Raw genomic sequence first — 99534 nt, 5'->3', positions numbered from 1 at the left:
TTCATGGCGAGCGTCAAGGTTCCGTGGATTGGATTCAAGGTCTTGGCGGCGGGCGCGATTGCCCCACGGGATGCCTTCAAGTTCTGCTTCCAGAACGGCTGCGATTTCGTGGTCGCGGGCATGTACGATTTTCAAGTCGCCGACAACACGAACGTCGCCAAGCAGATCCTCCTGGACAAGGACAAGCTCGGCAGAACCCGTCCCTGGCTGGCCTAGGGCGACAAGAGCCACGGCGAAAGCCCACGAACGGCCGCAAAGCATTTCACTTTGCGGCCGTTTGTGTCCTCGCATGAGGTGCCTGAGTGTGCGCAACGGAATTGGCCAGTAGGACTACTGAACTGGACCTGATTGCTCAAGCGGTCCGGTTCCACATTATCGACATGGTTCATGAGGCGCAATCCGGACACGTTAGCCCGGGCCTTGGCGCGGCGGACATCGTTACGGCGCTCTATTTCGAGACCATGCGAATCGATCCGAACGATCCGGACATGGCCGATCGCGACCGCTTTGTTCTTTCGAAGGGGCATTCCTGTCCGGTCCTGTACGCCGCGCTGGCATTGCGCGGCTACTTTCCGGTCGAGGAACTGAAGACGCTCCGGCGATTGGGCAGCAGGCTCCAGGGACACCCGGTCAAGGGAACCGTCCCGGGGATCGAAGCGACGTCCGGTTCCCTCGGCATGGGCGCGTGCCAGGCTGTCGGGATGGCGCTCGAGGGGAGGATGTTGGGCAAGGATTACGACGTCTGGGCGCTGCTAGGCGATGGCGAGCTCGATGAGGGCGTCATATGGGAGACATCGGCTTCGGCGGCGAAGTACAAACTGGGCAACCTGGTCTTCATCGTTGACCGGAATGGTCTGCAGACGGATGGTCCGTGTGAATCCGTGATGCCGATGGAGCCGATTGACAAGAAGTTCGAGGCCTTCAACTGGAAGGTCATGAAGATGGACGGGCACGACATGCTGGACATCTTGACGACCCTTCAGGCGGCGCGAGACTATCGCAGCGGCCCGGTCTGCGTCATCGCGAAGACGATCAAGGGCAAGGGCGTGCATTTCATGGAGAACACTACGGAGTGGCACGCGAAGGCTCCGAACGATGAGCAGTATGCGCGAGCCGTCGCCGAGCTGCGGGCGGGGCGGACATGAGTCTAACGAAGGCGACATTCGCGACGAGGCGCGCATTCGGCGAACGCGTGCTGGAACGCGGGGCCGACGATGCCGATTTTGTCCTGTTCGAGAGCGATCTCGGCAAGTCGAGCTTGTCGAACATGTTCGGCGACGCCTATCCCGCCCGCTACTTCAACATGGGGATTGCCGAACTCAATACGATGGCCGCGGCGGCAGGCATGGCCGCCGGCGGCAGGACGGTCTTTGTCGCTGGATACAGCGTGTTCATGACCATGCGCGCGCTCGAGGCGGTCCGCTCTTTCATCTGCTATCCGAAACTGAACGTCAAGTTGTACGCGTCTCATGGAGGGTTGACGGCGGCGATTGATGGGGTGACCCATCAGGGGTCCGAAGACATTGCGTTCATGACCACGCTGCCGAACATGAAGGTACTCGTGCCGGCGGATTCGGTGTCGGCGCGGGCGGCCTGCGACCTGGCCCTCGCGACACCGGGGCCGATCTTCGTCCGACTCATGCGCGATCCCCTGTACGAGTGCTACGAGGCCGGCGAGACATTCGAGATTGGCGGCTCCAAGATCGTCCGCGCTGGAAGGGACATCACGATCGCCAGTTACGGCGACATCGTGTTCCAGGCGCTCCAGGCGGCGGACACGCTCGCGGCCAAGGGAATCGAGGCGGAGGTCCTCGACCTGTACTCGGTAAAACCCGTGGACGCCGCCGGCGTACTGCAATCGGTTCGGCGGACCGGTTCGCTCCTCGTTGCCGAGAACCACCAGAAGCGGAACGGCCTTGGCTATGATTTGGCGGCCCTGCTCTTGAAGGAGCAACCGGTGCCGTTCGATCACCTGGGTCTTGATGACCGATTTGCCGAAAGCGGCAATTACCTGGCGATGATCGACAAGTACGGTTTCTCGGCGGCGAAAATCGTCTCAGCCGCCGAGCAACTGGTTATGAAGGCATGGCACCGGTGTTAGCGTGAGACTGTGATGACGATCGACCAGCGCCCCGCGTTCTTGTTCAGCCCCGCCCCCATCCCGCCAGATCAATCCGGGGTCCTGCTGGCGGTCACGCCAGGGGATGCCGGATGGGAGTCCATCGGGTTCTCGGTCCGTCGCCTGGCGGCAGGGGACACATGGAGTGGGAGCACCGGCGACGACGAGGTCGCGCTCGTCGTGCTCGGGGGAAAACTGAGCATCGATTGGGGAGAGGGTGCGCGTTCCATCGGCAAGCGCAAGGACGTCTTCGGCGGTTACCCCTACGCAGTGTATCTGCCTTGTCGCACCTCGTTTGAGGTGCGCGCCGAGACGCTCGTCGAACTGGCGGAGAGCCGCGCGGCGTCTCAGCTGACGCTGCGTCCCCGGGTGATCACGCCTGAAGAGATCGGGAGTGAGATCCGCGGAGGAGGGGACACCACGCGCCAGATCCTGAGGCTCATCAGGCCCGAGGACGAGGCCGACAGGTTGCTGATCAACGAGATCTATACGCCGGGCGGCAACTGGTCGAGCTACCCCCCGCACAAACACGACACCAACAACCCGCCGCACGAAGTGGCGAAGGACGAATTCTATTACTTTCGCACCGACCATCCCGACGGGTACGGGCTCCTCCGGCAGTACAGCAACGATGGTGCTGAGGACGATACGGTGACCATCCGAGACGGCGACCTTGTGGCGTTGCGGGAGGGATATCACCTCGTGGCGGCGCCGCCGGGCTACCGCGTCTATTACATGGCTGTGCTCGCCGGCACCACGCGGTCGATGGCGGCCAGCACAGATCCCAGGTACGCGCATCTGAGCAAGGCTCGGCCGACGCCAGACCCGCGGGTTCCAGTGGTCAGCCGCGACTCCTAGGCGAGATCCTCTCGAACGGCGGGGGCCGTCGTCACCCGATCTTCCTCACTGACCGGCCTTGGCAGCCGGCTTCGGCCGCGGCGTCGCGTCAGCTTGAGTCTGCCCCGTCGCCCACTTGATCGCCTCGAGCCACATCCGCTGAATATCCAGTCTGTCCCAGGTGGCGCTGCTGTGCCCGAATCCGCTGACGAACACGCGGCCCTTTCCGTAGGTCCGTGCCCAAGCCTGGGGGAAGTCGTTCGCCGCCCGGTGGACATTTGGATTGGTCATGTCGAGCTTGCTGGTGTCGAGCGTCATCAGTACGCGTGAGCTCTCCCAGGAGAAGTCCTTGACCTGGATAAATTCGTCCCGGAACGTAAATGCCAGCGGGAATTCCTTCATCCCCGGAAACCCAGAGTCGAGCACGGTGACCGTCGCCTCGGCTTGTCCCCACGGATGGCCGTCGTATCGTGCTCCGAGCATGTCGCCGAATTCCGGGAACCGCGCGAACGCGTTGAATGCCGTGTGTGCCGCGACGAAGCCCTTTCCGTCATCCTTGACGAACGAGATCAGATCGGTCATCTGTTGCTGTGTGAGCGGAATCTCTCTCTGACCGTAAAAGAAGACGGCGTCGAACGAATCGAGGTTCTTGCTGACCGGCCAGTCGCGGCCGTCGGCATTGACCACCAGCTTCTGCTTGGTAACGAATTGCGGATCCGTGCGAATGTACGCGTCGTAGAGACCGGTCTCGCGCCCGAGCCTGTACAGAACGGCCATGGCGTTGTTCACCCCTTCATGGTACGCGCCGCCCCCAGTCAGCTCACCCCAGAGAAGAACCTGCTTCCTCGCCGGACCCTGCTGCTGCCGCGGCCCTCCCCGCTGGGGCCCCGCTCCCGGTGGCCCCTGGGGCGGTCGTTGGGGAGGCTGAGCCTGAGAGAGGAGGCCGCTGGCGCCGAGCAGGGAGCACACGGCGAACACCAACACCAGCCGAGTGGCTGGGGCCTGTCGCTGAAGTGAGTTCATGATGCCTACCTCTTCAGATTGGACGAACACAGTCCTCGAGACCAGGAGCAGTGTCGAAAGCCAGCGACGGTCGAGACGCATCAGAACGAGTGACGGTCTTCCACCATGGCGGCGTTCGCGACAACAACTCCAGGCGGTGGGTTTCCACACGCCTCCGCCGGGCCACAACCCCCGACGTCGGTCCGTATGGACAACACGCCATGCCGACGCTAGCACCCCGCCCCCAATCCGGCAACCGGGAAACGGTACCAGTACCGTAACAATGCCAGGAGTCCTCAACGTCCCGGCCATGCCCAGCACGTTCTATGGAAACATGACAAACCGTCATTGCGCACATACGCGAGAAGCCGAGGCGTCTGCGAATTCCGCTAGACTGAGGAAGGGGCCGCGCCCCGCTCCACGAATTGGCGTTCGGGTTTTGTCTTCGAGAGGTTGCGGAGATCATATGGCCACGCGAGCGATTACCGTCGAAGAGAAACAGCTTGCCGAGGCGCTGGTTAGCAAGGCGCGGGCGGCGATGCAGGCTATCGAAGCCTACGACCAGGCCACCGTCGACCGGCTGTGCAGAGCGATTACCTGGGCTTCGGCCAACGAAACGACAGCCGTGCACCTCGCCAATATGAACGTCGACGAATCGGGCATGGGGAGTCGCGAACCGGGGCGGAGGTCCAAGGCGCTGGGGATTCTGAGGGACGCGCTGCGCCAGAAGAGCATGGGGGTGATCGAGGAGATCCCGGACAAGGCCATCGTCAAGTACGCGAAACCAGCCGGCGTGATCGTGTCTCTGATTCCCGTCACAAGCGCGTACATCACTCCCATCGGCGTCGCCATTTACGCCATCAAGTGCAAGGACGCCGTGATCTTCTCTCCGCATCCGGCCAGCAGAAAGACGACGAACGAAGTCGTCCGGATCATGCGCGCGGCCCTTGCAGCCGCGGGCGCTTCGCCAGACATCCTGCAGTGCGTCGAGAAGCCGAGCATCCCGCTGGCGAATGAACTGATGTCCTCGTGCGACCTGACCAACGCCACGGGCGGGCCAGCGATGGTGAAGGCTGCCTACAGTTCCGGCAAGCCCGCGTACGGCGTCGGCCCCGGCAACGCCATGATGGTCATTGACGAGACGGCCAACATCGAGGAGGCCGCGAGGAATACGAGGATCAGCAAGACCAACGATTACGGATCGGGCTGTTCCTCGGACGGGAACCTGGTGGTGGAGGCGACAATCTACGACGCGTTTCTCGGCCAGCTTCAGCGGGAAGGCGGCTACCTCGTCAACGAGCGGGAAAGACAGCTCCTGCAGGCGACGTACTGGGATTCAGAGGGACATCGCACGCCCCAGACCATCGCTCGCGCCGCCTCCGTGGTGGCCGATCGCGCCGGATTCGTTCTACCGTCCGACAGGACGTTCCTGATTGTCGAGCAGGACAAGATCGGCCGCGAGCACCTGTTCTCAACCGAGAAGCTGGGCACGGTGCTTGCGATCTTCAAGTACAAAGGCTTTGACCAAGCCCTCGACCTGGTCAGGCAACTGCTCGATGTCGGCGGGAAGGGCCACTCCTGCGGCATCTACTCGTTCGACGAAGACCACATTCACCGGCTGGCCCTGATGGCGCCGGTCAGCCGAATCATGGTGCGTCAGGTGCAGTCACGATCCAACGCCGGCACGTTCACCAACGGCATGCCCATGACATCCAGCATGGGCTGCGGCACCTGGGGCGGAAACATCACGAACGAGAACATCTCACTCAAGCACTACATGAACGTGACGTGGGTGAGCCGCCCGCTGCCGGAGGACAAGCCCACGGACGCAGAACTGTTCGGCGAGTTCTACAACGGCCCGACATTCTAGACCAACGGAACCGGTGTGCCTTGCGCGGTCCAGCCTGACCCCGTCGAAGCCAGTGGTCGCCCGGACCTCCGCAGTTTGGGCGTCGGTCGGCCGTGCATGATGCGGCGTGAACAGGTTCGACTCCGCCGGTGCCGCCGGGGGCGGCGCGCAGAGCGTGTACACTGTCGCAGCGCGACCTGTCTCGGTGCAGCTGAGCGGAAACGCACGGAGGTCCGATGGTGAGCGAGCGACATCGTTCGAGACGTGATCGCGCCACAGGGGGACAGCGTCGCGTCGTGTGCGCGTGCGTCGCCTTGGTGGGCTCTGCGGTGGTCATCACGGGATGTGCAGCGACGCTGAGCCCTGGCGTGCGGGGGCAGAGGAGTGGGTCGCCCGTATCTGCTGCGGCCGAGATCGACGCACTGCTGGCCGGCATCTACACGCCGGACAAGCCCGGCGCGACGGCGATCGTGATGAAGGACGGCCGCGTTGTGCTGCGCAAGGCGTACGGCCTCGCGAATGTCGAACTCCAGGTCCCGATGCGGCCCGAGTCGGTGCTGGCGCTGGCGTCACTGTCGAAGCAGTTCACGGCGGCCGCCATACTCAAGCTCGCCGAGGAGGGGCGGCTGTCGCTCGGAGATGACATCTCGCGATTCCTGCCGCACTACCCGACGCACGGCATCAATATCACCATCGAACACCTCCTCACTCACACGTCTGGCCTCAATGCGCTCAGCGAAACATCGGACTTGCGAGCCGTCACTGTGCAGGAGGGCAAACTGATTGACGTCCTGGGCGACTGGGTGAAAGACCTGCCCCAGGACGCGGCACCAGGCGAGCGATGGGCGTATTCGAACTGGGGCTACAACCTGCTGGGCGCCATCATCGAGCAGGTGTCAGGGCAGAGTTACGCAGACTACTTGCGGCAGCGGATCTTCGAGCCGCTGGGAATGACGCATACGTACTACGCCGACCGGCGACAGATCATCCCGCTTCGCGCCACCGGGTATGACGCGCAGACGGACGCGGTGTTCAACGTGCTGCCATCGCGAAGCCGCATCTTCCATCCGAGCGGGGCAGGAGGACTGCTTTCAACGATCGACGATCTCGCGCGATGGGACGAGGCGCTCTACGGGGATCGAATCCTTAGCGCAGCGTCGAGAGCCAGGATGTTCACGCCGTTTCGCCTGAATGACGGTAATTCGACCAGGTACGGGTACGGGTGGGACATCGGCGACGATGACGGTCGTCGGGTGCAGGAGCACGCGGGCGGAACAACCGGTTTCGTCTCGTACATCGTTCGCATGCCGGACGACCGCGTGTTTGTCGCCATCCTGTCAAACCGGGCGTCGACGGCCGTGCCCCTGCAGGCGACGGCGCACCGCGTGGCGGCGCTGGCCGCAGGCCGGCCGATTCCAGACCCGGTCGCCGTGCCTGAGGAAGCCGGCGTTCTCGACAGGCTGATCGGAACGTTTCGAGGCAGCGACGTCGGTACATTCGCGGTGACGCGAGACGGAGACGGATTGCAGGCGCAGATTCCGGGATTCGAGAAACTCCGTTTGGTGCCGGTCGCGCCGCTGACCTTCCGGACGAGACTGCTGACGTGGACGTTCGTGTTCGACCTCGACGCGGACGGCCGGGCTGCGCGTGTGCGGATTTCGGACTGGAAGCTGAACGACGCAGCCGAACGCGTCACGCCCGCCAATCGGCAGCCCCCGCCGATCATCGCACTTGACGTGGGCCAACTGGATGCGTTGGCCGGCGAATACGAATCACTTAACGGCGTGCTCGTGCGCGTCGAGCGCTCAGGCGACCACCTCACGGTGACGCCAACAGCGCAATCCGGGGTCGATATCTATCCAGCGTCGCCCGTGGAGTTCTTCACGAAGGACGCCACTGTCCAGTACACGTTTGTTCGGGACGCTCGGGGCTCGGTGGCTGGGTACCTCCGGGCGGCTGGCGGTGGGAAGCCGGTGCCGGCGCGGCGGGTGGGCGTCGGGACTTCCCCTCGACCACGGGAATGAGGGACGATGAACCGATAGTTCCCGGACGCTGTTCCGGCAACCGGACGGATATTGTCAAAGGACAAGTCATGAAGCTGACATCGTGGGTTGTGCAACAGGGCGGATCGCCGATGGTGCTGACCACGCGCGAGGAGACACCCGGCGCCGGCGAGGTCATCGTCGAAGTGGCTGGGTGCGGCGTGTGCCACACCGACTTGGGTTTCTTCTATGACGGGATCCCGACGAGGCAGCCGTTTCCCCTGACGCTCGGCCACGAAATCAGCGGCCGTGTGGTTGAGGCGGGCCCGGCGGCTGAAGCCTGGCTCGGGAAAGCCGTGGTGGTGCCGGCCGTGATTCCGTGCGGGACGTGTCCCGCGTGCCTGGCGGGCCGCGGAGCGATCTGCCCGAAGCAGGTGTTTCCCGGCAGCGACGTTCACGGCGGATTCGCATCGGCGGTGCGCGTTCCTGCGCACGGGCTCTGTCCGGTGCCAGCGCTCGATGACCGGACGAAGAACCCTGCTGGCGTCGATCTGGTCGCGCTGTCGGTGGTGGCGGATGCGGTCTCGACGCCGTACCAGGCGGCCGTTCGAAGCGAACTGGCGAGCGGCGACCTGGCCGTGTTCGTGGGAGTCGGTGGCATCGGCGGATTCGGGGTGCAGATCGCGCGGGCATTGGGCGCGACGGTGGTCGCCATCGACGTCGACGACCAGCGCCTCGAACGCATGGCGCAGCACGGAGCGAGCCTGACGCTCAATCCCAAGTCGATGGACCAGAAGGCGCTTCGCAAGCAGGTCAAGGCCTGCGCCGACGCGCACGGCATTCCCACGTGGCGCACGAAGATCTTCGAGACCTCCGGGACGCCCGCCGGCCAGCTTGCCGCATTCGGTCTCCTGTGCCACGGGGCGCGGCTCTCGGTGGTGGGGTATACGTCGAAGGCCATCGAGGTGCGGCTCTCGAATCTGATGGCGTTTGACGCCGTCGCTCAGGGAAACTGGGGATGCGTGCCGGAGTTGTATCCTGCGGTGATCGATCTGGTGCTGTCGGGCCGGGTTCTGCTGGAACCGTTTGTGGAGCGCCGGCCGATGGCTTCGATCAATGATGTATTTTCGGAGGTGCACGCGGGCGGTATGCAGCGCCGAATCATCCTGGTGCCGGGGAGCTGATCAGATGGAATTCAAGAACCACGATCTGGTGGAGGCGGCCAGCCTGCCTGGCGCGCGCTACGAGCAGAAGGCCCTGCGTGACGCCAGAGGCACTGAGGTGCCCGGTTTGCACACCGTCTGGATCACGCTCGACAACCCCGCACAACTGAACTCGTACACGACCGACATGGTGAAGGGCGTGATTCTCGGGATGAGGCGCGCGTCGAACGATCGGGCCGCGGTCGCCGTCGTGTTCACCGGGAGCGGCACGAGAGCGTTCTGCACGGGCGGCAACACCGCGGAGTACGCGGAGTACTACGCCGGCCGGCCCGAGGAATACCGGCAGTACATGCGGCTGTTCAACGACATGGTGACGGCCATCCTTCACTGCGACAAGCCGGTCATCTGCCGCGTCAATGGGATGCGCGTCGGAGGCGGTCAGGAGATCGGCATGGCCTGCGACTTCTCGCTGGCTCAGGACATGGCCCTGTTCGGTCAGGCGGGCCCGAGGCATGGTTCGGCGCCAGACGGCGGCAGCACGGACTTTCTGCCGCTGTTTATCGGCATCGAAGCCGCGATGGAAAGTTGCACCCTCTGCGAGCACTGGAGCGCGCACAAGGCACAGCGGCTCGGCCTGCTGCTCAAGGTCGTGCCGGCGCTCGAGGTCGGGGGCCGGCTGGTACCCAATCCGCTGGCCATCACCGATAGGTGGGTGGAGGACGGCAGGGTCGTGTTCGGCGAATTCAAGACGGGGGCCGAACGCGATGCGGGCAAGCAGCTGGTTCAGCAGGGCAAGATGACGTTGTCGGCCCTGGACGCGGAGGTTGACGCGCTGGTCCTCAAGCTGGCCCACACGATGCCAGGGTGTCTGACCAAGACGATCGAAAGCGTGCGCAAGCACAAGCTCGATCACTGGAATCGCAACAAGGAATCGAACCGCGCATGGCTCGCCCTCAACATGATGACCGAGGGCCGCGCCGGCTTCCGGGCCTTCCACGAAGGCTCGAAGGAGTGTCGTGAGGCCGACTTCCTGCTGCTGCGGCGCCGGCTCGCCGACGGTGCGGTCTGGGGCGACGAACTGACTGAGGAGATTCTCGCTCGCGCCAAGGGCGGAAGTCGTTGACGTGGAGGATTCGTCTGTGAGCGATCCTGTCCTGGTTGAGAAGCTCGACAACGGCGCGTACTGGCGCATTGTGCTGGGCGGTTCGAAAGGCAACATTCTTGACGCGCGGGTGATGGCGGCGCTTTCCTCCGTGCTCGCTGATGCGGCCGCCGATGCTCATGTCAAGGCGTTGTGCCTCGAAGGGCAGGGGGCACATTTCTCGTTCGGCGCGAGCGTCGCCGAGCATCTGCCGGACAGTGTCGGCGCCATGCTCACGCAGTTCCACGGCCTGCTGCTCGGCCTGGTGGACGCGTCGGTCATCGTCCTGGCGGCTGTGCGAGGCCAGTGCCTGGGCGGGGCGATGGAACTGGTGACGCTGTGCCATCGCGTGTTCGCGTCGAAGGACGCGAAGTTCGGTCAGCCCGAAATCGTGCTGGGGGTGTTCGCGCCCGCGGCGTCCGTGCTGCTCGCCGAACGCGTCGGACGCGGGGCGGCAGAAGACCTCTGCCTGAGCGGCCGCTCTATCACGGCGGAGGAAGCGTATCGGATCGGGTTGGTGGACCAGATCGCCGAAACCGATCCCGCCGAGGCCGCGCACGAGTACGCCCAGGCGCATCTGCTGCCCCGGTCGGCGTCGAGCCTGCGGCTGGCCGCGAAGGCCGTTCGAGTGGGCCTGCGGGCGCGATTGGCTGCGGAGCTACCCGAGGTCGAACGGATCTATCTCAAGGAACTGATGGCGACACATGACGCGGTCGAGGGGCTTCGGGCGTTCGTCGAGAAGCGCGCCGCGACGTGGCAGGATCAATGAGGGCAGCATGAGTCAGACACAGGCCGGGTTGCTGTCGCTCGCGGGGAAGGTGGCCATCGTCGCCGGCGGTGGCGGCGCCATCGGGTCGGCGATCGCCGCAATGCTGGTCGAGGCGGGAGCCACTGTGCTGTCGGTCGACCGAGCCGGCCACGACGGCCCGTCCGGCACGCGATCGATCGCGTGCGATGTGACGCGGCCCGACGCCGTCCGCGAATTGTTCGCGTCGATTGAGGCGACCGATGGGCGCCTCGACATTCTCGTGCACTCGGTCGGGATCGCCCGCGACTCGGTGGTGTGGAAGATGTCCGACGAGGCGTGGTCGTCGGTGGTGGAAACCAACCTCGATTCAGCGTTCTACCTGGTGCGCGGCGCCGTGCCCTTGATGCGGAAGGCCGGTGGCGGGGCCATCGCGCTCGTCTCGTCGATCAACGGCGAGCGGGGCAAGCTCGGGCTGGCCAACTACTCGGCCAGCAAAGCCGGTCTGAATGCGCTGGCCCGGACCGTCGCGCGAGAGGTCGGACGCTTCGGCATACGTGTGAATGCGGTGGCGCCGGGCTGGATTGAAACGCCGCTCATCGAGGGCATCGCGCCCGAATGGCGCCAGCGGGCCATCGACGAGACGGCTCTCGGCCGGCTCGGCGTGCCCGATGATGTGGCGCGAATGGTGCTGTTTCTGTGTTCGGACATGAGCCGCCATGTCACCGGACAGGTGCTGCGGGTGGACGGCGGTCAACTGATCGGATAACGTTCCCGTGTCGGGGGCCCCTGGCTCCATCAGACCCGGCGGACACTATTCCTCCATCGTGTGCTTCCACTCCTCGACCGTGGTGACGTGGAAGTCATTGTGCGGCTCTTCCGTCATGAACTTCACGACCTGCATCAACTCGTCGTCGGTCATGATGCGATCGCGTTCCTTGGCCGCGCGGAAGATGGCTTCGACCAGCCGTTCCTCCGCGTCGAACCCGTGTTCGATCAGCCAGTGCACGACGTTGGACACCCCCGACATGAAGCCCACGTCGATGCGCTGCTTCAAGCCGATCATGCCCGCCGGCACGCCGGAGTAGATCCGATCTGCCAGCCAGGCGTCGCCCTTCTTCTTCGCCTTGATGATGGCCGCGGCGTGGACGCCGGTCGCCGTCCGGAAGGCGTCGTCGCCGAAGACGGGATAGTTGGCCGGGATGGGGACGCCGGTCGCCTCACTGGCCACGGACACGTAGCGGTGAAGCGGCAGCAGATCCGTGTTGATGTAGCCCATCAGCTTGAGATTGACGAGCAGCTGGTCCATCGAGCAGTTGCCAATCCGTTCGCCGAGGCCGAGCGCGGTGGCATGCACGCGGTCCACCCCCGAAGTCATCGCCGTGATGGTGTTGATGACGCTCAGGCCGCGGTCGTTGTGGCCGTGCCAGTCGATCTTGATGTCGGCGCCCGTCTCCTTGATGAGCTGCCGGACGTACGGAATCAGGTTGCGGACGCCGCGCGGCGAGATGTGGCCCACCGTATCGCAGACACAGACGCGCGTGGCACCCGCGGAAATCGCCGTCTTGAAGAGGCGGCGGATCGTGTCGGGCGTGGCGCGACAGGTGTCTTCGGTGACATACATCACGGGCAGGCCGTGCGCGACCGCGAACGACACGGTCTCCTCGGTGAGCCTGAGCATGTACTCGAGCGACCACTCTTCGGCGTACTGGCGGATGGGGGAGCTGCCGATGAACGTGCACGCCTCGATGGGCATCCCCACCTTGTCACTGATGCTCACCAGCGCCTGCACATCGGCCATCACCGTCCGCACGGCGCAGTTCGGTGCGACGCTCAGTTTCGCCGACTGGATTTCCTCGCAGAGCGCGATGATGTCCGCCCGGGCGCGCGGTCCGGCGCCGGGAAGACCGAGATCCGCCGAACGGATCCCCAGCTCGTCCATCACGTGCAGCAGCTCGAGCTTCTTCTCGATCGCGGGATCGCGAATCGAAGGCGACTGCAGGCCGTCGCGCAGCGTCTCGTCATCGAACTCAACCGGGGACGCCCGATGCGGATAGCCGTTGCCGGCCGTGTTCCAGTCGTAGATCAGGTCGGATGAGGGGGGCACGTCGCTCATGGCAGTCTCCGGAATCAACCAGCGTCCAGACCCGGCGGGGGCCGGTGCGCATTCCTACAGATGATGCACGGGGCCGCCGCCAGCCGCGGCTGCCTCCAACGTGCGCCGCACGTAGACTCGAATCATCTCACGCCGCCAGCCGGCGTCGCCCGGGATGTTCTCGATCGGATGGCACTGGCCAAACGCGGCGTCGGCGACAGTGTCCACCTGATCAGCGAATGCCGCCGTGCCTGCCCAGACCCCTCGAAGCGACGCGTCCGCCGATGTGACGCGCTTGGGGGCCGCCGCAAGCGCCGTCACCACCACGTCAGATCGCTCGACCAGGCCGTCACCATCCAGATCCAGGCGAACGGCGACGCCCAGTAGAGGATAGTCGATGGCGCCCCGGTCGCGGAGTTTACCGTATGCGCCGCGGTGTCCGGCAGGTGTCTTCGGGATTCGCACGGACACGAGAATCTCGTCGTCTCCCAGACAGTGGTTGCGCGCCCCGTCTACCGTCCAGAAGCGCTCGATCGACACCCGTCGGCGGCCGCCGGCCTGGCCAGCGACCTCCAGCGAGGCGCCGAGAGTCATCAGAGCAGGCGCCGTGTCGTTTGACGCCGCTGCCACACAGCGAGAACCGCCCGCCACAACATGGCATGCGGTGCCGCCCTGCTTCAGACAGAAGCCGACCGCCGATCGCCAGAAGGATGACTGGTTGTACCACTGGCAGCGCGTATCCAGCAGGATGTTCCCGCCGATCGTGCCCATGCGCCGGATCTGCGGGCTCGCCACGAGGCTGGCGGCCTGAGCCAGCGACGGCGCGCTCGCCTGCACATCTTTGTTTGCCGCCACCTCGGCGATTGTCGTCATCGCGCCGATTACGAGGCCGCCGTCAGGATCGCGTCGAATGCCCGAGAGTTCGGGGATGCCAGAAAGCGCAATCACCGTCGCCGGCGTAATCAACCCGTGCTTCATGTTGGGTATCAGATCGGTGCCGCCCGCGATGAGTTTGCCGCGTGGTCCGGCCTCGGCAAGACAAGCCAGCGCGTCGTCGAGTGTGGACGGACGCCGCAACTGGAATCGTGGCAGGCGCAGCATCAGCGTCGCCCGTTCTGCGCAGTTGGCGCCCGAACATCGCCCGCCCCTGGCCGGCCCGAGGCGCGCAGCGCCGCCAGCACCTTTCCAGGCGTGAACGGCAAATGCGTCAGGCGGACGCCGACCGCGTCGAAGACCGCATTCGAGAGGGCGGGCACGGAAGGATGGAGCGGTCCCTCGCCGGCTTCCTTCGCGCCGTAGGGGCCCTCGGGATCGAGGCTTTCGACAATCAGCGCGTACAACTCGGGCGTGTCAAGCGAGGTCGGGATGCGATAGTCGAGCAGCGACGGCCCGCGGTGGATCCCGAAGCGGTTCACGTCGTGCTCTTCCAGCAGCGCCTCGGCAATGCCCATGTAGGCCGAGCCTTCCATCTGCCCGGCGACCAGCATCGGATTCAACGCGCGGCCGCAGTCGTGGGCGATCCAGGCCTTCTCGCACGTGATGCGGCCAGTCTCTGGATCAACCGATACCTCGACGACATGCGCCGTGAACGAATAGGCCGGCGCAGCGCCAATGGACCCGCCCCGGTACGATCCGCCGAGCGTCGGCGTGTTGTAGGAGCCGGTGGCGCCAAGGGTGTCGAACATCGTCTCGGCGAGCGCGAATGCCTCGGCCATCGGAATAACGCGCGAGGCGTCGTCGGTGTCGCGGGCGCAGCCACCCGCCAGCACGACGCGCGTCGCGGGCACCTTCCACGCCGCCGCGACTGCCTCGACAATCTGCGATCGCACCTTTCGGCAGGCATCAATGGTGGCGTTGCCCACCATGAAGGTGACGCGGCTCGAGTACGCGCCCAGATCGACGGGGCACAGATCCGTATCCGCCGCGACCACTCGAATCTGGTCGAGCGCGATGCCGAGTTCCTCGGCGACCAGATACTGGACGACACTGCTGGAACCCTGGCCGATGTCATTGCTGCCGGTGAAGACCGTGACGATGCCCGACCGATCGAGCTTGAGCTGAATGCCCGCCTGCGGCATGTCGTTGGGATACACCGGGTAGTTGGTACCCGAGATGTACATCGAACCCGCCACGCCAAGGCCCCGTCCGAACGGCAGCCTGCCGCGACGCTCGCGCCATCCGCTTTCACGCTCGACGCGGGCGAGGCATTCGAGAAACCCATTCGACGTGATCCGCTGCCCGTTGACCGTCAGCGTATTCGCGCCGATCGCGTTGCGGCGCCGCAGTTCGATCGGGTCGATCTGCAGGCGCTCGGCGATCTGATCGAGCTGCACCTCGAAGGCGAACCGCGGCTGCACGGCGCCGTGGCCGCGCTTCGGGCCGCACGGCGGCTTGTTGGTGAAGACCCGCGTGCTGTCGAAACGATAGGCGGGGAACGCGTACGGGCCGGTCAGCAATTGACCGGAGTAGTACGTCGTGACCAGGCCGAACGAACTGTACGCGCCACCATCGATGATGATCTTTGCGTCCACCGCGGCCAGGCGTCCGTCGCGCGAGACGCCGGTCCGGTAGTGCATGTGCATCGGATGCCGGCCCCGATGCGTGTAGAACACCTCTTCGCGGGTGTAGAGCAGCTTGACCGGCCGTGCCGTCAACATCGAGAGCTTGGCGACGACGAATTCCAGGCTGAACGGATCCGACTTGCCGCCGAACCCGCCGCCCAGATGCGGCTGGATGACACGGATGCGGTGCGGGGGCAGACCCAGCACGCGCGCCAGCGCCCGATGGACGTAGTGGGTGATCTGCGTCGCTGACCAGACTGTGAGCAGGCCGTCGGCGCCGTACCGGGCGACCGCGCAGTGCGGCTCGATGGCGGCGTGGGTGGTGCCATGGAAGAAGTAGTCGTCTTCGACGATCAGATCGGCGTTCGCGAGTTCCGTGTCCACATCGCCGAAGGCCAGATCCACGTGCTTCGAAACGTTGCCGTCCTTGCGTCCCTCGTGGATCGCGGGATTGGATCTGGCAAGGCTCTCGAACGGATCAAAATACGGGTGCAGCGGCTCGTAGATGACTTTGATGCGCTCGAGCGCGGCGTTGGCGGTATCTTCGTCGATGGCCGCGACAGCCGCGACCGGATCGCCGGTGAACCGCACCTTGCCGACCGCCAGGGCGGTCTCGTCCTGCGTCCAGGGCAGCACGCCGTAGGCGACAGGAAGATCGGCGCCCGTAATGACGGCATGCACGCCCGGCAGACCGAGCGCCTCGCGGGCATCAATCGACACGATCCGCGCGTGAGGGTGCGGGCTGCGGAGCGTCTTGGCGTGCAGCATTCCAGGCAGCGCGATGTCGTCCGTGTATACGGCGGCGCCGGTGGCCTTGGCAAGGCCGTCAATCTTGCGGAGCGGCCGGCCTATCTGCCGGAATTCGCCCCAAGGCGCGTCGATGCCGTGAATATCGCGTGCGCTCATGTCACGCGTCGGCCGGCCCATCGACGGCCCGCGACTCCCACGCTCGACGAGGCGGATGCGTGCCCTGGCGCTCGGCCACGGTCAGGCGGACGGCTTCGATGATCTGTGTGTAGCCGGTGCACCGGCACAGGTTGCCGGCAAGCGCCTCGCGGATGTTGGCGTCAGTCGGTGACTGATTGGCGTCGAGCAGGGCGCGCGCCGAGAGGATCATGCCGCTCTGGCAGAAGCCGCATTGCAGCGCCCCACACCGGTCGAACGCGTCCTGAACCGGATCGACTCCCGTGCCTCCCCGGGCCACGTGCAGAGGAGCCAGTCCTTCAATCGTGGTGATCTCGTGACCCTCGGCCAGACTCGCAAGCATCAGGCACGAGAGGACGGGTTCGCCATCGAGCAGCACCGTGCAGGCGCCACAATCACCCTTGTCGCAGCCCTGTTTGGTGCCGGTAAAGCCCAGCTTGTACCGGAGGACCTCGAGCAGCGTCCAGTGGTCGGGCGCACCCACGTCGTGGGTATCCCCGTTCACTTTGAGGAGCATGCGAGTATTGTGGTCCCAGCGGTGGCTCGGGACAAGGCCGAAAATGCCTGTCAGCGGCAAGTGCACTCGGTGGTCGGGTTCGGCGCGCCGCTACACGTACTGCCCGGCGGCCCATCCCGATGACCAGGCCCATTGGAAGTTGTAGCCGCCAAGCCACCCGGTCACGTCAACGACTTCGCCGATGAAGTACAACCCCGGTACCTTGCCGGCCTCCATCGTCTTCGACGACAACTCGCCGGTGTCCACTCCGCCGAGCGTCACTTCGGCCTTCTCGAAGCCCAGCGTGCCTGAGGGTGCGAGCGTCCACTCGCTGAGTGCGCGGGCCGTCGCGTCGAGTTCGGCCCGGGACATCTGATTGACGGGCCTGTCGAACCCGCGGAGCGCGCACCATGCGCGGGCGAACCGGCGGGGGAGTCGTTCGGAGAGCGCCGCCGACAACAGGAGCGTTCCCGTGCGCTTCTCTTCGAGCCAGGACGCGGAATCAACGTCGGGAAACAGATTGAGCGTCACCGCGCCCTTTGGGCCGCCTCCGTACTCCCTCATCTGCCAGTAGCTCGACAATTGGAGAATCGCGGGGCCCGATAGGCCTTGATGCGTGATGAGCACGGCGTTCCGGAACCGCGGCTCAGGGCTGGCCGCCGACGCCGCTTCAGCTTCGAAGGCCACTCCCGAGAGTGGAGCCAGCTGCACCAGCAGTTCCGATGGCAGGGCGAGGGGGACGAGTGCCGGCTTGGGGGGCACGATCCGGAGGCCGAACTGCTCGGCCAGGCGGTACCCGACTGGCGTGGCTCCGAGCTTCGGTGCTGCCAGTCCGCCGGTTGCCACCACCAGCGATTGCGATCGGAACGTGCCGTGACTGGTGGCCACAGAGAAGCGCGCTCCCACCGACGCGTCGCCGGCATCGGCGGCCGTCACCCCAGCCACATGGCATCGCGCGGCGATTCGCACGCCGGCCTCGTCGCAACTCCCCAGCAGCATCTGCGTGATCTGTTCCGCGGATCTCGAGCAGAACAACTGGCCGTGGTCGCGTTCCTCGTACGCGATGCCATGCTCATCGACCATCGCGACAAACTGGCTCGGAGGAAAGCGCGCCAGGGCCGATCGGCAGAAGTGGGGGTTCTGAGAAAGGTAGTTGGCTGCGGACACGGAGCGGTTCGTGAAGTTGCAGTGACCGCCGCCGGAGATGCGGATCCGCTCGCCGATCGCCGGCCAGTGATCAATCACCAGGACGCGCCGGCCGCGCCGGCCAGCCTGAAGCGCACACATCAGCCCGGCGGCGCCCGCGCCGAGGATGATGACGTCAACATCCGCTTCGCCGCTATTCACGGGCTGGAGTTTCTCGCACGTGCGATCCTACCAGAGAGCCAATCACTCCCGGAGTAATTAGGTCCCAGCCAATCACTCCGGGAGTAATTACAAAACTGTAATCACTCCGGGAGTGACTAAAATGTGGCTGCATGGCCACATCATTGCTTTACTTGCTTGGCGAACTTCAACGCTTGAGGGAGGAATTCGGCCCGGGGTCCGCCCGGAAGAAGTGTGCGCTGCTGGCGCGCATTGCCGCCCGCTCTCTGTCCTCGGCGGCCGAGGTGCTCGATCTGCACGAACTGTTGTGTTTCTGGCGCGCGTACCCGGACAGCGCCCGAGTGCTGAGCGCCGTGGAGCGCCAGTTGCGACGGTTCTCCAGACGCCCCGATCTCCGGCGCGTCTCGGACGAGTTGTTGAACTCAGGCGTTGCGGGCACCGACACCGTCTATCCGTTTGGTCTCTGCACCGCGGAGTGGCTGGCCAGCCGGTGGGGCAGACTCCTCACGGTGGAGTGGGAAGATGTCGTTGATGAAAACCGGCTGCTGCGCGCGCTGATGCTGTACGCGTTGCCGGCGGAGGTACCCGGTCTCGATGATCCGCCGCTCGGGGCGCGGGCGTGGCTGGACCGGTTGCGCGCTCCAGGCGGGACCGACGCCGCGTACCTCGTGGAGCGGGCGGCCCGGTATCCTGCGGGGACCTGGGCCCGGGACCGCCTGTTCGACGAACTGAACGTCCCGATGCGGATTGCCGCTGGCCCTGGGAGTCCCAACCGGACGCTGGCCCGATTCGACGGCGCGCCCGTGAGCTATCAGTGCCGCCCTCTCGACAGAGCCAGGCCCGATCTGCGCGCCGAAATCTCTCGCCCGCCGCTGGCCATTCGTGGAGTGGCGAGGCGTGACGCGGCGCGGCTGATCGATCTGGCCCACGAGTCGATGGTGACGCGGAAACGCGATCTCGATGCGTTTGCCTGGGCCGATCCGCGTGATGTGCGGCTCGTCGATTGCGGCGACGGCCTGCAGTTCGCGCTGATTGGCGTGCTCCCAGAGCGCCGTTTTCTGTTCGAGTCGGTGTACGGCTTGCTGACGCTCAAGAATGGCGTACCCATCGGCTACGCCTTGACCAGTGCGCTGTTTGAATCCTCGGAGATCGCCTACAACGTCTTTGAGACGTTCCGGGGCGGAGAAGCGGGCTATGTGTTCGGCCGGTTGCTTGCCGCCTGTCACGCGCTCTTTGGATCGGAGACGTTCAGCATCGATCCCTATCAACTCGGCGCGGGCAACGAGGAAGGACTCGACTCGGGCGCGTGGTGGTTCTATTACAAGCTGGGCTTCCGCCCGCGGGCGAGGAACATCCTGCCGCTGGTGGCGCGCGAGGCCCGGCGGGTGGCGGCGAACCGCGACTATCGAACCGCCCGCCCCACAGTCGAGCGACTGGTCGAGCACACCGTGTTCTGGTCGGCGGGGCCGCGGCGCGAAGACGTGATGGGAGCGCTGCGCCTCGGCAACGTGGGGCTGACTGTCTCCGCACTCGTCGCACGGCGGTTCGGATCGGATCGTACGCGTGCAGCTCACGTGCTGGCTGATGAGGCCGCCGCGACACTGGACGTGGCAGGCTGGCGGCGATGGTCTCGCGATGAGCGGCTGGCGTGGGAGCGCTGGGCGCCCGTCGTCGCCGTGCTGCCGAACGTCGCCCGCTGGCCCCAAACAGATCGAGCAGCGCTGGTGAAGGTGATTCGCGCCAAGGGCGGCCGACGCGAGTCGGCTTTTGTGCCGCTGTTCAACAGCCACGTGCGTCTCCGCGCGGCCATCGTCGGACTGTGCCGAGACACTCTCTCGGGATCCCCCTCCCGCTGAACGTGGGTGGCCTTCGACCATCTTCGCACCCCCGAAGCCGATGAGGCAAATCCGTGTTACGGTGCTGAAGGATGGCACTCATTACCCTCGATCGCGTGTCGATCGCTTTCGGCCACCTGCCCCTGCTCGACGAGATCTCCCTGCAGGTTGAGCCGAAGGAACGCGTGTGTCTCATCGGCCGCAATGGGACAGGCAAGTCGACACTCCTCCAGATTGTGAATGGCGATGTTCAGGCGGATGCGGGGACGGTGTGGCGCCAACCCTCGATGCGGTCGGCCAGGCTCGACCAGGATGTCATCCTGTCGGCCAATCGCCCGGTCTTTGATGTCGTGGCTCACGGCCTGGGCGACTTGAGCGCCCTGGTCAGCGCCTACCACCACGCGGCCGTTCAGGTGGCGGAGCATCCGAGCGACGAATCGATGGAGACGCTTGGCCGCCTGCAGCACGAACTCGACGAGCGGGATGGGTGGCGGCTCGAACAGCGCGTCGAATTGGTGCTCGCACGCCTCAGCCTGGACGGCGAGACCATTGTCGATACCATGTCGGGCGGCTGGCGTCGGCGCGTCCTGCTGGCCCGTGCCCTGGTTGCGCAGCCTGATCTGCTGTTGCTCGACGAGCCCACCAATCATCTGGATCTCGACGCCATCATGTGGCTCGAGGCATTCCTGGCCGACTACGCCGGCGCCGTCATGTTCATCACGCACGACCGCGCGTTCCTCCAGCGGCTGGCGACCCGCGTGGTCGAGCTGGATCGCGGCCGCCTCACCTCCTGGCCGGGCAACTACGCCGCGTTTCTTCGCAAGAAGGAGGAGTGGCTGGCCAACGAGATCCTTCAGCAGGACAAGTTCGACAAGAAGCTGGCCGACGAAGAAGTGTGGCTCCGGCAGGGCGTCAAAGCCCGCCGGACGCGCAACGAGGGCCGCGTGAAGGCGCTGTGGGCGATGCGCGAGGAGCGGGCCTCCAGGCGCGAGCAGATGGGCAGCGTGCGAATGCAGGTCGAGCAGGCCGATCAGTCGGGCCGCCTGGTCTTCGAGGCCATCGGGCTCAACAAGGCGTTCGACGGCCTGCCCGTCGTGAGCGACTTCACGACGCGCATCATTCGCGGCGACAGGATTGAGCTGATCGGGCCAAACGGCGCGGGCAAGACGACCTTGCTCCGCCTGCTTCTCGGCGAGACGACGCCGGACTCGGGCGAAATTCGGCGCGGCGCCAACGTACAGGTGGCGTACTACGACCAGCAGCGCGAACAGCTCGATCCGGAGCGCACGGTCTTCGACACCATCGGCGAGGGCAACGATACGGTGACCGTCGACGGCCGCTCGCGCCACGTCAACGGGTACCTGCGCGACTTCCTGTTCCCGCCCGAGCGGGCGCGCTCGCCGGTGAAGTCGCTGTCGGGGGGCGAACGCAATCGGCTGTTGCTCGCGCGCCTGTTCACTCGCCCTGCGAATGTGCTCGTGCTTGACGAACCCACCAACGACCTGGATCTCGAAACACTCGAGCTGCTCGAAGCCCAATTGGTCGAATGGTCGGGGACCCTGTTGCTCGTCAGCCACGATCGCGTCTTCCTCGACAACGTCGTCACCAGCACGATGGTGTTCGAAGGTGACGGACGCATCCAGGAGTACGTCGGCGGGTACGAGGACTGGATCAGAGCCCGACGCCTGGTTCCCGCCGCTGGCCGTGCCGACGGCCAATCGCCCGCGCGGAATAGCCGGCTCGCGGTGGCCAACGTCCAGACATTGCCGGCCCGAAGGAAGCTCACGTTCAATGAGCAACGCGAGTTCGACCGGTTGCCGGCGCGAATTGAGACACTCGAGACCGAACAGTGGGAGTTGAGTGCCCGGGTGGCCGGTGCCGAATTCTACAAGGAAGGCGCGGCGGGCATCACCTCCGCGCTGGCCCGCCTCGACGAGCTTCAGGCCGCGCTCGCGTCGGCCTACGCGCGATGGGACGAGCTCGGCTCGCGCCTGTGACAGGGGTCGGGACCCCTTCTAGAGTACAGTTTGTTCGAGGGAGTCAGGCATGAGGACTTATAGGGCGGGAGACACGGTTGAAGAGTCGTGTCGGACCTGCAAGATCGACCGGCTGCACACCGTCATCGTGGCTGATGCGGCCGGTCGGCCTGTGCGCGTGCAGTGCGACTATTGCGGGAGCCAGCACAACTCGCGCGGGATGGCCATAGGCGTGCCTCGGAGTTCTGAAGCGCCGCGAGTGGCGGCGGAACGCTCGACGGCTGACGAACGGATTCCGTTGCCGCCCCCATCCGAACGAGAACGAGCTGGAGAGGCGATCGTGGCCGAGCAGGACAGTTCGACCGATCTTGAGATGATGCTTCGCCGGGTAATCCGCGAGGAGACTGGTTTGACGCCGGTCGCGCCGGCCGAGAAATGGCGCGGCGGGACGCTGGTGTTGAAGCCGGGCAACCCGTCGCTGCAGGAGAAGGCGTGGCCGATTGAAACGTTCTTCCACAAGATCGTGATGATTCGAAACCGCCTGCGCACGTTTGAACAGCACGTCAACGCGATGGACGTGCCCGAGGATGTGAAGCTGCGGCTGCAGAGCTACCTCACGGGGTGCTACGGCACGCTGACCAGCTTTAATGTGCTCTTTGCCGACGAGCGCGATCAGTTCAAGGGAGCCGGTGGCGACTGACAGGTCGGTCGCGCGTAAACCCCTCATGCGGAAAGCCGGCTCTGGTCGCGTGAAACCCAGATGCCGCCATCACCAGGATTGCAGCGGCTGCTTGTGGCAGCACATTCCGTACGACGAACAGTTGCGGGTGAAATCGGACACGCTGCGAACGCTGCTCCGGGCGGCGCTCGGCGCACGGTGTCCGCCGGTCCAGCCGACGCTGGCGGGTGCCGCCGCGCCCTGGGGGCATCGCCACAAGGTGCACTTCGTGTTTGCAGCCGGGCCGCGCGGACGAGGCCTTGTGATGGGACACTACCGGCGCGGCTCACAGGCCGTGGTGCCGGTGGAGGAGTGTCCCGTCCACGCCGAGGCCGGCAACCAGTTCGCCTTCGTGGTTCGGGACGCGCTGCGGAAGGCGGACATCGAGGCGGCGACGCCAGATCTGCGCGGGGGCGTCGTTCGCCACCTCGTGATTCGAGTGGCGGGGCCGGCCCCGGAGTTGCTGGCCACGCTGGTTGTCACCGACAACGCTCGCGCCCTGCGACCCGCCATCCGGGACATTCTCGCCGGGCCGCTCGCACCCACCGGTCTGCATCTCAATCTCCACGATCGCCCCGGGCCTCTTCTGTTCGGATCGAGCACGAAGCGGCTGGCCGGCGCCGACCGCGTCCGAGAGGAAATCGACGGGCTCGGGTACCTCGTGTCGCCGACGGCGTTCTTCCAGACCAACCTCGTCGCGGCAGCGGCGATGGTACGCCTGGTGATCGAGCACACGCGCGGGGCCGACCGGATCCTGGATCTCTACGCGGGTGCGGGGCTCTTCTCTCTGGCCCTCGCCAAACGAGGGGCCAGCGTGACCGCCGTCGAAGAGAACCCGCAGGCCGTGGCGGATGGCGAGGCGAGCCGCCGCCTCAACAGGATCTCCGAGGCGTCGTGCCGGTTCGTCCGCGCGCGCGTGGAGGACGTCGCGGCGGGAGCGAGCCGCCGGCTGGTCGTAACGTCGCCTGACGCGGTGGTGCTCGATCCGCCTCGGCAGGGCTGCGCGGCGCCAGTGGTCGATTGGATCGTCCGGTCGCTGCGCCCGTCCAGGATCGTCTACGTCTCCTGCAACCCGGACACCCTGGCCGTCGATCTGAAAACGCTCGTCGACGGAAACTACGGCGTCTCGCTGGTCCAGCCCGTCGACATGTTTCCACACACCCCGCATATCGAATCGGTGGTCGTGTTGCGGAAGAAACCATAGATTCAGGCGCGATTCCGCAAGACGCCGCCGCTCAACACGCGTAAGATGGGTCGGTCAGGTTTCCAAACGGAGTGTACGGTGAAACACAGAGTTCCTAAGCGCCGCTCCGGTGCTCCCTCCGACGCAGATTCCCAGTTCGGCAACGAGGCGTCCGTCGCCGCGGCCTCGCACCCGTTGCTCGCTTCACGTCTCCGGCTTCTCATCCTCTGCGCCGCCGCCGCCATTCCCGCCGCACTTGCCGGTGCCACACAGGCGCTTCCGGTGCTGACACAGGCGAAAGACCTCCGGGCGTTACCTGCCGGCGAATCCAGCACGCCCCGCCAGGTTCGGCTGGAAGGGGTCGTGACCGACTACGACCCCGAATGGAATGCCTTTTTCCTTCAGGACGAGACGGGTGGAGTCCGTGTGCTTCCTCCATCTGGACGGCAAGACCTGCAGGTGGGTGACCGGATTGAGGTGGAGGGGATCTACAGGCAGTCAGGCTTGGCGCCCGCGATTGAATCGAAACAGATCCGGGTCCTGGGTCGTGCGCCGCTCCCTGGTCCGCTGCGTGCGCCGCCTTCACAAATCGTTGCCGGCTTGAGAGACAGCCAGTGGGTCGAGGTGAGCGGCATTGTTCGCTCTGGCGCCACCGAACGGCACCATGCCATTGCCGAAATTGCCTCGGGGGATGAGCGGATCAAGGTCCACCTTCCGGCGCCGGGAGGGGGACGCTTCCCCGAGTGGCTTCTGGACGCGCGCATTCGCGTCCAGGGTGTGTGCAGCGTCCGTCTCAATTCCAGCCAGGAGTTTGTGGAAGCGGTCGTGTTCGTTCCCGATTCGAGGCTGCTGGTCGTCGAGAAGCCCGCTCCGTCCAATCCCTGGGATGCGCCGCCCGTGCCGTTCCCCGCGGTTCTCTCTGGCCGGACCGACGAGAGCATCGGGCACCGCGTTCACGTCCGCGGCGTGGTCGAGATGTTCCGTCCTGGCCGATCGATATTCATCACAGATGGAGGGAACAATCTCTATGTCCAGACCTCGGCCCAAGATCCTCTCCAGCCCGGCGATCGGGTCGATGTGCTCGGTTTTCCAGAACTGATTCAGAAGGGGCCAGCCGTGGTCGACGCGGTCTATCACCGCATCGGCTCGGGTCCTCCTCCTTTGGCGGTGCACGTGACGCCGGCAGAGATTCTCGCCCCGCGCCACGATTCCGGACTCGTCAGCATCGAGGGACGATTGACGCAGCTCTCGGTGCTTCCTGACGGACCGGAACTCACGCTTCAGGCTGGCCCCCACGTCTTCCAGGCGTTTCTCGAGCCCGATGCGGCCGCCGCCGACCGCTTCGCGGGACTGGAAGAAAACAGCGTGCTACGTGTGACCGGGGTGTGCATTCTTTTTCGTGACAACAGTGGAAACCCGTATGGATTCAAGCTCCGCGTGCGCCACGTTCGCGAGATAGAAGTCGTGCAGCGCCCGTCCTGGTGGACGGTGGGGCGCGCGCTGGCGCTGCTGGTCCTGACGAGTGGTGCGGTGTTCGTGGCGTTTGCCTGGGTGGTCGCTTTGCGACGGCGCGTTCGGAGCCAGACAGACGTCATCCGCCGGGAACACCAGAGCAAAGCGGCCGTCGAGCTGCGGTGTTACAACCTGATCGAGAACGCCCGCGACATCATCTGCACGCTCGACTTGAACGGCGTGCTGTTGACGCTCAACCGGGCAGGTGAGGAGCGATCCGGCTACCTTCGACAGGAAGTCGTGGGGCAGGCGATCAGCGGCATGTTCGCACCCGAGTCGACCGGACGTCTTGCGGAAGTATTGAACTGTGCCCGTCGCGGCGAAGAACCGCCGGCCGGAGAATGGGAAATCATCGGCAAGGACGGACGCCGAGTGTGGCTGGAAGTCAGCCTGAGAGTCATCAACGAAATGGGGACACCGGTGGCGTTGGAAGGGATTGCCCGAGACATCACCGAACGCAAGCGGGCCGAAGAGGAGAAGAGGCAGCTTGAAGTGCAGCTTCAGCAGGCGCGGAAGATGGAATCGGTGGGCCGGTTGGCGGGCGGCGTCGCTCATGACTTCAACAACATGCTGGGCGTGATCCTCGGCCACACCGAGATCGCGCTCGAGGGAGTGACGCCGGGGCATCCTGTCCACGCCGATCTCGTGGAGATACACGCGGCCGCCAAGCGGTCAGCGGACCTGACTCGGCAACTGCTGACGTTTGCCCGTAAGCAGACCGTTGAGCCGCGAGTGTTGGACTTGAACGGGACCATAGCCGGTTCGCTCCAGATGTTCGGGCGGCTGATCGGCGAGGATGTCCGTCTCCATTGGCGACCCGGGGCGGACCTGTGGGCGGTGAAGGCCGACCCGAGCCAGATCGACCAAATCCTTGCCAACCTGTGCGTCAATGCGCGGGATGCCATCGCCGGCGTCGGCACGATCACGATCGCGACGGGCAACGGCTCCTTGAACGAAGCTGACTGCGCGGATCTCCCCGGCGTTGAGCCCGGTGACTATGTCCGGTTGGAGGTCGGCGACGACGGCTGCGGGATGGACGATGAGACCCTCAAGCAGATTTTCGAGCCGTTCTTCACGACCAAGGGGATGGGCGCGCGCACCGGTCTGGGCCTGGCGAGCGTGTATGGTGCGGTCAAGCAGAACGGCGGGCACATCGAGGCTCGCAGCAAGCCGGGTGCAGGCACGACCTTCACGATCTATCTGCCGCGGGTACCGCGGCAGGCGGAACAGGCAGGCGCCGAGGGCGTGGCGGAATCGCGCAAGCGAGGTCACGAGACCATTCTGCTCGTGGAGGACGAGCCGGCGATTCTAAAGATGACCACGCGAGTACTCCAGCGGAGCGGGTACACAGTTCTGGCTGCCGGCACGCCAGGCGAAGCCATCCGGCTGGCTGGAGAGCGCGGCGGCGAGATTCACATGCTGATGACCGACGTCGTGATGCCGGAGATGAATGGACGCGACCTCGCGAAGCAGTTGCAGTCAAGCTATCCGGGCTTGAAATGCCTGTTCATGTCGGGATACACAGCCGACGTGATCGCGCGCCACGGCGTCGTGGACGAGGGTATAAGTTTCATTCAGAAGCCGTTCTCCATCGGTGATGTGGCCGCGAAGATTCGAACCACACTGGATGGCGAATAGGGCCGCGTTCCGGCGGTCCCGCGAAGGGGCTGGTGACGTCCGGTGGAGTCGCTGGCGCAGGGGGAAGACGGTCGGGATTGACCGTTTCTGGCGACGACGCAGACGTAGAATGGGCGGCGACCTCAACTCCGAGAGTCAGGGGAGGACTTGATGGTGGCGTTGTTCCTGCTGGGTTGGGTCTTCGCCGGACATTACTTGCAGAGCCTCGCACAAGGCGCGCAGACATCGCCACCGGATGTGGTTGGGCCCGCTTCCGAAAAGCGAATGTTCGACATCCGCTCCCGGCAGGCGTGGGACGCAGTCCAGAGGCGACTTGTTGAGATCGGATTCTCTTCGGACAAGACCGACCGTGCCAATCAGGTTGTGCTTACGAAGTGGCGCGATGTTGGCGACAAGGGCATGGAATGGCTGGTCGCGCCCGCGCTGCCGCAGACCTACGTCACCAAGCGCATACGTTTCGAGGTGTTCGTCTCGCCATTCGCTGAACCCGCCCGCGTCCATGTGGGGTCTATCATGGAGGAGACCAGCGTGGGGCGGTCTCGCTCCTGATCTTCTCCCCCACGCGGGTAAACGGATGCTCGATTCCGACGTTCGGAATCTACTCAGTGCGCTACCGGATTCAGTAGTGTGATTGATCAGCTCGATCAAAGTGCCGTTGAGGGTGACCCCCTTGAGCGCCCCTGATGTCAGTCATGTGCAGCAAGATCGCTGCCGAAGGACTCCGCGAGCGTTTCCCATCACCGTCGGACTGAGTCTGGCTGGATTTCTACCTGTACGGGGTAGCCTCTCGCGGCCAGCCCTGACTGGCTGCGCAACTCGAGCACGATGAAGGCCCGCACATCGTCGCCCGGGCGGCTGTTGCTGGTCAGATGTTTCTGGTACTTCTGCAATGCTTCCGGCTGGAACTCCTGGGAGACGATGTCGACGCTCACGACTCCCCGCGGATTGAACTTCCAGATCAGCCGGCGAAAGTCGTCACGCGGCGTGGCCAGTCGTTGACGGCCTACGATCAAGCAGAGGTCTCTTGGGCTCCACCCCATCATATTGACGTAGATGGACCTGATTGAGGCGACGATCGGGATCTGGTCCAGTTCGGTCGAGCCGTACACGAACGAGGGGATGGAGTACTCCTCAGACCGCCGCTCGCCGAACACCGTCATCTCGACGACACCCTGGTTCGTGACGGCGAAGACGCCGGGACGGTTAGGGATCCGAAAATTGGGCGGCTGCGCGGCGGCGTGGAGCGGCGGACACAGGAATAACCCGGCGAGCAGGAGAACTGGAATCATCTTCGCCTCCACGGGGACGCGGTCACGGGCGAGTGGGCATGCGACCCGGCTATTCTAGTCGAAGACGACAGCCCTGCGGCGAGGCACTCGACCGCCCGTGCATGCTTCATCGTCGGGTGGCGCGGCTGCTCGGAGGGGTCGCACCCCAGTGGTGGTATCCCCACCGGGACACCGCCTCATCCGGCACGTTGAATGGCTCGGAGTGATTCGCCGATGCGCGAGACTCTTCATGGTGCGGACACCCGATCCCTGTGATCCCGACACTTCACCGGTCTGGTCCAAAGGGAAGGTGGTCGGGAGCTAGCCAAACTCCGCCGCTTCAGCCAGAGCCCGGTCCAGCAATTCCGTCAGACCTAGCCGCGCGGCCCACTGGCGCAGGTACGCGAGGTCGATCGTGGGTGCCTGCACCTTGATGACGCCGACAAGATCGTGCCACTGGCGGTCGGACATTCCGTCCGAAGCGCGGTACCAATCCAGCTTGGAGAGGACCACATCTTCCGCGGTCGCGACAAAGACCGCCTGTGGCCCGGCCGGGTCAAGGTGCTCCTGCGATCGCCGGGCGAGTTGCTGCCGCCCGAAGCCGTCGGGCGGGGGCACGAAGACATCCACCTTGAAGCCCGACGCGTGATGAATGGCATTGAAACTCCGATGGCCGACGACCGCGCGCGCGACCGCGCCGGGATCGATGTAGAACTCGCCGCCCAGGCTCGCGACCAGTCTGTCGGTGTGCTCCGGCCTCAGATCGGCCACGATGTCCGCGTCGTTTGTGGAGCGGGGAAAGCCGCGGGCCGAACTGGCGACCGAACCCACCAGCACGTACTCCACGTCCAGTTCGTCGAGTACGTTGATCACTTGCAGCAGCACGTCGGTAATCGTGTTCACGCCACGTCGTCCGGGCTGACCTGGTGGTTGGTTGGGATTGCAGATGCCTTCAGCATCTGCAGCCGTGTATCCCGAAGCAGTTGTCGCAGTTCGGTCGGGCTGGCGGTCGAGTGACGCTGGCGCAAGCCAATCAGGGTGAAGGTTTCCGCCATGGCGTTGAGTGCATCGATCTGCGCGATCCGCTGCCACACGGGCATGGAGCGCAGGAGCCGGATCTGGAGGCGCTCCGACTCGGGATCTGTGTCGGGAGACTGGGTGATCATGGACGCGAGCGCCATTCTACACCAGGCGCCAGACGGGCTGGGCCTCGGCCGTTCCGGCGAAGGGGCTGCCGAGGTCCGGTGGAGTCGCTGGCGCAGGGGAAGACGGTCGGGCTGCGCCGTTTCGGCAGGATGCAGGTGCTATACTCCCGCGATCGTGCGGAACGTGTCCTGGAATCGGTGTCCTGCCGGACGCTGCTTGGCGCCGGCCTGGACGGCATCACGAACGCACCGCCGAATCCGAAGCGACACCGTCGGCCACGGGGCCGGGGACCGTCATTGCACGTGTGACCGAAGACCACCTGCGGAGGACATGATGCACAAGCAGTTGCCTCGAACCGCCGTGATTGCGGCGACCATCCTCGGCGTGATCGCGTTCGCGGTCGGCATCCAGGCGCGGCAGGCGGCAGGCCAGAAGACCGCTGCCGCCGGCCAGCGCGCGCAGGCGGTGGACCAGGAGTACACCAGGCGCATTCTGGACGCCACGCCGGACAAGCGAATCCTGACCGAACTGGTCGATCACATGCCGGCCTCCTCGACGGTGCCGTCTCCGCTGAAGTTCTTCGGCTACGTGCCGGGCGAGGACAGCAAGGTCACCTACCACAAGGACATCGTCCGCTACTACGAAGCACTCGACAAGGCATCGGCGCGGGTGACGATGTGGGAGATCGGCAAGACCGAAGAGGGGCGGCCGATGGTGGCCCTGGCGGTCGCAGACGAGGCGACGCTGGCGGCGCTCGATCGATACAAGCGCATCACGAGGCAGCTGACCGACCCGCGTACGCTCTCGGAAGCGCAGGCGCGGCAGCTGATCCAGACCGGCAAGCCCATCTACGTCGTGACCGGCAGCCTCCATTCATCCGAGGCCGGCAGCCCGGAGATGCTGATTGAGTTGGCGTTCCGCCTGGCGGTGGAGGAGTCGCCGTTCATCCAGCAGATCAGAAACAACGCGATCGTCGTCATCGTGCCGGTGGCCGAGGTGGACGGCCACGAGCGCTACGTGGACAACCGGCGCGCGGCCGACGCCGGCCAGCCGCAGCCTGGGATGACCTACTGGGGCAGGTACGTGGCGCACGACGACAACCGCGACACCATGGGCAAGGGCCTGGCGCTCACCCGCAACACGCTGAAGCTGTTCCTCGACCTGCGCCCGCAGGTGCTGCACGATCTCCACGAGTCGGTGACGCTGCTCTACACCTCGGCCGGCACCGGGCCGTACAACACCGAGATTCCGCCCGTGCTGGCGAGCGAGTGGTGGTGGCTGTCGCAGACCGAAGTGATGGAGATGACCAAGCGCGGCGTGCCCGGGGTGTACACCTACAACTACTGGGACGGGTGGGCGCCGAACTTCCTGCTGTGGATCGCGGTCACGCACAACTCGATTGGCCGGTTCTACGAGACGCAGAGCTACGCGGGCGGCGGTGGGGGCGGAGGGAGAGGCGGTGAAGCGGCGGCTGGTGGACGCGCCGGCGCCGCACCGGCGGGAGGAGCCCGAGGGGGCGCGCCCGCCGCGACGGCGGGTCGCGGTCGGACCGTGGCCGGCGGGCAGAGCACGGAGTGGTATCGTCCGTACCCGGTGCCGCCCGAGGGCGTGCAGTGGAGCGGCCGCTCGAACATCAACATGCAGCAGTCGGCGCTGCTCATCGCGCTCAACACCGTGGCGAAGAGCCACGAGATGATCCTCGAGAACTACTACATCAAGAACAAGATGATGGTCGAGAAAGGGAAGACGAGGGCGCCCTACGCCTACGTCGTGCCCGCCAGGCAGCCGCGCAGGGCCGATGCGGCCGACCTGATGAACTACTTCCGCCGCGATGCGGTCGAGGTGCACACGGCGACGGCTCCATTCACGATCGACAACGTTCAGGTGGCCGCCGGCGACTACATCGTCCGACTCGACCAGCCGTATGGCGGCCTTGTCAACATGCTGCTCGGCGTGCAGTGGTTCCCCGAACAGAACCCGCGCCCGTACGACGACACGGGCTGGTCGTTCCCGCTGTTGCGCAACCTGGAGGTGCACAAGATCGACGACAAGAGCATCTTTGAGAAGCCGATGGCGCTCGCGACGGCCGACTTCAAGGGCGTCGGGACCATCGACGGCAACGGGCGGATGCTGGTCATCGATCACACGACCGACAGCAACCTGGCGACCTTCCGGTTCGCGAACGCCAACGTGAAGATGTCGGCCGCCGAGCGGGCGTTCGAACTGGCGGGTCACCGCTTCGGCCCCGGCGCGTTCATCATCCCGAACGCCGACCGCGCGTCGCTCGACCCGCAGATCCGGGAACTCGGACTTGCGGCGTGGGCCACCGACACGCCGCCCAACGTCCCGACGCACGACCTCGACGTGCCGCGCATCGGTTACCTCCACTCGTGGTCGAGCACGCAGGACGAGGGCTGGGTCCGGATGGTGTTCGATAGACTCAAGATCCCGTACACCTACTTCGCCGACAACCTCGTCCGGCAGGGCAACCTCCGCGCGAAGTTCGACGTCATCTTCTACCCGGCCGGGCCCGTGCAGGTCGACGGCGGCGACGTGCCGTCGGGCGGCACGCCTCAACCCTACAAGAAGACCGATCTCACTCCGAACGTCGGGACGGCGCCCGATGCGACCGACGATCGGCGGGGAAGTCTCGGCCGCGACGGCATGAGGGCGCTCGAGACCTTCGTGCAGGAGGGCGGCCTGCTCATCGCAGAAGGCCCGCCGGCCGCGGTATTCCCCGACTACCGGATTGTGCCCGGGATCGTGACCGAGAACCCGGCCGACTTGTGGGCGCCGGGATCGGTCATCAAGACGCTGCTCGGCGACAAGACGAGCCCGGTCCTGTACGGCTACGACCAGAAGGCGCTGGGAGTGATCTACAAGAGCGGGCCAGTCCTGGCGCTCTCCGGCGGCGGCGGACGCGGCGGCGGAGGAGGGCGCGGGGGCACGCCGTCGTTCCAGCCGAACCTCCAGCCGATGGCGACGCCGTCGCGGTTGACGACGCTGGACGGCCCGCCGGTGCCAGCCGCGCAGCGCGGCGCTGCCGGCGGACGCGGTGCAGGAGGCGGGGGCGGCGTCGGCCGCGGCGGACTCGACGCGGCGACGGCCGGACCACGCGTGCTGCTGTCGTATCCGACCGACCCGAACGATCTTCTGCTGTCGGGCGCACTGGTCGGCGGAGAATCCCTGGCCGGCAGGCCGGCGCTCGTCGACGTGAGCCTGGGCAAGGGGCACGTCGTCCTGTTCGGCGTACGTCCGTTCTGGCGGAACGAAACCAGCGGGAGCCACTTTCTGGCGTTCAACGCGATCCTGAACTGGAACGATCTGAACGCCGGCCGCTAGACCGTGCGAACTGCCGGCGCTCGTGTCGGCGACCTAGGAGCGTGAGCGGCGGCGGGAGTCTCTTAGCGAGCGACTGTGCGGACAGCGGCGTTATACGCTCGCGCAGGGCCCCCGGTCGCTGAAACGCGAGGGTACGACCGCGCGGATCAACTGGCGGGAAGTGTTCAAGTTCTTCTCGGGCGCTGCATTCGCCGGCACGATCGCGAATGCCTATCTGTTCCTGTACGACGTCTCCGTGCCGTTTCCGCTTTTTGGATTCACGATCTCCCCGCGTCTCGTTGCCGTGAAAGCGGTCGTATCAGTGGTCTTATGCGGCGTGTTCTTCTACTTCGGCTACCTGCAGCCACGTCAACAGTCCCGCTGAAGACGATTCTCGCTTCACAGGGGCAAGTGGCTTGCCGAGCAGGCGCCGCCGGGAAGAGGCTGGCCGGGAACCGGCAGACTGTCGGTGGCGTCCCCACAGCGACTCACCCGGCTGTATCTTGAGGGCCGGTTCCGGCGGGCGGCGTAAGTGTATACTCTGCCGCACGCGGCTCGCGACCGAGATAGCGCGACGGGAAGAGGGAGGTCGGAGATGCAGTCTTTCCACTTCGCTCCCCGCGAAGGTAGCCTGGTGAAGGTTCTGTTCGGCGTCTGCGCGTTGGCCGCCTTCGCTGGCGTCTCTTTGGCGTACCCGCAATATACGTACGAATCGATGGCGTTCTTTGTCATCGGTGTGATGGTCACGTGGCGGGAGTACCTTCGGTGGCGCAGGGCAGAACACCGGCGGCGCCAGTGCGAACGATAGTTGCCTGATACAACTTGGTGGCGTCCCCACGGCGATGCAGTCATTCGTACCAACCCGTCCTGCGCCTGGTCGGACGGCTCGCCGCGTAGGTCAGGAGTACGCGTCGAATCATCCGGTCTTCTGTTTGTTCTTTCTCGGCTTTCTTGCGTTGTCTCTTGGGTCCGGTTCTCCAAAATCCAAGCGGGCCGTGACCGGTACCGGGTCTTTGCGTCGGGCGCGTTCTCGCACCTGCCGACTCCCGCCAGTCGCCGTGGTCTTGGTTTTTCGGGGTGGTCGCTTCTGTTTCGGTCGTTCCGCCTCGCCACGCCCCCTGCCTTTGAACAACTCCCAACAGTCCTGGAACGTTGCCCTCGAAAGGCGAATGATCTTCCACTGCACGTCCATGTCTTTCGGGGTGTACTTGTGCCGTGTGCCTTCGTGTTCCTGCGCGAATTGGAAGTACGGGTCAGCCAGGTAGGCGTCCTTCGACAACGAGTGGTCGGCATGGTACTGCCATAGCGTTGTGCCACGAATGCCCGCAAGCTGTAGGGAGCCACGAGACGCACAGTAGTCTTGGAACTTCCGATGTGACAGGTCGTAGTCGTACTCGGTCACCAGCAACAAGTGCTCGATATTCTGGCATAGCGCCTCGGGTCCAAGACGCACGACGGGAATCGGGACTTCCTTCCGCTTGACCTTCTTGCCAGTGATTCGTTCACGTTCGAGACAGCGTTCCTCTTCTCGTCGTACGAAGTCCTTGTGGACCTGCTCCGCGATTGTTGGTGCCATTGTTGCGGTCCCCACTAAGAACCGACCCGAAGTAGGGCGAGGAAGTCCCGCTCACACAGGATGCGGAGGGGCTGGCCCTGCATGATGAGCTCCTCAGCCTTTCGGTGCTTTGAGCTCTTTTCATGTCCGGCCAGTGAACGGACGTCTGTGTCACCGACCACCAGAATGGTAGTCGTCTTTCCAACGGACGCAGCAACGTTGCAGCCCGCTTCGGCTGCCATGTTGGCTGCATCGCTCCGCAGCATCGACAGGGCGCCTGTGAAGACGACCACTTCGCCAAACAGTTCACCATCAGGGTTTCCCGCACGCTCGGGTCCCTGCGGGGCGTTTGGTTCTCGCGGATTGATCGGTTGATTGACGCGAGCCAACCATTCGGAAAGTCCGAGACGGTGCTCCGACATGGCGCGCACGAGGATTTCTCCAGCGGCACGAGCGTCTTCAGCAGCATCGTGGTGTTGGAACTCGATGCCACAGTGTCTGGCCACCTTTGCGAGACCGTATCCGCTCCGGGCGAACTGAGGCCACGCGCGGCGGCTCACTCTAGCCGTGTCAATCCACTGGCATCCGATTGGAGGCAAGCCGTGCTTTCCTTGGGCCTGAGACAGGGCTACGCGGTCGAAACCCGTATGGCTGGCCACTATGCGACGCTCCAGCAATTCCGCAAGCTGTGGAGCGACATCGACGAATCGAGGGGCGCCCACGACCGCGCTGGCGACGATCCCGTGGATCGAGACGTTCACGGGATGGAAATAGTCTTCGGGATCGACCAGCGTTTGCCACGAATCCGTGACAGCACCGTCGGTGAAAGTAACCGCTGCAATTTGGCAGATACTCGCCAAGTCGGGGTTGGCCGTCTCTAGGTCAATCGCTACGAACGTATCGGCCATCGATCATCTCCGTTGGGGGACGAAGGCTGCCAGCGTAACATATCGCGGCTTTCGTGATGCGCGCAGCGCGAGATGGGGCAGAAGCCGAAAGTGATGCGTTTTTCAGAAAGATGCGTTTTTCAGAAAAAGTGGTCGAATCATCATTCCGCTGACAGCTCGTTCGCCGACGCCACCACGGAAACCGCAGATCGGAAAACCCGCGCCGCGCAGATGGAGTTCCGCGCGGCCCATCCACCAAGGAAAGGGAGATCATGAAACACACGATTGAAGATTGCCCGGCGGGCGCGTCTTCGGGTACGACAACGTCGAGATCCACGCGCCTGACGGCCGGCGATCGCACGTCGAGCGCCGCGTCAACGACGTCGAAGCCGCCGTCAACCGTCGAATCTTCGAGCTTGCCGCGGCAGGCTACGGGAAGAAGGGGATTGCCAAGACGCTCAACGAGGAAGGGGCGCCGTGTCCGCGCGCACAGCAGGCTCGGCCGCACGCCTGGAGCAGTTCCTCGATTCACGAGATTCTGTATCGGGAGCTCCATCGCGGCGTGGTGACGTGGAACAAGACGAAGAATCGCAACCAGCACGGAGAGAAGGCGCCCCAGGCGCGGTTCGAAATCGAGTGGATGCGGCGCGACGTGCCCGCGTTGCGGATCGTCACCGCGCCGGTTGGCGCCGGCCGGCGGAATTGATCATTTGAAGTGACGCTTGGCGAAGGCGCGGCCCGACCCGGATTTCAAGTACCTCTCAAATGCGGCGGCACTCTCCGCGTTCGAGAATTCGATTGACACCACCAGTTGCCACGGTCGCTTGCGAACGGTGTGGCTCGAGCCGCCCGAGTTGTGGGTATCGAGCCGGGTGGGGACATCCGAGGTGACGCCGACGTAGTGCCGAGCGGAATCAACTGTGCTGCGCAGGACATAGACGAAGGACTTTTCGGGCACGCGATGCCCGGTTGCAAGCTCCGAACCAAATGAGAGAGGCGAGAGAATCCCGCGGGTTTCCGTCGAACGCTGCGAAATACTCTAAGCAGGAGGCAGAAGGTCTGTGTAGGGGCTACCCGAGTGGGAACCGGATGTGCCCGTGGTCTCGGCGGTGGGTAAGTCCGCCTTCGCGGCTTCGCAGCTTCCGCGGGGCAGCCTTCGCCTGACTACTGGCTTGCCTGGACGAAGAGGCCGGCTTTCGCAAGTCTGCGACCCGATGCTTTCCTCGACTTGCTCCAGCGGGGCAGCCTTCGCCTGACTACTGGCTTGCCTGGACGAAGAGGCCCGCTTTCGCAAGTCTGCGCCCCGATGCTTTCCTCGACTTGCTCCAGCGGGGCAGCCTTCGCCTGACTACTGGCTTGCCTAGCCGTAGCTCAACCGAAGGAGTGGCAAGCTGAGGTTGAGCGAAGGCTGGCGTCCCCACCGGGATTCGAACCCGGGTTTTGGCCTTGAAAGGGCCACGTCCTAACCCCTGGACGATGGGGACGATCTGAAAGGCGAGTGCGCCATGGCGCGCACCACACGCGAGCGGCGAACACCAAATAGTACCAGAACGGCTCTCTACTCGCAACGCGCACGCCTGCTCACGCCGAGCCGGTGACAGGGGAGCGGGCCGCCCCCGTTCAGCCACTCGCGCATGCGCCTCAAGGCCGGTTCGATATAAGATCTCATCGTCAAGATATATGCAGCACACAGAGCACTGACCCCCAGGTTCCTTCCCGACCCATTCGTGCCAACCACTATGACGCTCTCGCCCGCGATACTCAGCAAGTTCGACGCACTCGAACGGATCATCGGCAACACGCCGCTGCTGGCCATCGACTTCACGTACCGCGGTGAGCCGCGGGTGCTGTACGCGAAATACGAACAGGTGAACCTCACCGGCAGCATCAAGGACCGAATGGCGCTGCACGTCCTCCGCCGCGCCTATGAGACCGGCGCGATTCAGCCGGGCGACCGGATCGCCGAGGCCACCAGCGGGAACACGGGCATCTCGTTCTCCGCGATCGGCCGGGCACTCGGGCATCCGGTGACGATCTTCATGCCGGACTGGATGAGCGCGGAACGCATCTCGCTGATTTCGAGTTTCGGCGCCTCAGTCGTCCTGGTCAGCCGGACCGAGGGGGGATTTCTCGGCAGCATCCGGATGTCCGAGGAGCTCGCGGCCCGCGAGCCGCATGTGTTTCTGCCGTGCCAGTTCGCCAACCACGCCAACGTCGAGGCCCACACGTTAACAACAGGGCCCGAGATCTGGGGACAGATGCAGCTCGAAGGCCTCACCCCCGACGCGTTCGTGGCCGGCGTCGGCACAGGAGGCACGGTGATGGGCGTCGGCCGATTTCTGCGATCACAGAAACCGGACGTACGGATTCACCCGCTGGAGCCGGCCGACTCGCCAACGATGTCAACGGGCCACCGCGTGGGCCATCATCGCATCCAGGGCATCTCGGATGAGTTCATCCCGGCCATCGTCAAGCTGAACGAACTGGATGCCATTGTCGAATCGTCCGACGGCGACGCCATCCTGCTCGCTCAGAAACTTGCGCACGTCGGATTGGCGGTTGGAATTTCTTCCGGGGCGAATTTCATCGGCGCGGTGAAGGTGCAGAACGAGATGGGGCGGGGCGCGGTGGTGGCGACGGTATTCTCCGACAGCAACAAGAAGTACCTGAGCACCGACTTGCTGCGAAACGAACCCGTCAAGGCGGGCTCTCTGTCGCCGGATATCGACGTGCTGGGATTTCGCGCGATCGGCAGACTGTGCTCGGCCTGCCCGGAACATCCCGGGCAGACCAAGACCATCTGACCGCGCTGTCCCCGGTCAGCGCTTCTGCAGATCCGACATGCTCAACGTGGCGTTCTTCTTGTATCCATCCGGCGGAGCGTAGATCCCTGCGGGCGCCGGACGCTCGGCGATGTCAACCACTTCCTGCGTCACGCGCATCTTGGCGCCCATCATGTCCGCCGTCAGTTCCGAGGCGATCTGGAACCCCTTGATCTTGGCGAACTCGGCCAGGGAGGCGTCGGCGACGCGCATCTGACCCTGCAGGATCACCGGCATGATCGTCGCATTAAAGGCCGCAACGTCAAACGGCACGGCGGTCGACGCCCACACCCGGACGTTCATCTTCATCCCCATCACGCTCATCGTCGTGTCGTATCCGATGCAATCCCAGGAGCCGATCTTCTTGGTCTCGCTGGTCGGTGTGACCGTCGCCGTCACTTTCATCATGTCGGCCATGCCGGCCGCCTCGGGCGGAAGCAGCTTGGCAAAGTCCAGCGGCAGGGGAGTCTCGACGTAGGTCTTGCGCTGGTGATCGATGAAGTACGCCACCTTCTTGCTGACGTCGATCACGAACCATGCGTCCGCGTTGCCGGTCGCGAACTTCCCGGCGGTAATCCAGGTTTCGTTCGTATCATCGCGCGCGGGTGTGTTCTGCCCCATCATGGCCATGCCATCCGTGTGCGTCTTGGCCTTGATATAGGTATCGGCGAACGCGGCCGGGGCCGCGATCAGGAGCACGATCGCCGCCAGAATCATCTTCTTCATGGTTGATTCCTTCTCGTTGAAAAGTCGTTAGTCGATACGCCAGCCGAAGCTCGCGTCAGAGACGTACCGCTCCGATTCGCGAAGCCAGCCGAAGCTCGCGTCAGAAACGCACCGCTCCGATTCGCGAAGCCAGCCGAAGCTCACCGAGGACAGTGAAACGAACCGGAGGTGAGCGAAGGCTGGTGAGCCGGGTGGGGATCGAACCCACGACCACCGCATTAAAAGTGCGATGCTCTACCACTGAGCTACCGGCCCGACCGCGTGTAACCGGCTTCATCACCCGTTCCGGCGACCGGCGAACAGGTCGCGCACGCTGGCGTTGAAGACGTCCCCGATAATTCTACCTCCTCCTGCCCGCGGCCGGGAGGAAGGTGTCGAAGACCGTCGATCCCCCTCATGCGGCTACCGCTTCCATGAGACCGAGATGCCTTCGCCGGACGGCGACACAATAGTGCTGAGGATGCCGGGGTGCGTGCGAAGGGTCGCGAGGAAGTTGCCCAGTTCGCCGGCCTTGTTCACCACGTTGTGGCCGAGAAACAACCCGCCTTTGTCGAGCCTGGGAAACACCAGGTCGAAGAAGCGCTGGTAGTCGCGCTTCCACGCGTCAAGGAACACGTAGTCGAACGTGCCGGGGAGCGAGGGAATGACCTTGAATCCGTCTCCGGACACCACCCGCACGATGTCCCCGAGACCCGCCGCGCGGACGTTCGCCTCTGCCTCCTTCGCGCGCTGCGGATCGTATTCGATCGTCACGAGGCGGCCGCCCGATTCGCGCAGGCCGAGCCCGATCCAGATCGCCGAGTAGCCCTGGGCCGATCCGATTTCGAGCGCGCGCTTCGTGTGGTTCGAGGCGGCAAGCAACCGCAGCATCCGTCCGTCCTCCTCGGAGACGGCAAGGCGATTCGCGTCCACCGAACGGATCCGCTTCAAGACCGCGCCGGCGGCGGCAGGGATGATAGGGTCGGCGGAGACCGTGGCGGCGCCGAGACACAGCGACAGAAGAAGACACACACCACCGGCAGTTGATCGTCGTACAGCCATCGGAACCGGCTCTCTGGAAGTGATGACGCGTGAACGTGGGGCGTCGACTCGACCATTCTATCAGGCTCGACGTCGCGCCACGCCGCATCCGCATCGTGCCAGCCGGCGATTGCGGCGACCAACTGGCGCACCTGCCGGGAACCGGGCTGCAGCGCGGCGATGAGCCTCGGATTCCGTGCTAAACTCGATTGCTCCGCTGGTGGGGCCGCGATTCGATCCAACTGGAGGGCTTGATGAGCCCGATTCTTGTTCGTCCGGTGCGAGAACAACTGGAACACGACCGGATTATCAGGCTGCTCCAGCCCAGGTACCGGCGTCGTTTCAACGTGGGGATCAACCCGGGCAACGAGACCGCCGCGCCAGTGGGCGCCGGGCCAGAGGCCATATACCCGGATCTCGTGCTGATGCCCACCGGCCGCAGCAAGAAACTGGCCGGGGTCGTCGAGGTCGAGACGGGCGAGTCGGTGAACGCCCTCGAAGCGATGGCCCAATGGGCCATTTTCGGCCGGTTGCCCGCGGAGTTCGCGCTCTACGTGCCAGCCGGGTCGGTGGAGGTCGCCAAGCGCCTGTGCCTCGACAACAACATCGGCGTCACCGAAATCTGGACCTACCACATGATCGGGGACCAGACTCGATTTACCCAGGTGCTCAAGTCGCCGATCGAAGCCAAACTGTCTGCCGCCAGGGCGGCTGCCGCGGCTGCGGCTCCCGGCAGGAATGGCGCGAGCCGGAAACCGGCGAAGAGTAGACCGGCGAAGACGATACGCCGACCGCCGGCCGCGCCGAGGGTCCGGCCCAAGGCGAAGGAACCCGCCTCATCCGCCGGCACGCGCCACAGCAGTTCCGCCAGCAGGTCCCCTCGGAAGGGCAGATAGCGGCCGTTTCCGCGGGACCGACGTCTGAAGGTCTGTCGCGTCGCCGGGCGCATGTACCCTGCCGGGACTGGGCGCGTCTACGGTAGAATAGAGACGGAAGATATCCCGACTGTTGAAGGATTGGCCATGAAGTCCGTATGGTTCCGTTGTGCGGCCGGCGCAGGCCTGCTCCTGGCGAGCGCCGTCCTGTTCGCGCAGTCTCCGCCGGCGTCGGGCCAGCAGAGCCAGCCGCCAGCCAAGCCGGCGGCCGAGAGCGTGCAGAAGCCTGTCTACAGGACGTCGGTGGACCTGGTCACCACCGACGTCATCGTCCGGGACGGGCGGGGGCAGTTTGTCGCTGATTTGTCCAAAGAGCAGTTCGAGGTGTTCGAGGACGGCGTGCCGCAGAGCGTGTCGTCTCTGGTCCTGGTGCACGGGGGGCGAGCCACCAACCTCGCGCTGCCGCCGCCGGCCGCGCCGCCCGAAGGTATCATCCTCCCGCCGGCGCGTCCGACCAACGACGCCTCGGGCCGTGTCTTCATCCTGTTTATCGACGACCTGCACCTGGACTTCAAGAACACGCATCGGGTGCGCGACCTGCTCAAGAAGATCAAGAACACGCTCATTCATGAAGGCGACATGTTCGGCATCGTGTCGACCGGCACCTCGTCTATCGCCGTCGACCTTACCTACGATGCCAAGCGCATCGACGAAGCGATTGGGAAGGTGATGGGCGGAGCGCTGAAGCCGACCGACATTATCCAGGCGCCGGAAGGCAATGAAGGGCCGAGCGAGGTTCGCTATCGGGCGCACGTGGCGTTTTCGACGGCCGAAGACCTGATGGCGCAGCTCGACCAAGTCCACAACCGGCGCAAGGCCCTGATCTACGTGAGCAACGGGTACGACTTCAATCCATTCGAGAAGTCGCGGACGGGCGAAGCCGACTCGGTGTTCGAAAACAACCAGATGAAGGCGGATGAGAAGCAGCAGCGGCAGCAGGCGGCGCAGGCGGCTGGTGTGGACGCGAACGACACGACGGACCCGATGGCCACTGCCGCGAATCGCTTTGCGGACGCCGACTTGGCGCGCGAACTGTCGGAACTGACGCGCTCGGCCAATCGCGCCAATGCCACCATTTACACGTTCGACCCGCGCGGCCTGGTCGGCATGCCCGATATCGACGAAAAAGTGGACCCGACCGAATGGGCGAACTACATCCAGAAGTCGATCGACAGCCTGCGGGTACTCGCCGAGCTGACGGGCGGGATCGCGGTCGTCAACCAGAACGATTACGAGAAGGCGCTCAAGCGCATCGACGCCGAGACCAGCGACTACTACATGCTGGGTTACTACTCGTCAAACCCGGATCCGCTCAAGCGCACGCGGCGCGTCGAAGTGAAGGTCGCCCGGAAAGACCTTGACGTCTGGTCGCGACAGACCTATTCGCTCAAGAAGCTGCCAGCACCGAAACTGCCGCCGAAAACCACGAAATAGGGTCTTGTCCGCGGCACGGGTTGACACGTCCTCCTTCGGTGTATACTGCTCCCTAGCGCGTTGGTTTCCCCTCCTCGCCGTCGGGTATTCGTACCGCTGCCGGGGCTTTTTCCCAACGCGAAACACCCTATCCCAGGTACGCTCTTTCTGGAGAAGAACTCATGCAGCGAATGACGAAGGTCTTGCTGGCGATCGTGGCGGTGTGTGCGCTGTGTGGTAGCGCTCAGCCCGCGTTTGCCCAGAACGTGACGACCGGCGACCTGGTCGGCATCGTGATGGATGCGCAGAAGGCGGTGTTGCCGGGCGCGTCCGTGGTGGCTGTTCATGTGCCGACCGGAACGACCTACGAAGCGACGACGCAGGCGGACGGGCGGTTTGCCATCCTCCAGGTTCGCGTCGGCGGCCCCTACAAGATCACCGCGTCGATGAGCGGATTCAGGAACCACGAAGTGACCAATGTCATCGTCGCCCTGGGCGAAGCGCGCAGCGTGGAGATTACGCTGGCGTTGGCGTCCGTGCAGGAGACGGTCAATGTGGTCGCGTCGGCCCAGTTGATTGATACGTCCAGGGCCGGCACCGCTTCCAACATCGATCAGCAGTCGATCGAGTCACTGCCGACCATCACACGCAGCCTGACCGACATCGCACGCACCCGCCCGATGTTCAATTCGATGGGATCGGGTGCCGGCGACGGCGCGTCGGCGGTGTCAGTGGCCGGCACGAGCTTCCGCTACAACAACCTCCAGATCGATGGGGCGGCCAACAACGACCTGTTCGGCCTGGCCAGTTCGGCGGGCGCGCCCGGCGGCACGGCCGAGACGCAGCCGGTCAGTCTTGACGCCATCGCCGAGCTCCAGCTCGTCGTCTCGCCGTACGACGTGCGGCAGGGCGGATTCGCTGGCGGCGGCATCAACGCGGTGACCAAGAGCGGCAGCAACCAGTTCCACGGGTCGGGATTCTTCTACGGCCGGGACCAGAGATGGGTGGGCAAGTTGAACGCCGTCAATCTGGCGACACCCACCAGCGTGGCCGCCATCTCGAAGTTCAGTGACAAGCAGGGTGGCGCCAGCCTCGGCGGCCCGGTCATCACGAACAAAGCGTTCTTTTTCGGCACGGTCGATTTCGGCCGCAAGTACCGTCCGACCGGGTATTCGGTCTCGGGCTCGGGCCAGAACTTCGGCAACGAGGCGCTCGTTGACCAGTTCCTCAGCGACCTCAAGAATCTGTACGGCTACACGCCTGGGCCGGACCCGAAGAGCGAGTTCACCCGGGCGACCAACAGCGACAAGTACTTCGGCCGAGTCGACGTCAATGTGACGAGGAACGACCGGTTGACGATTCGGAACAACACGATCCTGTCGCTCAACGACATCGCCGGCAATCCGTCGACATCCTCCTATCGTTTCCCCGACAACTTCTATCGCTACATCAGCAACACCAATTCGGCGGTGGCACAGTTGAACTCGACCTGGGGCAAGGGCGTCAACGAACTGCGCGTCACCTACACGCGCGTGCGGGATCACCGCGAGAACCCGTTGACCGGTCAGCCGTTGTTCCCGATGGTGACAGTCACGCTGGCGTCCGGCAGATCGGCTGTCGCAGGGACCGAGCGATACTCGTCGCGCAACGCGATCAACCAGGACATGATCGAGGTCAACGAGGCCTACACCCTGATCAAGGGCAGCCACACCCTGACCGTGGGGTCGCACAACGAGTTCCTGAAGCTGAGCAATCTGTTCATCCGGGACAACGTCGGGGTGTACAGTTTCACGAGTCTCGCGAACTTCGAAGCCGGACTCGCCCAGGCGTACGACCGCAGCTTCTCGCTGACCTCCGATCCGAACCAGCCCGCGCAGTTCAACGTCAACCAGTGGGGACTTTACGCTGGTGACCAGTGGCGGGTGCGCAACAACTTTACTCTCACCTTCGGCGCCAGGGTGGATGCCCCGCGCTTCCCGAAGACGCCGACCGCCAATCCGGTGTCGGTGTCCGCGTTCGGGTACGCGACCGACGTCGTGCCCAACGACGTGCAGTGGTCGCCGCGCGTCGGCTTCAACTGGAATACGAGAGCCAACGGCGACGAACAGATTCGCGGCGGGATCGGGATGTTCACCGGCCGGCCGGCCTACGTGTGGATTTCGAACCAGTACGGCAGCACCGGCGTCGACTTTGCCCGGATCGGCGCGAGCAGCAACAGCAACAACAAGATCCCATTCGTCGCCAACCCGGTGGGCCAACCGACGACGGTTACCGGCGCGACGGCCGGCTCGTACACCAACGAGATCGACCTGATCGATCCGAACTTCAAGTTCCCGTCGATTCTTCGCGGCAACCTGGCATGGGACCGGAAGCTCCCGTTCGGCTTTGTGGGCACCGCAGAATTTCTGTGGTCCAAGACGCTCAGGGACATCAAGTACGAGAACCTGAATCTCGCGGTCAATCCAGCCGCGAACTCGTTCATGGGCCGGCCCTTCATGAGCCCGGTTGTCACGACGTTGAGCAACGCGCCGCTGCTCCAGAACACCAACAAGGGCTATACCTGGAACGTCAGCTTCGAGGTGCGCAAGCCCGTCAGCAAGGGGTTCTTCATGGCGGGTTCCTACTCGTATGGCGTGGCCAAGTCGATCATGGATGGCACCTCCGACCAGGCCATCTCCAACTGGGGCAACGTCTACACCACGGGTTCGCCCAACGACGTTCCGCTGGCGATTTCCAACTTCGATCCAGGCCACCGGATCAGTCTCACCATGGCGTACGAGGTGCGGGTCTGGAAGGAATCCAAGGCGACTGTCTCGATGTTCTACTCGGGCCAGAGCGGCCGGCCGTACGCGTTGACGGTCTATGGCGACATCAATGGTGATACCTACAGCAACGACCTGGCGTACTTCCCGAAGTCGGCCACCGAGATGACCTTCACGGGCGGGACCTACCAGAACTTTCTTGACTGGATCAATGCGGATTCCTGCTTGAGCGGCTACCTGGGCCAGATCATGCCGCGCAACGCCTGCCGCGGACCCTGGATCGACACGCTGGACGCTCGGCTCAATCTGCAGTTGCCGCCATTCAAGAAGGTGAGGGCGGAGCTCACGCTGGACGTGCTCAATGTGCTGAACCTCATCAACACGAAGAACGGGATCGTCAGGTACGTGGGGTACGGGCAGAACACGTCGCTCACGAAGCTGGCGACCAACCCGAGTACCGGGCTGCCGTCCACAACCACCACCATCACGGCAACGAACCCGTTGATCGGGTACGACATCGGATATATGTTGTCGCCGACCACGCAGAGGTACATTTTCGATAACCTTCGCTCGCGGTGGCAGCTTCAGGCCGGCGTCAGAATCCGGTTCTAACCGGATTTCTCGACCTCAGCTCGTTCTCGGAAACGGGGGATGGCACTTGCGCCGTCCCCCGTTTGTCTTTGGGGCTCAACGGCGCCGCGGCAGCCGGAGTGACACAAACCGACAACAGACTGACATCGGTTGACAGAATGTGGCAGGTGGGTGATGACCGTGGCGGCTGGATGGGAAAGACGAACGCCCGCCGGGCCCGCGCGAGAGCACAGGCCTGGGTGGTAGGGAAGACTGGGTGATCAGGACGCTTTCGCGGCCGCCATCTGCTGAGGGAACACCGCCACGGTCGCCCGGCCGGCCTGAATCGTGTGATTCCGGCGGTGCCCGTGCGCGTCGCAGGACTGTCCCTTCTCCTCTACATAGGCGACTTCGCGGTTGGTCGCCAGTTCACGATACCGGCCGACCACGCAACCGCACGGCAACGTCGCGAATCCGAGGAGCCGAACAAGGCTCATGACACTCTCCTTACCGGGCACCAATGCAAATGACGTGCCGGCCAGAATGCACGGCGCACTTGCATGCTCACCCGATGATCTGTCCGGATTATCGGTCTTCTTTTGAGGATCTTGAGCCTATGCGGAATCGATTGATCGACGCGTGCGGTCGCCGGTTCCGGAATATATCTGAATGATTGGAGTGACAATTCTGCATTTTGGATCTGTCGGCAAGGAATACTGACCCGAATGACGGGTCGCCGATGTAATAATTTTGAGCGATCGATTCCAGTTGGGGGCGTGTGGAGCCGATAAGCCGTATATGGGTGGACGCCGATGAAGAACAAGTTGTTCACGATGCGCGACTGTCCGCACTGCCGCGACGCCAAGGAGTTTCTCGATCGCTGCGCTCCTGTCTACGTCGAGTACGACATCACGGATGATCCAGAAGCGCTGCGGCTCATGTTGACCCTGACCGGTCGAGCCGAGGTTCCGACCCTTGTTGCGGGCTACGAAGCGGTTGTCGGCTTCAACGTCGAGACGTGGAACCGCGTGGTTGAACACGGTGAGGCCATCCGGAAGGACGACCCATTCCGCCTTCCGGAGTCGATTGGGCCGGATCCGCACGACGATGACTGAGGGCCGTTTCACGGCGGGCTCAGAGAGGAGGATGTGGACATTTTCGACGGGCCTACAGTTTTTCGTATATGTCGGCGCGTCGATTTGCTAGAATCCGCATTTAAGTCTGTTCGAAACCTGAGATCTGAATCCATGGTCCATCCAAAGCGGCAGTTGAGGCGCATCGTCACGGCTGGACTGGTGTGCCTGGTGGCGGTCGCGGCGGTCGACCTGGCGGAGGCGAGCGGGCGGGGCCAGAGCACCGCGAAACGGCAGACGTCGACGAAGTACTCTGCTGCAGCGTCACGGGCGAGGAAGGCCAGGCTGGCACAGGCCGAAGCCGCCGCGCGAGCCCGCGAGGCGCAGCCGGCCCAGCCCAGGGTGAAGATCGACGCTCAGGGTGACGTCGTTCCGGATGTGCGTGCCGAGGCCGCGATCATCTATAACCCCGCGACCAACAAGGTGCTGTGGGAAGAAAAGGCGTTTGACCAGCGGTCGATCGCGAGCATCACCAAGGTAATGACGGCGCTCTGTTTTCTGGATGAAGCGCCCAATCTGGCCACACAGGTGATCATTACCGCCGCCGATATCCGGGGTGCGTCGGTGACGCACTTGCGGGCGCTGGAGCAGGTCTCGCTCGACAATCTCCTCCATCTGATGTTGATCTCATCCGACAATGCCGCGGCCAGGGCGATTGCGCGCGTGTCGCCGTACGGCGCCGCCGGATTCGTGGTTCGGATGAATCAGAAGGCGGCCGAACTCGGGCTGACCAGCACCAGCTACGCGGACCCGTCCGGTCTGCTTGCCCAGAACGTCTCGTCCGCATACGACATGGCGAGGCTGATTGCGTACGCGGCCGACGACGCCCTGATTTCGACCATCATGCGGACCGAAGCGTACTCGTTCAGGACGAGCCGGAGAGCCGTCACCATTCACAGCACGAACCAGCTGTTGAGAACCGCAAATGTGGATGTACGCGGAGGCAAGACGGGCTTCATATCACAGGCCGGCTACTGTCTCGTGACGCTGTTGCGGCTACCCGACCTCGACCAGACCGTCGCGGTGGTTGTGCTGGGCGCCCGATCGAATGCGGGGAGGTTCTCGGAGACGAAGAACCTGCTCAGCTGGGTGACCAGCAAGGCGCAGTCGCTGCTTGGCGGGCATCCCGGGCCACCCCGCGGCCCCGGCGCAGAAATTCACTAACTGATATATCCCCGTTGCGCCGCCGCTGCGTCCAGCAGCAGCGAGCCAATGGTGTCGACATCCAGCATGACGGGCCGTGACGAGGCGCGCGGGACGTACGATTTCAGGTAGCGGTGGCACACGTCGCAGCCGGTCAGACGGTAGACGCCGTCGCGGGCCGCGTCGGGCCAGCAGGCGAATTCGAACGACGTGATTCGTCCCCGATCACGGCTGTCGCAGTATGGACACACGCCGTCTTCAAACGGCCACTGCCCGGCGCAGCGCCCGCAGACGAGGCGACGCTGGTCGGCGGCGCCGATCACGCCAAGCTCAGGATCGCCGCCGCAGAACGGGCAGTAGGCGCGCGCCCACGCCGACAAGTCGACGCGCCGCTGGATCATCTCCACGGCGCGGCCCAGAAACGGCCGGCTTGCGAGCGACAACACCTGGGCCTGTGTGCTGCTTGCGCCTGAGTTGTCGCTGTCGACATTCCCCTGGGTAGCCCTGAGGTTGTACCAGTCCGCCACTTCGTCAGGAGTCGGGTGCCCAGCTCGCACGCGCGCCTGCAAGGCGTCGTGTTCGGACGGTTCAATCAGATCGAATCGTCTCAACAGGTCTGACATCTGCCGCACCAGACCGCGCAGTTCGGGCCAATCGAACGGCACGTCACTGAACCGCACGATGGGAATGCCGGCCGCGAGCGTGCGGGCGAGCGCCTCGGCATCGAGGTCGAAGACCCGCGTGGTCACCCGAATCTGGGCCCGGCGGTAGAGCGCGACCAGCTCAATCTGCATGTCGACCGCACTGGCCAGCTGAGGCTGGGCCGCCTTGAGCCGCCTGAGTGCGGCGACTTCCGGCGTGTCAGGGCGTTCCAGTCGCTGTCTAACTGGCGGTTCCATCATCGGTCTCCCGCATTCTGCCACCATGCTGGCGCTGGGTCCCGCTGCATGGACCGACCTCGACCTACCCAGGGCACGTCGGTGCTCCGGTCGGTCCCGTGGCGCGTTGTGTGTCCATGGAACCCGGTGTCATGCTGGCGCATCGAGGCGTCGCCGTCAACCCGAACGCCAATATCAGGTTCCGTCGCGCTGCCCCGCCTGGCTCAGATGACGTTCGCCAGCGAGGGGGGCGAATTTTTGTTGAACGCAAAGGGGGTACATCGCCCCGGGTGTAGGGTATACTCTCCCCGTTCATGCGCCCCCCCGGACATCGCCGTACGGCGGGAGGCTCCTCGACTTCAAGGAGGATAGTCACGTGAAACTTCAGGTCCCACTCTGGCAGTGGGTCAGCCGCTCGCTGATCGTTGCGCTGATCCTGACTGCGACTCCTCTCCCCAGTTTTGCGGGAGATCCACCGGCACCGGCTCCGGCAAGACCGACGTTCGCGGCGATGGTCGAGCACGCCGCAGCGGCGACGCCGCTGACACCGGCTCGGGCGCAGGCGCCAGGCGCAAAGAGCGGCAAGGCCGATCTGGGCTCGCCCTCGTTCTTCAAGAAACCGGTCGGCATCGCGGTGCTGTTGACCCTGGCGGCAGGGGTCGGCTATGCGGTGTACTCGACGCAGCACGACCGAATCCATTCGGCCGGCAAGAAATAGGAGGACGACCATAATGAGACGCGCATCGTATTCGCTCACCGTCTTCCTCGTCGTCTTCGGACTGATGGCGGGGCTCGCGCAGGCTCAGACGCAGGTCGGCACGGTCGAGGGGAAGGTCGTCGACCAGCAGGGCGGCGTGCTCCCCGGCGTGTCGGTAGTGTTGATCGGGCCGATGGGAACCAAGACAACCGTGACCGACGCACAGGGAGAGTTCCGGTTCGTCGGCTTGGCGCCCACGACCTATGCGCTCAAGGTTGAACTGTCCGGCTTTCTCACGCAGCAGCGCGATGGCGTCGCTGTTGGCATGGGCAAGACCGTGGCGATGGATTTCAGCCTGAAAGTGGGCGGCGTGACCGAATCGGTCGAGGTCACGGCCAACGCGGTGACCGTGGACGTGAAGAGCTCGTCCACCGACACCAATCTCAGCAACGAACTGCTGACGGCGATGCCGATTTATTCATCGACCTCGACGGGTCTCTTGAACTATGCGCCTGGCATCAACAGCAGTTCGGCGTACGGCGGACAGGGGAGCTACGGCAACGCACTGTTGCTCGACGGCGTCGACACGCGCGACCCCGAAGGCGGGTCGGCCTGGACGTTCTTCAATCAAAACCTGATTGACGAGATCCAGATCGGCGGGCTGGGCGCCGCGGCGGAGTATGGCGGCTTCACGGGCGCGGTGGTCAATACCGTGACCAAGTCCGGAGGCAACGTGTACTCCGGCCTGTTCACGATGCGGTACACCAAGGCGTCGCTCGCCGGCAAGAACATCACCAAAGCCGTCCTGGATCTGAATCCCGGCCTCGGTTCCTCGGACATCACGAGGAAACTGGTGGACTACAGCGTCCAGCTCGGCGGCCCAATCATGAAGAACAAGGCGTTCTTCTTCGGGAGCGTCCAGCGGTACTCCGCCAACACCGATCCGAGCGGACCACTGAAGACCGCGACGGACGTCAGCCCCAGGCTCAACCTCAAGCTGACATTCCAGCCGAGCCCGTCAGACACGGTCATCCTGGGGGTCCAGTACGACCAGTACAACGTCACGGGGCGAGTCGGGTTCTGGCCAGGTTCTCAGGCGATCGACAGCGCGACGGTGACCGAAGATGCGCCTGAATGGGTGTGGAACGCACAGTACCGCAAGGTGTTCGGCTCGAACACGCTCTTCGAAGCCAAGCTTACCGGGTACACGGGGTATTACTACCTCGACCCGGTCGATCCGGCGCCGCCGGTCGTCGACTATGAGACGAACACTTACAGCGGCGGCGGTGGCGGACAGTACTACGCCGACCGAAGCCGGAACCAGGTCATTGTCTCCCTCAGTAAGTACGCTCAGGCGTACGGCTCTCACTCGTTCAAGTTCGGCGCCGAGATCGAACGGAGCCACGTGCGGAGTCAGTACCAGCCCTACGGACCGGCGGGGTTCTACGTTCTCGATTATTACGGCAGCCGGTATCGGTATACCTATGGATACGACGTCCAGGGCGACAACCGGCGAACCTCGGCCTACGCGCAGGATCAGTGGAGCGTCGGCAGACTGACGCTGAACCTGGGTCTTCGGATGGACCACATCCGAGGCTACAGCCCTGTGCTGAAGGCGAACGTCTATACGCCCAAGGATTCCTGGGGTCCGCGTCTGGGCGCCGCCGTGGACCTTACTGGAAAGGGAACGACGGTCCTCAGGGGTTTCTGGGGTCGTTACTACGAGGGCACGGCGACGGGGTTCTATACCTCGGCGACCCCCGGAATCCAGGACTACACCTCGACCGAGGTCTTCCCGAACGGATCGCTGGGGACGCCGGTGGTTCTCACGCCGGCCCTGGTCTACGGGATCAGCAAGGACATCAAACACCCGAAGACCGACGAATTGAGCGCGGCATTGGAGCAGCAGTTCTTTGGGAATGTGCGGCTGGTGGCGACCGGCATCTGGCGTACGACGGGGAATTTCATCAACAATGTGATCAATGGAGCGCTCTGGAGCCCGATTCAACGCACGAACGGGCTGACCCATCAGCCGTACACGGCGTACTACTGGAATAACCGGAACACGACGGGCGAGAATTTCTATATTCGCAACATCGCCGGTTATCAGTACAAGTCGACGGACGGGAGCGTCATCGCGACGGCGGACCCACAACGCGACTACAAGGCCCTGATGCTGATGTTGAGCCGATCGCTCAAGAATCGCTGGGCCTTCCAGGCGTCTTACGTGCTCTCGAAGGCGGAAGGCAACGTCGACAACAGCGGTTTCGGCAACTGGCTTGGTGGAAACACCTGGGCATCTCCGAACACCGCGATCATCAATAACATCGGCGAGTTGACGAACTCACGCCGGCATGAGATCAAGATCTACCTCACGTACCAGGTTCCAAAGGTCGAGGTCATGTTGAGCGGATCCTTCACCGGCATGAGCGGACGGCCGTACGCGGCCTACGAGCAATTGAGCACCGGTGCGCTCAATATTCCAGGATCGGGGAGGCGGCAGATCTACCTCGAACCGCGAGGGTCGAAGTACAACGACTTCTATAAGAACTTCGATCTACGAGCGGAAAAGGTGTTCCAGGTATCGGGACACCGGTTCGGTGTCTACGCGGATGTGACGAACCTGTTCAACACCGCGACCATCACCAGCCGGATAACCCGCTATCCGAGCAGCGCCCTAGTGCTCTACGGCTCGCCGAGTGGCGTGCAGGGTGCGCGCCAGGCGACGATCGGAGGCCGCTGGTCATTCTAGCGACCGACGGCGCTGTTTCTTGACACGAAGGGCCGGGCGAGCCACGCGCTCCCCCGGCCCTTCGCCTATTTACGTGCCTCGAGCGCCCGCCCGAGGGCGGCTTCCTGAGCAGCCTCGCGACCGCGGCCCTGCCGGTTGTAGATGTCCGCCAACACGTAGTGGCCCAGTGCCGCATGCTCCGACTTGGGACCCAACTCGAGGCCCTTCCTCGCCAACTGAGCGGCCTCGGCGACGTTGGTGCCTCCGTCCAGGTACGCTTTCGCCAAAAAGAAGTGGCCTTCGGGGAAACGCGGATTGCTCTTGATCGACGCCTTGAGGGCCTCAATCTGGCCTTCCCGATCGCCCACCTGTTCGTAGAGCCGCGACAGGTTGAACGCGGCCTTGTAGCTTTCGGGGTGCTGTTTCAGTTCCTCGACATATTCCCGCTCGGCCCCGGGAAGGTCGCCGCGCTTCTCGGCAATCAGTGCAAGGTTGTAGTGCGCCAGCCTCACCTTCGGCTTGATGGCGATCGCCGCCTGTATCAGCCGCTCGGCGCCGTCGACATCGCCCCGGCCTAACGCGATGACGCCGAGCGCATTCTTCGCCGCCGCGACGTGTGGTCCGAGCTCGAGCGCCTTCAGGAACAGTTGCTCCGCTTTGGCGACGTCCCCGCGATCCAGCCAGATCTCGCCAATCTGGTACCGCACGAACGCGTCGGTGGGATCGAGTTGGAGGTACCGCTCAAAGCCCGCCAGTGCGGCGTCATCGTCGCCCAGCTGCCGATACGCCTGGGCGAGGTTGATCACGGCGAGGTCGTAGTCGGGCTTCAAGCTGAGGGTGTGCGTGAAGTACTTCACCGCCAGCTCGGGCTTGGCGTGCCGCAGGTGGACCGACCCCATCATGAACCACGCGTCGATGACCTGCGGGTCTTCGCGAAGCACGTCGTTGAGGAGCCCGACGATCTGATCGAACGGCTCGCTTTCGACCGCCTCACGCTCCTTGGTCAGCGCCGTCACCTCGCCGAGCTTGTTGAAGAGCCCGATCTTGTCTTTCGGATCGGCGCGCCCCGTCCGCGGATCCGAGGCATTCGCGACAAAGGAGCCCACGTAACCGAGTGCCGCCAGCCGCGCCCTGGCCTCGGGGTCCACGTCTTCGGCTGGCATCGCTGCCTCGGTCTTCTGGAAGCGATTCTCCATCGCCCGCAGTTGGGCGATCATCCCGTCGCCCAGCGACCGCCGCTGTTGGTACAGATTTGTCGCTTCTCCCGGATCCTGGTCTACGTCGTACAGTTCCGGCCGCGGCGCGTCGATGACCTTGTAACGCCCGGCGCGAAGCGCGCGAAGGTCACTCCAACCGTAATGGTGCAACGGGTACAAGGACTCCGAATAGGCGTCGAGGCCCAGTTCGAGCACCGAACCCGTCATGAGCGGCACGAGGCTCGCCCCGGAGATGCCCGCTGGCGAAGGCACCCCGAGCAGGTCCAGCACCGTCGGCATCACGTCCACCGAGCGCACCGGGTCGGCGACATGGCGGCTTCGGGTCAGGCTGAAGGGCGCGCGAATCACGAACGGGACATGAGTCACGCTGTTGTAGATGAAAAAGCCGTGAGAGGCTTCGCCGTGGTCTCCGAGGCTCTCGCCATGGTCTCCCATGACGACGATCACGGTGCGTTCGTAAAGGCCAAGCGCCTTGAGCTGCGCGATGACGCGACCCAACTGGCTGTCGGCGAACGCCACTTCGCCATTGTAGGGATGCGCCTTGTATTTCGTCGCGAAGGGCTCCGGCGGTCGGTATGGTGAGTGGGCATCGTAGAGGTGGATCCAGGCGAAGAACGGGACGTCCTTGGCCTGCTGAATCCACGGCAGCGCCTTGTCCACAACCTCGTTGCCAGGCCGCTGTATCGAGCCGAGCGACAGACCCTTGGAATCGCTGAGATCGAAATCATCGAAGTAGGTATCGAATCCCTGGCTGATGCCCCATTTCGAGTCGAGCACGTATGCCGCGATAAAGCCGCCCGTGCGATATCCGCGTGCCTTCAACACCTCGGCGAGTGTCGTCTGCTTGGCATCCAGGAAGAAGCCGCCGTTGTCGCGGACACCGTGTTCGGGGGGGAACTTTCCGGTGAAGATGCTCGAATGGACCGGGAGCGTGAGCGGGGCCACTGAGACGGCCTGATCGAACTGCACACCCTCCCGCGCGAGCGCGTCGACGGCTGGCGTTTCGACGTCGAGAGCGCCATACGCGCCGATCCGGTCCGCCCGCGTCGTGTCCAGCGTCACAATCAAGAGGTTGAGGCCCTGTCTGGACACGCCGGCCGCGAGGCTGCCCAGATCGATACCAGTCGCGCTCTTCGGCGGACGCCGCGCGAGGCCCCACCATGCGGCCGCGCCAGCCGAGGCAACCAGCAACAACGCCAGCGCCGCCCAACGAAGCAAGCGCCGCCTGCCGGCGCGACCAGTCGCGGGGGACGGAGGCGGCGCGGGGGACGGAGGCGGCGCGGGCGTTGGGGGCGATGGCGGAAGCGGCGGCCGTGGTTTGGACTTCGGGAGCTTGGCCATGGAAAGTGCAGCCTGCCTTTGGGCGTGGGACGGAGAACCTGTCTCTCATGCTCCCGCATCCTGAGCGCTTCGTCAACACGCAGGGCTGGGGATAATCACTCCCGGAGTGATTATCTGCCCACGGCAGAATGGTAGACTGCTGCCGTGATGAAGGCGCTGCCAGCCGTGCTGATGGTGGTGTCGGAGGCCCTGCCGTACGCAAAGACCGGCGGTCTCGGCGACGTCGGGGGCGCGTTACCGGCGGCATTGGCCCGGCTGGGCTGTGCCGTTACGGTGGTCACGCCACGCTATCGTCGCGTCGACGGCGGGGACCAGGTCGTCAGCTTCGATGCCGGATCCTGGCCGGGCGCGCCAGACGTGCGAGTAGTGCAACGCACACACGAAGATGGAGTGCGGGTGTGGCTGGTGGATTGCCCGGCATTGTTCGACCGGGAGGGCATTTACGGGGATGCCGCCGGCGACTATCCTGACAACGACCGCCGGTTCGCCGTGCTATCCAGAGCGGGGCTCGAGACAGCCGCTCGGCTGGGCTGGCGCCCCTCCGTCGTGCACGCCCATGATTGGCAGACGGGTCTCGTGCCGGCGTACCTGAAGTACCGATACCAGAACAATCCGACCCTCGCGGGCGTCGCGACAGTCTTCACCATCCACAATCTGGCATATCAAGGACTGTTTGCCGCCCAGTCGCTGCCGGCTCTCGATCTCGGATGGGAATCGTTTACAGGCGACGGACTCGAGTTCTGGAGACAGGTCAGCTTCCTGAAGTCGGGCATCAACTTCTCGGACGTCGTGACGACCGTCAGCGGGCGGTATGCCCAAGAGATCCAGACCGCTGAGTACGGGTGCGGATTTGAGGGTGTGCTTCAGCAACGGAGCGGTGTGCTGGTAGGGATCCCCAACGGGATCGACACGGCTGCCTGGAATCCGGCCTCCGATCCCTGGCTCCCCGCCTCCTACACGGCAAGAGACCCTTCCGGAAAAGCCGCGGTAAAACAGGTCCTGCTCGAGCGGTGCGGAATCAAGGGCGCCGACCAACCCGCGCGCCCGGTGGTCGGCATGGTGTCGAGGATGGTTGACCAGAAGGGCCTCGACCTCATCGAGGCGGCGGTTTCGGACCTGATGCATCTGGACGCGACGTTCGTCATCCTCGGGACGGGGCTGCCGCACTACGAACAGATGTGGAGAAAGCTCCAGGCGCAGCATCCGGATCGGGTGTCGGTGACGGTGGGCTTCAGCGAGGAGATGGCACACCTGATCGAGGGCGGTGCCGACATCTTCCTGATGCCGTCGCGATTCGAACCCTGCGGACTCAACCAGATGTACAGCCTTCGCTACGGGACCGTGCCTGTCGTGCGGGCGACCGGCGGGCTCGACGACACGGTTCAACAGGCGGATGCCGCGACAGGCAAGGGGACCGGGTTCAAGTTTAAGGAGTACTCGCCCCACGCGATGCTGGCCGCCCTGGAAGCGGCGGTTGACGCCTTCGGGCACCGGGATGTGTGGCGGAAGATCCAGGTGGCGGGCATGAAGGAGGATCATTCCTGGGACAGGTCGGCCCGGGAATATGTCAAGATCTACCAGCGGGCAGGATTGAAACCAACGCCGGGAAAGTGAATCATTATAGAGACGGATTCAAGACCTGCGTGGGGGACGGCGTTATCGTGCCACCTGAACGGGTCTTGAAACCGGTTCTGGACGAGCAGGCGCTCGGGTCCGATTACAACAAAGACAGACAGTGAGGCGAGCAATGGCGTCAGACAAGGTGCAGACGATTACCGACGACACGTTCGATGCAATCATCAAGACGGCGACGGTGCCGGTATTGGTTGATTTCTGGGCGGAGTGGTGCCAGCCGTGCCTTCGGCTCGGGCCAAGCGTGGACGCACTGGCTGCAGAGTTCGACGGCAAGCTCATCGTGGGCAAGATGAACGTCGACGAGAACCCCATGATCCCGAGCCGGTTCGGCGTGCGGTCGATTCCGATGCTCGTGCTCTTCAAGGGCGGTCAGGCGGTCGATCAATCGATCGGCCTGGTGCCCAAGGACGAGCTCAAGAAGATGATCACGCCGCACATCGCGGGGTAGGACGATGGACATGACTCGAGACGTCATCATCATTGGTTCGGGACCGGCGGGTCTGACGGCTGGTGTGTACACCGCGCGTGCCAACCTGAAGCCCCTGATCATCGAAGGACTGCTCGCGGGCGGCCAGTTGATGACGACCACGGAAGTGGAGAACTTCCCGGGATTCCGCAACGGCATCATGGGGCCGGCCCTGATGGCGGAGATGAGGGCCCAGGCCGAGCGATTTGGCGCCGACGTCGTCCAGAGCGACGTCACGGCGGTGGACGTGTCGACGCGGCCATTCGCCGTCACAGCCGACGGGGTCGTGCACAGGGCCAACGCGATCATCATCGCCACGGGCGCCTCGGCCAAACTCCTGGGGCTGCCTGCCGAGCGGGCGCTGATGGGCCACGGTGTCTCGACATGCGCGACCTGCGACGGCTTCTTTTATCGCGGCAGGCCCATCGCGGTCGTGGGCGGGGGAGACACGGCCCTTGAAGAGGCGATCTTCCTGACGAAGTTCGCGTCGAAAGTCACGCTCGTGCACCGGCGCCACAGCCTGCGGGCGACGAAGGTCATGCAGGACAAGGCCCAGGCGAATCCCAAGATCGAATTCGCATGGGACTCGGTGGTGGAGGACATCAAGGACACCGCCAAGGGAGAGGTCACGGGCATCGTGCTGCGCGACGTCGGAACGGGCGCGGTTCGCGAGATTCCCCTCGACGGCGTGTTTGTGGCCATCGGCCACACGCCCAACACGTCGCTGTTTTCAGGCGCCATCGAGTTGGACGAGAACGGTTACATCATCACGCGCGACGGCACGAGGACCAGCGTGCCTGGCGTGTTCGCGTGCGGCGACGTCCAGGACCACAAGTACCGTCAGGCCGTCACCGCCGCCGGTTCAGGCTGTATGGCGGCCATCGACGCCGAACGCTTCCTCGAGAGCCAGGGATAATCACTCCCGGATTGACTAGGTCGGAAGCGCGACAACTAATCACTCCGGGAGTGATTAGCCGCCGGAGTCGATCCAGCCGCCCCCGAGCACTTCGTCCCGATCGAAGAAGACGACCGCTTGGCCAGGCGTAATGGCGGACTGCGCACTGTCGAATGTCACGTTGACCCGGTCGTTGCCGATTGGCGTGATGGTGGCCTCGGCGGGTGCGTGACGGTGACGGATCTGCGCGGTCACGCGAATGGAACCGCGCGGCGTTTCGCCGGCAATCCAGTTGACGCGCGACGCGGTGAGCAAGTCGCGCTCGAGCGCGGACCGGGGTCCGACGACGACCAGCTTTCGCCCGGCGTCAAGCCTCACGACATAAGCCGGTTCGCCCAAGGCCACGCCCAGCCCCTTCCGCTGCCCGACCGTGAACCGATGCACACCCTCGTGTCGGCCGACAACCGCCCCGGCCAGATCGACGATGGCACCAGAGAGGTCGCCGTGAAGCCGCCGCTCGACGACCGCCGCGTAGTTATCGTCGGGCACAAAACAGATCTCCTGGCTATCGGGCTTGTCGGAGACCGGAAGGCCCCGCATTCTCGCGACCGCCCGCACATCGATCTTGCGCATCTCGCCGACGGGAAACAGGGCGCTTCGCAACTGCGCCTGGGTGAGGCCGAACAGGAAGTACGCCTGGTCCTTGGTGTCGTCGAGACCGCGCCACAAGTGGCACAGGCCGCCCTCTGTGGTGGTGACGCGCGCGTAGTGTCCGGTGGCGACCATCTCGGCGCCAAATCCGGACGCCTTTTCGACCAGGGCGGTGAACTTCAACTCGTTGTTGCAATGGGCACACGGAATCGGCGTGCGGCCGGCAGCGTATTCGCGGACAAAATCCCCGATCACCACATCATCGAACTCGCGTTCGAGATTGAGGATGTAGTGAGGGATGCCGAGGACGGCTGCCACGCGGCGCGCGTCGTGAAGGTCGTCAATCGTGCAGCAGGTGCCAAACCGGGCGTCGCCCTGCTCCTGATCGTAGAGTTGCATCGACACGCCGACCACGTCGTGGCCCGCGTCGACCAGCAGGGCAGCCGCCACCGAAGAATCCACGCCGCCCGACATCGCCACCACAACTCGCATCTGCCCGCTCACATTCGCCCGTCGTCTCGCGGACGCAATCGCTGCCCGCCGCGTCCCCGGATCCGGGCGACGACGCGAGGCAGGATATCGAGCGTCCGTTCGATCTCGTCCTCGGTGGTCGATCGGCCGAGGCTGAATCGAATGGCGCTCTGAACCCGCGAAGCCGGCAGGCCAAGAGCGCGCAGCACGTGAGAAGGTTCGAGCGTGCCGGACGAGCACGCCGATCCGGTGGACACGGCGATGCCCTCGAGGTCGAGCGCGATCACCAGCGACTCGCCTTCGACGGCGTCAAAGCTGATGTTGGTGGTATTGGGCAGACGCCGTTCGCGATCACCGTTGACGGTTGCGCCAGGAATCCCTTCGAGGATGCCGCTCTCGAGACGGTCTCGCATCGCCGCGATGCGGCCGTTGGCGGAGACCAGATCCCGACTCGCCGATCGGGCTGCCACACCGAGGCCGACCAGCCCAGGAACGTTCTCGGTGCCTGCACGGCGTCCTCGTTCCTGCCGCCCCCCGGTCAGAATCGAGGTCAGGCCGAGTCCGCGCCGAAGCCACATGGCGCCCACGCCTTTGGGACCGCCGAACTTGTGTGCCGAAATGGCCAGCATGTCCACGCCGAGCGCCACGACATCGACGGGAATCCTGCCAGCCGACTGGACGGCATCGGCATGGAAGAGCGCGCCGGCGTCATGGGCAATCCGCGCGAGCGCCGCGACGGGCTGAATCGTGCCGATTTCGTTGTTGGCGTGCATCACCGCGACGATGGCCGTATCCGGCTGGATGGCGCGCCGCAGGTCGTCGGGTTCGACGACACCGAGCCGGCCAACGGGAACCTCGGCAACCCGCCAACCGAGCTTGGCCATCGCGTGGGCGGTGTTCCGAACGGCTTCGTGTTCAATCGCGCTGATGACGATGTGCCGCCTGGACGCCAGGGCCGGCACGCCAGACAGCCCGCGCAGTGCGAGATTATCGCCCTCCGTCCCGCCGCCGGTGAAGACGATGTCCGAGGGGGACGCCCCGACGAGCGCCGCCACGCGATCGCGAGCCTCGTCGAGCGCCGTCTTCGCCTGCTGGCCGAATGCGTGGATGCTTGACGGATTGCCGAAGTGGTCTCGCAGAGCCACCGACATCGCATCAACGACCTCGGCATCAACCGGGGTCGTGGCGTTGTGATCCAGATAGATGCGCACGATAGTTCAACGATACCATCCGGCCGGGACGCCCGCTAATGATTACGGCCAGGAGGCCGCAGTGGTCAGGCCGCGGAGGGTGTGTTAGTCTGACAGCCTTATGGACTTTCTTCTTACCGATGAACATCGCCTCGTCGAGCAGTCCGTCCGGGAATGGGCCGGTCGTGAAGTCGCGCCGCGGATCAAGGATCTGGACCGGGAACACCGTTTCGATCCGAACGTGTTTCCCCAGATGGCCGCCCTCGGGCTGCTGGGCATCTCGGTGCCCGCCGAATACGGCGGCGCGGGCATGGACTACATCAGTCTGGGCATCGCCAGCGAGGAACTCGAGTACGTCGACACGTCGCTGCGCGTGATCATGTCGGTGCACGCGGGACTGAACTGCCTCAGTCTGCTCACGTGGGGCAACGAGGACCAGAAGCAGCGGTACCTGGTGCCACAGGCGCAGGGCAAGAAGATTGCCACCTACGCGCTGACTGAGCCGGCGGCCGGAAGTGACGTGCGCGGCATTCAGACCGTGGCCATCAAGAAGGGCGACCGGTATTTCCTGACGGGCGAGAAGATGTGGATCTCGCTGGCGGATGTGGCCGACAACTTCCTCGTATTTGCGTGGAGCGACCTCGAGAAGAAGAAGGCGCGCGACACTTCCGGGATTTCCGCCTTCATCGTCGAGCGCGGCTTCAAGGGCTTCTCGAGCGGGACGATCAAGGAGAAGTGGGGCATCCTGGCCGGCAATACGGGCCACTTCAAGATGGATGAAGTGGAGGTGCCCGAGGCGAACCTGCTGGGACGGCCCGGCGAGGGGTTCAAGATTGCGATGTTCGCGCTCGATCAGGGCCGCTTCACCGTGGCCGCCGGTGCGACGGGCCTGATTCGCGCCTGTCGCGATGCGAGCATCAAGTATGCGAAGGAGCGAAAGGCGTTCGGGACCGAGATCGGCCAGCATCAGCTCGTCAAGCAGATGATTGCGCTGATGGAATCCGACTATCAGGCGTCCCGGTTGCTGTGGCTCCGGGCGGGGTGGCTCAAGAACCAGGGGCAGCGGAACACGAAGGAGACCGGTCTGGCAAAGTGGTTCTCCACCGTCGGTTCGGAACGCGCGGCGGGCAACGCGGTGCAGATTCACGGGGCGAACGGGTACTCTGACGACTACCCGGTGGGCCGCTTCTATCGCAACTGCAAGGGCGCGGTGATCTACGAAGGCACGCGCGAGATTCACCAGGTGATGCAGGCCGATTACGTGCTCGGGTATCGGAGCGATCGGCCAACACGCTGCGAACTGCCTCCCTATGGCGGTGCACACGGGGCCTGACGCCGCGGCTCCGGTGTCGTGGCGTCGAAACCAGCTGGCGGTCACCGCCGCCAGCTTCATGGGCTTCACGGGCTTTACCCTCGTGATGCCCCTGCTCCCGCTCTACATTCATCAACTCGGCGCGCGCGACGAGGCCGAGATCGCGATGTGGGCCGGCCTGAGTCTTGGGGTCACGCCTGCCGTGACGGCCGTTCTCTCGCCGTGGTGGGGCCGCGTCGCCGATCGCTTCGGCCGAAAGCTGATGGTCGAGCGATCGCTCGTCAGCTTCATCGTCATCATGGCGGCCACGGCGTTTGCCCAGCGTCCCTGGCATATCTTTGCGCTGCGCGCGCTACAGGGACTGTTCGCCGGCTACGGAGGCCTGACGCTTGCGATGGCCGCGGAGTCGGCGCCACGCGAGCGCATGGCGAGCGCGATTGGCCTGGTCCAAACCTCGCAGCGCCTGGGCCCGGCCCTCGGTCCGGTCATCGGCGGCGTGCTGGCAGGAATGGTCGGAATCCGTCACGCCTTCTTCGTGACGGCCGGTTTCTACGCGATCGCCTTCGTGCTGGTGCTGCTGTTGTACGACGATCCCCCGCGCCATCCAGCCGCGGCGGAGCAGACCGATGGCGGCAACGCGATCGCTCGGACCATTCTCGGCAAGCCGGGCTTTCTGCTGATGATGACGGCGATTTTCGGGATCACGTTCGTCGACCGCAGTTTCGGTCCGATCCTTCCGCTGTACGTTGAACGCCTGGGCTTCCAGGCAGGGTCAGTGGCGCTGGTGTCGGGCATCCTGTTTTCGGCAGCGGCGATTGGCGCGGCCGCGGGCAATCAAGCCTGCTCGGCCATGCTGAGGCGATGGTCCTCACGCGGCGTCATCGCGGTGTCGCTCTTGCTGGCGGGACTGGCGCTGGGAGTATTCCTGTTGCTTGGCGGGACGCTCGGGCTTGCCCTCGCGCTGGTGCTGTTTGGCGCGGGCATTGGCGTCGGCATGACGACGGCCTACACCGTGGCAGGCCGGCAGGTGCCCGAAGGCGCCCACGGAACCGGGTTCGGTCTGCTGACCGGCAGCGCGCTGGCGGGACTGGCCATCAGCCCGGCGGTCTGCGGGTTGTTGAGCCGCGGTACACTGCTGACCGTGTTTGTGCTGGACCTCGCGATGCTGGTCGCGCTTGCCGCGATGGTGGCGTGGAAGATGCCGGTCGAACGCTCACGTGACCAGTGCGGCTCCGTGGATGCGCCCATGGAGACGCGGGACCTCTAAGGAGTCGAATATCTGATGGAGCGCGTGAAGATTGGCGAGGCGGGTCCCGACGCAGAGGTGCTTGCGCGCGCGGTGGCTGTGTTACGCGCGGGCGGCATGATCGGATATCCGACCGAGACGTTCTACGGCCTCGCCGTCGATCCTCGCAATGACGACGCCGTTGACGCCTTGTTTCGCGCGAAGGGCCGGCCCGTCACCGTGCCGATTCCGCTGATCGCCGGAAGCCTCGATCAACTGGTCGCCGTGACCGGTGGACTTCCGTCACTCGCTCGCGATCTGGCCGCGCGGTTCTGGCCCGGTCCTCTCACGCTTGTGGTTCCCGCATGGCAGGACCTCTCGACCGCGATCCTCGGCGGTCTCGGGACCGTCGCCGTGCGAGTTCCCGGTCACATCGCCGCGCGATCGCTTTGTGCCGCCTTCGGGCATCCCCTCACGTCCACAAGCGCTAATCCTTCGGGTGCGGCGCCGCCCGTCGACGCCGATGACATCGCAAGGTCACTGGCAGCTTCCCTCGCGATGCTGCTTGACGGAGGCAGGACACCGGGCGGGCAGGTATCGACTATTGTCGACGTGACCGGCGGTGCGCCGCGTCTGGTGCGTCCGGGCGCGACTCCCTGGAAGCAGGTGCTAGAATGCCTCGAGTAGCCTGACATCATGCAGCATGACACGCGGCGGGTTCGCGACAGAGCGGCTTTGGTCGGACTGGTTGCCGGAAACCAGCGGCGGATCGACGACGAACGTTCGTTCGACGAACTGGCGGGGCTGGTCACCGCGGCCGGCGGACTGGTGGTGCTGCGCTCGCTGCAGGAGCGGTCGCGGCCAGACGCGTCGACGTTCGTGGGCAAGGGCAAGCTCCACATGCTGGCGCTTGCGTGCGACGAACAGGACGTCTCGGTCGTGGTGTTTGACAACGAGCTGACTCCCACGCAACTGCGGCAGATCGAGTCAGCCATCGGCCGGCGCGTGATCGATCGGACGCAACTGATTCTGGACATCTTCGCGCTGCGCGCCAGGACGCGCGAAGGCCAGCAGCAGGTCGAACTGGCGCAGTTGCGGTACCTGCTGCCGCGGCTGGTCGGATCGGGTACCGAGCTGTCACGGCTCGGCGGCGGCATCGGCACGAGGGGGCCTGGCGAGACCAAGCTCGAAACAGACCGCCGGCGCATCCGACAGCGAATTACCGCGATCGCCGACAGCATCGAAGGTGTTCGACAGAGGCGTGCGCGATTGCGCGACCGGCGGCACAAGTCCGACGTCCCGATCGTGGCGCTGGTCGGTTACACGAACGCCGGCAAGACCACGCTGTTCAATCTGCTGACCGGAGGCGCGGCAGAGACGTCGGACGCGCTGTTCGTCACGCTCGATCCGCTCGTGCGGCAGGTGAAGCTTGGCGACAACCGGGAGTTGCTCGTGTCGGACACGGTGGGCTTCATCGATCGGCTGCCACACACGCTGGTGGCGGCCTTCCGGGCCAGCCTCGAAGAGGCGCGCGAGGCCGACCTCCTGATTCACGTCATCGACGCGGCGGCGCCCGGGTGCGGCGAACGCATGGCCGCCGTGGAGGCGGTGCTCGAAGAGATTGGCGCCGCTGGTCTGCCCCGTGTGGACGTGCTGAACAAGGCCGACCTGCTGACCGATCCCGAGATCGAACGGGCCGCGTCCGCGTTAAATAGCCCGGTGGTCATGTCGGCCAGCATGGGACAGGGACGTGACGCGCTGCTCGAACGGGTGATGGCCATGCTGGAACTCGACACGCGTCGTGTTCGCGTCAGCCTTGACGCTCGAAGCGAGGCGGGACGCCGAAGGGTCGCATGGCTGTATCGCCACGCGCGCGTGGTTCGACATGAGACGCGCGGCGTGCGGATCGTCATCGATGCGGACGTGCCGCGACGCGGTCTCGCGCTCTTCCCGCCAAGCACAGTGACCGAGATTTCAACCGATACCGAGGGCGCGGCGTGAACGCGCGATGGCTGGGCGTGGTCAGCCTCGTGTGGGTTGCCGCCTCAATCGCGTGCGCCTCGTCGATCACGCCGCCGGTGACGCCGTCAGCGCCAGTGTACGTAGATTACGTCTTCCCTCAGCCGCCAGAGAGGGACGGAGACCTGCGGCTGGCGGCCCAGCATCGGTCTGCGTGGACGCTGCTCCAGAGCGGCGATCTCGCCGGCGCCAGCAATGAGTACAGCGCGCTGGTCAGGGGCGCACCCGGCTACGTGCCTGCGGAAGTCGGACTCGGATACGTGCTGCTGGCGCAGCAGAAAATCAAGGACGCCATCGCGTGGTTCGACCACGCCGTCCGCGTGGCCCCTGGTTATGCGCCCGCGTATGCCGGCCGGGCCGAGGCCTACCTCGCCGGCGGGCAACGCGAACTCGCGCTGGCCAGCTTCGAATCGGCGCTGACAATCGATCCCAAACTCTCGGATGTGGGGCGACGGATCGAGGTGATCAAGTTCGCCAGAGTCCAGCAACGCGTGGCTGCGGCCAGACGGGCGGCCGACGACGGCCGGCTGGAAGAGGCCCGCCGGGCCTATGTGGACGCGGTCCAGGTGTCGCCCGAGAGCGCCGTACTCTATCGGGATCTCGGCAGCGTCGAAGCAAGACTCAATGCGCTGGAAGACGCAATTGCGCATCTCCGCAAATCGGTGGCGCTCGACGGGACCGACGCCGGTGCTCTCACGGCCCTTGGGGACGCATTGGAGAAGCATGGCGATCTCGAAGGCGCGATTGACGCCTACCAGAGCGCCGTGGCGATTGACGGCAGCGACGCGACGCGGCGGACGATCGAGCGAATTCGGGATCGGGCGTCGACCACGCGCGTCCCAGCCGAGTACCGGACGATCGCGCAACTGCCGCAGATCACGCGCGGCCACCTCGCGGCGCTCATCGGCCTCCGCCTGCAGGAGCTGCTGGCGGCGTCAGGCAGACGCGGTCCGACCGTCGTGGCGACCGACGTCGGCGGCCATTGGGCGTCAACGTGGATCATGGCGGTGACGCGGGCCAACCTGATGGAGGTCTACGCCAACCACACGTTCCAGCCTTCGGCGGCGGTGCGGCGCGCCGACTTGGCCCAGGTGGTCGCCAGGGTGGTGGCGATGATCGCACCGGGAGGGAACAAGCCTTTCGTTCAGCCGGCCATCGTCGATGTTCCGGTCGATCACCTGAGCTACTCTGATGTGGCGGTGGCCGTATCTTCTGGCATCATGGAACTGATGGACGGCGGGATGTTCAGGCCCTGGCGCGGCGTGAGCGGCGCCGAGGCAATCGCGGTGGTCGATCGTCTGGAGCGTCTCGCGAAGAAACCCAGGACGGGCATGGTGGGAGGCGCGCGGTGAGATCGCTTGGTCCCCTGAACCTGGCCAACCAGTTGACGCTGCTCAGGCTGGCGCTCGTGCCCGCGTTTGCCCTTCTCACGCTGTATGGCCACCTGGGCTGGGCGCTGGCCGTATTTGTCGTCGCCGGCATCACCGATGCACTCGATGGCCTTGTCGCGCGGGTGACCAACCAGCGGACCGCCGTCGGCGCGTGGCTCGATCCGATGGCGGACAAGCTTCTGCTTCTGACGACGTTCATTGTGCTGTCCCTGCCCGGGATTGGCCTCACCAACCGGCTGCCGCTGTGGCTGACGGTGCTTGTAATCAGCCGCGATGTGGTCATTGTGTTCACGGTGGCGGTCATCAGCCTGGCACTCGGGCCCCGGACGTTCAAGCCGTCCATGTACGGCAAGATCGCGACGGCCACCTACATTTTCACCAGTATCGTGGTGATGCTGTTCAACTATCTCAAGCAGACGTCGGTGCTGGTGGAGATCGGGATCTACGCGAGCCTGGTGTTGACGCTGGTCTCAGGGGCGCACTACGTGGTCCACGTGCGCCGGATGCTCAACGAGCCGCCGCCGCCGCCGTCGCTCGATTCATAGGTGCGGCAACAGCGTGATTCACTCGGGACCGCGTGCTGAGCGAGCCCTTCCGGTGACCGCCTCTCGACGAGCGCCGGCCGTCATCGCGAGCCGAAGCACTTCGTCCTGAAGTAGGCAATCGTCTGCTCGAGGCCGGTCTCGAGCGGCACGGTTGGTTCCCATCCGAGAATGGATCGCGCCCGCGAGATGTCCGGCCGCCTGACCTTCGGGTCATCGGTCGGCAGCGGTTTGTAGACGAGTCGGCTCGATGAGCCGATCATGCCGATGATGGTCCTGGCGATCTGTTCGATCGTCAATTCGCGCGGGTTGCCGATGTTGACCGGTTCGTTGGTGGAGGAGTGCATCAGCTTGATGACGCCATCGACCAGGTCGGTCACATAACAGAGGCTGCGCGTCTGCTGGCCGTCTCCAAACACCGTCACATCCTCGCCCCGAAGCGCCTGCGAAATGAAGTTGGGCACGGCGCGGCCGTCCTTGACCCGCATGCGCGGCCCGTAGGTGTTGAAGATGCGCACGATCTTCGCGTCGACGCCGTGGTATCGGTGGTACGCAACCGTCATCGCCTCGGCAAACCGCTTAGCCTCGTCGTACACCCCCCGCGGGCCAATCGGATTCACGTTGCCCCAGTACGTCTCCTTCTGGGGATGCTCCAGCGGATCGCCGTACACCTCTGACGTCGACGCAATGACGAAGCGGGCGCCCTTCGCCTTGGCGAGCCCAAGCGCCTTGTGCGTGCCGAGCGCTCCGACCTTCAGCGTCTGAATGGGCAGCTCGAGATAGTCGATCGGGCTGGCGGGGCTGGCCCAGTGCAGGACGAAGTCCACGGGCCCATCGACGTAGATGTAGTTGGTGACGTCGTGCTTGATGAACAGGAAGTCCCTGCCCTGCAGGTGCGTCAGATTCGCCATGTCACCGGTCAGCAGATTGTCGATGCCAACGACGCTGTAGCCTCGATCGAGCAACGTCTCCGACAAGTGCGATCCGATGAACCCGGCAGCTCCGGTAATGACCACGCGCGCTTGTGACATAGTGCCTACTCGGCTGTGGTGCCGTGAAACAGCCCCAGCCCCCGGACGAGGGTGAGCCACAGGATTTTCACGTCGAGACTGAGCGACCAGTTCTCGATGTAATACAGATCGAATTCAATCCGTTTCTCGAGCGAGGTGTTGCCCCGCCACCCGTTGACCTGTGCCCACCCGGTGATGCCCGACTTGACCTTGTGGCGCAGCATGTACTGCGGATACCGGTGCTTGAACTGTTCGACGAAATAGGGGCGTTCCGGGCGCGGCCCGACCAGCGACATCTCGCCTCGCAGGACGTTGAAGAGTTGAGGCAGCTCATCGATGTCGAAGCGGCGGAGAATCCGTCCGACGGGCGTGCAGCGGGGGTCCTCGTCGCGAGCCCAGACAGGCCCGGTGTCCTCCTCGGCTCCACGGTACATCGAGCGGAACTTGTACACCGCGAATGACGATCCGTCGAGGCTCATCCGCTCCTGGCGGTACAGCACGGGACCGGGCGAGGTGAGCCGGACGATCGCCATCACGATGGCCAGCGGTATCGCCAGGACGATCAGCGAGATCAGGGCCACGATCAGATCGACCGCACGCTTCACCAGGGCGTTCAGCCCCTGCAGGGGAACCTCGTTGAGGTTGATGATGGGCACGCCGTCGAGATCTTCGATCCGCGCCCGGAGGGCGATGAACTGCAGCAGGTCGGGCACGATCTTGACATCGATTAGATCCTTGGCGGCCGCTTCGATGACCTGCATCATCAGTCGATGCTCCTCCAGCGGGAGTGCGACGTAGATGTGATCGACACGTTCCCTGGCGCAGATATCCGACGCCTCGGCGATCGTGCCGAGCAGCGGCAGACCGCGGTAACCCAGGTGATCGCGCTCCGCCCTGTTGTCGAGAAACCCCACGATCTGATATCCAAGTTCGTGGTGCTGGATGATCTTGTCGGCCACCAGTTTGCCGAGCGCGCCCGCCCCCACGATCAGGATCCGCTTGAGACCGATGCCCACGCGCCAGCGACGCTCGAGCGTCCGCCTGACCACCTCGCGCGAGGCGAACGTGAGCGTGATGTTGAAGAGCAGGAACAGACCCCAGACCAGCTGGGATACCTCGAGTGCGCCGCGTTCCTTCAACTCGACCGGCGTGTAGTACGCGCCGACATACAGCGTGGTGAGCACGCCGAGCACGACCGCCACGATCGTGCCGATGAAGACCGCAAAAAAATCGTCCACCCGCGAACGGTTGCGGCGGATGCTGTAGAGGCCCTGAAAGTAGAACGCGACGGGAACCAGCAGGCCCACAAACGGCAGAACGGCGGCGTACTGCCAGAAGGGAGGATAGCCCTTGGTGACCTGAAACAGCTGGCTGTCGAACCGAACCAGGTAGGCTCCGATAAACGCCGCGACGCCCAGCATCGCGTCGGTGACGACGTAGAAGGCGGCGAGGGTTCGCTTGTATCTCTTCACCATAAAGACGATGTCAGGACCCTGTCTACCGCCGCGCGCATCTCGACTTCGAAGCGCGCGCGGCCGAACCGCTCGGCATGGAGGCGAATCGCCCCGGCGTCCAGCCGGGCGTCAATCGTCCTCCCGATCGCATGGCCGAACGCCTCGGCGCCGCTCTCGCCCACCAGCGTGCCAGTGACGCCGTCGACGACCGTTTCGGTCGCTCCGCCCCGATTGAGCGCGACCACCGGCCTGCCGCACGCCTGCGCTTCGAGCGGCACGATGCCGAAGTCTTCGATGCCCGGCAACAGCACCACGCCCGCTCGGAGGTACTCGTCGCGGATCTGGCCGTCACTCAGCCATCCAGGAAACGACACGGTCGGTCCAGCCATCCTTCGCAGACGATCGAGTTCCGGGCCTGTTCCCACAATGCGAAGAGGAATCCCGGCGTGCGCGCACGCGGCAATCGCCAGATCAACTCGCTTGTACGGCACCAGGGCCGAGACCACCAGCGCCGAGTTTCCCGGTGCGCTCCCGTCGGGGCGAAAATATTCCGTGTCGACGGGCGGATACACGACCGAAGCCTGTCGATTATAGTATCCACGCACCCGATCAGCGACATATCGCGAAATGGCGACGATCTGATGAGCGCGGTTCGCCGTGGCCGCATCCCACCTGGCGAGCCGGGCCATCACCGGCCTGAGCACGCCAGACCCGAGCCGGCCGACGCGATCCGGGCCGAAATACGCCCCGAACTGGTCCCACGCGTACCGCATGGGAGTCAGGCAATAGCAGAGATGGCGTGCCCTGATTCCGGGCAGAATCGATTTTGCCGCGCAATGACTGATGCTGACGATCAGGTCGTACCGGTCGAACGAGAACTGTTCGATGGCGAAGGGAAACAGCGGAAGCAGCTGCCGATAGATGCGCTTCGCGCCGGGCACGCGCTGCACCAGCGAGGTCCGGATGCGATGGCGTTCGATGCGCGGGGATACCGAGCCCGGCACGTGCAGCAGCGTGAAGACGTCGGCGGCAGGGTACACGTCACAGAGCACCTCGAGTACCTTCTCGCCGCCGCGCATGCCGGTGAGCCAGTCGTGAACGAGTGCGATCCTCATGACCGTTCCGGGCTCATCCGGCCACATCCCTGTAGACGTCCAGCGTACGCCGGACCGACGCCTCCCACGAGAACGTCCGGGCCCGCTCGAGCCCACGCCGGCTGAGTGTCGCTCTCAACTCTGGATCGACGAGGACGCGCTGGATACCGTCGGCAATCGCCTTCGCGCTGTACGGATCGACCAGGATCGCGGCATCGCCAACCACCTCTGGCAGCGAGGATACGTTCGAGGTGACCACGGGCGTGCCACTCGCCATCGCCTCCAGAGGAGGCAACCCGAAGCCCTCATATAACGACGGAAACACGAACACGGTCGCCAGCCTGTACAACGCCGCCAGGGTGTCGTCACCGACGAACCCCAGAAAGCGGACGTGCTTGTGGAGCTTGTACCGGTCGACCGCGCGACGGAGGCCGGGGAACCTGGAGATCTGATTCCCGATGATGAGCAGCTTCAATCCCTCGAATCCCTCGCGGCGCACCAGGTGAAACGCCTCGATCAGCCGTTCGAGGTTCTTGTGGGGCTTGATGTTGCCCACGTAGAGCGCGAAGGGGCCGTCCAGTTGATACCGCTCACGGACCCGCTGGATGTCCTCCTCCAGGGGCGGCGTCGCGAGCCGATCATCGATCGCGTTGGGAATGACGATGATGCGGTCGGCGGGAACGTTGCAATACCGGAGGATGTCCGACTTCGAGGTCTCGGAGACCGTCAGGATCCGTGCAGCCCGCGTCGCCGCCGCCGCGAGACTGGCTCGCGCGTAGAAGTACGCCAGTCGATTGGGCAAGTACTGCGGGAACATCAGGTGGATACAGTCGTGGATCGTCACAATCGACCGGCACGGCACCAGCGGAGGCAGCACGTAGTGAGGGGCGTGGAACAAATCGACGCGCGCCGACACGAGCCGCAGCGGCAGGGCGATCTGCTCCCGGATGGAATACGGCTTGGCCTTCTCCGCGACGGCCGCAAAGTTCGGCGCCATCTGCCTGATGTACTCCGCGTCTGCCGGACGGCACACGATGACGTACTCGGAGTCGTGGTCAGACGACGCGAGGTGCTTCAGCAGATTGCGAATGTAGGTGCCAATCCCGAAGTCGTGCAACTTCCGGGCGTCTATGGCGATGCGCACGTGTCAGGCCTCAATCCCGTCTGTCACGATACCATCATGCCCCTTCACGGGGAAGTTTGCCGCGGATGCGCAGGTAGAGGGCGAGCCACGGAAACCACCGCGGATGGTGCTTCGCGTAGAACGCCAGATGCGCGTTGCGATACGCCTGCTCTGACGCGACCGGTCTCGAGGCCCGCGCCCGGCCCCGGAGATGAACGATCTCCGCTTCGGGGACGAACAGAATCCGTTTGCCGAGCGCGCGCAAGGCGGCGCACAAATCGACGTCCTCGGCGTAGAGAAAGTAGCGCTCGTCCAGCAGGCCTGCCGCAATGGCGTCGCATCGGCGCACCAGGAGACAGGCGCCGCTCACCCAATCGGGAAACCGCCGCGATCGCGTCAACCGCTCAACGCGGCGATTCGCCCACCTGATGCCCCCCTCGTGCAGCCGCGTCAGCAGTTTCTGGCGCGCCTCGGTCAGCGGCGCAATCTGGCGGCCAAACGAGAGTTCGGCCTTGCCGCCGGCATCCACGATCCGCGGCCCGGCCGCGGCCACCTCTGGCGAGCGGCGCATCTGATCGACCAGCGTGTCAATCGCGCCAGCGCGCACGACGGTGTCGCTGTTGAGCAAGAGCACGAACTCGCCGGCCGAGGCGCGGATCCCGAGGTTGTTGGCGGCCGCGAAGCCGACGTTCCGACCCGGTTCAATCAGCCGGACGGCGGGCCAGCGGGCGCGTAGCGCCGCCGCGGTGCCGTCGCTTGACGCGTTGTCAACCACGACGATCTCGTGGTCGACCCTCGCCCGATGCTCGACCAGCGAGGCGAGGCAGTCTTCCAGCTCCGGCCGCGTATTGAACGACACGATGATGATCGTGAGGTCTGGCATGGCGATCAGCGCGCGGCTCCTTCGAGCGCTTCGAGCGTCTTGCGAGCGGCATCGGGCCAGCTGTACCGGCTCAGCACGCCGGCCGCCGGCCGAAGTGCCTCCTGGTGAGCGTAGGCGTCAGTCAGAAGTGTCCTCAACTGTGCCGTCACCGCTCGCGTATCACCGGCGCCGACGTAGGAGGCGGCGGGCCCGCACGTCTCCCGCGCCGCGGGGGTGTCGAGCACGACAACGGGGATCCCGCAGCTGAGCGCTTCGAGCGGCGTCAGCCCGAACCCTTCGTATTCCGAGAGAAACGCAAACACGCGGGCCGAACGGTACAATCCCGCCAGTTCGGCGTCTCCGACGTACGCCCGGATGTTGACGCGATCCGCGATGCCCAGCGTCCGGCAAAGGCCAGCGAGATCTTGAGGCGGATACGTGCGGTTCTCGCCGACGATTTCGAGGCGCGCACCCGGGACAGTCGCGGCGACTGCCGCAAAGGCGGTGATCAGATCGGGCACGTGACGTCGATTGAATATCGACCCCACGTACAGAACGACCGGCGGGCGTTCGCCGAATGTCGGCCAGCCGGATGGAACAATCACTCCCGGAGTGATTACTCCCGGACTAATTACTCCCGGAGTGATTCCCCCCCGGCTAATTACTCCCGGAGTGATTACGGCCGAGCTAATCACTCCGGGAGTGATTATTCCCCCGCCGGGAGTCGTGAGACCGTGAGGGATGACGCGAATCCGGTCGTCAGGAATCCCCAGACGGTCGCGGATCTCGCTCGCGGAGAAGCGCGACACCGTCAGCACGGTTCGTGCGCGCCGGGCTGAGGCGCGTGTGACCCAGGATCGCCGCAACCGTTCGCGGCGCGAAAACCACTCCGGGTGCGCGAGAAATGACAGGTCGTGGATGGTCTGAACGACCGGGCATGCCATCCTGAGCGGCGCCGTGTACGCCGGCGCAAACAAGACGTCGAGGCGGTCCCGTGCCGCAGGCGGAGGGAGCTGGACCTGTTCCCACCACGTGCCAGCCGAACCGCGGACAATCCGGCACTCCGGTGCCAGAGGAGCGATTGCGGCCGCGGCGTCTGGCGGGCACTCCGCCGGCGCGTACAGCACAATCTGGTGGGGAAACCCGCCATCGCGGGCGAGCGCGGCCCATTCGGCAAGCAGGTGCAGGAGGTACCGGCCAACGCCGGTCGGCCGTCCCAGCAACTCGCGGCTGTCGATCCCAATCCGCATCACCGGGCCCCCTGACCTTCGGTCCGCGGTTGCCGAGCCAGGGCCGTCAGATAGTGCTGCAGGAGTGCCCTCGCCGAGTCGCTCCAGCTGAATGTGCGCGCCCTCATCAGACCCGCTTCTCGACAGGCACGGTGGAGTCCGGGCTCGGTGAGGAGGCGACGAAGCGCCTCAGCGATGCCATCGGCATCCTCTGGCTCAGTCAGGAGGCCGGCGTCACCGACCACTTCCGGGAGCGCCCCGCGATTGGATGCGATCACCGGGATGCCAAGGGCCATCGCCTCGAGGGCCGGCAGGCCGAATCCTTCGTCAAACGACGGCAACACGAGGACGGCAGCCCCAAGGTACGTGGAGACGCGGTCGCGGTCAGCGATGTACCCGCGTACGTCGACCTTCCCTTTGAAGACAGGCCCCGTGGCGCGTTCGATCCACGCCCGGGCCGCGGGCGTTTCGCGTCCGGCCAGGACCAGCCGAGGAGCGTCCGGCCAGCGCGACAGCAGCCGTTGGTAGGCGTCGAGCAGGCCGCCCACGTTCTTTCTCGGTTCGAGCGTGCCGACAAAGAGGATGTAGCCCCCGGATCGCGGCTCCGGCGGGGTGGCCAGAGACGTGACCCAGTAGGGGACACCGTGCCTGCAGATAGCGATATTGCCGTCGGACACACCGAGTTCTCGACTGATGCCGCGGGCGGTGTGGTTTGAGACGGTCACAACCAGATCGGCTCTGCGGGAGTGATCGCCAGCCAGCCGCGGAAAATCCCGCCGCATTTCGCCCCAGGTGCGGCCGGGTTGATGAAGGAAATCAAGATCGTGGATGGTCGATACCCGGAGACCCGACCGTGAGGGCAGCAGCACCGGCGTGGACGAATGAACGACGTCAAAGGGGCCCTTCGCCAGCGATTCCACTGGCGGCCAGCCCAGCCGATACCACGCCAGGTTGAGCGCGCGGACGGGCAGGCGCCAATCAACCGGCCTTACGCCCGCCAGTTCCCCGATGGCCGATCCGGCCAGCCGATCGCGCAGCGAACTCGAAAAGACAGTGATTTCGAGGCCTTTGGCAACCGGCTCTCCGGCCGCTTTGAGCGCGAGGAGCGCCCGGATCAGCTCGTGGATCCACGCGCCGACCCCGGTGGGTGCCGTCAACGCCGGTCGGTAGTCAAGAAAGAGCCGCAACATTGCCGTTGTGTATGGTATCCCGATTGTCGCCCGACACGGAGATGTCCGCGCCGGCTGGCGAGTAAATCGGCTGCAACCTATTGATTTACAATGCCTTGACAGCTTGGAGGGCCTATAGTACTTTCAGACGTTTCATTCATTCCGGCAGCCCCATCATTCCGGCGCCGGCGGTCAAGGACGTACGCATGAAGCTAGCGGTCATCGGTACGGGCTACGTTGGACTGGTTGCCGGGGCGTGTTTTGCGGAAACCGGGAATGACGTCGTGTGCGTGGACAAAGACGAGGCGAAGATCCGGCTGCTTCGGAAGGGGAAGATGCCGATCTTCGAACCTGGGCTCGAGGAAGTCGTCAAGCGAAACGTGGCCGACAAGCGGCTGACGTTTACGACCCAGTTGCCCAGAGCGGTGCGCGCGGCGTCGGTCATCTTTATCGCCGTCGGTACGCCGCAGGGTGAAGACGGTTCGGCCGATCTGCAGCACGTGCTCGGAGTCGCCCGCGACATCGCCAAGGCCATGAACGGCTACAAGGTGATCGTCGACAAGAGCACGGTTCCGGTCGGTACGGCGAGCCGCGTGCGGGAGATCGTCCGGCGCGAGACCACCTATCCGTTCAGCGTGGTCAGCAACCCCGAGTTCCTCAAACAGGGCGCGGCGGTTGACGATTTCTTGAAGCCCGATCGCGTCGTCGTCGGCGCCGAGGATGAGAAGGCCGCCGAGTTGATGCGGAACCTGTACAGCCCGTTTACACGGACCGGCGCGCCCATCCTGGTGATGGATTGCGCGAGCGCGGAACTCTGCAAGTACGCCGCAAATGCGCTGCTGGCGACGAAGGTCTCGTTCATGAACGAGATCGCGAATATCTGCGAGTTGTTTGGCGCAGACGTTGACCAGGTCAGGCGCGCGGTCGGGTCCGACCGCCGGATTGGCCCGTCGTTCCTGTTTCCAGGCACGGGGTACGGCGGCAGCTGTTTTCCAAAGGACGTCAAAGCCATCATCAAGTTTACGGCCGACAAGGGGTACGACTTCCGCATTGTGAAGGCCGTCGATGAGGTCAATCACTCGCAGAAGTCAGTACTGGCCTCCAAAATGGAAAGGCATTTCGGGTCGCTGAAGGGCAGGACGATTGCCGTCTGGGGGTTGTCGTTCAAGCCCCGCACCGACGACATGCGCGAGGCTCCGGCGGTCGTCCTGATCGAGCGGTTGCTGGCGGCTGGCGCCAGGGTCCAGGCGTTCGACCCCGAAGCGATGCCGGTGGCGAAACAGTTGTTCGGCGCCAGGATCGTTCTGGCGCCGACCAGTTACAAGGCGCTGGAGGCCGCTGACGCCCTCGCGCTGGTGACCGAATGGAACGAGTTCCGTGAACCGGACTTCGGGAAGATGCGCAAGGCGATGAAGACGCCGATCATCTTCGATGGCCGCAACATTTATGCGCGCGAGGTGATGCGGACACATGGCTTCCAGTACTTCAGCATCGGCCGCTAAGACCGGAGCCGTTCTTGTCACCGGCGGAGCTGGCTACATCGGCAGCCACGCCGCCAAGGCGCTCGCCGCCGCCGGCCGGCGGGTCGTCGTCATCGACAATCTGTCGACCGGGCATCGCGCGGCCGTCCGGTGGGGCGACATGGTCGTCGCCGACGTCCACGACGTGCCTCGCGTGCGCGAGACGATTCGGCAGTACGGCGTGTCGGCGGTGATGCATTTTGCGGCGTCGTCTCTGGTCGGCGAATCGGTTCGAAACCCGATCAGCTATTACCTGAATAATGTGGGCGGGGCGCTGGCGTTGCTCGAGGCGATGGTCGAGGAATCGGTCACGCGACTGGTGTTTTCGTCGACCGCAGCGGTCTTTGGAGATCCGATCGAAACGCCGATCACCGAGAACCACCCGACGCACCCCATCAACGCGTACGGCGAGACCAAGCTCGCGGTGGAGCGGGCGCTGGTTCACTTCGAGCGCGCCTACGGCATTCGGAGCGTCTCGCTGCGGTACTTCAACGCGGCGGGCGCCGATCCGGAGGGCGACCTGGGAGAGGACCACCAGCCCGAGACACACCTGATTCCCCGGGCCGTGGAGGCCGCGTTGGGAGGATCGGCGCTTCAGGTATTCGGCGCTGACTACCAGACGCCCGACGGGACGTGTCTCAGGGACTACGTTCACGTGTGTGATCTCTCGCGTGCGCATCTGCTGGCGCTGGAGCATCTCGAGCACAACGGCGGCACCCGGATCTACAACCTGGGCATCGGCACGCCGTTCTCGGTGCAGGATGTGATCAGCTCCGTCGAGCGGGCGAGTGGCAGGCCGGTGCCCGCCGAGCGTGCGGCTCGACGCCCGGGCGATCCGGCTGTGTTGTTCGCCTCCAGCGATCGCATTCGAACGGAGTTGGGGTGGCGGCCGGCCTTCGTCGGGCTCGACGCGATCGTGGAGAGCGCCTGGGCGTGGCGACTGACTCATCCGCACGGGTATCAGGAGGAGGCGGTGCGCTGATGCCGGAGGATCCCGGAATCAGAAGCGTTCCGCGGCTTCCGGGCCGCCAGCGCCACCGGTCCCGCCAGTGAACTCGCTGCTGCGACTGCTCAGGTATGGACGCCCGTATCGGGGCCGGTTCGCCGTGGCCGTGCTCGCGATGCTCCTTTATGGCGGCGCGTCAACCTGGCTGATCATCCTCATCAAACCGATCGTCGACAAGGTCCTGATTCGTCAGGAAGCCGTCAGCACGGTGGCCTGGTCGATTCTGCTTTCCTACTTCTTGAAGGGCCTCGGCTCGTACTTCTCCGCCTACTTGATGGCCGATGTCGGGCAACACGTGGTTCGCGACATCCGCGATGGCCTGTTTCGGCACACCCTCGGACAGTCGACCGCCTTCTTCAAGTCGCGGAGCACCGGTCAGCTTCTGTCGCGGCTGACCAACGACGTCGGCCAGGTTCAGCAGGTCGTGTCGGAGACGATGGCCGACCTGCTGCGGGAGTCGCTTGCCGTGATCGGGTTTGCGGGCGTGCTGTTCTACAACGACGTCGGCCTGACGCTGGTGTGCCTGACGGGCGCGCCACTGGTCGTGTATCCCCTTGTCCGGCTGGGCCAGGCGCTGCGCAAGACGACGAGGCGCAGCCAGGAACATCTGGAGTCGATGACACACGTGGCGACCGAGGCGTTCACCGGGCTGCGGATCGTCAAGGCGTTCGGCGCCGAGGACCGCGAGGGATCCCGGTTCGGCATGGCCACGCGGGCGCTGTACCGGGCGAACATGAGTGTGACCGCCGCGATGTCGATGATGCCTCCTGTCATGGAGCTGCTTGGCGGCGTGGCGATGGCGGCGGCGCTGTGGTACGGCGCCAGGGAAATCGCGGCCCATCGGATGACGGAGGGCCAGTTCTTTACGTGTGTCGTGGCGTTGCTGGCGATGTACGGCCCCCTCAAGAAGCTGAGTCGCGTCAACGCCAACGTGCAGCAGGCGATCGCCGCATCCCAGCGGATCTTCGAGTTGATGGATACGCATACCGAGGTGCCCGATGAACCGGGTGCGCCGCCGGTCGCGCCCATCGGCCACGGAATCGAGTTTCGCGACGTGACGTTCGAGTATGAGGACGGGCGGGGCCGGACAGCGCTCGGAGGCGTCTCGTTCACCGTGCGTGTGGGTCAGACCGTGGCGGTGGTTGGCCGGAGCGGTGCCGGCAAGACCAGCCTGGTCAACCTGCTGCCCCGATTCTACGATCCATCGGATGGCGCGATCCTGATTGACGAGGTGGACATTCGGAGGATTGGCCTGGCTTCCTTGCGGGAGCAGATTGGCATGGTGACGCAGGAGACGGTGCTCTTCGACGATACGGTCGCCAACAACGTCGCCTACGGCCGGCCCGGGGCGCGTCCGGACGAAATCGAGGCCGCCGCCCGCGCGGCGCACGCCCATGAATTCATCTCGGCGATGCCCGCGGGATACCAGACCAGGATCGGCGAACGCGGCCAGCGACTGTCGGGCGGCCAGCGGCAGCGGCTGGCGATTGCGAGGGCGATCCTGAAGAACTCGCCGATCCTGATTCTGGACGAGGCCACCTCGTCGCTCGATTCCGAATCCGAGGCACTCGTGCAGGATGCGCTGGTCAACCTGATGCGCAACCGGACGTCGTTTGTCATCGCGCATCGGCTGTCGACGGTGCAACGGGCCGACCTGATTGTGGTCCTCGAGCGCGGTCGGGTCGTGGAGGTCGGCCGGCACGACGATCTGATGGCGCAGCCCGATGGGGTGTACGCTGGATTGTACGAATCGCAGTTTGGCGGCTCGCGCCGGAAGAACGGTCCGCGGGAACGTGGAGAATCGGAACGATGATGAAGAGCATGACCGGCTTCGCGAGCGTCACACGAGAGGAACCGGGCGCGAGCATCGGCGTGACCGTGCGGAGCGTGAATCACCGGTACCTGGATGTGCAGCTGCGGCTGCCTCAGTCCTTGAGTGCGATCGAATCCAGGATTCGTGGCGTGGTCCAGCAGCGCGTGGCACGGGGGCGCGTCGAAGTCGCGATCTCGATCCAGCTCAGACAGCCGCCGAAGCTCGAGATCGAGCTGAACGAGGCGTTCGCAATCGCGCTGGCGGCGGCAATGACGCGAGCCAGGGCCGTCGGACTGATCGAAGGGGCGCTGCAGCCCGGCGACATCATGCGATTTCCCCAGGCGTTGACGGTTCGCGAACAGGCGGCAGAACTGGACGCCGCTGCAGCGGCCGCGATCGAGGCCGGCATCCTCGGCGCGGTCGAGCAGGCGCTGCAGGAACTGGACGTGATGCGCAGTCGCGAAGGGGCGCTGCTCCAACAGGACCTGGACGCGCGCAGAACGTCGGTTGCGGCCCAGATGCAACGCGTGGCAGAGCTGGCGCAGGCCGGAGAGCACACCTTGAGCGACCGGCTGGGTGCGCGGATCGCCGAATTGACGGCGGAACTCGCGGTCGACCGTGGCGCCATCGCTCAGGAGATCGTGCGCTTCGTCTCGCGCTCCGACATCAGCGAGGAGTTGGTGCGTTTCCGCGCGCACGTGACGCAGTGGACCTCGCTTTCGGATGGTCCGGAGCCGTGCGGCCGCAAGCTGGACTTCCTGTTGCAGGAGATGAATCGCGAAGTCAATACGACCGGTTCGAAAGCCGATGGGGAAGGGATTTCGGAGCGGATTATCGCGATCAAGGCGGAACTCGAGAAGATGCGGGAACAGGTGCAGAATGTTGAGTAGTCCGGCAGGTCGAGGGCAGCTGTTTGTCGTGTCGGCGCCGTCCGGCACCGGGAAGACGACCATCGTGGAAACGCTGGTCGGGTCGATGCCGCGTCTTCACGAATCGCGTTCCTACACCAGCCGCCGGGCGCGGGTGGGCGAGACCGATGGCGTGGACTATCACTTCGTGTCCCGACAACGCTTCGAAGCGATGATCGCGGGCGATCAATTCCTCGAATGGGCCGAGATTTATGGCGATCTGTACGGCACCTCTCAAGTCGACACCGAGCGCATCCAGTCGCAGGGGGACGATCTGATTCTGGTGATTGACGTGCAGGGCGCCCGCAAGATTCGCCGCCGGGGTGTTCCTGCCGTGACGGTGTTCGTCATGCCTCCGTCGCTCGAGGTGCTCGAATCGCGGCTGCGGGGCCGGTGCACCGACAGCGAGGCCCAGATTCAGCGCCGCCTCGACGTGGCCCGGGAAGAAATCAGAGCGTTCCGCGAGTACGACTTTGTGGTCGTCAATGACGAGGTCGGCGAGGCCGTCGAGGAGCTTCGCGCCATCGTCACGGCCGCGCGCCTGAGGCTGGCGGCCGCGACGCCGATGGCCGAACGCATTGCGGCGACATTCAGTGTGCCGGGACCGAAGAAGGAAGAATGAACTCGTAGGGGCACGGCATGCCGTGCCCGTGTGGGGATGGAGTGCCTCATGGCTCTGATAGCACTCGGCGTGACAGGCGGCATCGGGGCGTACAAAGCCATCGACGTGGCGAGGGGCCTCCAGAAGCGCGGCCACGACGTCGTGGCGATCATGACGAGGAACGCGCGGCGGTTTGTCGGCCCGGTGACCTTCGAGGCGATCACGAAACGGCGCGTCGTGACGACCCAATGGGAGAAGGGCGCCAACGCGGACATCGAGCACATCGCGCTCGCCTCGTCCATCGATCTGCTCCTCGTCGCACCGGCCACTGCCAACATTCTGGGCAAGTTCGCCGCGGGCATCGCGGACGATTTTCTCTCGACGCTGTATCTCGCGACGCGCGCGCCGGTGCTGGTCGCGCCGTCGATGAACACCCACATGCTCGAACATCCGGCGACCTCGGCCAACCTGAAGATGCTGGCCGAACGCGGCGTGCATGTCCTCCAGCCCGATTCCGGGTACCTGGCGTGTGGCTGGACCGGCAAAGGCCGTCTCGCCGAACCGGCGACCATCGTCGAGGCCGCGATGCGGATCCTGGAACCGCGTCGCACGCTCGACGGGCGCAGGATCCTCGTGACGGCAGGGCCGACGTTCGAGGATCTGGACCCGGTAAGGTTCCTCGGCAATCGATCGAGCGGAAAGATGGGATTTGCCATCGCTGCCGAGGCCGCGCGGCGCGGCGCCGACGTCACCCTGGTGGCGGGTCCGACAGTGGTGCCACCCCCGGATGTCTCGGAGCTGGTCCGCGTGCGCAGCGCGGACGAGATGCGGGACGCCGTGATGGCGCGCCTGCCGGAGGCCGATGTGGTCGTGATGGCGGCGGCAGTCGCCGACTATCGGCCCGCACACCAGGAGGCCCACAAAATCGCCAAGACCAGCGAGTCGCTCACTGTCAGGCTGACGCGGACGCCGGACATCCTCGCCGAGATCGGTCGGTGGCGAAAGGCGCACGGCGGCCAACGGCCCGTGATCGTGGGGTTCGCCGCCGAGACCCGGGACACGGTGGAACGGGCCGAACGCAAGCGCGCCGCAAAAGGTGCCGATCTGATCGTGGCCAACGACGTCCTGCAGGAAGGAGCCGGATTCGAATCCGACACCAACATTGTCACCTTGATTGGACCGGATTCGAACGAGCCGCTGCCCATCCAGTCGAAGGTCTCTATTGCCGGGCTGATTCTCGATCGGATCGAAAGCCGGCTCGGGAATCCCGGCGTGGCGTAACCGCAGGCCTTGAACGGAATGGACGTCGATCAGATATGAGCGAGACCGATGACAGGGCCCAGCTTAGCGAGCATCTGAAGTTCTTCGGAGAACTGGGAGTGGCGGGGGCGTCTCGCGACCCCGCCTGGCGTCGTCGCGCGGGGCTTTCCGCCGTGCCACGCAGCGGGGAGCCGGAGCCAGGCGACGGCGGATTGGGAGAATCGGGCGGGACGGGAGGCGAGAGCGTGGAAACGCTCGAGATGCTCCGTGCCGACATCGGCGATTGCACCCGATGCAAACTGCACCGGCTTGGACGTTCGCAGGTGGTGTTTGGCGTCGGGAATCCGAACGCGGACTTGATGTTTGTCGGCGAGGCTCCGGGGCACGACGAAGATCTGCAGGGCATTCCGTTCGTAGGCAGGGCAGGACAGTTGCTCACGAAGATTATTGAGGCCATCGAGTTGACGCGAGATCAGGTGTACATCGCGAACGTGATCAAGTGCCGCCCGCCGGAGAACAGAAATCCGGAACCCGATGAGGTCGACACCTGCGAGCCGTTCCTCTTTCGGCAGGTGCAGATCATCAAGCCGAAGGTCATTGTCGCGCTCGGTACATTTGCCGCCCGCACGCTTTTGCGAACGGCCGAGCCGATCTCGAAACTGCGCGGCCGCTTCTACAAGTACGGCGACGCGGCGCTGATCGCCACGTTTCACCCCGCGTACCTGCTTCGCAGCCCGGACAGGAAGCGCGACGTGTGGGATGACATGAAGAAGGTGCGCGCGTTGCTGCGCGGCGACACCACCGGGACGCAGGCGTAGCCGCCGATGCTGCGTCTTGCCTCGGTGGCGGTTCCGGTTCCTGCAGTCGGCCTCCTCACGTACCGCGTTCCTCCAGAACTGGATGCGCCCGCCATCGGCAGCCGCGTCCTGGCGCCGTTGGGCACCAGGACGATCACTGGATGTGTGGTCTCGGTCGAGTCGGCGGACGACGGCGACGAGCGCGGGCGGAGCGGAGCAGTTCGCGACATCATCGACGTGCTGGATGAGGACGCGTTTCTGCCGGGGTCGGTCGTCCGACTGGCCTTGTGGGTGTCGGAGTACTACGCGTGCGGACCTGGCGAGGCCATCGCGGCGGCCGTTCCTCCGATGGCGTGGGTGGAAAGCCGCCGAATCGTGACGCTGACCGACGCGGGCCTTCGGCGCCTCGACGAGACGGATGGCAGTGGAGCGTCCGCGCTGCAGCATGCCGCGCTTCGCCTGCTGGTTGGAGGACGAGGGCTTCCAGTGTCGTCGCTTCGCAGCCGCCTCGCAAAGGATCTCGGCGGCCATGCGCGGGTGCCGATGAACGCGCTGGTCCGGTCGCTCGAGCATGCGGGTCTCATCTCGGCGGCCCAGGTGCTGGAAGGGGAGCGGCAGGCCTACAAGACGACCCGCGTGGTGCGCGCGACGGTCCAGGGGCTCGAAATCGCGCGCGGCCTGTTGGCGGGGGCGCCGGTCGCCGGCCTCGGTCCCAGGCAGCAGGAAGCGCTGCGCGCGCTGGCGTCGGCGCCGGACGGGTTGCCGACCTCGGCGCTGGCCGATCGACATCTGGCGTCGGACGGCCTGAGGCGCCTGGCAGCCAGAGGACTTGTCACGATTCACCGCGTGCCCCTCGATCGCGATCCGTTTGAAGGGCCATGGGGACGTGGCGACGGACTGGCGGCGGCCGAGGCGCCAGATCGCCAACTGACGACTGAACAGGAGTCGGCGCTCGAGCGACTGACCGCCCTGTGTGCACCGCCGGCCTTCCGGGTCGCGCTCGTACACGGTGTCACCGGCAGCGGCAAGACAGAACTCTACCTGCGCCTGGCGGAGCACGTGCTGCGCGCCGGGCGACGGACGCTCGTACTGGTACCGGAAATTGCGCTGACGCCGGCCACCGCTCTGGCGTTCCGGCGGCGGTTCGGTGACCGCGTGGCGATCCAGCACAGCGGGCTGTCGGATGGTGAACGCCACGACCAATGGCAGCGTATTCGCCGCAACGAGATCGACGTGGTCGTCGGCACGCGCTCGGCCATCTTCGCCCCGTTGTCGTCAGTCGGATTGATCGTCGTCGACGAAGAGCACGACGGCTCTTACAAGCAGCAGGACTCGCCGCGATACAACGGTCGTGATCTGGCCATCGTCCGCGGTCAACAGGAAGGCGCTCTGGTGGTGCTGGGGTCGGCGACGCCGTCGATGGAGTCGTTTCAGCACGCGTCGCGTGGCCGGTACGAACTGATTCCGCTCGAACGACGCGTCCTGAACCGGCCGTTGGCTGCCGTACGCACCATCAACATGCGTGACGAGTTCGCCGAGGTGGGCCCCGGCGTCATTCTGAGCCGCGCGCTCAGTGAAGCGATCGCCGGCAGGCTGAGCCGCAAGGAACAGGTGCTGCTGCTGCTGAATCGGAGGGGTTATTCCACGTCCGTGTTCTGCCGGCAATGCGGCGGGACGGTGGAGTGCCCCAACTGCAGCGTCTCGCTCGTGGTGCACGGCCGGAGCGGTGCGGCGTGCCACTACTGCAACTATTCAACGCGGGTGCCTCGGATCTGCCCGGCGTGCGGTGGCCCGTTTCTCGAGCAGCTTGGGTTCGGCACCGAACGGGTCGAGGCGGATGTGCGCGCGGCGTTTCCCGAAGCACGCGTGGCGCGACTCGACCGCGACAGCGTCAGGCATCGCGGGGCGATTCCGGACCTGCTCGATCGGTTCGGCAGGGGGCAGATCGACGTACTGGTCGGCACGCAGATGATCGCGAAGGGGCACGACTTCCCGCGCGTGACACTGGTGGGCGTGATCTCGGCCGACGTCGGCCTCGGCCTGGCGGACTTTCGCGCCTCGGAACGGACGTTTCAGTTGTTGACACAGGTCGTAGGTCGCGCCGGGCGGGGCGAAATCTCGGGCGATGCGATCATTCAGACGATCTACCCGGACCATTACAGCATCCGTCATGCGTGCCGGCAGGATTTTGGCGCGTTCTTCAAGGACGAGCTGCAATTTCGCCGGGCGATGCGGTATCCGCCGGTGGTCGCGCTGATCAACGCGGTGGTGCGCGGGCCGTCGTATGCGAAAGCCAGCGCCGATGCCGCCGATCTGGTGGCGCGCGTCGGTGCCGCCTCGGCGCCGGGTTCGGCGTTTACCGTGCTGGGGCCGGCCCCCGCGCCGCTGGCGCGGCTCAAGGGAGAGCATCGGGCGCAGTTCTTCGTCAAGGGCGCACCGGCCGCGCGCCGGGCGATGCGTGAGGCCGTGCAGCGGGCGCTCGATGCGCGCCCCGATCTTCGGCGCAAGACCACGGTCGACGTCGACCCGCTGAGCGTGCTCTGACTCCCCCCTACTTTGGTTGAATCAGATCGAGCGGCTCGATGGGAGCCGGGGTGAAGCAGAGCACGAGGATGACCAGCGCCAGGAGCGCGAGCCACCGCCTCGAGGAATCGAGCGGTTCGGTTTCGTCCCACACCGACGGATGGCGCCAGCCAAACGCGAACAGCAGTCCGATCGCCAGTAACGTCCACACGACCCACGACGCCGAGTAGAGACTCAGGCCGATCGCGAACAGCACTGCCGCGATCGTGACCTTGTGCGCATGCCGTCCGAGCACCGCGTACGCGATGTGTCCGCCATCGAACTGACCAATCGGAATCAGGTTGAGCGCCGTCGCCAGCAGGCCGAACCACGCCGCGAAGGCCATCGGGTGCATGTTGATCGACATCGTTTCCGGAGGCGTGCCCCAGACCAGCCAGCTTACCGCCTTGAACAGGAGCGGTTCTCCGAGCGACATCCCCACAAAATCCGACGGCAGCGCCACCACACGGGACAGCATCATGCCAATGACGAGGGCCGGGACGGCGACGACAAACCCGGCCAGGGGACCGGCAATCCCGATGTCAAAGAGCGCCCGCTTCGTGGTGATGGGCTCACGAATCCGAATGAAGGCGCCGGCGGTCCCGGTCAGCGGAAATGGAATGGGCAGGAAATAGGGGAGCGACGCGCTGATGCCGTAGTAGCGACAGGCCAGGTAGTGCCCCAGTTCGTGCGCGCCGAGAATCGCGAGGATCGTCAGCGAGTACCACAGGCCATTCGCGACGGCCCCAACCGTCAATGGGGAGGCACTCGCCTGAAAATCCGCTTCAAACGAGAGCCAGTGGCACGCACCGGCGAGCGTGGTGGTCCCGAGCGTGGCTGCCAGCAGCAACGCGTTCAACCACTTGCGATCGGGTCTGGGCTGCAAATCGGACACGAATGGCTCGAGGGTCTGGAAGCCAGGCCCCGGCTAGCCGAGCGCCTGAAGCTCTTTCCCGGGTTTGAATCGGATCGTGCGGCCCGGAGGAATCCGCACTTCCTTACCGGTCCGTGGGTTACGGCCGATACCGCGCTTGCGGGGCTTAACCTGGAAGACACCGAACCCGCGAAGCTCTATCCGCTCGCCTCGCTGCATCGAGATCCGCATCGTGTCAAACACCGCGTCAACGGCCATTTCGGCCTTGACCTTGGTGATGTTTGCCGCGCGAGCGACCTCGTCGACGATGTCCACCTTAATCATGCCGACTGCGCTCCCTCTCTGAACAATTGCTAACTATCATAGAAACATAGACTTAGCCTGTCAAGGAATTGGTTCGGCCTGGCACTCGGCCTGGTTTGGCTTTGAATTGATTCGGCCGGTGACGCTTTCGCGCTATGATCGGCCTGCCTCGCGAAAGGATTACACAGCACGTGCCACGGCCGCTCCCGTCCGTCGTCCTGGTGGGTCGCCCGAACGTCGGGAAGTCGACTCTGTTCAACCGCTTGGCGGGTCGCCGGCGCGCCATCGTCGCGCCGATTGCCGGCACGACCCGGGACGTCATCGCGATGCCTGTCTCGTGGCAGGGCGCGACCTTCCAACTCTGCGACACTGGCGGGTTGTTCGGCGCCAGCGCCGACCCGCTCCGGGCACTGGTTGCGCCTGGCGGTCACCGGGCGATTGCGGGAGCCGATCTCGTGCTGTTCGTCGTGGATGCGACCGACGGCAAGATGCTGGCGGACGAGGAGATCGCCGCGGCGCTCAGATCGTCCGGGAAGCCGGTCGTTCTCGTGCTGAACAAGTGCGACGTCAACAGGGCGAAGGCTGGCGGTCTGGAGTTCTACGCGCTCGGGTTCGAGCCCGTTGTCGAAATTTCGGCCGAGCACGGCCACGGCATTGGCGATCTGCTCGATCAGATTGTCGCGCACGCGTGTCACCCTGGCGGAGAAACGCCCCGACATCCCGCGCCGGCCGCAGGGGAGGCCAAGGCATCGGATATGGACGTGGAGCGGGACCTCGCCGACGAACAGATTGAAACAGCCATCGCGATTGTCGGCCGGCCGAACGTCGGCAAGTCGTCGTTGGTCAACCGGTTGCTGCGCGAGGAGCGCATGCTCGTCAGTGAAATGGCAGGGACCACGCGTGACGCCGTGGACGTCGTGCTGAGCTGGAGACAGCGGCGGTTCCGAATTGTTGATACCGCCGGAATCAGACGTTCAGGCAAGGTCGCGGGGGCCGGCGCGGTCGAGGCTGTGAGCGTGCTGCAGTCGCGACGCGCCATTGTGAGCGCCGACGTCGTCGTGCTCCTGCTCGATGCGGTCGAAGGGCCCACCGATCAGGACGGCACGATTGCGGGCGAGGCGGACAAGGCGGGACGCGGGTTGATCGTCGCGGTCAACAAGTGGGATTTGATGAAGGACAAGGGGCCCGATGCGGGCGCGGTGTTCGACGACGAACTCAAGCGGAAGCTGAAGTTCCTTGAGTACGCGCCGTTGTTGCACATTTCGGCCGTCACCGGCGAGCGCCTTCCCAAGTTGCTCGAAACCATCGACCGGGTGGCCGAAGCGCGGCGCAAGCGCGTGCCGACCGGCGAGTTGAACCGGTTTGTCGAAATGATTTCCGCCGCCAATCCTCCGGTGGTCAAGGGGCGTCGCGCCGTGCGGATCCTCTACGCGACACAGGTAGGCATCGCGCCGCCGACGTTTGTGTTCTTCACCAACATTGCGACAACGTTTCACTTCTCGTATGAGCGGTTTCTGGTGAACAAGCTGCGCGAGGCGTTCGGGTACGTGGGCACGACGGTCCGGATTCAGGTGAGGGCGCGGTCGCGGAAGCGCTGAGGGGGCTGGCGGCGACTCAGGGGTGCAGGACGGGCCGCGCGCCAGGGCGGGTGGCGTCGCAACCGGCGTGGTATACTTTTTTCATTGAAACCGTCAGTGGGGACCGTGGCTGAGACGATCGCCGAGATTCCGGATCGGGAGCTGTTCAAGGCAGCCGACGTGTGCGAGATCGCGAGCGTGCAGCCGTATGTGCTGAGGTCGTGGGAGTCGGAATTTCCGACGCTGGGCTTTGCGCGATCTCCGGGCACGCCGCGCGTCTACCGGCGGGACGACGTCGAGCGCGTGCTCCGGATCAAGCAGCTCGTGTATGGGGAAGGGCTGACCCTGGCGGGCGCCCGGCGCAGACTTGACGGCGACGCCGTGACGACCGATGATCAGAAGCCGGTGATTCTGGTGGCTGACGCCAGGCGAAGGCTGGATGGGATCAAAGGCGAGTTGCGCTCGTTGCTGGAGATGCTGGGCGGTCAGCTGGTTCATGCGGTGAAGCCGCGGAAAGCGACAGGCGCTGGACAGCCGACGCTGCTCGGGATCGACGCTGAAGTCGCGAGTGGCCGGAAGGCGCCTGCTGAGACGGTTCGGACCGGGAGCGCGCCGGCAGCGAAGACGCCGGCCTGGACGTCGCCGGCCGGGAATGCGTCGGCCGTGAAGACGCCGGTCGCGATCGAAGGAGAAAAGGGCAAAGCGGCCCGCCGAAAGGCGTGACGCGTATTGAGAACGGTTGACGTCGGGATGTAGCGCAGCCTGGTAGCGCATCTGAATGGGGTTCAGAGGGTCGCTGGTTCGAATCCAGTCATCCCGACCAGTTTCTTGAGGCGGTAGGTGACCAACAGGAAATCGCCTGGCAGGTCCTACCGCCTTTCCTCTGTACGGCCGGCAGGATGCCGCGCCTCTTTCCGAGTAAGGGCCTGAGGAAGTACTCGACCGGGGCCTGCCCACGGCAGATCGCGCCGTCCTTCCGCGGGTGACGTCAGGGAGCGACGACGACCTGCGATGAAGGGGCTGGCGACACCTCTGACGCGCACATCTTCATCAACTGCGCGTCGAGATCGCGACGTACCAGTTGCCTGAATACGAGGAAGTGCTCGCTCAGTGCGCACGTCGTGACGTAGTCGCTCAGCGCACCCGAATTGTGACGGGCAATGCTCACCAGGTGATGCCAGAACCTCCAGCGCGTGTTGCGGGCGAGACCCTGGCGCCAGAAAATGCGGATGAGGGCTGGCGCCGACCGCAGCACATCCCGGAACGGCGTCGCGGCGGTTCGAACAGGCGGCGCCACGCGCCGCTTCGCGCCCAGGGCGAGGAAGTACCGCCACGTGCGATCGAGGTACGCCCGCGGTTCGTAGAGCCTCTCAAACGCCTCCACGAACTCCCGGGCGACCTGCGAGATCGGCCGCGTCGGCGCGAAGTTGGTCAGAAACGTCTGGTTGCCGGAGGCCGTCGTGGTCGCACGAAGTCGGCCCTCGCGACTCAGTCGATCCCACAGGGCCGTTCCGGGCAGCGCCTGCAGCATGGAGACGAATGCCGTCGGAATCGAGTTGCGTTCCGCGAACTCCTCGATGCGTGCTCCGGCGCCCGTCGCCTCGCCGTCGAATCCGATGATGAACCCGGCCATCACGCGGATGCCGGATCCGGTGATGGCTTCGACCGCCTCATCGAGCGGCTGGCGGAGATTCTGATGCTTGAGCGTGCGTTGCAGGCTCTCGGCGTCCGGCGTCTCGATGCCGACGAAGACCGACCCGAAGCCGCTCGCCACCATGAGATCGAGCAGCTCCGCGTCCTGGGCGAGATCGATTGACGCCTCCGTGTCGAGACGGAACGGGAAGCCGTGCGCGCTCTGCCAGTTCACCAATTCGCGCAGCATCTCCTTGGCCGCCTGGCGGTTGCCGACGAAGTTGTCGTCCACGATGAAGATCGTGCCTCGCCAGCCGATTTGGTACAGCAGATCCATCTCTGCAAGCATTTGGGCGGGCTTCTTGGTCCGCGGGCGCCGGCCGTACAAGACAATGATGTCGCAGAACTCGCACAGGAAGGGACATCCTCGGGAGAACTGGATGGACATCGAGTCGTAGGCGGCCAGTTCCAGCAGCTCGAAGCGGGGAGCCGGCGTGGTGGTGACGTCAGGCTTCGCGCCGTTTGCGGTGAAGGTGCCGCCTGTGGCGCCCCGCGCCAGGGCTTCAAGAAACGGCTGCAGCGTCAACTCGGCCTCGTCGAGCACGAGGAAGTCGGCCCCGGCCTTGCGCAATTCGTCCGGGAGCGCGGTCGCATACGGCCCGCCGACCACGACCGGCTTATGGCGGCGTTTCGCCTCGCCGACCAGTTCGAGCATGTGCGGCTTCTGGACGATCATGCCCGACAGCAGCACGATGTCGGCCCAGGCCCACTCCGCGTCGGTGACGGGACGGACGTTGCAGTCTACGACGCGGCATTCCCAGTCGCCGGGCAGCAGTGCCGCGACCGTAATCAAACCAAGCGGAGGCATCAACGCCTTCTTGCCGACCAGCTTGAGAATCGCTTCGTACGACCAGAAGGTAGGCGGGAACCGCGGCGAGATGAGTAGACTGTGCATCGATTCGAACAGGATATCACGCCTTGTCGAGTCCGCTGAAGGCCGAAAGGGCTCCATCACGCCCGATGAGACGCGCTGCCGAAGAGGGGGCCGAGCACTCAAGGCCGGAGGTCCCGCGTTCGCGCAGCGCTTCGGTGGACACAAGTCCCTGCTGTTCTGTTGGTTGCATTCGCCCGGCGTAGGTTAGACTTCCACCGATGCGCGTTGTTGTCGGATCGATCATCGGGCTGGTCACGCTGTGGCTGGCGTTCAGGGGCGAATCGCCCGCGGCGCTCGTCGCGTCGATCCGGCAGGCCGAACCATGGTGGACGACCGCCGCACTCGCCTCGATCGGCCTGTCGCTGGCGCTGGTGACCGTGCGCTGGCAAGTGCTGTTCGGGCGGCAGAGCGGCGGGGCCCCGCGTCTGGGTGTGCTCTTCCGGGCGCAGGTTGTCGGGCAGGCGGTCAACATCGCGCTGCCCATCCGCGTCGGCGAACTCGTGCGGGTGCTCCTGGTCTACAAGACACGGGGCCAGACGCTCGAACACACCTTCGTGACCGTCGTGGCCGAGCGCCTGATGGACACGGGCGTCGTCGCGCTTGCCGCCGCATGGCTCGCGTTGCAGATCACGCTCCCTCCCTGGCTTGCAGGCTCCATCCGCATCATCACCATCGCGGGCATGATCGCCGCTGGTCTCGGCGTGGCGGCGCTGCTGGCGGGTGCGCGCGTGTCGGCATTCCTCCGGGCGAAAGTGGAAACCCTCACGCACCAGGGCGTGGCGCGGTTTGCGCGCCGTGGCGTGGCGGCAGTCGGGGAAGTGGTGCGGTTGCGTGATGTCCGAACGCTGGGCCCGGCGCTCGTCCTCTCGGTGGTAATACTGGTGCTCTCCGCGTTCACCAACTACCTGCTGTTCAGAGCGTTCCACCTGGCCATTCCTCCCGTGGCCGCGCTGCTGGTGCTGCTGGTGCTGCAGGTGGGCAGCGCGCCGGTCTCGACGCCGGGCAACCTCGGCGTGTTTCAGTACCTGACCGTGCTCGCGCTCGGCCTCTATTCCGTGGACCGCACGACGGCGGCGGCCTATTCGATGGTGCTGTATGTGATCGCCTACGGCCCGAAACTCCTCCTCGGCGCGTGGCTGCTGGCCAGAATCGCGCGCGACGCGACGATCGGTCCCGACGTGCTGGCGATGATTCGAGGCAAGCGGCGATGACAAACGCCAGTCGCGTCTCGGTCGTGGTGCCGAGCCGGAACGAGGCGACGCACATCACGAGTCTGCTCGACGCGATCCGGCAGCAGACGTACGGCGCGAGTGAAATTCTCATCGTCGACAGTTCTTCGGATGGGACGGCGGACGTGGTGGCCGCGTACTGTCGCGATCATCCGGATCTCACGCTGCGTGTCGTGCCGGTGGTGAAGGCGTCGATTCCGGCTGCGGTCAATGCGGGTGTCGGTCGAGCCACCGGAGATGTGATCGTCAGGCTCGACGGCCACTGCATTCCTGATCCCAAGTACATCGCTCTGGCCGTTTCGGCCCTCGAGGAGCGGGTCGAAGCCGGCGTGGTCGGCGGCGTATGGCAGGTGGCGCCTGGAGCGGACACACTGGTTGCCGAGGCGATCGCGCGCGCGGGTTCGCATCCGGCCGGGGCAGGGGATGCCGCGTACCGGATTGCGCATGCGACGACGGCGCGGCAGGAGGTCGACACGGTGCCGTTCGGCTGCTACCGGAAGACGCTGTGGACGGAGCTTGGCGGCCTCAACGAAGATCTTCTGACCAACGAAGACTACGAATTCAACTATCGTGTCCGCGCGAGCGGCCGTCGCGTCATCCTCGACCCAGCCATCCGATCCAGGTACTTTGCACGGGCCACGTTCGGCGCGCTGGCGCGGCAGTACTTCCGGTATGGCTGGTGGAAAGTGGCGATGTTGAGGCAGCATCCCGCATCGCTCAGATGGCGGCAGGCCGTGCCCGCCGCTTTTGTCGCCGCATTGATTGGGCTCAGCCTGCTGGCCGCCGTGTCGCAGGTCGCACGCATGGGTCTGGCGGGCCTGCTGGCGATCTACGTGGCTGTGCTCGCGCTGGCGGGCGCCGATGCGGCCAGGAAAGCGGGGAAGTGGAGACTGCTGCCGTCTCTGATGGCGGCGTTCGCGACGATCCACCTGTGCTGGGGGTCCGGAGCTGTCGTGAATCTGGCAACCGGCGGACGCTGGCCGTGGAGTGCTAGAACTTCGCTTCTCTCAGGACCAGGTTGAAGCTGCCAACAGCCAGATCCGCCTGCAACCGGAGCGGTACCTTTTTCGCGTCGTCGGAGAGCCAGAGCGACAGCGGGCGGCTGACCGACTTGCCCGCGGCATCAGTCACCATCGGCGTGATCCTCAGCGCGGACTGCGTGCCGAGGCCCGTCTTCACGCTCTCTCTGGCGCCAACCGTCGCGGACATGTAGTAGACGACGTCGCTGATGCAGACCGGCATCTTGATGGTCGTTCCCGGCGCAAGCGGCATCGCGCGCAACGCGAAGAGGGCAGACAGCGCATCCTGCGACTGCGCGGGCACCGCGATGTCCTTCTTCATGTTGGTGGAGGTCTGCATCTCGAAGAGTGCCGTCCTGCCGTCGGGGTTGAATCGCAGCGACTTCATCCGCGTTCTGCCGTTCTCGTTGCTGTAGACGGAACCGCGCTGGGACGTGAGGGTGTAGGCGTCGAGCAGCGAATCGGCCTTGTAGTACAGGGCGTACAACTTCGCCAGCATCGGCGTCGGACTGCCCTCACCGACGATGTAGTACGCCAGCGATCCGTAGGAAGGATGCTTGTCGATCACCCGCAGTGTCGCGGTGCCGGCGGTGAGATAGCCCATCGACCACGAGATGTCGTACGACAGCGTCTCTCCCGCGGCGAATGGCACGGGCCGCTCGATCTTCGGCGCCCGGACCGGGACGGCCGTGGTCTTTGCCGGCTGGCGCCTGGGGGATTGTGTTCCCTGGGGCCTCGCGCCGACCCGGGTGCCTGGTTTGGTCTGCGTGACGTCCGGAGCGGCTGCGCTGAGGCTGGCGAGTGCAACCACGCACAGAATGATGAAGGCCGCGAGGCGACGTGAAATGTGGATGTGGGCCATGGGTGTCACCCGATCATACACAACCAGCCGCTCCCCGCGATAATCACTCCGGGAGCGATCTGTCGGCGTACACAGGACGGGGGACCCGCGGGTCCCCCGGTCACCATCCAGCGGTGCGGACTGCGACGAACGCCTAGCCGTGGAGCCGGGCGTACTTCGCTTCGAGGTCGCCACGCGACTCAACGTGGTTGGGGTCCGTGACGACGCAGCCGTCCACCGGGCAGACTTCGACGCACTTGGCGGTCTCGTGGGCGCCCACGCACTCGGTGCACTTGTCGACGGCGATAACGTACACAGATTCCGCCTGGGTGATTGCCTCATTCGGACACTCGGGCTCGCAGGCGCCGCAACTGATGCAATCGGCTTCATTGATGAACATCGACATAACCGGTTTCCTCCAGATCAGTGCCACGATGGGCACGACACGACGTTGTCACTTACAGAATAGCAAATTTCGATTCTAGATCAGCACAGTAATCTTGCCCTTGGCCTTCAGCTGATCCACGAACACCTGGCTCTTCTGTTCCCGCTGCTGAGTGGCGAGGTACTCGCGAATCTGTTCCTTCACTTCGTCGAACCCGACGTCGCGCGCGGGTTTGGTCTCGTGCGACTGAATGATGTGATAGCCGAACGGGGTCTCGACCACGCCGCTCATCTGGCCCGGCTTCAGGGCGAAGACCGCCTGATCGAACGGGGCGACCATCTGGCCGCGGGCGAAGAAGCCGAGATCGCCGCCGTTCTGCGCGGAGCCGGGATCCTGGGAGAACTTCTTGGCAAGATCGGCAAGTTTGGCGCCCTTCTTGATCTGCGACAGAAGATCGGCCGCCTGCGCCTTGGCCCGGGCCTTGGTGGCGCCGTCGGCCTGTTCTTCGGCGCGGATCAGGATATGGCTGGCGTGCACCGACTCCGGCTCGTGGAAGCGGGGCTTGTTCTGATCGTAGAACGTCTTGAGATCGCCGTCCTGCACCTTGACCTGCGGCTCGATCTCTTTTTGCAGCATCTGATTCACGACCAGCGTGTCCTCCGTCTCCTTGCGCAACTGCTCGGCGGTCACGCCTCGAGACTGGAGCATCTGGTTGAACGCGGCTTCGTTGGGAAACTGCTTCTTGAGATCCCCCAACTGCTTGTCCAATTCCCACGGCGCGGCCACCAGTTTCCGCGCATGGGCCTCCTGGGCGAGCAGGTGGAACCCGATGATGCGATCGAGTACCTGGCGGTACACGGCGTCCCGCTGTTCGGGCGGCACGGCGCTCTGGGCCCGCTGTTCGAGCGTCCGCACGGCCATTTCCAGCTCTGTTCGTGTGACATTCTCGCCGTTGACCCTGGCGAGCACGTCTGGCAATTGAGCGGGAACCGGCTTGGGGGCGCCCGCTGGTACAGCGGCGGGCGCGGTCGCGGCGGCTGGCGTGGCGGCGGGAGCGGCTGCCGGCTTGGCCGCCTCCTTCTTTCCGCAGGCGGCGGTGGCAGACAGAGCAAGAACGGCGAGGACGACCAGGCTTCTCTTCACGGTAACTCCCTGAAAGACAAAAACGGATCCCACGGTACCAGACCGTCTGCCGATACGCAAGGCGCGGAGATGGGGCTGGTGTTTCGCTGTTGCGTCGAAGGCGGGAGGTTTGCTACAGTCAAAGCCGGTACACGCACCAAAGCCTTGACGTCCCATCTTTTCGATCCGCCAGAGCAGTCACATATCGCGCCAACCAGCGGCATATCGCCGCGTCAACACGAGGTGAAATAACAGCGTGTCAGTCCGGTTGTTTCTTGGAAATCTCCCTTACAGCGCGACAGAGGCCGATGTTCGGGCCCATGTCACCAGCGTCGCGCCACCGCTGTCCGTCGTTCTCCCGATGGATCGCGAAACAGGCCGCCCTCGCGGATTCGCGTTCGTGGACTACGCGGATCTGGCCGCGGCCACCGAGGTCATTCGCCAGCTGAACGGCCAGCCGTTCATGGGGCGGACCTTGTCGGTGAGCGAAGCCCGACCCAGAGAAGAGCGGGGACCGCGTCCCCCGATGGGTTCGTCGTCTGGCTTCAGCCCGCGACCGGGTGGGCCGCCCGCGTTTGGCGGCAGCGACGGCGCGCCCCGGCGAGAGCGCAATTTTGGTCCTCCCGCACCACCAAAAGGCAAGAGAACGTCGCAATCAAAGGGGCGGCCGGAGAACGCGCCAAAGGGGCCGATCAAAGTGCGCGGCGGGAACCGCGTGTTCGACGTGGACGACGCGGCGGTGGACGCCGCGGCATCTGATCCGTTCGATGATTTCGCCACGAGCCTGCCCGAGGACGTCAAGCTGGCCGACGAATCGGGGGACAAACAGAGCGACGAATAAGCTCTAAACGGGCGGATGCCGCACCGGTCTGCGCCCGCAGGTGCAGCCCCGCCTCGGCTTGCGCGTGCGTCGTGCGGTGCTCATCTTCGACGACGCGCTGAGCCCCCGCGCGTGCTCAGTCGTTTGCGAACTCCGGATACAGCGTCTTCAGACATTCCGGGCAGAGGCCTTGAGAAAATGCCCCGCCGGTGTCGGCCGTGATATGGGTGCCGGTGTCCTTCCAGTCACCGTTCTGGTCGCGGATCTTCTTACACGACGCGCAAATCGGGACGAGCCCCCTCAACCACTTGATGTCCTCTGGAGAGAGCCGCGTATCGGGCACTGTTCTTCCTCAATGGATCTCAGGAAATATCGGAACACGGTCGCATGCGTGCGCGGGGCGGACAATGGGGTAATGATGGCAGGTGCGCTCGGTGCGCTCAGTGTGTCGCACAAGGCGACAGACAGGCGACAGACGGGCTTGACGGGCGCGCGCCTCGATGCGAGAGTGTCAAGCGTGCCAATAGTTACGACCGCTGAGCTGGCCAAACGCGTGGGTTGTTCGGCGAAGTTCATTCGCGACGAGATTGCCGCGGGTCAGATTAAGGCGATTCGCATCGGCCGGAAGAACCGGTTCGGGTCGCGGCTGCTCATCTCCAAGGCGGAGGCGCATCGGTACTGCAAGAGCCTGGGCGTGTCGGACGACACGTTGCCCCCGGCGATCGCGGCGTTGTGGAACATCATGACCGCGACGCCAACAGCCGCCTGCCTCATCAAGGACGGCGTCACCGTCTCTGCCAATCGCGCTCTGGTAGAACTATCGGGGTACGCGCTGAGAGAAATGGTCGGCGTCAGGGCGTCGAATTTCACGGCGGACCCCGACCATCAGTTCTCGACCCCGCCAACGGTCGCCCGTCACGCCGACCGGGTGGCGATGCGACACAAGACTGGTACCGAGGTCGCAACCCTCATTACCCGCCTGCCAGTCGTCGCCGATGGGGCACACTACGTCCTCGCCCTCATTACTCCGGTGGATCCGTAGTTGGCGGTTCCGGGTTCGGGAGCTCTCCTTCGGCCTTGCGAAGCACGGCGGCCGGTGGGATACTCTGCCTGTTCCCTGCAGAGTCCCCCTCCACGTGTGCGGGCCGACCTCGTCTGGTGTCGCCACGCAAGGTGGTCGATCGAGCGGTTGCAGATGGAGCCGGGTTGACGTCACCAGTTTCGAACCCATGATCCCGAACGCATGAAATCTCGCGCCGAAGGTTAAGACCGGTGCGCGACGGTTCCCGGGTTCCAGGCAATGGGTTGGTGATCGCCGTCACTCCAGCAACTGACGGCGGGCAAGAAGGGTGGACGCAATGAGCACCGACGATCGCCGACCTGACGACGCCGACGGTTCGCTCGATCGCGGGCTGGCGGCGCCCGACGCCAATAAACGGGACGGTGGAGACGACGCCCGCCTGCCTCCCAGTGCCGAATGGGAAGGCCTCTTCGACAATCTGACGGACATGGTGACCGTTCATGATGGTCAGTTCAACATCATCCATGCCAACAGGAGTGCGCGTCGAATGCTGAGTCTGCCACTATCGGGCAGGCTCACAGACTCGAAGTGCTTCGCGTGTTATCACGGTACAGAGAAGCCGCCCGCCGGGTGTCCGAGTTGCCGGTGTGCCGAAACACTGGAAGAGATAGTCTCTGAAGTGTTTGAACCCCATCTGAACCGGTATCTGGAAGTTCGAGCCATACCGAGACTTGACGCTCATCGCCGGTACATCGGAGTGGTGCATGTCGTCAGGGACATCACCGAGCGCAAGCGGGCGGAGCAGGCGCAACGGGAAAGCGATGAACAGTACCGTCTGGCGGTCAATGCCACGAACGACGGGATGTGGGACATCAATTTCCGGGACGGCACCGCTCGCTTCAACACGTCGTATGTGGAGGCCTTCGGCAGACCTTCCGAGAATGAGGATCCGTGGCTGTGGTGGATCGATCACGTTCATCCAGATGATCGCGATCGGACGCTCTCCAGTTTCGACGCCGCCGTGAACGGGCCGGCCGACGTCTGGAAGTGCGAATACCGTTTTCGTCGCATCGATGGAACCTGGGCCAACACCTATGACCACGCCTACATCAGGCGCGACAGTACGGGGAAGGCCGACTACGTGATCGGGGCACTGGCAGACATCACCGAGCGCACGTCGCGCGAGGAGGAGAAGGCGCGGCTGCTGGCCATCATCGAGGAATCCCCGGATTTCATCGGAGTCGCCGACGTGCAGGGGAACCTCCAGTATCACAACCGGGCCGCGAAGCACATGGTGGGGTTGCCCGACGATGCGGACCTCTCTCATATGAAGATCGGGGACATGCATCCGGCTTGGGCCGCGAAACTGATTGAAGAAGAGGGTATCCCTGCCATCTTCAGGGGCGGAACATGGCGGAACGAGAACGTGTTGCTGCATCGGAATGGAAGTGAAATACCTGTTTCCCAGGTGCTGGTGCTTCACAGGAACTCGACTGGAGAACCGAAGTTCATTTCTACCATCATGCGCGACATCACCGCACCCAGGCGGGCCGAGGAGGAACAGGCGACACTCCAGACCCAGCTCCAGCAGGCCCAGAAGATGGAATCGATCGGCCGCCTGGCGGGCGGCGTGGCGCACGACTTCAACAACATGCTGGGCGTGATCCTGGGACATACCGAGTTGGCGCTCGAGCAGGTGGATCCGGCCTTGTCGCTCCATGTCGACCTCGAGGAAATCCGCAACGCGACGATGCGCTCTGCCGACCTGACTCGCCAACTGCTCGCCTTTGCCCGCAAACAGGCCGTCGCACCCAAAGTCCTGCACCTGAACGACACGGTGGCGGGCATGCTCAGGATGCTGCAGCGGCTCATCGGAGAGAACATCGACCTCAAGTGGCAGCCGGGTGAGGACCTGTGGCTCGTCAAGGTGGACCCGTCGCAGATCGATCAGATCCTGGCCAACCTGTGCGTCAACGCCCGAGACGCCATCTCGGGCGTCGGCAAGATGACTCTCGAAACGGGCAACAGCACGCTCGACGAAGGCTACTGCGCCTCGCACACGGGCTGCGTGCCAGGGGAGTATGTGCGGCTCGCGGTCGGCGACGATGGCTCGGGCATGACTCCCGAAACGGTGGCCCACGTCTTCGAGCCGTTCTTCACGACCAAAGTGATGGGCAAAGGCACCGGTCTGGGATTGGCGACGGTCTACGGCATCGTCAAGCAGAACTCGGGTTACATTGACGTCAACAGCGAGTTGAATCTGGGAACGACCTTCACGGTCTACCTGCCCCGCCATGTGGGAGAAGATGAGAAGGCGCGGCCCGAAGGCGCGGCAACAACGATGCTGCGCGGCGACGAGACGATCCTGCTCGTGGAGGACGAGCTGTCCTTCCTGACCCTGACCCGAAGGATGCTTGAAGAGCGGGGGTACACCGTGTTGGCGGCCAGCGGGCCGGGGGAAGCCCTCCGTCTGGCCAGGGAGCACGCCGGCAAGATTCATCTGTTGATGACCGATGTCGTGATGCCAGAGATGGACGGCCGGGCGCTGGCCACGAGCCTGCTGTCGGTTCTTCCTCTGGTTAAGTGCCTGTTCATGTCGGGTTACACCACCGATGTCATCGCCCAGCATGGCGTGCTGGATGAAGGCCTGCATTTCATCCAGAAACCGTTCGGTATCGACAGTTTGGCTGCCAAGGTCAGGGAAGCGCTGGACGCCGGATAGATCTGACTTGTCGATGGCCGCTTCGCGGGTTGGTCCGTTAGTCTGAAGTTCCGCGCTGTCGACAGTAACTGATTGCATACTTTCTGGCCGAAACCTGTATCTTTCCGTAGGTTTTGTGGGCGCATAATGTAGTCACTAAATATGGCTTGACAGATCGGGTTGGTAGCCCTATATTGTGCGTAT

Annotated in this window: 84 protein-coding genes and 3 tRNA genes; 52 read left to right on the top strand and 35 right to left on the bottom strand. The window is 64.7% G+C overall.

The genetic code is table 11. The features are described from left to right. The 4 genes from NTV05_08250 to iolB form a co-directional block, all read left to right on the top strand. On the top strand, window positions 1–216 hold a 216-nt coding region (locus NTV05_08250), incomplete at its 5' end, for a hypothetical protein (GenBank protein MCX6544392.1). Between the two features lie 101 nt (window positions 217–317). Further along, window positions 318–1145 carry a transketolase gene (locus NTV05_08245; protein MCX6544391.1) on the top strand — a complete coding sequence of 276 codons (828 nt, stop codon included), beginning with the start codon at window positions 318–320 and terminating at the stop codon, window positions 1143–1145. Beyond that, window positions 1142–2101, top strand: coding sequence for a transketolase family protein (locus NTV05_08240; protein ID MCX6544390.1), 960 nt, complete (start codon window positions 1142–1144; stop codon window positions 2099–2101). The genes NTV05_08245 and NTV05_08240 overlap by 4 nt, the downstream gene beginning before the upstream one ends. A gap of 12 nt (window positions 2102–2113) precedes the next feature. Then, window positions 2114–2977 (top strand): 5-deoxy-glucuronate isomerase, encoded by an 864-nt coding sequence (iolB, locus tag NTV05_08235; GenBank protein ID MCX6544389.1) that lies wholly within the window; start codon window positions 2114–2116, stop codon window positions 2975–2977. Between the two features lie 45 nt (window positions 2978–3022). Here the strand turns inward: iolB and NTV05_08230 are convergent, their stop codons facing one another. Continuing rightward, window positions 3023–3979 carry a ThuA domain-containing protein gene (locus NTV05_08230; protein ID MCX6544388.1) on the bottom strand — a complete coding sequence of 319 codons (957 nt, stop codon included), beginning with the start codon at window positions 3977–3979 and terminating at the stop codon, window positions 3023–3025. A gap of 445 nt (window positions 3980–4424) precedes the next feature. Between NTV05_08230 and NTV05_08225 the strand changes: the two genes are divergently transcribed. The 6 genes from NTV05_08225 to NTV05_08200 all read left to right on the top strand — a co-directional run bounded on the left by NTV05_08225 (window position 4425) and on the right by NTV05_08200 (window position 11607). Further along, complete coding sequence (locus NTV05_08225) at window positions 4425–5828, top strand: aldehyde dehydrogenase family protein (protein MCX6544387.1); 1404 nt, start codon at window positions 4425–4427, stop codon at window positions 5826–5828. Between the two features lie 308 nt (window positions 5829–6136). Then, on the top strand, window positions 6137–7831 hold the full coding sequence (locus tag NTV05_08220) for a serine hydrolase (protein ID MCX6544386.1): 1695 nt from the start codon (window positions 6137–6139) through the stop codon (window positions 7829–7831). Window positions 7832–7899: 68 nt separating this feature from the next. Beyond that, window positions 7900–8973 carry a 6-hydroxycyclohex-1-ene-1-carbonyl-CoA dehydrogenase gene (gene had / locus NTV05_08215; protein MCX6544385.1) on the top strand — a complete coding sequence of 358 codons (1074 nt, stop codon included), beginning with the start codon at window positions 7900–7902 and terminating at the stop codon, window positions 8971–8973. 4 nt (window positions 8974–8977) lie between these two features. Next, entirely contained in the window at window positions 8978–10075 is a 1098-nt protein-coding gene (oah, locus tag NTV05_08210) for a 6-oxocyclohex-1-ene-1-carbonyl-CoA hydratase (GenBank protein ID MCX6544384.1), read from the top strand. Between the two features lie 16 nt (window positions 10076–10091). Beyond that, on the top strand, window positions 10092–10862 hold the full coding sequence (locus NTV05_08205) for a cyclohexa-1,5-dienecarbonyl-CoA hydratase (protein MCX6544383.1): 771 nt from the start codon (window positions 10092–10094) through the stop codon (window positions 10860–10862). Between the two features lie 7 nt (window positions 10863–10869). Continuing rightward, the gene (locus tag NTV05_08200; protein MCX6544382.1) at window positions 10870–11607 is read left to right on the top strand and encodes an SDR family NAD(P)-dependent oxidoreductase; all 738 of its coding nucleotides are present in this window, start codon (window positions 10870–10872) and stop codon (window positions 11605–11607) included. A gap of 45 nt (window positions 11608–11652) precedes the next feature. Here NTV05_08200 and NTV05_08195 read toward each other — a convergent pair whose 3' ends face one another. The 5 genes from NTV05_08195 to NTV05_08175 form a co-directional block, all read right to left on the bottom strand. Then, complete coding sequence (locus NTV05_08195) at window positions 11653–12954, bottom strand: LeuA family protein (GenBank protein ID MCX6544381.1); 1302 nt, start codon at window positions 12952–12954, stop codon at window positions 11653–11655. A gap of 54 nt (window positions 12955–13008) precedes the next feature. After that, entirely contained in the window at window positions 13009–14034 is a 1026-nt protein-coding gene (locus NTV05_08190; protein ID MCX6544380.1) for an FAD binding domain-containing protein, read from the bottom strand. Further along, window positions 14034–16400 carry a molybdopterin-dependent oxidoreductase gene (locus NTV05_08185; protein MCX6544379.1) on the bottom strand — a complete coding sequence of 789 codons (2367 nt, stop codon included), beginning with the start codon at window positions 16398–16400 and terminating at the stop codon, window positions 14034–14036. The genes NTV05_08190 and NTV05_08185 overlap by 1 nt, the downstream gene beginning before the upstream one ends. Window position 16401: 1 nt before the next feature. Continuing rightward, the gene (locus NTV05_08180; GenBank protein MCX6544378.1) at window positions 16402–16935 is read right to left on the bottom strand and encodes a (2Fe-2S)-binding protein; all 534 of its coding nucleotides are present in this window, start codon (window positions 16933–16935) and stop codon (window positions 16402–16404) included. Window positions 16936–17025: 90 nt separating this feature from the next. Next, window positions 17026–18261: an NAD(P)/FAD-dependent oxidoreductase gene (locus NTV05_08175; protein MCX6544377.1), complete on the bottom strand. Its 1236-nt coding sequence runs from the start codon at window positions 18259–18261 to the stop codon at window positions 17026–17028. Window positions 18262–18392: 131 nt separating this feature from the next. On the opposite strand from NTV05_08175, the gene NTV05_08170 reads away from it, so the two are divergent. The 6 genes from NTV05_08170 (at window position 18393) to NTV05_08145 (ending at window position 27651) form a co-directional block, all read left to right on the top strand. Continuing rightward, window positions 18393–20096, top strand: coding sequence for a hypothetical protein (locus NTV05_08170; GenBank protein ID MCX6544376.1), 1704 nt, complete (start codon window positions 18393–18395; stop codon window positions 20094–20096). A 71-nt stretch (window positions 20097–20167) separates the two neighbouring features. Next, complete coding sequence (locus tag NTV05_08165) at window positions 20168–22072, top strand: ATP-binding cassette domain-containing protein (protein ID MCX6544375.1); 1905 nt, start codon at window positions 20168–20170, stop codon at window positions 22070–22072. 49 nt (window positions 22073–22121) lie between these two features. Beyond that, complete coding sequence (locus tag NTV05_08160; GenBank protein MCX6544374.1) at window positions 22122–22751, top strand: hypothetical protein; 630 nt, start codon at window positions 22122–22124, stop codon at window positions 22749–22751. Window positions 22752–22776: 25 nt separating this feature from the next. After that, window positions 22777–23973 carry a 23S rRNA (uracil(1939)-C(5))-methyltransferase RlmD gene (rlmD, locus tag NTV05_08155; protein ID MCX6544373.1) on the top strand — a complete coding sequence of 399 codons (1197 nt, stop codon included), beginning with the start codon at window positions 22777–22779 and terminating at the stop codon, window positions 23971–23973. Between the two features lie 78 nt (window positions 23974–24051). Beyond that, window positions 24052–27102 carry a PAS domain S-box protein gene (locus tag NTV05_08150; protein ID MCX6544372.1) on the top strand — a complete coding sequence of 1017 codons (3051 nt, stop codon included), beginning with the start codon at window positions 24052–24054 and terminating at the stop codon, window positions 27100–27102. A 150-nt stretch (window positions 27103–27252) separates the two neighbouring features. Continuing rightward, a complete protein-coding gene (locus tag NTV05_08145; GenBank protein ID MCX6544371.1) occupies window positions 27253–27651 on the top strand; it encodes a hypothetical protein in 399 nt (132 codons plus the stop codon). A gap of 188 nt (window positions 27652–27839) precedes the next feature. On the opposite strand, the gene NTV05_08140 is transcribed toward NTV05_08145, so the two are convergent. The 3 genes from NTV05_08140 to NTV05_08130 form a co-directional block, all read right to left on the bottom strand. After that, window positions 27840–28391, bottom strand: a complete 552-nt coding sequence (locus NTV05_08140; protein MCX6544370.1) for a hypothetical protein — start codon at window positions 28389–28391, stop codon at window positions 27840–27842. A 300-nt stretch (window positions 28392–28691) separates the two neighbouring features. After that, window positions 28692–29273, bottom strand: a complete 582-nt coding sequence (locus tag NTV05_08135; GenBank protein ID MCX6544369.1) for a hypothetical protein — start codon at window positions 29271–29273, stop codon at window positions 28692–28694. Continuing rightward, the gene (locus NTV05_08130) at window positions 29270–29551 is read right to left on the bottom strand and encodes a hypothetical protein (protein MCX6544368.1); all 282 of its coding nucleotides are present in this window, start codon (window positions 29549–29551) and stop codon (window positions 29270–29272) included. The genes NTV05_08135 and NTV05_08130 overlap by 4 nt, the downstream gene beginning before the upstream one ends. A gap of 298 nt (window positions 29552–29849) precedes the next feature. On the opposite strand from NTV05_08130, the gene NTV05_08125 reads away from it, so the two are divergent. Both NTV05_08125 and NTV05_08120 read left to right on the top strand, forming a co-directional pair. Then, on the top strand, window positions 29850–32858 hold the full coding sequence (locus NTV05_08125; GenBank protein MCX6544367.1) for a M14 family zinc carboxypeptidase: 3009 nt from the start codon (window positions 29850–29852) through the stop codon (window positions 32856–32858). 160 nt (window positions 32859–33018) lie between these two features. Further along, complete coding sequence (locus NTV05_08120) at window positions 33019–33222, top strand: hypothetical protein (GenBank protein MCX6544366.1); 204 nt, start codon at window positions 33019–33021, stop codon at window positions 33220–33222. Between the two features lie 531 nt (window positions 33223–33753). Here NTV05_08120 and NTV05_08115 read toward each other — a convergent pair. Next, window positions 33754–34413: a hypothetical protein gene (locus NTV05_08115; protein MCX6544365.1), complete on the bottom strand. Its 660-nt coding sequence runs from the start codon at window positions 34411–34413 to the stop codon at window positions 33754–33756. 14 nt (window positions 34414–34427) lie between these two features. Then, window positions 34428–35300 carry an exonuclease domain-containing protein gene (locus tag NTV05_08110; protein MCX6544364.1) on the bottom strand — a complete coding sequence of 291 codons (873 nt, stop codon included), beginning with the start codon at window positions 35298–35300 and terminating at the stop codon, window positions 34428–34430. A gap of 271 nt (window positions 35301–35571) precedes the next feature. On the opposite strand from NTV05_08110, the gene NTV05_08105 reads away from it, so the two are divergent. After that, window positions 35572–35985, top strand: coding sequence for a recombinase family protein (locus NTV05_08105; GenBank protein MCX6544363.1), 414 nt, complete (start codon window positions 35572–35574; stop codon window positions 35983–35985). Here NTV05_08105 and NTV05_08100 read toward each other — a convergent pair whose 3' ends face one another. Both NTV05_08100 and NTV05_08095 read right to left on the bottom strand, forming a co-directional pair. Continuing rightward, window positions 35986–36237: a GIY-YIG nuclease family protein gene (locus NTV05_08100; GenBank protein MCX6544362.1), complete on the bottom strand. Its 252-nt coding sequence runs from the start codon at window positions 36235–36237 to the stop codon at window positions 35986–35988. A gap of 451 nt (window positions 36238–36688) precedes the next feature. After that, a tRNA-Glu gene (locus NTV05_08095) sits at window positions 36689–36763 on the bottom strand. A gap of 255 nt (window positions 36764–37018) precedes the next feature. Between NTV05_08095 and NTV05_08090 the strand changes: the two genes are divergently transcribed. After that, window positions 37019–38083, top strand: coding sequence for a PLP-dependent cysteine synthase family protein (locus NTV05_08090; protein ID MCX6544361.1), 1065 nt, complete (start codon window positions 37019–37021; stop codon window positions 38081–38083). A 15-nt stretch (window positions 38084–38098) separates the two neighbouring features. On the opposite strand, the gene NTV05_08085 is transcribed toward NTV05_08090, so the two are convergent. From NTV05_08085 to NTV05_08075, 3 genes are all read right to left on the bottom strand, one after another. Continuing rightward, a complete protein-coding gene (locus NTV05_08085; GenBank protein ID MCX6544360.1) occupies window positions 38099–38827 on the bottom strand; it encodes a hypothetical protein in 729 nt (242 codons plus the stop codon). 180 nt (window positions 38828–39007) lie between these two features. Continuing rightward, window positions 39008–39082, bottom strand: a tRNA-Lys gene (locus NTV05_08080). A gap of 147 nt (window positions 39083–39229) precedes the next feature. Then, the gene (locus NTV05_08075; protein ID MCX6544359.1) at window positions 39230–39868 is read right to left on the bottom strand and encodes an O-methyltransferase; all 639 of its coding nucleotides are present in this window, start codon (window positions 39866–39868) and stop codon (window positions 39230–39232) included. A 233-nt stretch (window positions 39869–40101) separates the two neighbouring features. Between NTV05_08075 and NTV05_08070 the strand changes: the two genes are divergently transcribed. The 3 genes from NTV05_08070 (at window position 40102) to NTV05_08060 (ending at window position 45569) form a co-directional block, all read left to right on the top strand. Then, a complete protein-coding gene (locus NTV05_08070; GenBank protein ID MCX6544358.1) occupies window positions 40102–40743 on the top strand; it encodes a hypothetical protein in 642 nt (213 codons plus the stop codon). Between the two features lie 126 nt (window positions 40744–40869). After that, complete coding sequence (locus tag NTV05_08065) at window positions 40870–42216, top strand: VWA domain-containing protein (protein MCX6544357.1); 1347 nt, start codon at window positions 40870–40872, stop codon at window positions 42214–42216. 161 nt (window positions 42217–42377) lie between these two features. After that, window positions 42378–45569, top strand: a complete 3192-nt coding sequence (locus tag NTV05_08060) for a TonB-dependent receptor (protein MCX6544356.1) — start codon at window positions 42378–42380, stop codon at window positions 45567–45569. Between the two features lie 239 nt (window positions 45570–45808). On the opposite strand, the gene NTV05_08055 is transcribed toward NTV05_08060, so the two are convergent. Further along, entirely contained in the window at window positions 45809–46024 is a 216-nt protein-coding gene (locus NTV05_08055) for a hypothetical protein (GenBank protein ID MCX6544355.1), read from the bottom strand. Between the two features lie 315 nt (window positions 46025–46339). On the opposite strand from NTV05_08055, the gene NTV05_08050 reads away from it, so the two are divergent. Together NTV05_08050 and NTV05_08045 are read left to right on the top strand one after the other, a co-directional pair. Then, complete coding sequence (locus NTV05_08050; protein MCX6544354.1) at window positions 46340–46642, top strand: glutaredoxin family protein; 303 nt, start codon at window positions 46340–46342, stop codon at window positions 46640–46642. Between the two features lie 132 nt (window positions 46643–46774). Further along, window positions 46775–47824, top strand: coding sequence for a serine hydrolase (locus NTV05_08045; protein MCX6544353.1), 1050 nt, complete (start codon window positions 46775–46777; stop codon window positions 47822–47824). On the opposite strand, the gene NTV05_08040 is transcribed toward NTV05_08045, so the two are convergent. Next, entirely contained in the window at window positions 47821–48702 is an 882-nt protein-coding gene (locus NTV05_08040; GenBank protein MCX6544352.1) for a formate dehydrogenase accessory protein FdhE, read from the bottom strand. The genes NTV05_08045 and NTV05_08040 overlap by 4 nt on opposite strands. A 355-nt stretch (window positions 48703–49057) precedes the next feature. Between NTV05_08040 and NTV05_08035 the strand changes: the two genes are divergently transcribed. Further along, a complete protein-coding gene (locus tag NTV05_08035; protein MCX6544351.1) occupies window positions 49058–49399 on the top strand; it encodes a hypothetical protein in 342 nt (113 codons plus the stop codon). 13 nt (window positions 49400–49412) lie between these two features. Beyond that, window positions 49413–52130, top strand: coding sequence for a TonB-dependent receptor (locus NTV05_08030; GenBank protein ID MCX6544350.1), 2718 nt, complete (start codon window positions 49413–49415; stop codon window positions 52128–52130). Between the two features lie 65 nt (window positions 52131–52195). On the opposite strand, the gene NTV05_08025 is transcribed toward NTV05_08030, so the two are convergent. Further along, window positions 52196–54544: a sulfatase-like hydrolase/transferase gene (locus tag NTV05_08025; GenBank protein ID MCX6544349.1), complete on the bottom strand. Its 2349-nt coding sequence runs from the start codon at window positions 54542–54544 to the stop codon at window positions 52196–52198. Between the two features lie 270 nt (window positions 54545–54814). Here NTV05_08025 and glgA point away from each other — a divergent pair, with 270 nt between their 5' ends. The 3 genes from glgA (at window position 54815) to trxB (ending at window position 57684) form a co-directional block, all read left to right on the top strand. Continuing rightward, a complete protein-coding gene (gene glgA, locus NTV05_08020) occupies window positions 54815–56281 on the top strand; it encodes a glycogen synthase GlgA (GenBank protein MCX6544348.1) in 1467 nt (488 codons plus the stop codon). A gap of 133 nt (window positions 56282–56414) precedes the next feature. After that, a complete protein-coding gene (gene trxA, locus NTV05_08015; protein MCX6544347.1) occupies window positions 56415–56750 on the top strand; it encodes a thioredoxin in 336 nt (111 codons plus the stop codon). Between the two features lie 10 nt (window positions 56751–56760). Then, a complete protein-coding gene (gene trxB / locus NTV05_08010) occupies window positions 56761–57684 on the top strand; it encodes a thioredoxin-disulfide reductase (protein MCX6544346.1) in 924 nt (307 codons plus the stop codon). A 54-nt stretch (window positions 57685–57738) separates the two neighbouring features. Here trxB and mnmA read toward each other — a convergent pair whose 3' ends face one another. Continuing rightward, entirely contained in the window at window positions 57739–58806 is a 1068-nt protein-coding gene (mnmA, locus tag NTV05_08005) for a tRNA 2-thiouridine(34) synthase MnmA (GenBank protein MCX6544345.1), read from the bottom strand. Between the two features lie 8 nt (window positions 58807–58814). Then, the gene (locus NTV05_08000) at window positions 58815–59999 is read right to left on the bottom strand and encodes an aminotransferase class V-fold PLP-dependent enzyme (protein MCX6544344.1); all 1185 of its coding nucleotides are present in this window, start codon (window positions 59997–59999) and stop codon (window positions 58815–58817) included. Between the two features lie 97 nt (window positions 60000–60096). Here NTV05_08000 and NTV05_07995 point away from each other — a divergent pair, with 97 nt between their 5' ends. The 6 genes from NTV05_07995 to NTV05_07970 are packed head-to-tail and all read left to right on the top strand — an operon-like array spanning window position 60097 to window position 66467. Further along, entirely contained in the window at window positions 60097–61308 is a 1212-nt protein-coding gene (locus NTV05_07995; protein ID MCX6544343.1) for an acyl-CoA dehydrogenase family protein, read from the top strand. Beyond that, the gene (locus NTV05_07990) at window positions 61286–62554 is read left to right on the top strand and encodes an MFS transporter (protein MCX6544342.1); all 1269 of its coding nucleotides are present in this window, start codon (window positions 61286–61288) and stop codon (window positions 62552–62554) included. Before NTV05_07995 ends, NTV05_07990 begins: the two co-directional genes overlap by 23 nt. A 15-nt stretch (window positions 62555–62569) precedes the next feature. Further along, window positions 62570–63199: an L-threonylcarbamoyladenylate synthase gene (locus NTV05_07985; protein ID MCX6544341.1), complete on the top strand. Its 630-nt coding sequence runs from the start codon at window positions 62570–62572 to the stop codon at window positions 63197–63199. A gap of 9 nt (window positions 63200–63208) precedes the next feature. Then, window positions 63209–64513, top strand: a complete 1305-nt coding sequence (gene hflX, locus NTV05_07980; GenBank protein ID MCX6544340.1) for a GTPase HflX — start codon at window positions 63209–63211, stop codon at window positions 64511–64513. Then, window positions 64510–65883: a tetratricopeptide repeat protein gene (locus NTV05_07975; GenBank protein ID MCX6544339.1), complete on the top strand. Its 1374-nt coding sequence runs from the start codon at window positions 64510–64512 to the stop codon at window positions 65881–65883. The genes hflX and NTV05_07975 overlap by 4 nt, the downstream gene beginning before the upstream one ends. Beyond that, entirely contained in the window at window positions 65880–66467 is a 588-nt protein-coding gene (locus tag NTV05_07970) for a CDP-alcohol phosphatidyltransferase family protein (GenBank protein MCX6544338.1), read from the top strand. Before NTV05_07975 ends, NTV05_07970 begins: the two co-directional genes overlap by 4 nt. A gap of 80 nt (window positions 66468–66547) precedes the next feature. On the opposite strand, the gene NTV05_07965 is transcribed toward NTV05_07970, so the two are convergent. Genes NTV05_07965 through NTV05_07935 form a run of 7 tightly spaced genes read right to left on the bottom strand, consistent with a single transcriptional unit; the run spans window position 66548 to window position 74426 of the window. After that, window positions 66548–67495, bottom strand: a complete 948-nt coding sequence (locus tag NTV05_07965) for an SDR family oxidoreductase (protein MCX6544337.1) — start codon at window positions 67493–67495, stop codon at window positions 66548–66550. Window positions 67496–67500: 5 nt separating this feature from the next. After that, window positions 67501–68949 (bottom strand): undecaprenyl-phosphate glucose phosphotransferase, encoded by a 1449-nt coding sequence (locus tag NTV05_07960; GenBank protein MCX6544336.1) that lies wholly within the window; start codon window positions 68947–68949, stop codon window positions 67501–67503. Next, window positions 68943–70043 (bottom strand): glycosyltransferase, encoded by a 1101-nt coding sequence (locus NTV05_07955; GenBank protein ID MCX6544335.1) that lies wholly within the window; start codon window positions 70041–70043, stop codon window positions 68943–68945. The genes NTV05_07960 and NTV05_07955 overlap by 7 nt, the downstream gene beginning before the upstream one ends. A 13-nt stretch (window positions 70044–70056) precedes the next feature. Then, window positions 70057–71166, bottom strand: a complete 1110-nt coding sequence (locus NTV05_07950; protein MCX6544334.1) for a glycosyltransferase family 1 protein — start codon at window positions 71164–71166, stop codon at window positions 70057–70059. Between the two features lie 34 nt (window positions 71167–71200). After that, a complete protein-coding gene (locus tag NTV05_07945; protein ID MCX6544333.1) occupies window positions 71201–72028 on the bottom strand; it encodes a glycosyltransferase family 2 protein in 828 nt (275 codons plus the stop codon). Between the two features lie 5 nt (window positions 72029–72033). Then, complete coding sequence (locus NTV05_07940) at window positions 72034–73257, bottom strand: glycosyltransferase family 1 protein (GenBank protein ID MCX6544332.1); 1224 nt, start codon at window positions 73255–73257, stop codon at window positions 72034–72036. Beyond that, window positions 73257–74426 (bottom strand): glycosyltransferase family 1 protein, encoded by a 1170-nt coding sequence (locus NTV05_07935; protein ID MCX6544331.1) that lies wholly within the window; start codon window positions 74424–74426, stop codon window positions 73257–73259. The genes NTV05_07940 and NTV05_07935 overlap by 1 nt, the downstream gene beginning before the upstream one ends. Window positions 74427–74611: 185 nt before the next feature. Between NTV05_07935 and NTV05_07930 the strand changes: the two genes are divergently transcribed. The 8 genes from NTV05_07930 (at window position 74612) to priA (ending at window position 84854) form a co-directional block, all read left to right on the top strand. Beyond that, entirely contained in the window at window positions 74612–75907 is a 1296-nt protein-coding gene (locus NTV05_07930; GenBank protein MCX6544330.1) for a UDP-glucose/GDP-mannose dehydrogenase family protein, read from the top strand. After that, entirely contained in the window at window positions 75876–76907 is a 1032-nt protein-coding gene (gene galE / locus NTV05_07925) for a UDP-glucose 4-epimerase GalE (GenBank protein ID MCX6544329.1), read from the top strand. Before NTV05_07930 ends, galE begins: the two co-directional genes overlap by 32 nt. 67 nt (window positions 76908–76974) lie before the next feature. Then, the gene (locus NTV05_07920) at window positions 76975–78744 is read left to right on the top strand and encodes an ABC transporter ATP-binding protein (protein MCX6544328.1); all 1770 of its coding nucleotides are present in this window, start codon (window positions 76975–76977) and stop codon (window positions 78742–78744) included. Next, the gene (locus NTV05_07915; protein MCX6544327.1) at window positions 78741–79634 is read left to right on the top strand and encodes a YicC family protein; all 894 of its coding nucleotides are present in this window, start codon (window positions 78741–78743) and stop codon (window positions 79632–79634) included. The genes NTV05_07920 and NTV05_07915 overlap by 4 nt, the downstream gene beginning before the upstream one ends. Further along, window positions 79624–80274, top strand: a complete 651-nt coding sequence (gmk, locus tag NTV05_07910; protein MCX6544326.1) for a guanylate kinase — start codon at window positions 79624–79626, stop codon at window positions 80272–80274. The genes NTV05_07915 and gmk overlap by 11 nt, the downstream gene beginning before the upstream one ends. Before the next feature lie 48 nt (window positions 80275–80322). Beyond that, window positions 80323–81534 carry a bifunctional phosphopantothenoylcysteine decarboxylase/phosphopantothenate--cysteine ligase CoaBC gene (coaBC, locus tag NTV05_07905; protein MCX6544325.1) on the top strand — a complete coding sequence of 404 codons (1212 nt, stop codon included), beginning with the start codon at window positions 80323–80325 and terminating at the stop codon, window positions 81532–81534. A gap of 35 nt (window positions 81535–81569) precedes the next feature. Beyond that, entirely contained in the window at window positions 81570–82331 is a 762-nt protein-coding gene (locus NTV05_07900) for a uracil-DNA glycosylase (protein MCX6544324.1), read from the top strand. Between the two features lie 6 nt (window positions 82332–82337). Beyond that, entirely contained in the window at window positions 82338–84854 is a 2517-nt protein-coding gene (gene priA / locus NTV05_07895) for a primosomal protein N' (protein MCX6544323.1), read from the top strand. A 7-nt stretch (window positions 84855–84861) separates the two neighbouring features. On the opposite strand, the gene NTV05_07890 is transcribed toward priA, so the two are convergent. Beyond that, entirely contained in the window at window positions 84862–85767 is a 906-nt protein-coding gene (locus NTV05_07890; protein MCX6544322.1) for a site-2 protease family protein, read from the bottom strand. Window positions 85768–85800: 33 nt separating this feature from the next. After that, window positions 85801–86070, bottom strand: a complete 270-nt coding sequence (locus tag NTV05_07885) for an integration host factor subunit beta (GenBank protein ID MCX6544321.1) — start codon at window positions 86068–86070, stop codon at window positions 85801–85803. Window positions 86071–86240: 170 nt separating this feature from the next. Here NTV05_07885 and der point away from each other — a divergent pair, with 170 nt between their 5' ends. The 3 genes from der to NTV05_07870 all read left to right on the top strand — a co-directional run bounded on the left by der (window position 86241) and on the right by NTV05_07870 (window position 88449). Next, entirely contained in the window at window positions 86241–87647 is a 1407-nt protein-coding gene (der, locus tag NTV05_07880) for a ribosome biogenesis GTPase Der (GenBank protein MCX6544320.1), read from the top strand. 105 nt (window positions 87648–87752) lie between these two features. Then, entirely contained in the window at window positions 87753–88349 is a 597-nt protein-coding gene (locus tag NTV05_07875; GenBank protein MCX6544319.1) for a MerR family transcriptional regulator, read from the top strand. Window positions 88350–88372: 23 nt separating this feature from the next. After that, a tRNA-Pro gene (locus tag NTV05_07870) sits at window positions 88373–88449 on the top strand. Between the two features lie 165 nt (window positions 88450–88614). On the opposite strand, the gene NTV05_07865 is transcribed toward NTV05_07870, so the two are convergent. Continuing rightward, the gene (locus NTV05_07865; GenBank protein ID MCX6544318.1) at window positions 88615–90213 is read right to left on the bottom strand and encodes a B12-binding domain-containing radical SAM protein; all 1599 of its coding nucleotides are present in this window, start codon (window positions 90211–90213) and stop codon (window positions 88615–88617) included. A 197-nt stretch (window positions 90214–90410) separates the two neighbouring features. Here NTV05_07865 and NTV05_07860 point away from each other — a divergent pair, with 197 nt between their 5' ends. Continuing rightward, a complete protein-coding gene (locus NTV05_07860) occupies window positions 90411–91403 on the top strand; it encodes a lysylphosphatidylglycerol synthase transmembrane domain-containing protein (protein MCX6544317.1) in 993 nt (330 codons plus the stop codon). Further along, window positions 91400–92443 (top strand): glycosyltransferase family 2 protein, encoded by a 1044-nt coding sequence (locus tag NTV05_07855; protein ID MCX6544316.1) that lies wholly within the window; start codon window positions 91400–91402, stop codon window positions 92441–92443. The genes NTV05_07860 and NTV05_07855 overlap by 4 nt, the downstream gene beginning before the upstream one ends. Here NTV05_07855 and NTV05_07850 read toward each other — a convergent pair. The 3 genes from NTV05_07850 to NTV05_07840 all read right to left on the bottom strand — a co-directional run bounded on the left by NTV05_07850 (window position 92412) and on the right by NTV05_07840 (window position 94809). After that, complete coding sequence (locus NTV05_07850) at window positions 92412–93302, bottom strand: DUF3108 domain-containing protein (GenBank protein ID MCX6544315.1); 891 nt, start codon at window positions 93300–93302, stop codon at window positions 92412–92414. The two genes, NTV05_07855 and NTV05_07850, sit on opposite strands and share 32 nt — an antisense overlap. 133 nt (window positions 93303–93435) lie before the next feature. Further along, window positions 93436–93687 (bottom strand): YfhL family 4Fe-4S dicluster ferredoxin, encoded by a 252-nt coding sequence (locus NTV05_07845; GenBank protein ID MCX6544314.1) that lies wholly within the window; start codon window positions 93685–93687, stop codon window positions 93436–93438. A 75-nt stretch (window positions 93688–93762) separates the two neighbouring features. Further along, complete coding sequence (locus tag NTV05_07840; protein ID MCX6544313.1) at window positions 93763–94809, bottom strand: peptidylprolyl isomerase; 1047 nt, start codon at window positions 94807–94809, stop codon at window positions 93763–93765. A gap of 235 nt (window positions 94810–95044) precedes the next feature. Here NTV05_07840 and NTV05_07835 point away from each other — a divergent pair, with 235 nt between their 5' ends. Further along, entirely contained in the window at window positions 95045–95629 is a 585-nt protein-coding gene (locus NTV05_07835) for a hypothetical protein (GenBank protein MCX6544312.1), read from the top strand. Between the two features lie 115 nt (window positions 95630–95744). Here the strand turns inward: NTV05_07835 and NTV05_07830 are convergent, their stop codons facing one another. Beyond that, complete coding sequence (locus NTV05_07830) at window positions 95745–95951, bottom strand: hypothetical protein (protein MCX6544311.1); 207 nt, start codon at window positions 95949–95951, stop codon at window positions 95745–95747. A gap of 72 nt (window positions 95952–96023) precedes the next feature. Between NTV05_07830 and NTV05_07825 the strand changes: the two genes are divergently transcribed. Both NTV05_07825 and NTV05_07820 read left to right on the top strand, forming a co-directional pair. Continuing rightward, window positions 96024–96650, top strand: a complete 627-nt coding sequence (locus tag NTV05_07825) for a hypothetical protein (protein MCX6544310.1) — start codon at window positions 96024–96026, stop codon at window positions 96648–96650. A 316-nt stretch (window positions 96651–96966) separates the two neighbouring features. Next, window positions 96967–99351: a PAS domain S-box protein gene (locus tag NTV05_07820; protein MCX6544309.1), complete on the top strand. Its 2385-nt coding sequence runs from the start codon at window positions 96967–96969 to the stop codon at window positions 99349–99351. Window positions 99352–99534: the final 183 nt, after the last annotated feature.

This window comes from Acidobacteriota bacterium, from assembly GCA_026393755.1.
Classification (GTDB): Bacteria; Acidobacteriota; Vicinamibacteria; order Vicinamibacterales; family JAKQTR01; genus JBAXOX01.
The sequence above is the reverse complement of the archived record's forward strand: the minus strand, read 5'-3'. Positions and strand labels throughout refer to the sequence as shown.

Bases quoted from the DNA above. Each gene is read 5' to 3' on its own strand.
- NTV05_08240 (MCX6544390.1), top strand. From the start codon at position 1,142: ATGAGTCTAACGAAGGCGACATTCGCGACGAGGCGCGCATTCGGCGAA.
- iolB (MCX6544389.1), top strand. From the start codon at position 2,114: ATGACGATCGACCAGCGCCCCGCGTTCTTGTTCAGCCCCGCCCCCATC.
- NTV05_08230 (MCX6544388.1), bottom strand. From the start codon at position 3,979: ATGAACTCACTTCAGCGACAGGCCCCAGCCACTCGGCTGGTGTTGGTG.
- NTV05_08225 (MCX6544387.1), top strand. From the start codon at position 4,425: ATGGCCACGCGAGCGATTACCGTCGAAGAGAAACAGCTTGCCGAGGCG.
- had (MCX6544385.1), top strand. From the start codon at position 7,900: ATGAAGCTGACATCGTGGGTTGTGCAACAGGGCGGATCGCCGATGGTG.
- oah (MCX6544384.1), top strand. From the start codon at position 8,978: ATGGAATTCAAGAACCACGATCTGGTGGAGGCGGCCAGCCTGCCTGGC.
- NTV05_08200 (MCX6544382.1), top strand. From the start codon at position 10,870: ATGAGTCAGACACAGGCCGGGTTGCTGTCGCTCGCGGGGAAGGTGGCC.
- NTV05_08195 (MCX6544381.1), bottom strand. From the start codon at position 12,954: ATGAGCGACGTGCCCCCCTCATCCGACCTGATCTACGACTGGAACACG.
- NTV05_08190 (MCX6544380.1), bottom strand. From the start codon at position 14,034: ATGCTGCGCCTGCCACGATTCCAGTTGCGGCGTCCGTCCACACTCGAC.
- NTV05_08185 (MCX6544379.1), bottom strand. From the start codon at position 16,400: ATGAGCGCACGCGATATTCACGGCATCGACGCGCCTTGGGGCGAATTC.
- NTV05_08180 (MCX6544378.1), bottom strand. From the start codon at position 16,935: ATGCTCCTCAAAGTGAACGGGGATACCCACGACGTGGGTGCGCCCGAC.
- NTV05_08170 (MCX6544376.1), top strand. From the start codon at position 18,393: ATGGCCACATCATTGCTTTACTTGCTTGGCGAACTTCAACGCTTGAGG.
- NTV05_08165 (MCX6544375.1), top strand. From the start codon at position 20,168: ATGGCACTCATTACCCTCGATCGCGTGTCGATCGCTTTCGGCCACCTG.
- NTV05_08160 (MCX6544374.1), top strand. From the start codon at position 22,122: ATGAGGACTTATAGGGCGGGAGACACGGTTGAAGAGTCGTGTCGGACC.
- rlmD (MCX6544373.1), top strand. From the start codon at position 22,777: ATGCGGAAAGCCGGCTCTGGTCGCGTGAAACCCAGATGCCGCCATCAC.
- NTV05_08145 (MCX6544371.1), top strand. From the start codon at position 27,253: ATGGTGGCGTTGTTCCTGCTGGGTTGGGTCTTCGCCGGACATTACTTG.
- NTV05_08140 (MCX6544370.1), bottom strand. From the start codon at position 28,391: ATGATTCCAGTTCTCCTGCTCGCCGGGTTATTCCTGTGTCCGCCGCTC.
- NTV05_08130 (MCX6544368.1), bottom strand. From the start codon at position 29,551: ATGGCGCTCGCGTCCATGATCACCCAGTCTCCCGACACAGATCCCGAG.
- NTV05_08125 (MCX6544367.1), top strand. From the start codon at position 29,850: ATGCACAAGCAGTTGCCTCGAACCGCCGTGATTGCGGCGACCATCCTC.
- NTV05_08115 (MCX6544365.1), bottom strand. From the start codon at position 34,413: ATGGCACCAACAATCGCGGAGCAGGTCCACAAGGACTTCGTACGACGA.
- NTV05_08110 (MCX6544364.1), bottom strand. From the start codon at position 35,300: ATGGCCGATACGTTCGTAGCGATTGACCTAGAGACGGCCAACCCCGAC.
- NTV05_08090 (MCX6544361.1), top strand. From the start codon at position 37,019: ATGACGCTCTCGCCCGCGATACTCAGCAAGTTCGACGCACTCGAACGG.
- NTV05_08085 (MCX6544360.1), bottom strand. From the start codon at position 38,827: ATGAAGAAGATGATTCTGGCGGCGATCGTGCTCCTGATCGCGGCCCCG.
- NTV05_08075 (MCX6544359.1), bottom strand. From the start codon at position 39,868: ATGGCTGTACGACGATCAACTGCCGGTGGTGTGTGTCTTCTTCTGTCG.
- NTV05_08070 (MCX6544358.1), top strand. From the start codon at position 40,102: ATGAGCCCGATTCTTGTTCGTCCGGTGCGAGAACAACTGGAACACGAC.
- NTV05_08065 (MCX6544357.1), top strand. From the start codon at position 40,870: ATGAAGTCCGTATGGTTCCGTTGTGCGGCCGGCGCAGGCCTGCTCCTG.
- NTV05_08060 (MCX6544356.1), top strand. From the start codon at position 42,378: ATGCAGCGAATGACGAAGGTCTTGCTGGCGATCGTGGCGGTGTGTGCG.
- NTV05_08055 (MCX6544355.1), bottom strand. From the start codon at position 46,024: ATGAGCCTTGTTCGGCTCCTCGGATTCGCGACGTTGCCGTGCGGTTGC.
- NTV05_08050 (MCX6544354.1), top strand. From the start codon at position 46,340: ATGAAGAACAAGTTGTTCACGATGCGCGACTGTCCGCACTGCCGCGAC.
- NTV05_08045 (MCX6544353.1), top strand. From the start codon at position 46,775: ATGGTCCATCCAAAGCGGCAGTTGAGGCGCATCGTCACGGCTGGACTG.
- NTV05_08040 (MCX6544352.1), bottom strand. From the start codon at position 48,702: ATGGAACCGCCAGTTAGACAGCGACTGGAACGCCCTGACACGCCGGAA.
- NTV05_08030 (MCX6544350.1), top strand. From the start codon at position 49,413: ATGAGACGCGCATCGTATTCGCTCACCGTCTTCCTCGTCGTCTTCGGA.
- glgA (MCX6544348.1), top strand. From the start codon at position 54,815: ATGAAGGCGCTGCCAGCCGTGCTGATGGTGGTGTCGGAGGCCCTGCCG.
- trxA (MCX6544347.1), top strand. From the start codon at position 56,415: ATGGCGTCAGACAAGGTGCAGACGATTACCGACGACACGTTCGATGCA.
- trxB (MCX6544346.1), top strand. From the start codon at position 56,761: ATGACTCGAGACGTCATCATCATTGGTTCGGGACCGGCGGGTCTGACG.
- mnmA (MCX6544345.1), bottom strand. From the start codon at position 58,806: ATGCGAGTTGTGGTGGCGATGTCGGGCGGCGTGGATTCTTCGGTGGCG.
- NTV05_07995 (MCX6544343.1), top strand. From the start codon at position 60,097: ATGGACTTTCTTCTTACCGATGAACATCGCCTCGTCGAGCAGTCCGTC.
- NTV05_07990 (MCX6544342.1), top strand. From the start codon at position 61,286: ATGGCGGTGCACACGGGGCCTGACGCCGCGGCTCCGGTGTCGTGGCGT.
- NTV05_07985 (MCX6544341.1), top strand. From the start codon at position 62,570: ATGGAGCGCGTGAAGATTGGCGAGGCGGGTCCCGACGCAGAGGTGCTT.
- hflX (MCX6544340.1), top strand. From the start codon at position 63,209: ATGCAGCATGACACGCGGCGGGTTCGCGACAGAGCGGCTTTGGTCGGA.
- NTV05_07965 (MCX6544337.1), bottom strand. From the start codon at position 67,495: ATGTCACAAGCGCGCGTGGTCATTACCGGAGCTGCCGGGTTCATCGGA.
- NTV05_07960 (MCX6544336.1), bottom strand. From the start codon at position 68,949: ATGGTGAAGAGATACAAGCGAACCCTCGCCGCCTTCTACGTCGTCACC.
- NTV05_07955 (MCX6544335.1), bottom strand. From the start codon at position 70,043: ATGAGGATCGCACTCGTTCACGACTGGCTCACCGGCATGCGCGGCGGC.
- NTV05_07945 (MCX6544333.1), bottom strand. From the start codon at position 72,028: ATGCCAGACCTCACGATCATCATCGTGTCGTTCAATACGCGGCCGGAG.
- NTV05_07940 (MCX6544332.1), bottom strand. From the start codon at position 73,257: ATGCGGATTGGGATCGACAGCCGCGAGTTGCTGGGACGGCCGACCGGC.
- NTV05_07935 (MCX6544331.1), bottom strand. From the start codon at position 74,426: ATGTTGCGGCTCTTTCTTGACTACCGACCGGCGTTGACGGCACCCACC.
- NTV05_07930 (MCX6544330.1), top strand. From the start codon at position 74,612: ATGAAGCTAGCGGTCATCGGTACGGGCTACGTTGGACTGGTTGCCGGG.
- galE (MCX6544329.1), top strand. From the start codon at position 75,876: ATGGCTTCCAGTACTTCAGCATCGGCCGCTAAGACCGGAGCCGTTCTT.
- NTV05_07915 (MCX6544327.1), top strand. From the start codon at position 78,741: ATGATGAAGAGCATGACCGGCTTCGCGAGCGTCACACGAGAGGAACCG.
- gmk (MCX6544326.1), top strand. From the start codon at position 79,624: ATGTTGAGTAGTCCGGCAGGTCGAGGGCAGCTGTTTGTCGTGTCGGCG.
- coaBC (MCX6544325.1), top strand. From the start codon at position 80,323: ATGGCTCTGATAGCACTCGGCGTGACAGGCGGCATCGGGGCGTACAAA.
- NTV05_07900 (MCX6544324.1), top strand. From the start codon at position 81,570: ATGAGCGAGACCGATGACAGGGCCCAGCTTAGCGAGCATCTGAAGTTC.
- priA (MCX6544323.1), top strand. From the start codon at position 82,338: ATGCTGCGTCTTGCCTCGGTGGCGGTTCCGGTTCCTGCAGTCGGCCTC.
- NTV05_07885 (MCX6544321.1), bottom strand. From the start codon at position 86,070: ATGATTAAGGTGGACATCGTCGACGAGGTCGCTCGCGCGGCAAACATC.
- NTV05_07865 (MCX6544318.1), bottom strand. From the start codon at position 90,213: ATGCACAGTCTACTCATCTCGCCGCGGTTCCCGCCTACCTTCTGGTCG.
- NTV05_07860 (MCX6544317.1), top strand. From the start codon at position 90,411: ATGCGCGTTGTTGTCGGATCGATCATCGGGCTGGTCACGCTGTGGCTG.
- NTV05_07855 (MCX6544316.1), top strand. From the start codon at position 91,400: ATGACAAACGCCAGTCGCGTCTCGGTCGTGGTGCCGAGCCGGAACGAG.
- NTV05_07850 (MCX6544315.1), bottom strand. From the start codon at position 93,302: ATGGCCCACATCCACATTTCACGTCGCCTCGCGGCCTTCATCATTCTG.
- NTV05_07845 (MCX6544314.1), bottom strand. From the start codon at position 93,687: ATGTCGATGTTCATCAATGAAGCCGATTGCATCAGTTGCGGCGCCTGC.
- NTV05_07825 (MCX6544310.1), top strand. From the start codon at position 96,024: ATGATGGCAGGTGCGCTCGGTGCGCTCAGTGTGTCGCACAAGGCGACA.
- NTV05_07820 (MCX6544309.1), top strand. From the start codon at position 96,967: ATGAGCACCGACGATCGCCGACCTGACGACGCCGACGGTTCGCTCGAT.